We start from the raw sequence: 115,343 nt of genomic DNA, 5'->3' as shown, positions 1-115,343 counted from the left end.
TATGCGTAAGCCTTATGCAGATTATTTTAGGTACAGAAGTGAGGGAAGGCATTGATATTGTCTCAAAGGCCTTTTTAGATGGCCATCGCGGTGCTTGGGTAGAACAGGTTGGCAACATTTTTCACTATCACAGAGATTTGGCTATACTGGTTATCGTGACAAATGGAATTGTTTACAAAATGGTCATTGACCGTTTTAGTGGTAAGGCGGCACCGCTACTTGCCGCAAAGGGGATTTTGATCTTGTTGACGATACAAATATTAAGTGGGGTAACATTGGCTTATTTAGGACTTCCTCCTGTTGCGCAGGTGCTACATTTATTATTTTCTATGATGCTTTTTTCCTTGGAATTTTATCTGTATCTGCTGGTAGAGAATACCGAAACGTACAAACATTAAGTATAAATTAATTGAAACAGATTTTTGCGGATTTTTCAAAGCTTATTAAATTTCGACTAACATTTTTGGTCGTATTTTCTGCGTCTATTTCTTTTTTGATTGGACAGAAGATGCAGATCGGACGGGGTCATATTCTAACGATTGATTGGGGAAATTGGGTAATCCTTATTGTCGGCGGTTTTTTAGTTACGGCGTCTGCAAATTGTTTTAATGAGATTATCGAAAAGGACTTAGATAAGCTAATGGCTCGCACAAAAGACAGGCCCATGCCGGCAGGGCGAATGACCACAGGTCAAGGGTTAGTTTTGGGTTTACTTATGGCTTTTTTGGGTACTTGGTTGTTAGGTAAACTTAATTTGGAGACTGGTTTATTATCAGTATTTTCTATTCTATTTTATGCTTTTTTATATACGCCTTTAAAGGCAAAATCGCCAATTGCAGTGTTTGTCGGCGCTATTCCAGGTGCACTCCCAACATTAATAGGATATTTGGCTGCATTTGGTAGTTTAAGAGCAGATCTGTTTCTAGACATCGATTACAGAATTGCAATTATCCTGTTTTCCATACAATTCGTGTGGCAATTTCCACATTTTTGGGCCATTGCTTGGGTATTGGATGACGATTATAAAAAGGCCGGCTTCAGGCTATTGCCAACTAAGAAGAGAGATGTAACATCTGCGGCTTTTACATTTATCGCAACGCTCATATTAATTCCCGTAAGCCTAATGCCAACATTCTATCATTTTGGTGGGTTTTATGTCGCTGGGGTCTCAATTGTTGCAGGGCTTGCATTTAGTTATTTAGCGTTTGTAATGTTGAAAACACTAGAACTTAAAGCCGCACGAAGGGTAATGTTTTGTTCTTTTATTTATTTGCCGGTTGTTCAACTGGTTTTATTGTTTGATTTTATTGCAAAGTAATTTATGACATCTACTATGGCAACTTTTCAAGATTCGTTTGATCCCAGACCAAAGAAATTTATCGTCTGGCTTTTCGTCGTTACGTCTACCATTATGTTTGGCGGTTTTACCAGTTATTATCTGGTGTTCGCCGCATCTAAAGGAAAAGGACATGGACTAATTTTGCCCGACGCATTTATTTATAGCACAATGATTATCATTGTCAGTAGTATTACTCTGGTATTTGCTTCAAAGGCATTAAAAAAATTGAACTTCAAGCTTCAACGGACACTTTTATCTGCCACAGCTGCTTTAGCTGTAGTGTTTGGAGTGATGCAATTTGCGGCTTGGGGAAGTATGGTGCGTACTGGAGCCACATTGGTCGGCAATAATGCTGCTATTTCATTCATATATGTAGTTTCCGGTATCCATCTATTACATATTTTAGCCGGTGTAGGTTTAATAGGCTATGCATTAATCGGAAGTTATAAAAAAATTCCGCTGCAAAAAAATACCTACAGAATGGAGATTGCATCGATTTTCTGGCATTTTATAGATATATTGTGGATATATCTGTATGTTTTTTTACTTTTGAATCGTTAAACCTATTAACAAATATATTATAACATTACCAAATGAACACAGTATCACAGTTAGATCAAGTTAAGACCGGTCCTTGGAGTGGCGGTCACTCTCCGTGGAAAGTAGAATATGGCAAAATCATGATGTGGTTTTTCCTCTTGTCGGATGCTTTTACCTTTTCCTCTCTTTTGATTTATTATGGGGCTCAGAGATTTACCAAATTCACGTGGCCTGCTCCCGATAAGGTTTTCCAGTCTATTCCGTTTATAACAGACCACGGTGCACCACTTGTATTTGTGGGTATAATGACGTTTATTTTAATTTTAAGTTCTGTTACTATGGTAATGGCTGTTGAAGCAGGACATAGAAGGTCTAAAAAGGAGGTTATTTGGTGGATGGTCGCCACAATAATTGGTGGATTGATGTTTTTAGGATGTCAGGCATTAGAATGGACCCACCTTTTTCACGATGGATTTGGTTGGGGGAAAATCCCAACACCAGAGAAATTACAGGAATTTTTTAATGGACCAGTTTCTTTAGTTGCCGGTCAGCAGTTCGCAAATTTGTTTTTTACGATAACAGGATTTCACGGATTTCACGTATTTACAGGTATAGTCATAAACATCATCATTTTAATTATGACCATTAACGGTACTTTTGAAAGAAAAGGCCATTATCTAATGGTAGAGAAGGTTGGTTTATATTGGCACTTTGTAGATTTAGTTTGGGTATTTGTATTTACCTTTTTCTATCTAGTTTAATTTTTTAATTTCAAAAAAAAGATATTATGTCGGAACATCATCAAACGGAAGTGGTAGAAGGTACTGAACACCACGGCGACGCAGGTTTATCCAAAACTAAAATATGGCAGGTTGCAGGGGTGTTGGCCTTAGTAACGGGTGTAGAATTCGTGATCGCTCTTTGGGCAATCCCTAATGGGCATATAAGCCAGCACATAGGTAATTACATCTACATTTGTTTAACCTTAGTTAAAGCTTTTTATATAGTTGCTTATTTTATGCATCTAAAATTCGAGAAATTGGGTTTGCAGCTAGTGCTTTCTCTATCATTTATAGCAATTGCGTATTTCATTGTTTTAATGTTGATTGAAGGCGCACATTTGCATAAATATATGTTCTTCAATTGATGGTCAGAAGTCCATTTAAAAAGGTTTTAATCCTGGTATGCATATTGGCCATACCAGGATTTTTATTTTCTTATTTTTTACCACATTACGCGAAGAACAGGTACAAGACCTTACAGATATTTGGCAAGAAACAAATCGCGTCAACGTTTCATACCAAACGTGGCGAAAAAATACCCGATACCATTTATCATAATGTGGGTGCCTTTAAATTTGTAAATCAACTGGGCGATTCAGTGAGTTGGGACAATTTTAGAGATAAGGTTGTCATTCTTAATCTTTTTTCCACCACAGGACCCAGCAGGGGAGTAAGCAAAAGCATTAGAGATATTGCAGATGGATACAGGAAAAATAACCTAATTTATTTTCTGAGTTTATCGGTTGATCCGAAAGACAGCGTGGCTGCTTTAAAATCTTTTGCAGCGCAAATGAATGCTAAACAAGATCATTGGGATCTGTTGGCTGGTGATACATCAAAGACCTATCCGTTCATTAGAAATGAATTGAACTTAGACATGGTTTATCACAACGAAGAGGGAAAACCAACTTTTATTTATGGAAACCAAGTGATGTTGTTAGATACAGAAAGAAGGATAAGAGGTTATTATGAAGCAACCAATGCAGAGGCATTATCCAAATTGGATGATGAGATTAAGGTCTTAGTTGCTGAATACCTCCGAAACCTAAACGACGGGCGATAGTGTTCGTTTTAATGTTAATTTGAAAAAGATGGAAAGCGAACAGTTAGAAAAGAAATATAATAAATGGATAGTCGTTTTATCGATTCTTATTCCGTTAGTAGTTGCTACGCTTTTCGTAGTGAAGATTCCAAATGCTCGACCGTTACATTTTCTTCCCCCTATTTACGCTACCATAAACGGAATAACAGCCATTTTACTCGTCTCAGCAGTTTGGGCAATTAAGCAAGGGAAGATTACCTTGCATCAAAGATTAATGAAAACCGCAATCGGATGTTCGTTGGTATTTTTGCTGATGTACATTGCCTATCACATGACCACCCCCAGTACAAAATTTGGTGGATCAGACAACATCAGGCCTATCTATTTTTTTATTTTAATTACACATATCATTTTATCTATAGCAACCATTCCTCTGGTGCTGATTACTTTTGTTAGGGCTTTAGCAAAGCGATTTGACAAGCACAAAAAAATAGCAAAAGTAACTTTCCCAATATGGTTATATGTTGCTGTAACAGGAGTTGTTGTTTACTTAATGATTTCGCCTTATTACCTTCATTAAACAGCTTTTTAGGTATGCTTTTGAAATATTATGACACAATTCTTAAGTACCTAGAAATCTTATTTATTTATCTTTGTATCGATGAAAAAAATATTGTTTTGCTGTTTATTGACGCTTAGCCCTCTTTTTCTTTTTTTACAAAATTCTTATGCCCAGTGCGCCATGTGCGCAATAAATGCCGAGCAGGGCGTAAAAAACGGGAACACGCAAGGTGTCGGTTTAAATTCTGGTATTATGTATCTGTTATTTATTCCCTATATTTTGGTTTTGGTAGTTGGAATAATTTGGTACAAAAAATTTCGTAAAAAGGTAGTCCATCTTAATATGAAAAACGAGCATATTAATCTAAATTGATTGTGGCGGAGAAAACTTCCAAGCTGTATGCCATTGTGCATGCAAAATGTCCTTATTGTAGAAGGAGCGATGTCTTTACCGGCACGATGTATGGCTTTGACATTCAGCGTACAAAAGAATTTTGCGACCATTGCGGTCAACGTATGGAAATTGAACCTGGATATTTCTATGCAGCCATGTATGTAAGTTATGCGATGAATGTAGCCGAGATGCTTGGGGTGAGCCTAATCGTTTATCTTTTCGTTGGCGGCCTTTCAGACGAAAACTTTATGTATTATTTAGTGTCTATTTTCGGAACATGTTTTCTCTTATATCCCTTAAATTTTAGATATTCTAGAATTTTGTTGCTACACTTACTATCGCCAAACATTCGGTACAAGCCACAGTACGACACCAAAATTTTAAATAGGTCTTAAGGCCTTTATTTTTTCTAAAGTTTTTTTAATTGACTTTTTTACGGGAAAAATTATTTTAAACTTTTATCAAAATTATTGATATCGGCCATGCTGAAAAAACAAACCTTAGATTTTATAGAGGCTGTAGTTGCCAATAATAACCGAGAATGGTTTGCCGAAAATAAACATTTGTATGAGGAGGCAAGACTTGATGTGCTTGAATTTGCGTCTGTACTCATTCCTAAGTTGGCAAAAGTAGATCCAATGATTTCTGCAGACACAGATCCAAAGAAGTGTTTGATGCGCATTTATCGCGATGTTAGGTTTAGTAAAAATAAAGACCCATACAAAACCAATTTCGGAATGTGGTTTTCTGCAAATGGAAAAGGTGGAAACGAGCCCGGTTATTACCTAAATATCGCTCCGGGAGCATCTTTTTTAGCAGGTGGCTATTGGATGCCTGAAGCTGTACACTTAAAATTGATTAGGCAGGAGATTGACTATAATGCCGCGGGATTTAACGAAATTATAAATAATCCTAGTTTTAGTAAGCATTTTTCTTTATTGGGCAACAGCGCCTTAAAAAAGGCCCCCAAAGGTTACGATGCGGACGATCCAAACATAGCTTTGTTAAAGCTGAAGAGTTTTGAGGTGATTACAAAGTTAGCGGATAACGAACTTTTTAAATCAACCATCGTTGATAAGTTGATAAGTTCCTATCAGATAATACACCCATTTGTAGCATTTTTGCGAGACGCTGTAAAACAATAGCTTTACAGATCTTTTAAATCACTCAATTAAATTTAATGAAAAATCTAATTTCTTTTTTTGCACTGTTTCTATTTGTTTGCACAGTAAGCTCTTGCGTGGTCATGTCTCCCAAAAAATATAAAGCGTTGTTAGGCTCTAAAGATTCTTTATACACCGCCTATAATGAGGGCTTGGTAAGGATAGAAAACTTAGAGAAGGAAGCCTTAAAGTTAAAGAAAGATACTTCTATGATGGCAGATGAATTGAGGGGCTTACAAGGTGATTATAATGTAATGGATGCAGATTACAAGAAAGTAAAGAGCAATTCATCCACACAGATCAGCAAACTTTCGGATGACTTGGCGGCAAGAGAAAAGCGCTTAAAGGAAGTGGAAGATGCGTTGAAGAAACGTGATGCAGCTACAAACGCGTTGAAAGAAAAGCTTAACCAAGCATTGCTAGGATTTACAAAAAGCGGCTTAACGGTAGACATTAGAAATGGCAAAGTCTATGTGTCGCTGATGGATAAATTGCTATTCCCATCGGGAAGTATTATTATAGATGAAAAGGGAAAGCAGGCATTAAGTCAATTGGCTGGTGTTTTAAAACAGCAGCCAGAGATTAACATTGCAGTTGAAGGACATACTGATAATCAAAAAATTAATAATCTCGGTCAGATTAAAGACAATTGGGATTTGAGTGTTTTACGCGCAACTTCTGTGGTTCGGTATTTAACCTCAAATGAAAGTGTAGATGGAATTAGGATGACGGCAACTGGAAAAGGTGAGTTTCAGCCCTTAGACAGCAATGCAACCTCCGACGGACGAAGCAAAAATAGGCGGATTGAAATAGTCCTTTCTCCAAAATTAGATGAACTTTACAATTTAATTAAGTAATTTTTTCGCTTCCGCAAATAAACCTGGCTCCTTTGGAAAAAACAGCATTGTTAGCAAAATATATGTCTCCGGCAGCGGCGCCAATTATTGCAAAATGGATCGATTATTTTCAATGCGAGTTCAAGATTTCTAGAACGCGAAACACCAAGCTTGGCGATTATAGACATCCTTATGGGGATAGGGGTCATCGAATTTCTGTAAATTTTAACTTAAATGAGTATGCATTTCTAATAACAACGGTACATGAGTTTGCACATTTGCTTACTTGGAACGAGCACAAGAGTAAGGTTAAGCCACATGGCTTAGAATGGAAAAATAATTTTAAAAAAATGATGATTCCAATTTTTGGTTTGCAAGTTTTTCCGCCAGATGTACAACAAGCCATAAATCAGTATATGGCCAATCCTGCGGCTTCCAGTTGCGGAGATTTGCATTTAGCTAGAACATTAAAAGCATACGACGTACTTAAAGACGATGTGCTTCACTTAGAGCAGTTGCCAAAAGATGCGTTATTTAAAATTAAAGATGGACGCCGGTTTTCTAAGGGCGAACGCTTACGCAAACGCTATCGTTGTGTTTGTTTAGACGATAGGAGGCTGTTCCTATTTAATCCGTTGGCGGAAGTCTTTTTAGTTGAGTAGCGTTAAGAAGCGTCAAAAAAAAAATCGCGCTTCGGGATGTTAGGCTTGCGAATCAGGTAAGATAACATAAGGCAGATTTTCCGAATCTGTAAATTTAAAAGCGCTAGAGCATCATTTCATGCGATTGCAAACCCCTATTTATCAATTGATCAACATCACCCCAACAGATTATCTCGAATAGCAGGCTTTGTGGAACATTAAGGCGCCCACCTAAACTTCCTTATTTATATTTAAATGAACTCAAACTTATCCCCATCAAATAGTCCCTTATCACTCAGTTTTAAACTAGGAATAACCAACAACGCCATAAAAGAAAGCGTCATAAAAGGAGCTGAAAGTTTAGAACCCATATTTTTCGCCATCAGGTCTATAGAAGTGTAGGCTTTCGCAACTTCATAGCCGTCTTTATTGCTCATTAAACCTGCAATTGGAAGTGGCAATACTTCTTCCTTCTTGCCGTCGACAGCGCAAATACCACCTTTATGTTGTATAATTAGATTTACAGCACGGCAAAGACTTTCATCATCTACGCCAACCGCAATAATATTATGGCTATCGTGTGCGACACTGCTGGCAATGGCACCAATCTTTATCCCGAAGTTTCTAATAAATGCTTTTGCTATTGGCGCATCAAAATACCTATTTACAACTACCATTTTTAATAGGTCATTTTCTGTGTTGCTAACAATATTTCCCCCGACGACTGTCGGTTTTAAATCTAATCTATTGGTAATTAATTGCTCATCTAAAGCCCCTATTACCGCAATGGTTTCTTCACCGGAAAAAGGATAGGTAAAATCTGCTACATTCTTAATGTGGCAATTAAAATTATTTAGCAGTTGGCTCTCATTATAGGAACGCTCAAAACCTATGGCAATCCCGTTTTCTGCAATCAATTTTCCATTAAGGTAGGTTTGAAGCACTTCAAAATCAGTTAAGTTTTTTACCAAGATGAAATCGGCAGGATTTCTAACAACTAATTTACCAACCTTTAAACCGTAATGTGCAATTGGGTTGATGCAAGCTGCGCGCAACACATTAAAAACATCTGCGCCTTTCGCTATGGCTCGTTTGCAAAGATGATTGATGTGTCCTAAAACTAGAGAATCAGGGTGCTTATCATCACTGCAAAACATTATTTTTTCCGGCCATTGATCAATCAAGCCAACCAACGCTTCGAAATTTTTGGCTGCAGAACCTTCACGAATCAAAATGTGCATTCCGCGTTCTAGTTTTTCTAAAGCTTCAGCTTCGGTAAAACATTCGTGGTCTGTAGAAATGCCGGCGTCGATATATTTTTGTAAACCGTCGCCCTGCAATCCCGGTGCGTGGCCGTCAACTGGTTTTCCTAGCTTTTTGGCGATCGCTATTTTCTTTAAAACTTCTTTATCATCGTTTAATACCCCAGGGAAATTCATCATTTCTGTGAGGTAAACAATTTCTGGCCTTTCTAAAAGTTCTTCAATTTCGTTGGAAGTGATTTCTGCTCCGGCAGTTTCAAAAATAGTTGCAGGAACGCAACTTGGCGCACCAAAGTAGAATTTAAAAGGCGTGTTATTCCCATCGGCAATCATAAAATCTACTCCAGATACACCACAAACGTTTGCAATTTCATGCGGATCGCTTACCGTAGCAACCGTTCCATGCACCACGGCTAGTTTCGCAAACTCGCGTGGAATGAGCATACTGCTTTCGATGTGCACGTGGCTATCTATAAATCCTGGAAGGATAAAGGGCGCTTCGGTTTTCTGTTCACCTATTCTATCAATTGCAGCTATTTTTCCATCTGCTATGGCTAGCTCAGCAAAGAATATTTCTTTTCCTAAAATATCAACAAAATTTCCTTCAACTTTAAAACTCATATTTTTTTGTCATTCGTTCGCAGCAGCGAAGTTTAAAAGTTAATCAATTTTTCAATCTGCTCTTTCAATCTAGCTTTTGCCAAAAAATTTTCTTCCAATAATTTATTCATCGGAATTGGGGTGTCTAAACTTGCACAACGCATCACAGGCGCGTCTAAAAAACGAAAGCAATGTTCTCCAATCCAGGCAGAAATTTCTGCTCCGAAACCGCTTGTTAATGTATCTTCGTGAAGAATTAAAACTCTTCCGGTTGCTTTGGTAGCTTCTGATACAGTTTCTTTGTCCCAAGGTTGCAACGTTCTCAAATCAACCAAATGCATACCGCAAAGCGGATCTTTGCTTAAATAATCCAGTGCCCAATGCACGCCAAGCCCATAGGTAATAATGGTGAAGGTATTTCCTTTGGCTAGCAAAGCTGCTTTGCCAATTTCTATGGTGTAATAGCCTTCTGGTACGTTTCCAATTAAACTACGATACAAGTATTTATGCTCAAAATACAAAACCGGATTAGGGTCTTCTATTGCGGCCAGCAACAAACCTTTTGCCTCATTCGGAAAAGCAGGATAAACAATTTTTAATCCAGGAGTTTTGGTAAACCAAGCCTCATTGCTTTGCGAATGAAAAGGACCGGCGCCAGTTCCTGCACCAGTGGGCATCCGAATCACCACGTCTGCCTTTTCGCCCCAGCGATAATGGCTTTTGGATAAGTTGTTTATAATTTGATTAAAAGCGACCGTTACAAAATCGGCAAATTGCATTTCTACCACACTTTTAAAACCGTTGATTGATAAGCCAAATGCCGCACCCACAATGGCCGATTCGCAAATAGGCGTGTTTCTTACCCTTTCTTTCCCAAATTTGTATACAAATCCATCTGTAATTTTAAAAGCTCCGCCATATTCTGCAATGTCCTGCCCCATTAAAATCAAATTTGTATGTTGCTGCATGGCTAAATCTAATCCATCTGTTATGGCATCTATGTATCTTTTATTATTTGAGAGGCTTCCGGGTTCAACAACCTGTTGGAGATGTGGAAAATACACATCATGTTCCTCTTGTCGTGTATCCACAGTTGGTTCAGGTTCTAAAAAGGCCACTTCGACTTCTGAGGAAATTTCTCTTTTAAATGCGTTTTTAAAATCTTCTATTTTTTTAGCATTTAGGATGCCTTCGCCAACAAGATACTGTTCGAAATTGCTAAGCGGATCCTTGGCTGCCCATTCGGTAAACAAATCTGTAGGCACATATTTAATGCCTGATGCTTCCTCATGACCACGCATTCTAAAAGTCATGCATTCTAACAAAACTGGTCGAGGATTTTTACGGATATCCTCTGACACCTTTGAGACGGTATTATATACTTCGAGTACATTGTTTCCGTCAATTTGAATGCCTTCTATGCCATAGCCAATAGCCCGATCTACCAGGTTTTTACAGTGATATTGTTCATTTATTGGGGTAGAAAGGCCGTAACCATTGTTCTCGATTAGAAAAATAACGGGTAAATTCCAAACAGAGGCAACATTCAAAGCCTCATGAAAATCACCTTCGCTTGTTGCGCCTTCGCCGGTAAAAACCAAAGTTGCTTTGTTTGTCTTGCGAAGTTTATCTGCCAAAGCAATCCCATCTGCTACCGCCATTTGTGGTCCCAAATGAGAAATCATTCCAATGATGTGGTACACTTGCGAACCGAAATGAAAAGATCGATCTCGTCCTTTAGTAAAGCCAGTTGCTTTTCCTTGCCATTGCGAAATCAGCTTTTTTAGCGCAATATCTCTGGCAGTAAAAACGCCTAGGTTTCGGTGCATGGGTAGAATATACTCGTCAGTCTGCATGGCTAGCGTACTTCCTACGGCTATCCCTTCTTGACCAATGCCTGAGAACCATTTTCCAATTCTGCCCTGGCGCAACAGAATGAGCATTTTTTCTTCAACCAACCTTGGATATAATAACTTTTTATAAAGTTCCTCTAGAAATTTGTCAGTGTGTTGTAGTCGGTCGAAGTGCATGGCAGAGCGAGATTGATTTTTTATTTCGTACCGGCATCTATGGCTCGGTTAATTACATCGTGTATCCTTGGCCTAATGTTAAGCTTTCCGAGTTGCTCACTAACAGTTGGGTTTACCCTGTTTGATAAGAAAATATACACTAATCCGCGCGCAGGATCGACCCAAACGGCTATTCCTGTATAACCTGTATGGCCAAATGTTTGCGAGGAAGCAAGTTCTGACGGATATTTCTTGGCTGGATCCGGATCTTTCCGATCGAAGCCTAACCCTCGCCTGCTCACAGTCGATTGATTGGAGGTAAACATGGTAACCGTTTCGGGCTTAAAGTATTGCTCACCTCCATAGCTGCCCTTATTGAGCAACATTTGATAATAGATGGCTAAGTCATTACTGCTTGCAAAAAGGCCGGCATGTCCCGCTACGCCTCCCGCTAGCGCCGCGCCTTGATCGTGCACGTAACCAACCAGTAACGTTTTTCTAAAGTAAGTGTCGTTTTCAGTAGGAATGATTTGATCTCTGTTGAACCTGTTTCTTGGTAAATAGCCTGCAGTTTCCATACCTAAGGGCTTATAAAAGTTTTTAAGCACATATTCGTTTAACGGTGTCTCGGTTAGGTGCTCTACAATGTCTTTCATTACATACATGCTAATGTCGCTGTACACATATTTACCTCGAGTTTTTATGGGCGAATAAAGCATTTTTGGCCACATAAAATCACTGAAAAAGCCTTTTTTTATGTAATACTTATCAGCCACCTTTGTAGGATAAGCCGCAGACGAATCGCGACTATAATCGCCCGTTTTTACAAAATCTTGAAAGGGAATATAGGGAATAAATCCGGCCTGATGCAACATCACTTCCCTCACTTGGATGCCGTTCATTGGCGACGGACGAGCGAGTGGAATATAAGCTCCGATATTTGTGTCTAGTTTCAGTTTATCTTCGTCATATAAGCGCATCACTGCAGGTGTCGTAGCGGTAACTTTGGTTACCGATGCAAGATCAAAAATATCAGTTACTTTATCGGGCACGCCGTCGTCGTAGGTATGCGTGCCGTAGGCTTTGTTAAAAATTACCTTACCATCTTTGGCAACCAAAACGACCAAACCGGGCGTAGCTTTTTTACTGATCGCCTCTGCCGCAATTCGGTCGATCTCTTTTAAATTATCAGAATTTACATCCGCATCTTCGGGAACGGTATATTTTAAACGCACTACTTTGGTATTAAATCCCGATCCTTTTAAATATTTGCCAGAAAAAGTTGTGCTAAGTTTGTTGCCAGCAGCAATGCCACCAAAAATATATTGTGGTGCAAGCGCTGCTGCTTCTACATTATTTTCTGGCATCCAAATAATCGGCACCTGTAAATCGTCGAATGATTTTAAGTCATTTCCATTTCCGAAAAAAGCAACCACCACTTGTTTTGCTTTACTAATACTCAATATAAAATTAACGTACTTGGCTTGTTTAACATGGTCGCCGTCAATTGCAATTAAAATGGTGTTGTAAAATTTTAAATCTTCCTCTAGCCTGTGCAGGTTTGTACTGTCTTTATATTCATTGGAACTAAAAGAAGTAACACTGTCGTATTTATTCGCTAAGCTATCGAACACGGTAGCATAATCAAATCCTAAACTAACCGACGCGATTGTTTTGGTCGAAAGTCTTTCAACAGGTACGATTGAATCGTGGTTATTTAGTAAAATGGTATTTCTGGTAATGGCATTTATAAGGTCTAATTTTTTCTGGTTGTCTTTGTGGTCTTGGGCGCAAGCTGCCAAACACATAAGGCAACATAAGCTTATAATACTGGTTGCAATTATTCTATTCCGCTTCATATACTTTTTCACCGTTCAGGTAAGTTTTTAATACTTTTGTTTTTAACAACATGGATTCATTTACATGCATTAAATCTTGGTTAAGAATTACAAAGTCTGCGACTTTCCCAACTTCGAGACTGCCTTTTTCCTTTTCCTCGAAATTTGCCTTTGCAGCCCAAATGGTCATTCCTTTTAAAGCTTCTAACCTTGTCAGCGCATTTTCAACTTGAAATCCTCCAAAAGGAATGCCTTTTGCGTCTTTTCTAGCCGTCGCCGCATAAAAAGTTTTCACCGGGTTTATATCCTCTACAGGGAAATCGGTTCCCAAAGGCATCCAACCATTCTGTTCGAGTAATTGTTTGTACGCATAAGAAGTTTTTAACCTATTTTTTCCCAATCGATCGCTGGCCCAATACATATCAGAAGTAGCATGCGTGGGCTGTACAGATGGGATAATGTTCGCTTTCCCAAATAAATGAAAGTCTGCTTGGCTGATTACTTGTGCGTGCTCGATGCGCCAGCGTCTATCGTTTTTGCCCTTTAAAACTTTATTATAGATGTTTAAAATTACTCTGTTTGCAGAATCTCCAATGGCATGTGTGCACATTTGAAACGAACTTTTGGCAAGTTTATCTGCCACTTCCTCAAAATGCTTTTGGCTGCTTAGCAAAAAACCAGTTTCTTTTGGCTTATCTGTATAGGGCTTTAATAAATAAGCTCCTCGAGAACCTAAAGCCCCATCTGCATAAACTTTGAAACTGCTTACATTTAATAAGCTGGTTCTTATTGGTCCGCGGTTAAATAAGTAATCGAAATTGCTTTCCTTATCAGAAAGCATCACATACAAACGTATTTTCAGCTTTTGCTCTTTTTGCAGTTTTTCTATATACTCTACATATCCATAATCCAATCCACAATCGTCAACAGTGGTAAGTCCGACTGAAAAACAGTTTTTCTGCGCAGCGAGCAGTATTTTTTCCGATAAATCGGCATCCGGAATGGGAATCTTCTGCGCTACCAGAGCCACCGCGTTGTCTATTAGCACACCAGTAACTTTTCCTTCAATGGCTTGTATATCGCCTCCAGAAATCATTCGGGGCGTTTTTACTCCTGCAAGACGCAACGCTTCTTGGTTTGCAACAGCTGCGTGTCCATCAACCCTATTTAAAAAAACTGGTCGATGAGGAAAGGATTTGTTGAGTTCCTCATTTGTAGGGAAATCTTTATTGTCCCAGTCGTTCTGATCCCAACCATTGCCTATCAACCAACCATTTGGATGCGTTTTTGCAAAGATTTTGAGTCGGTCAATCACCTCTTGCCAAGACTTAGTATCCCGTAAATCAGCCATTTGTAAATGCTGACCGTATTCAAAAAAATGTGCATGGGCATCTATAAAACCCGGATAAATAGGTTTTCCATTAGCGTCAATTTTCTCGGCGGAGTTGTATGTGCCAAGAAGCTCATCAGTTTTTCCAAGAGCAACTATTTTTCCGTTTTTAATGGCGAAGGCCTCAACCACATCAAAACTTTTGTTCACGGTATAAATTTTGGCGTTGTAGACGATTAGATCTGCCTGTTTTTTTTCACTACATCCCCAAAGTGTTAGCGTAAAAAATAAAATAGACCAAAAAATTTTCACAGGTATAAGTTAGGTAGTCAAAGATAGAAAATCCAATTAAATATGTAACAATTTTGAGAAGGGGCCAACTTCTATAGAGGTGAGGGAACAAACTGCAGATACAAAACGAGCGTAGATTTTTGGGCGTACCTCCAAGCTGCGCAAGGAAGGGGCTAAGGCCGCAAATCCTCGCTTTTACCCCACTGTGGGTTTTCCGCTCATATCCCTTAAGCGGAACAATAGGATGCGTTTTACCAAGTTTGGAAAAGTATTTTAAATTGCTTTTACCGCGTTAGAGATTGCAGTGAAATCCTTTTTACGAGAAACAAGCAGAAAGATTGGAAAATAAAATTCCTATCCGTGCACGAGGTTCGAACGCTGCCTCGGTAACGTCCAAACGTAATAAAGGGTTGTTCTTTGTAAATAGCAACTCTAAAATAAGGTCTTTGGTAAACTAAGATGTTTTTACGAGAGACAAGCAAGTAACTTGAAACATAACATTCCGTCGGCGTGTGAGGTAGCTCGCGGGGGAGGATCGAGCTAAAAGACAAGAAATGGTACTATTGCAACTATTTTGTTTAAGGACCTCTTCAAGCAGTCTTAATTCTTAACAATTATGTTCAAATGGTAGAAAAGTCATTCCGTATCAGAGATTGCGCTATGGTTATTACTCGTTTTAATAGATTTTATATACGGTCATTTACTTGTTGAGTTTTAAAGAAAACCTAATCGTTATGCTATTTTTCCATAATTTAGCAAATTATCATTGCCCAAGTCCATGACAGATATTATCCACTTATTGCCCGATGCGGTTGCCAATCAAATTGCTGCCGGAGAGGTTGTGCAAAGGCCAGCTTCTGCGGTAAAGGAATTGTTGGAAAATGCCGTTGATGCCGGTGCCGATAAAATTCAGTTGGTGATAAAAGATGCAGGTAAAGCGCTTATTCAGGTGATAGACAATGGCTGCGGAATGAGTGTTACCGATGCACGTATGTGCTTTGAACGGCATGCCACCTCGAAAGTAAAAAAAGCAGAAGATTTATTTGCCATTCGCACCATGGGTTTTAGAGGGGAAGCAATGGCTTCTATCGCTGCAATTGCGCAAGTGGAAATGAAAACCCGTAGACACGAAGATGAAATTGGTACTCGTTTGACCATAGAAGGCGCTCAAGTGTTAAATCAAGAACCAATTGCAACCACTGCCGGAACGCAGATCGCAATTAAAAATTTGTTTTTTAATACGCCTGCGAGAAGGAATTTTCTTAGGAGCAACGCGGTAGAGATGCGACACATTATCGACGAATTTCAGCGAGTAGCGCTCGCCCATCCACATGTTTTTTTTTCGTTAGACCACGATAATGTAGAGGTTTTTAATCTCCCAAAAGGAAATTTAAAACAACGGATTGTGCATCTTTTTGGTAAAAACTACAATGAGCGGTTGGTACCAGTAGAAGAAGAAACGACCATTATCAACCTTAAAGGATACATTGGAAAGCCTGCTTTCGCAAAAAAAACCCGTGGAGAGCAGTTTTTTTTTGTGAACAACCGTTTCATAAAAGATCCTTATTTAAATCATGCGGTAGCAGCTGCATTTTTTGATCTTTTGCCGGAAGATAGCTATCCTTTGTATGTATTATTTATTGAAATAGATCCTTCGAAAGTGGATGTGAATGTCCATCCTACCAAAACAGAGATTAAATACCTCGATGAAAAATCTATTTATGCCATTTTAAAATCCGCGGTTAAGCGTTCTATTGGTAGGTATAACATTGCGCCGAGTTTAGATTTTGATCAAGAAACTGGTTTTAATGGTATGATTACACAAAAAGCTGTAGAAGACATTGTGCCACCTACAATAAATTTTAATCCAAATTTTAATCCGTTTGGCACAACTCAAAATAGAACCGAAAAAGAGATTCCATTTTTGCGAAATCAGCAGCAGAAGCCCAGTATAGAAAACTGGGGTTCGTTATATGAGATTTCTACAATTCCTGAGGCCGAGCAAACATCGTTCTACACAGAAAATGACGATCTTACAACGCAGAACAAGCAGTATATGCAGCTTCATAATCGTTATATTGTTTCTCAAATAAAATCTGGTTTAATGGTTATTGACCAGCAGTTGGCGCACGAACGGATACTTTATGACCGATTTCTCAGTCATTTAGACAATAGGAAAGGGGCTTCACAACAAAGCTTATTCCCGCAAACCGTCACCTTAAATGCGAACGATTTCGAGTTAGCTAAAAGCTTATTAGACGACATAAGGAGTTTGGGTTTTGATGTGAGGGAATTTGGGAATAACACCTTGGTTATCGAAGGTATCCCCGTAGATTTAGGTGGAAGCAGTTTTAACGAGACTCAGCTATTTGAACAACTTATAGAGGGCTTTAAGAACTCTCAACAGGCGTTAAAGCTAAGTAAAAGAGAGGGATTGGCCAGAAGTCTTGCAAAAAATAGTGGAATAAAAGCTGGTATTTCTATGGCGCAATCAGAAATGAACACGTTGATAGAAGAGCTTTTTGCTTGTAAAGTACCTAACTTTACCGCCGGTGGTAAAACAATTGTGCAGACCATAACGTTGGCAGAATTGGATAAGAAATTTGAGAAAAATTAGTTTGTAAAATAAATTTAACGCCCCCATAGAAAGACAATTAAATTAATGAACAACATACACATCCCGCCAGTAATTAAGAACCTCTTAATCATTAATGTGCTTTTTTACTTAGGTACTATGTACTTTAATGCAGAAGGAACTCCGCTTGCCTTCTCGCTAGGCGCGTTTTATTTCGATTCGCAGTTTTTTAGGCCTTGGCAACCCATCACCTATATGTTTATGCATGGTGGTTTGGCACATATTTTTTTCAATATGTTTGCGCTGTACATGTTTGGCTCTGTGCTAGAAGTTAAATGGGGGACTAAAAAATTCATTATATTCTATTTAATCACCGGGTTGGGTGCGCTTGCGTTGCAGATGGCTGTTCAAGCTTTTGAAGCGCATCAGATCACCGGCTCTATTACAAATATGGTTAACATAGATTTTATCAAAGGAACCGTAGAGGCAAATGTTCCCGGAATTACACAAACTCAATTAGGAAAATTGGCAGATATATATGGTACGCCTATGATCGGCGCATCAGGCGCAATTTTTGGTTTGCTCGTTGCATTTGGGATGCTTTATCCAAATGCAGAATTGTTCATTCTATTTATTCCTGTCCCGGTAAAAGCAAAATACATTATCCCTATATACATTTTATTCGAGTTGTTTTTGGGGGTCGGACAATTTGCAGGTGATTCTGTAGCCCATTATGCCCACTTAGGGGGCGCACTAATTGGATTTATCCTAGTTAAATTTTGGAAAGATAAAGACGATACTTTTTACACACTTTATGAATAGCAACAACATTTTAAAGGATTTAAAATACAAGGTTTTTAACTCTGGCAATCCTCTTTATTTTTACATTGGGTTAAATGTGATCGTATTTCTGATAGTGGGAATTGCTTCGCTTGCCTTATTTTTAAGTGGCAGCCAGTTTAACATAAGCGCTTTAGTAAGGGAATGGTTTGGACTTCCCGCGGCACTAACTAAACTGCCTGAGCGATTTTATACAGTTGTTACCTACATGTTTTTTCATGATGGCATTTTTCATTTGTTATTTAACATGTTAGGCCTGTACTGGTTCGGTCAAATATTTTTAAATTTTGCCAAGAATCGCCAGTTTCATTTTATTTATATAGTTGGTGGATTGGCCGGCGCAGTGTTTTACGTTCTTGGCTTGAATGTATTTCCGGTGTTTGCAAACAGTGTGTATGGAGCAACGGTAATTGGTTCTTCTGCGGCGGTAATGGCAATTGTTGTAGCGTCTGCAACGCTCATGCCAGATTATTCGCTGTTTATGATGTTTTTGGGCCCAGTTAAAATAAAATATTTGGCTTTGGGATTTTTTGTATTGGATATCTTGGGCATTGCCTCGACAAACGCTGGCGGAAGCTTCGCCCATATCGGCGGTGCATTATTTGGTTTTTTTTACATCAAAAGCTTACAGAAAGGAAGCGATTGGAGTAAGCTATTGCAGCCAAAACCAAAGTTGAAAGTCGTAAAAAACGATCAACCAATTGTTAAGAAACGCGCTACGGATTTGGTTTCCCAAAAAGAAATCGATGCGATTCTCGATAAAATATCTTCGTCTGGTTACAATAAACTTACGGCAATCGAAAAGGAAAAGCTTTTTAAGGCAAGCAAGGATTAATGGTAAAAAAGAGGTATAATTTTCTAGACAAGCTTTTGTTGCCAATAGCGGTGGTTTTTTTAATAGCACTGATTATGGGTATTTTCGCCGGTGTTGTAGATCCTAGAGGATTTCCTTTATTTGCGTTTTTTGGGCTTGCTTTTCCTTACGTGCTATTGTTTAATATCCTATTTCTTGTCTGGTGGTTTATTGGTAAGAAGTATATTTTTGGGTTACTTACATTGCTGGTGATAGTTTCAGGTTACCGCCCAATTATTGCAACATTTTCCTTTTCGGGAAATCGGGGTAACGCTGTAAAAGTGCCAAATAGCATTAGAGTGTTGACATATAATGTACATAACTTCCAGCCATTTGAGGGCAATAAAAGCGAAAAAATAAAGGAGAAAATCTTAAAAATTGTTAAAGATCAAAACCCTGATGTTGTTTGTTTTCAGGAGTTTTATACCCGTTTTAAGGGTAAATACGATCTTATTGATAGTTTGAAAACTCAATTAAATGCAAAGAATTTTTATTTCGTAGAGAGCGAAAGGAACAAGTATGAAGCAACAGGTTTAGCCACTTTCTCTAAATATCCAATAGTGGCACAGGGAGAGATTCCATTTGTAACAGGTTTGAAGGGCAACATGAGCATTTATACAGATTTGAGTATTGATGGAAAGCTGCTAAGGGTTTATAATGTTCATTTTCAGTCCATTTCCTTTCAACCCCAAGACTATGAGTATTTGGATCAGATCAAAGATATGAAGACCCAGGTTAGGCCGAGCAAGCGTATTTTGCGTATGCTGAAAAAAGCTTTTGAAAAGCGAAGTAGTCAGGTTGATATCATGAAGAAAGAGATGGCCGATTGCAAAACTCCCTACCTTATTGCGGGCGATTTTAACGATACACCGGCTTCTTACGTCGTCACCCAAATTACAAAAGGTTTGAATAATGCTTTTGTTGAGAAAGGTGCAGGTTTAGGGAAAACATATAATGGAAAATTTCCAAATTTTCAGATAGATTATATTGCGACCTCAAAAGATTTGAATGTATTGAATTACAATATTATAGAAGCCAAACTTTCTGATCATTTTCCAGTGAGGAGCGATTTAAGATTTAAATAACCTTTTTTTTTGTTTTTCGCGTGAGATAGGCTTGTCAAGCATCGAAGTTTTTGTAAAAAAATGTTAAAGCTTAAAACTTGTTAGGTGTAAAATTTTTAATTGGATATATTTACCAAATCGAGATTTAAAACCATCTAAATGAATTCCTTCAAAAGGTCGAGTATATTATTTTTAGTGTTATTGGCGGCTTGTTTCAGTTGTAGCGCACAAACAGATACCGTAAGCATCAATACCATGATCAATAAAACTAGTAAATATTTATCAAGCTACCCCGAGGAGAAGATTTATTTACACTTTGATAAACCCTATTATGCCGTGGCCGATACGGTTTGGTTTAAGGCGTATGTAACAGAGAATTTAAATTTGCTGTCCAAGCTCAGTAGAATTCTTTATGTCGATGTAATCAATCAGAAAGATTCATTAATTCAAACCCTAAAATTGCCGTTGGCAGATGGCATGACAGAAGGCAGTTTTCCGCTTGATCAAGTAAATTATGCGCAGGGCAATTATCATCTTCGAGCATACACTAAATGGATGTTAAACTTCGAAAACCCTGCCTTTTTTAACAAAACTTTTTACGTCGGCGAAACAATTGATAAAGAATTAAAGACCCACATCGCCTATAAAAATGCCTCTACCGACAAACAAGAAAAAATAATAGCTCGTATTCAGTTTAAAGATCCAAATGATAAGCCTTATGCAAATAAGCAGGTAACATGGCAAGTAGTAACTACGTTTACCGTAATTGATAAGGGAAAAGGTACCACAGATGGGAATGGCTACTTAAGCATCGCGATGAGCACAAATCAGAATGCAGAATATCAGTTAAAAAACGGTGATTTACAGACAAGTTTAACGATTAGAGAAAATGATATAGCAAATAGCACTTTTAAGTTAAAGACGGCTATCGTAACAGAAGACATTCAATTTTTTCCGGAAGGTGGTATGCTTGTAAGCGATATTCCCAACAAAGTTGCTTTTAAATCAATTAAAAGTGATGGCTTAGGGATAGAGGTTAAAGGTTCTGTTATTGATGAAAACGCTAAACAGATTGCCGTCATTAGCTCGCAACATTTAGGAATGGGCAGTTTTGAATTTACGCCCGAAGCAGGAAAAACCTATTCCGCAAAGCTTACTTTTGGCAATGGCGATTCTAAGATAGTAAAATTACCTGCTGTTTCTGCAGAAGGCAGCGTGCTTAATATCGATAATTCAAATGCAAATCAGCTCGTGGTTAAGATTTCATCAAATAAATCTTTTTTAGATAAGCACAAGGGCAAAAAAGTCTATCTCATCGCACGCTCTAAAGGTGTAGTTTGCTATGGCGCACAAACGTCGTTGGCAGAGCCAGTGTATAAGACCTCAATTGCGAAAGCTAAATTTCCACGTGGTATTGCGCAGTTTACCTTATTTTCTGAAGATGGAAAGCCAATAAGTGAACGTATTGTTTTCGTGGATCAGAAAAATGCACTTGCCTTGAGCATTTCTACTCCACTGCCTAGTTACGGATCAAAAAAGAAAGTTAAAGTAAATGTCCTTGCAAAAAATGATACTGCTACAGTGCAAGGTAGTTTTTCTGTGGCGGTAGTAGACGAAACCAAAGTGCCTTATAACGATGATCGGGAGGCAACCATTCTAAGTACTTTTTTACTCACCAGCGATGTTAAAGGATATATAGAGCAGCCAAACTATTATTTTGATAAGCCCGATGAAAAAAAAGCAGAAAACTTAGACCTATTATTACTTACCCAGGGATATAGAAGTTTTAATTATGGTGATATTTTTGCGGATAAAGTTCCAGAAATAGCCTTTTTGCCCGAACAGGGGATAGAAGTATCCGGCATATTGAGACTTTCGAATGGTATTCCGGTTAGAAAAGGTCAGCTGTTGTTGACAATTCCCGATAAGCGTTACAGGCAAGAACTTACCACAGATCCTGTCGGTAATTTTAAGTTTTCTGGCCTCGTTTTAAACGATACGTCAAAAGTTAACATTTCCGCTAAATACAATCCTGGCTACCAGAATATGGTGCTTAGCTTAAAAGGAAATGCATACCCAAATGTAGGTCGCAATTTTAATGGGCCAGATGAGGTATTGAATATTGACAGCACTTTAACCGCTTATTTAAGCAATAGTACAAAGCAATATTCTTACTTACACACCTTAAAAGATGTTACCATTCGGGGTGTCTCTAAGCCCAAACCTAGCCACAATGATTATTCTGCATTGACAGGATTAAGTCAAATCGCAGATCATGAGGTGAGTGGGGAGAGTTTAAAGGGATGTAATGTGCTCATTAATTGCTTACAAGGATTGTTGCCTGGAGTAACTTACATAGACAATAACTTTTACATAACTAGAGATTATAATGCGGGCAATCGGACGCCAATGGGGATTTTCTACAACGGCTTTTTTGTTGATGTGAGTTCGTTGGGATCTGCTTCTGGAGACAATATATCTTCGATAGAAGTATTTTTAAAAGATCCCCTTGGCACAGTAAATAGACAAAACAATGTGAACGGTGTTATTGTGATCAATCAAAAAGAAAAGCCGAAAGGAGAACGGATTAGTAAAGCGCAGTTGTTAGACATGCTGCCAAAGAATTACCAATTAACTTTTTCTCCGCAAGGTTATGATAAAGCACGCACGTTTTATGTGCCGCGTTATGATGTCCCTGCAAATTTAAACCGAAACGATTTGAGAACGACAGTTTATTGGAATCCGAACGTGATTACCGATGCTGCTGGAACAGCAAGCTTTGAATTTTACAATGCCGATGGAAAGGGAAAGTATAAGGTGGTGGTTGAAGGTATAGATGACAATGGCAATATCGCTCGCGGAGTTTACAGATATATCGTGAAGTAGGAGTGCTGATTGTTTTTTATGATTTCATATTCTATTGCAGCGCTTAGAAGAAGATTTAAGATGTAATAGTGTTGTGGAGATGCACCACAAGTTCGCTGTCATTGTTTTAACTTTTGAATTGACTTGGAATCTTGGACATGACTAATGGCAAGGTGTCACCAAAAATTCTCCGCAGTTTTATGCTAAATAGATCAAATACTGCTTGCGTATTTAGATGCGCAAAAAGTTTTAATAAGGTTTGTTAGGGATAGCAACGAAAATCTAAAATGAAGTAAACGTTGCGGCGATTAGTAGTAGATGGCGTGGTTAATCGAGCGGCTTGAGCGAGTTTCCAGGGAATTTAATACTAGTAATTTATTGCGCAAGAAAGAAGGTTGTAGGAATAATGTTAAATTTTTTATCTCCCTCTTTTATCAATTTCATGCAGTTTACAAGGTGCTAAGCATTAATCTGAACTAGAGACCGGGCAGACTGAAAACAATTCCTTTAACCCCTTGATTTTGTGAATCTTTTGTTCTACTTTTGCAGTCCGTTTTATAGGCTATCTGTAAAGAGGCTAGGGGAGCGGTAAATTATTTAATAAATAACATAAAAAAGCACAATGCCAACCATTCAACAATTAGTTAGAAAAGGTAGAGTAGCTCTGGAGTTTAAAAGCAAATCTCCAGCGTTGGACAGCTGTCCACAGCGAAGAGGTGTATGTACACGTGTGTACACCACTACCCCTAAAAAACCAAATTCAGCTATGCGCAAAGTTGCCCGCGTTCGTTTAACGAACGGTAAAGAGGTAAATGCATACATTCCTGGAGAGGGACACAATTTACAAGAGCACTCTATCGTATTGATTCGCGGTGGTAGGGTAAAAGATTTACCAGGTGTACGTTATCACATCATTCGTGGTGCGCTAGATACTTCTGGTGTTGCTGGTAGAAATCAGCGTAGGTCTAAATATGGTACTAAACGTCCAAAACCAGGTGCGGTAGCTGCTGCACCGGCAAAAGGCAAAAAGAAATAATTGGGAGGAAATAAGAAATGAGAAAGTCGAAACCAAAAAAGAGAATTATCCTTCCTGATCCAAAATTTAACGATATTCAGGTAACTCGGTTTGTAAACAACATGATGTACGATGGAAAGAAATCTATTGCATATTCTATCTTTTACGACGCTGTGGAACTTGCCGAGAAAAAAGTTGGCGAGAACGGTTTAGAGATGTTTAAACGTGCATTAGCAAACATAATGCCATCTGTAGAGGTAAAAAGTCGTCGTGTGGGTGGAGCAAATTTCCAGGTTCCAATGGAAGTTAGGCCAGACCGCAAGATTGCGCTTGGCATGAAGTGGTTAATTTTATATGCACGCCGTAGAGGTGAAAAAACCATGAAGGAAAAGTTATCGGGAGAGATTGTTGCTGCTGCCAAAGGCGAAGGCGCTGCGGTCAAAAAGAAAGAAGATACGCATAAAATGGCTGAAGCCAATAAAGCGTTCTCTCACTTCAGGTTTTAATACAAAATGAATTAATTTGAATGATTGAATTTTGGATAGTGGCACGGTTTATTCTGTTCCGTTATGCTTTAATTCAATCATTTGCTAATTATAACAAATGTCGAGAGATTTAAAATTTACAAGAAATATTGGTATCGCTGCCCACATCGATGCTGGTAAAACGACGACTACCGAGCGTATTTTATATTATGCTGGTGTGAGTCATAAAATTGGTGAGGTGCATGAAGGTGCTGCAACAATGGACTGGATGGCGCAGGAGCAAGAACGTGGGATAACTATTACGTCTGCTGCTACAACTGTTGATTGGAATTATAGAGGGCAGAAATACCATGTTAACGTTATCGATACCCCTGGGCATGTGGATTTTACGGTAGAAGTAAATAGGTCGTTGCGTGTGTTAGATGGCTTGGTATTCTTGTTTTCTGCTGTTGATGGTGTTGAGCCTCAATCTGAAACGAACTGGCGTTTAGCCAACAACTATAGTGTGCCACGTATTGGTTTTGTTAATAAAATGGATCGTTCTGGTGCTGATTTCTTAAAAGTTGTTAAGCAGGTTAAAGACATGTTAGGTAGCAATGCTGTTCCATTGCAGCTGCCTATCGGTTCGGAAGACGGATTTCAAGGCGTTGTAGATTTAATTAACAACCGTGGTATTGTTTGGAACGAACATGATAAAGGAATGACCTTTACTGAAGTGCCAATTCCAGAAGATATGTTGGAAGAGGTTGCCGAGTGGAGAGAAAAATTGCTTGAATCTGTTGCAGAGTACGACGAAAGTTTGATGGAGAAATTTTTTGACGCTCCAGAAACCATCACTGAGCGCGAAGTTTTAGATGCTTTACGGGCAGCGGTTTTAGACGCTAAGATTGTACCGATGGTTTGTGGTTCATCTTTCAAAAACAAAGGTGTACAGACTATGCTAGATTATGTGATGGAATTATTACCGTCGCCTATGGATAGTGAGGGTGTGGTAGGAATTAATCCAGATACAGAGCAAGAAGTAACGCGTAAGCCGGCAGAATCTGAGCCATTCGCAGCACTGGCATTTAAAATTGCTACCGATCCATTTGTTGGAAGGTTGTGTTTTATTCGCGTGTATTCTGGTAATTTAGAAGCGGGTTCTTACGTGTATAACACACGTTCTGGAAATAAAGAACGGATATCTCGTATTTTCCAGATGCATGCAAACAAGCAAAATCCTATTCCTAACGTAGGCGCAGGAGATATTGCAGCCGTGGTAGGTTTCAAAGACATTAAAACCGGAGATACGCTTTGTGAAGAGAAAAATCCGATCATTCTGGAGTCGATGAATTTTCCTGAGCCGGTTATCGGTTTAGCCATTGAACCAAAAACTCAGGCTGATGTAGACAAATTGGGTATTGGATTAGGTAAACTTGCAGAAGAAGATCCTACATTTAGAGTTCAAACTGACCAAGAAACAGGCCAAACGGTTATTTCTGGAATGGGCGAGCTTCACTTAGATATTTTAATCGACCGTTTAAGACGTGAGTTTAAGGTAGAAGTGAATCAAGGTGCACCACAAGTTGCCTATAAAGAGGCAATTTTTGGCACTACAAATCACAGAGAAGTTTATAAGAAACAATCTGGTGGTCGTGGTAAGTTTGCTGATATATCTGTAGTGATTTCTCCAATTGATGCAGATTACGAAAAAGGCGGATTGCAGTTTGTGAACGAAATTTCTGGGGGTTCTATTCCTAGAGAATTTATTCCTTCAGTAGAAAAAGGTTTTGCTAACGCGATGGCAAATGGTGTTTTAGCAGGCTATCCACTTCCGGATATGAAAGTGCGCTTAACGGATGGATCTTTTCATGCAGTCGATTCAGATGCGTTATCTTTCGAACTTGCTGCTCGTATGGCATATCGCGAAGCGTTGCCAAAGTGCAAGCCTACGTTGATGGAGCCAATTATGAAGATTGAAATCCTTACTCCCGAAGAAAACATGGGTGATGTAATCGGTGATATGAACCGTCGTCGTGGCCAATTGTTGGGTATGGATTCTAGGGCAGGTGCTCAAGTAATTAAAGCCACTGTACCACTTTCAGAAATGTTTGGTTATGTAACGCAATTGCGTACCATTACCTCAGGTCGTGCAACATCTACCATGGAATTCGATCATTACGAGGCGGCACCCAAAGGTGTTCAAGACGAAGTGATAGCGAAGTCTAAGGGAAAAGTCAAATCAGAAGATTAAATAGTATCGAGATGTTAGTATCGAGTATCAAGACAGCTCATTTATCCTGATACTCGATACTAAATACTTGCTACTAATAAAATAAACCCGATTGTTTGTTACCAATAGCTCTAACAAGTAGTCTCAATTAAAATAATATGAGCCAAAGAATCAGAATTAAATTAAAATCTTACGATTACAACTTGGTAGACAAATCTGCTGAGAAGATTGTAAAGACGGTTAAGCCTACGGGTGCCGTGGTAAGTGGACCAATTCCATTGCCAACAGAAAAGAAAATCTTTACTGTTTTGCGTTCACCACACGTAAATAAGAAGGCTAGAGAGCAGTTTCAACTATGCGCTTACAAGCGTTTGTTGGATATCTACAGCTCTAACTCTAAGACAGTAGATGCTTTGATGAAACTTGAATTGCCTAGCGGTGTTGAAGTTGAAATTAAGGTATAACTATTTCGAAACAAAGCTAAAAGGCCTCGATATATATTTATCGAGGCCTTTTTTATTTTTAGTCATGGCCTAAAAACAGTAAACTTTTCAGTTTACGTGCAAGCAGTAGTCACCAAAACCATTTTTTATCTGACTGGTACTAGACAGGTTTGAAAAAAGTAAATCATTTAAACGCCGAAGTGTTGTCTAACCAATTATTTTTTATGAAGAAATTAGGGTAAAAAAGACAAGCATAAAGCCATTAGGCCCTGCATAAAATGCTGCTTTTAAAAACTGAGTGTAAATTTAAAATTTACTAAAGGTGAGTGGAAAAAACTTAATTTATTATCGAATAATCAATAGCTGTTTATTCTATAAAGTTATTTCTAACTGCAAATCCTATTAATTCCGCTGTGTTTTTTGTTCCAGTCTTCTGCAAAAGCTTTTTCCTGTTTCCTTCTATTGTTCTTTTACTTGAAAATAACCTTTCAGAAATTTCTGTATTCGTAAACCCCTGCGCAACAAATTTCAAAATCTCCAATTCTCGATTGGTAATTTTCAGGCTAGGCTTTACTATTCCATTGACTAATTTGCCCTTGCTTGTAGCTAATTTGTGCAGACACTTGGTGGCAAGTTGACAACAAAGATAAAGCTGCCCAGACACGATTTGTTTAACCGCATAAGAAAGCTCTTCAGCCGGTGGTCGAGACATCGCAAACCCGTCAATTTTATGCTCGTATGCGGTTTGAAGGAGGTCTAAGTCTTCAGAAAAACCGCTGCTCAGAATTTTTAAGCTTGGATGACGATTTTTTAAGATTTTAACGAAATTTAATTCTAAACTCCCCAAGGAGGGTGTTTCCAAAAATAATAGATGAGGAAGTGGATGTTCCTCTAAAAAATTCACCGCATCCAATTTGCTTGATAAAGACCCAACCACATTAATGTTGTCTACGCCATGCAAATTTTTAACCGACAAGTTGCGCTCGTCGGGGATTAAGGATACATGAAGCAAATTTATTTCGGAGTTCAATTTTAAATATTTGTTTAGAATTTTCGCTAAAATCAAATATCAAGAAAAATAAGCCAGAAAAACACCTGATAAATACGCTTAATTAGGGGGTTTATACGCGTTACTTATACTAGAGATGAGGTGTTTATACTAGAGCTTAGTTGTTTGGTTCAATATTACAATCAATAGAATTTAAGTTCAAACAAAAAACATAATTAAAATGGTTGGCTGTTTTAATTTCCCCATGTTAAAGAAAAGCCTACGGATAACAATTGTTTGGAAAGAACATTGAATTAATAATTTTCGACCGCACTATCAAATGCCTCTTTAATTTTGTCGCTGAAATTTTTCACACCATTTGCAATATCTGGTGCCTGTGCTGAAAGGTCATCGATTAATGATTTACCGTCGCTATCTCGTTTTTTAGTGGCATACTTGAAAGCCATAACTGCTGCTGCGCTTGCAAGTGCTAACTTTAATATTTTCATACTCGTTTATTTAAAATCTTTTGAAGAACTCCCCGTATTGCTTTCCGCACTTTCCTTTGTTTCCAGGTCATCCTTATGTGGATAAGCATCATCATGTAAAGAGTCCTTCCCTTGAGTTCCTGTATTGTCAAGGCCATCTTTAGCAGAAATATTATCTTCGTTTAAGCCACGCTGGTTCTTTGTCTTTAGAGGCTCATTACCAAAACTTGTTACAACTTTACTTTCGTTTCCTTTGTTTGATGCTTTCTTTAAACCTGATGCTTGCACATGCGATCCCTCCTTGCCATCATAACCTTCTAAATGGGGGTCTTTTCTATACGCGCTTACTTTCATAATATTTTTCTTTTATAAGAATAACACAAATCGCCATTTATGGTTTTGTGCATTTTACCAACTTTTTGGTTTCACAAACTATTGGCCTCAACCCCGTCTATTGTCATCCCACCTGTTACGCTCATCTTGAAGTTCGCGAGCTAACCTCATCTCTTTATCTTTGGCCTTAACCTTGTGGTTCTGGAATTCATCTGCAACTTCTTGGTAGAGGTCTGTTCTGTATTTCGCTTCCTGCCTATATTTACCAGATTGAAATATGATAACTCCGAGTGCGATGGCCAATAGGATAATGATAGACCAAACTAGGACAGAGTAAGTGTTTTTCTGAAACGGAATGCCTAAGAATTTGATTTCGTTCACGGCAGCGGTTGCAGTAGCCAACGCATTTTGTTTGGTCGAAATCTCGCTTTCTAAACTAGAACTAGCGTTTTTTTGTGAGTTAATCTTTTCATTTGCTTGGGCAAGTTCCTTTCGTTCCTTTTTCAGCGTATCTGTAACACTTCGCCATAGTACCGATAACCTGTTGGGATTTATCAGTCTCGATCCATAAAGACTCTTTGATTTAGACAACATAAACCTGTATTGCCCATTTAGAGAGGGATCTGTATTTTTGGTAGTGTCATTTTGAGCATTTGCCAAAAAACTAACCAGCAGCGTAAGGGCAAAAAAAAGAAGTGTTGGTTTTTTAAAAAATTGCATGGTGGGCCGTTAAATGTTTCAGTGTTTTATAGTTATTTTAAAGTTCCGAGACTTCAGCTTCGTAAATCTATCCAAATCCTCGTCCAAACTTATATTAATTAACAGTTTTATGCAATTTTTATTATAATTTTTAGCCGTTTCGGTTACATTTGTTAAATGCAGATAGGAATTATTGGATTGGGTGACATGGGCAAATTGTATGCGCTATGTTTTGCTAAAGCAGGTTATGCCGTTTGCGGTGCCGACATTCCAAGCCGGTTTGAGGAGTTGGAAGAAGAGTTGCTGCCTAAAAAAATAGAGGTGTTGATTGATGGCCACGGGGTCGCGCGTAAATCTGACTTTATTTTGTATTGTGTAGAGGCAGAATTAGTTGCCGAAGTTGTTGAAAGATTTGCATGCTCTACAAAATACGGTGCCATTGTAGGTGGCCAAACATCTGTTAAACATCCGGAAATCGCGGCTTTTGAAAAATATTTACCAAAAGAAACACAAATTGTAACCTGTCATTCGCTTCACGGTCCGGGATTTAGTTCTAAAGGCCAGACATTGGTGGTGGTGAGACATCGCGCTTCTGACGCGGCTTACCTAAAAGCAATGACCGTTTTAAAAACTTTAGAATCTAACATCATCGAATTAGACGATTATAAAACACATGATAGGATTGTTGCCGATACCCAAGCAGTCACTCACATGGGCTTTGAAAGTATGGGCTCCGCATGGAAAAATGCCGGTTTTTTTCCTTGGGATAATCCCGCTTACTCAGGCGGAATAGACAATGTAAAGATTTTAACGACGCTGCGCATCTTTAGTTATAAATCTCACATTTACGCTGGCTTGGCCATCCTCAACCCGTACGCTCAAGAACAGGTTAAATATTATGCCCAAGCCGAATCGGAATTGTATAAATTGATGATTTGTGAAAATGAGGAACAATTTAGAGCAAAAATCTACGCCGCAAAAAGCTTTGTATTTCACGAAAGTAGAAAGTTGGTATTGCTTGACGACAGCATAATGAAAGAGTTTAGTTTGTCTGATGGCAACCACAACCAGAAACCTAACTCGCATTTAAGTTTGCTTAGTATGGTATATGCTTGGTATAAGATGGGAATAAATCCCTACGATAATTTGATTTGTCAGACTCCTCCGTTTAAACTTAGGTTGGGGATAGCAGAATACCTTTTTAAAAATGAAGCGATGCTAGAAGAGTCCATTCAGACCGCTTTGTTCGATAAATCTATCCGCGGCGACGATTTAGAATTTCACACTGCGGTGCACGAGTGGGCATCTATTATTGGCTATGGCGATATTAAAGGGTATAAGGCGCATTTCGAGGCCGCAAAAACTTTCTTTGCAGATCGATTAAATGATGGGAGAGATTTAAGTGCAGAGATGATTAGAAGGCTGGGACAATAGTATTAAGGTTAAACCGTGAAGATAGGAATGGCTTTTCGACATCGTTACTGGGTTTTATAAGGTATTGTACTTTTGCTATTCCCTGAGGTAATTTTCCATTTCATCTAGGTATTCGATAGAATTTATTTTATTCATTAATTCTTTCGTTTACCATAAATAGGTACATTATATTTGCGCGGATGTCGATTTTGCTTTTTACGTTGATTATGTTAATTGGCGCTTTTTTAGCGGGTTTAGTAGGTTCGCTTACTGGTTTAGGAGGCGGTGTAATCATCATTCCCTTGCTCACTTTAGGACTCGGTGTAGATATTCATTATGCCATTGGCGCTTCCATTGTTTCGGTTATAGCAACTTCCTCGGGTTCGGCGGCCGCCTATGTGAAGGAAGGCATTACAAACATCCGGATTGGTATGTTTTTAGAGATTGCCACCACTTTAGGCGCCATTGGTGGAGCAATAATAGCAGTTTACCTTAATCCTAGTTTAATTGCGGTTGCTTTTGGCATCATCTTAGTTTTTTCTGCATTGATGATGGTAGTTAAGAGAAAAGGTCAATCAGACAATCCACAAACTAGCAAGTTGGCTTTGTTTTTTAAACTTAACGGCAGCTATCCATTAAACGGAGTGGAGAAACCTTACAAAGTCCATAGGGTTGTAGGTGGCTTTTTTATGATGCTTTTCGCGGGAACGCTTTCAGGGCTACTTGGCATTGGCTCTGGGGCACTTAAAGTAATTGCTATGGATAACATCATGAGCATGCCATTTAAAGTTTCTACCACCACTAGCAATTTTATGATAGGTGTCACGGCTGCAGCAAGTGCTGTTGTTTATTTACACCGCGGTCAAATAGATCCTGGAATTGCGATGCCGGTATGTATTGGAGTACTTTTCGGGGCAACCTTAGGTTCCAAAATACTTGTACGTGCTAAAACAGATAAATTAAAAATCATATTTGCAGTTGTAGTACTTTTTTTGGCGGTACAAATGATTTATAATGGCCTAAGCGGGAATATATAGCTAACGTTGGTAATGAAAGACAGAGACATACAAGTTATTTTGGGTACTTTATTGCGCGTGGGGGTAATTATCTCTATGGCAGTCGTGCTTATTGGCGGTGTGTTGTTCTTAATCGCGGAGAGCGGTACAACCGTAAGTTATAAGGTATTTACACCAGAAATAGCGACGTTATCCAAACCCACAGAAATTATCAAAATGTTGCCTACATTAAATGGGAAAGCAATTATACAATTCGGTATTCTACTGTTGATTTTCACACCTATTTCTAGAGTGGTTTTCTCCATCTTTACTTTTTTTTTGGAAAAGGACTACATGTATGTAACCATTGGCTTCATTGTACTATGCATAATTATGGTTAGTTTAAATGGCGGCTTCGCCGGATAGCTAACGGCTTAGTTATTAATACAATCTGCGCCATCAGGCAATGCTTTGGCGTAATAAAGCGCACTACACATATTGTTAACGCTCAATCAGGATGAGGTGACTTAGCGGATATCTTTACTGAGCTAGCCATTTTTTAAGCTTTTGATCTTTCATAAAATTGCTTTTAAACCGAACAGATTAGGGTGCAGCAAACTATTTGAAAAAATAATGAGCTAACTGTTTGAATATTAAGAATTCTTTCCTATTTTTGCCCTCCCCTAAAACGGGATGAACAACCACCTTGAACGAAGCCCTACTGCTACGATGGGTGTTAAAAACAAATAAATATAATGTCAGGAATTATTGGAAAGAAAGTAGGAATGACCAGTATTTTCGATGAGGCAGGAAGAAACATTCCTTGTACCGTAATCGAAGCTGGGCCTTGTGTGGTGACACAAGTAAAAACCGAAGAAAAAGATGGTTACTCGTCAGTTCAACTTGGATACGACGAAGCCAAAGAAAAAAACACCACCCAGCCTTTAAAAGGGCACTTTGCCAAAGCAAAGACCACTCCAAAACGTAAGTTAATCGAGTTTGATGAGTTTGACGATTCTGTAGTCTTAGGCGATACAGTTACCGTTTCTATCTTCGAAGTAGGAGAATACGTAGATGTGGTTGGAACTTCTAAAGGTAAAGGTTTTCAGGGTGTAGTAAAACGTCATGGATTTGCCGGTGTGGGTATGCAAACTCACGGTCAGCACAATCGTTTACGTGCGCCGGGTTCATTGGGAGCGTCATCGTTTCCATCTCGCGTGTTTAAAGGAATGCGTATGGCAGGTAGAACGGGTGGAGACAGAGTGAAAGTCCAAAACTTGCAGGTATTGAAAATCTATGCAGATCAAAACCTAATAGTGGTTAACGGTTCCATACCAGGAGCTAAGGGTTCTTACGTAATTTTAGATAAGTAGTCAGATGGAAGTTAAAGTATTAAATATTTCAGGTAAAGAAACAGGTGCCAAGGTGCAGCTTTCTGAAAGTGTATTCGGTATAGAACCAAACGACCATGCTATTTATTTAGATGTGAAGCAGTATTTGGCCAACCAACGTCAAGGTACGCACAAGTCTAAACAACGTAATGAAATTGCAGGTTCGACCCGCAAACTTTACAAGCAAAAAGGTACCGGTGGTGCACGTGCAGGAAGCATTAAATCACCACTGTTTAATGGTGGAGGTCGTGTATTCGGTCCGCAGCCACGCGATTATGGTTTTAAGTTAAACAAGAAGCTGAAATCTTTGGCTCGTAAATCTGCTTTGGCTTATAAAGCTAAAGACAATAACGTGCTTGTTTTAGAAGATTTTACATTCGATACTGTAAAGACAAAAAGTTATAGAGGTTTATTGGAAGCTTTAAATGTAGGCGGCAAAAAAACTTTGTTGGTATTGCCAACAGTAGATCATAATATTTATTTATCAAGCAGAAACATTCAAAGAACCAAAGTAGTCCTTGCAAGTCAATTAAATACGTATGACGTATTAAATGCAGGTGTACTTGTGTTTACCGAAAATTCTGTAAAATCTTTGGAGGAGGCATTTGCCAAATAATATGGAAATTTTAAAAAGACCAATATTAACCGAAAAAGCTTCTCTTTTAACTGAGAAAGGCAATCGATTTACTTTTAGTGCAGATCACAGGGCTAACAAAATACAAATAAAGTCGGCTATCGAAAAGATGTATGGTGTTAATGTTGTAGCGATAAATACCATGGTTGTAGATGGGAAAGCAAAGTCCCGTTATACAAAAGGTGGTTTTGTATCTGGCCGTACAAATAAGTATAAGAAAGCAATTGTTACGCTAAAAGATGGCGAAACGATAGATTATTACGCAAATATCTAATTCAATTATTAATAGTAACTATGGGCTTAAGAAAATTTAAACCAGTCACTCCGGGTACTCGCTTTAGAGTAGGTGCCAGCTTTACGGAGATTACAGCAACCAAGCCCGAAAAATCATTGGTTGTATCATCAAAGAAATCTGGTGGGCGTAACAACACAGGAAAAATGACTATGCGCTACATGGGCGGTGGTCACAAGAAATCTTATCGTTTAATAGATTTTAAACGTGATAAGTTTGATATTCCTGCAACAGTAGCAACTGTTGAATACGACCCTAACAGAACCGCACGCATAGCTTTATTACACTATGTAGATGGCGAGAAGCGTTATATCATCGCTCCAGAAGGCATACAAGTTGGGCAAGAAGTGATGTCTGGCGATAAAGCTATTCCTGAAGTTGGTAATGCTTTAAAATTAGCTAACATTCCTTTGGGTTCTATCGTTCACAACGTAGAAATTCACCCGGGCAAAGGAGCACAACTTGCACGTAGCGCCGGTGCTTATGCACAACTAGCTGCTAGAGATGGCAAGTATGCCACACTTAAAATGCCATCAGGTGAAACCCGTTTAATACTGGTTACGTGTTTGGCAACTATAGGTGCTGTTTCTAACTCAGATCATGCAAACGAAGTACTCGGTAAAGCGGGTCGTAAACGTTGGTTAGGCCGTCGGCCTAGAACAAGGCCGGTAGCGATGAATCCTGTCGATCACCCAATGGGTGGTGGTGAGGGAAGATCATCAGGTGGTCATCCACGTTCGCGAAATGGTTTATTAGCCAAAGGCTTTAAAACCAGAGAAAAGAAAAAATATTCTAATCGTTACATCATAGAGAGAAGGAAGAAATAATGGCTCGTTCGATAAAAAAAGGACCTTATATAGACCATAATGTAGAGAAGAAGGTTGTCTCTATGAATGATTCAGGCAGAAAGTCGGTCATTAAAACATGGTCTCGTAGATCAATGATCTCTCCAGATTTCGTTGGTCATACATTTGCGGTACACAATGGTAATAAGTTTATCCCTGTATACGTAACAGAAAACATGGTTGGACACAAGTTGGGAGAATTTGCCCCGACTAGAACATTTAGAGGACACTCTGAAAAAAGGAAATAATTAGACAATGGAAGCAATAGCAAAATTAAATAATTGTCCAACTTCGCCGCGTAAAATGCGCTTAGTTGTAGATCTTATCAGAGGTGAACGCGTAGAAAAAGCATTGAGTATTTTAAAATTTACCAATAAGGAGGTGGCAATAAGAGTTGAGAAACTGTTATTATCGGCCATTAAAAATTGGGAAACTAAAAATGATGGTGCCCGTCCAGAAGAAAACCAATTGTTTGTAAAGACAATTATGGTAGACTGTGGCCGCCAACTTAAACGTTTGAGACCTGCGCCGCAAGGTCGCGGTTTTAGAATACGTAAACGTTCTAACCACATTACGCTGATAGTAGATAGTAAAAATACAGAAACTCAAAACTAATTTAGGAAATGGGACAAAAAGCAAATCCAATAGGTAACAGGTTAGGTATCATCAAAGGATGGGACTCGAACTGGTTTGGTGGAAATAACTATGCCGATAAATTAGTTGAGGATGAAAAAATAAGGAAATACCTTTCTGCACGTATTGCAAAAGGCGGCATATCTAAAGTTGTTATCGAACGTACCTTAAAACGTATTACGGTAACAATCCACACAGCACGCCCGGGTATCGTAATTGGTAAGGCGGGTGCTGAGGTTGATAAGATCAAAGAAGAGTTGAAAAAATTGACTAAAAAGGAAATTCAGATCAACATTTTCGAAATCAAACGTCCTGAGCTTGATGCACAATTGGTTGCAGAAGGTGTTGCGAAACAATTAGAAGCGAGAATTTCTTTTCGTAGAGCAATGAAGACTTCTATTGCATCAACAATGCGTATGGGAGCCGAAGGCATAAAAATCATGACTTCTGGTCGTTTAGGCGGTGCTGAAATGGCGCGTTCTGAACAATACAAAGAAGGAAGAGTGCCTTTGCATACTTTCCGAGCTGATATAGATTACGCTTTAGCAGAAGCTTTGACAACTTATGGAAAGATAGGTGTTAAGGTTTGGATTATGAAGGGCGAAGTTTATGGCAAACGCGATTTATCTCCTAACATTGGTGCTACTAATAATGGCCCGAAAGGTGCTGGCGATAAGCCTGCTTTTGGTGGAAGAGACAATAGAGGTGGTGGAAGAGACAACCGTGGCGGCAATGATAGACGCGGCGGCGGCGGCGGCAACAATAGAGGCGGCGGCGCAGGAGCGGGAGCAGGTGCTAGAGGTCCTCGCAAATAACTGATTAATTAACATCGTTTAACGATAAGAAAAGAATAAAATGTTACAGCCAAAAAGAACAAAGTTCAGGAAGATGCAAAAAGGCAGGATGAAAGGTTTAGCTTCTCGTGGAGCTGAGTTGGCATTTGGGTCTTTTGGCATCAAATCTTTAGAATCTACATGGATTACCAGTAGACAGATAGAGGCTGCCCGTATTGCGGTAACACGTTTTATGAAACGTGAGGGCCAAGTATGGATCAGGATTTTCCCGGACAAGCCAATTACCAAAAAGCCGGCAGAGGTGCGTATGGGTAAAGGTAAGGGAGCTCCAGAATATTGGGTTGCCGTAGTTAGACCAGGGCGCATAATTTTCGAAGCGGAAGGAGTGCCTTTAGAAGTTGCTAAAGAAGCATTGCGTTTAGCAGCACAAAAATTACCAATCCAAACTAAGTTTGTAGTACGTAGGGATTACGTAGAAGCATAAGTCATTTGAGATGAATGTTGTGGATACTTGTTTGTACAACCTCTACACTCAAAATTTAAAGAAAAATAGAAATGAAATATTCAGAAATCATAGGGCTTTCAAAAGAAGATTTAGTAGCTAAGATTGCAGAAGAAACAGAGAATCTTACAAAGATGAAATTTGCACATGCTGTTTCGGCCATAGAAAATCCTTCTCGCATCGGGAAATTAAGGAGAGATATAGCTCGTTTAAATACTGAACTGACTAAAGTAAAGGCTGCGTCGGCAACTAGTACTGAAAGCAATTAATTTGAAAGTCGAAATGGAAAGAAAATTAAGAAAAACAAGAACAGGGTTGGTAGTGAGCAACAAGATGGATAAATCTGTTGTAGTAACTGTCGAACGTAAAGTAAAGCACCCTATTTATGGTAAGTTCGTTAAGAAAACTACCAAATTTATGGCACATGACGAGAAGAATGAATGCGGTATTGGAGATACGGTATTGATTATGGAAACTCGCCCACTGAGCAAGAACAAGAATTGGAGATTGGTACAAATTTTAGAAAGGGCTAAGTAGATGTTACAACAGGAATCAAGATTAAACGTTGCTGATAATAGCGGCGCAAAAGAAGTTTTAGTCATACGGGTGTTAGGTGGAACTGGCAAACGTTATGCTTCAATTGGCGATAAAGTTGTTGTAACCGTTAAAAGCGCATTGCCATCTGGCAATATAAAAAAGGGTACAGTTTCTAAGGCAGTCGTGGTTAGAACTAAAAAAGAAATTAGACGCAAAGATGGTTCTTATATCCGCTTTGACGATAATGCGGCCGTTTTGCTAAATGCACAAGACGAGCCAAGAGGTACACGTATTTTTGGCCCGGTGGCGAGAGAGTTACGTGAGAAACAATTCATGAAAATCGTATCATTAGCACCGGAGGTATTATAATATGGGAACTAAAGTAAACAAACCATCAAAGCTGAAGATCCGTACGGGAGATTTGGTAAAAATTATTGCAGGTGATTCAAAAGGCCAGCAAGGAAAAGTACTAGAAGTATTTATAGATAAAAACAGAGCCATTGTAGAAGGTGTAAATTTAGTGTCTAAACACACAAAACCAAATACAGCTAATCCTAACGGTGGTATTATTAAAAAGGAAGCAGCTTTACACATTTCAAATCTTATGTTGATTGATCCTACATCTGGAAAAGCAACACGTGTTGGCCGCAGGGCAAATGCAGAAGGTAAATTGGTTAGAGTGGCAACCACATCAGGGGAGGAAATTAAATAATGGCTACACCTAGGTTAAAAAGCAAGTACAAAGAAGAAGTTGTAACTGCACTTAGAGAAAAATTTCAGTATAAAACGGTTATGCAGGTTCCTAAATTGGAAAAAATCTGTATCAACCAAGGTATAGGAAGGTTTTCTGTAACGGATAAGAAAATTATGGATACTTCTATTGCTGAGTTGACTACCATCACTGGTCAACAAGCGGTTGGAGCGAATTCAAAAAAGGATATCTCTAACTTTAAATTACGTAAGGGAATGCCTGTTGGCGTGCGCGTAACATTGCGTGATAACAACATGTATGAGTTTTTAGATCGTTTGATCTCCGTCGCTCTTCCTCGTATCCGTGATTTTAAAGGAATTAATGATAAGGGATTTGATGGACATGGTAATTACACTCTAGGCGTTACTGAACAGATTATCTTCCCTGAAATAAACATCGATAAAATTAGTAAAATTTTAGGGATGGACATTACTTTCGTAACTTCGGCAAAATCTGATGTAGAAGCCTTAGAGTTACTAAAACAATTCGGTTTACCGTTTAAAAATCAAAAAATAGCAGAATAATGGCAAAAGAAGGTATTAAAGCACGCGAAGTAAAACGCCAAAGGTTGGTGGAAAAATACGCAGATAAGCGTGCAGCAATGAAAGCAGCCGGAGATTATGAAGGCTTAGATAAATTACCAAAAAATGCATCTCCAGTTCGTTTGCACAATCGTTGTAAATTAACAGGCAGACCACGCGGGTACATGCGTACTTTTGGTATATCTAGGGTAACTTTTCGCCAAATGGCATTAGATGGTAAGATACCAGGTGTCAGAAAAGCATCTTGGTAATAGGAGTAGCAATTATTTAGTATCAAGTATTGAGATAAAAGTTTCTTGATACTTGATGCTAATGTCCTGATACTAATAGAAAAGAATTTTAACCGATGGAAGGTCTATAAGTTAAATAGCAATATAAGAAACCACCATCAATAACAATAAAAAATGAATACAGATCCAATAGCAGATTATTTAACAAGAGTAAGGAATGCCATTAAGGCCAACCACAGGGTTGTAGAAATTCCTGCATCAAACCTTAAAAAGGAAATCACAAAAGTACTTTTTGACAAAGGTTACATCACGAACTATAAGTTTGAGGACACTACTGCACAAGGCACCATTAAAATTGCTTTGAAGTATAATCCTATTACAAAAGTTCCTGCTATTCGTACGTTGATGCGAATAAGTAAACCAGGTTTGAGACAATATGCCGGCGTAGCAAATATGCCAAGGGTATTAAATGGTTTAGGTATCGCAATCTTATCCACTTCTAAAGGCGTAATGACCGACAAAGAGGCAGCCAAATTAAAAATTGGTGGTGAGGTATTGTGTCATGTTTATTAATTAGAGGAGAAAAACACAATGTCGAGAATAGGAAAAGCCCCAATTACAATCCCTGCAGGTGTAACGATATCGGTTTCGAAAGAAAACGTGGTTACGGTTAAAGGACCTAAGGGTGAATTAACCCAAAATGTTGATCAAGAGATCACCATTGACCAAGAAGATGGTGTATTACAAGTAAGCCGTCCATCAGACCAAAAGAAGCATAAAGCGTTACACGGTTTGTATCGTTCGCTGATTAATAACATGGTTATTGGTGTAACAGAAGGATACAAATTGCAACAAGAACTTGTTGGTGTTGGTTATCGTGCCACAAACCAAGGCAATACATTAGATTTGGTTTTAGGTTATTCCCACCACTTTATCTTTCAGTTGCCTGCAGAAGTTAAGGTAACTACGAGCTCAGAGAAAGGGCAAACTCCAAAAATTATGTTGGAGAGCATAGATAAACAATTGATAGGACAAGTAGCGGCAAAGATTCGTTCGCTACGTGCACCAGAGCCTTATAAGGGTAAAGGTATCAAGTTTGTTGGTGAAGTATTAAGAAGAAAAGCAGGTAAATCAGCATCTAAGAAATAGTAATCATGGCAGGAAAGAAATTATCAAGAAGAGATAGAATTAAGAAAGGAATTAGGAAGAGACTTACTGGTTCTGAAGCGCGCCCAAGATTGTCTGTGTACAGGAGCAATAAAGGTATCTACGCTCAAATTATAGACGATGTGAATGGAAGTACCATCGCATCTGCTTCATCTTTATCAAAAGATTTTGCTGGCAAAGGCAATAAAGTAGAACAATCTTTAGCAGTTGGAAAACTAGTTGCAGAAAAGGCATTGGCAGCGGGCGTTAAAGAAGTCGTTTTCGATAGAAACGGCTATTTATACCACGGTCGTGTTAAATCACTCGCTGAAGGTGCACGTGAAGGTGGTCTAGTTTTTTAAATTGTAAAAAGAAAGAAAATGTCAACTATCAATATAAAAAGAGTAAAGACAACCGATATAGAATTGAAAGATCGGTTAGTTAGCATACAGCGCGTTGCCAAAGTTACCAAAGGTGGCCGTACCTTCAGTTTTTCCGCGATTGTTGTTGTGGGAGATGAAAACGGTGTGGTAGGTTTTGGACTTGGAAAAGCGAAAGAGGTAACTGAAGCAATTGCTAAAGGAATTGATGATGCTAAGAAAAATTTGGTAAAAGTGCCTATTTTAAACGGTACCGTTCCTCACGAGCAGATTGGAAAATATTCTGGAGGTTTTGTGCTAATAAAACCAGCAGCAGTTGGTACTGGCGTAATTGCCGGTGGTGCGATGCGTGCGGTGTTGGAAAGTGCTGGGATTACCAATGTGTTGGCAAAATCTAAGGGATCTTCTAATCCACACAACGTGGTAAAAGCTACCGTAGATGCATTAACAAAAATGCGTGATGCGTATACCATCGCGCAAACCCGTGGCATAGATTTAAATAAAGTTTTTAACGGATAAGAAATCATGGCTAAAATTAAGATAACACAGATTAAAAGCACGATCGATAGAAGTGAACGCCAAAAGAGAACTGTAATAGCTTTGGGTTTAAGAAAAATGAATCAAAGTGTTGAAGTTGAGGCAACTCCACAGATTGTTGGAATGGTTAGAAAGGTAAATCACCTTGTTGCCATAGAAAGCATATAAATATTAGGAAGAGTTAGCTGCTTTTTGGCGCTAACTCTTTTATTCTTCTAACCGTTGTACCTGTTTAGTGAAAGCGAAGGGCGACACAAGTTTAAAAAAATGGATTTAAGTAATTTGAGGCCGGCAAAAGGCTCAACAAAAAAGGTTAAAAGAATCGGACGTGGTACAGGTTCTGGACGTGGTGGTACATCTACCCGCGGTCATAAGGGAGCTAAGTCTCGTTCTGGTTATAAATCAAAAGTTGGTTTTGAAGGTGGTCAAATGCCTTTACAACGCCGAGTGCCTAAAGTTGGTTTTAAGCCAATCAATCGCACCGAATATGTGGGTGTGAATTTAGATGTACTACAAGGTTTAGTGGAGAGATTCGAGTTAAAATCTGTAGATTTGGCCGTATTGAAAGAACACGGATTGGTTTCTAAAAACGACTTAGTAAAGATTTTAGGTCGCGGCGAGCTGAAAGCCAAAATAGAGATTACTGCGCATGCATTTTCTACAACCGCTCAAAAAGCAATTGAAGCTGCTGGTGGTTCAATCGTAAAACTGTAAACTAGTACATGAAAAAGCTAATTACGACTATAAGTAATATTTGGAAAATTGAAGAACTAAAAGAGCGTATTTTATTTACGCTCTTAATTCTTTTAATTTACCGGTTTGTTTCTCACGTGGTTATGCCGGGTGTAAATCCGAGCGCTTTGGGAGACACAACCAAGTCTGGTATTTTAGGCTTGTTGGATATGTTTGCCGGTGGGTCGTTCTCACGTGTGTCTATTTTAGCATTGGGAGTTATGCCGTACATATCGGCATCCATCGTCGTTCAGTTACTCGGAGTAGCTGTACCTTCTTTCCAGAAAATGCAAAAGGAAGGCGCAAGTGGACAGAAAAAAATGGATCAGATTACAAGATATCTAACCGTTTTAATTACCATTGTACAGTCTATTGGTTACGTTAAAACTCAAGTTCCTACGGCAGCTATATTAATGCCTATTACCCTTTTCTACATTCTTTCTGTTATTGTATTAACTGCAGGTACTTTATTTGTCATGTGGCTTGGTGAAAAGATTACAGATAAAGGGATAGGCAATGGCGTTTCGCTAATTATAATGATTGGTATAATTGCTCGGTTGCCTGTTGCACTAAGTCAAGAATTTTCTGATAAAGTTGGAGCGTCAAGTACCGGCGGTGGTCCTGTTGCTTTGGTTATAGAGGTTGTTGCATTATTTGCTGTGGTGATGTTTACCATATTAATTGTGCAGGGCGTTAGAAAAGTTCCTGTTCAATATGCTAAGAAAATAGTTGGAAACAGGCAGTTTGGCGGCGTTCGCCAGTACATTCCGTTAAAGGTTAATGCTGCAGGTGTAATGCCCATCATTTTCGCACAGGCGTTAATGTTTATTCCAGGCGCGCTTACTTCGTTTGTACCTTCTTTACAAGGTTCTTGGTTAATTCAATTTAGCAACCCTGTTTCGTTGGCATATAGCCTTACATTTGCAATTCTGATTATTTTATTTACATTTTTCTACACCGCTATCACCGTTAATCCGGTGCAGATGAGTGATGACATGAAAAAGAATGGGGGCTTTATTCCGGGCGTTAAGCCAGGGTTAGCGACCTCAACTTTTATTGATGATGTGATTTCTAAAATTACCTTTCCAGGTGCAATCTTCTTGGCTATTATAGCTATTCTGCCATCTATTGCTGTAAAATTTGGAATCAAGCAGGAATTTGCTCAGTTTTTTGGAGGGACATCTTTATTGATTTTGGTTGGTGTTGTGTTAGATACACTTCAACAAATAGAAAGCTACTTGTTAATGCGTCATTACGATGGTTTGATGAAAACAGGTAGAATAAGTGGAAGAGCAGGAGTTCCGGCAGCGAGCAGCAACGCCGTTTTGTAGGAAATTCACATGTCTAAAATTTATTATAAATCTTTAGAAGAGATAGAGCTTATCAGGGAAAGCAATCTATTGGTGTCAAGAACTTTGGCAGAGGTGGCAAAGGTAATTGGACCAGGCGTTACAACAATAATGCTCGATAAGCTCGCTTTTGAGTTTATTAGCGATCACGGCGCAATACCGGCTTTTCTAAATTACAATGGCTTTCCAAACTCATTGTGCATTTCTCCTAATGATCAAGTGGTTCATGGTTTTCCAAGCGACTACGTTATTAATGAAGGCGATTTGATTTCCGTAGACTGCGGGGTAATCAAAAACAAATATTTTGGCGATTCTGCCTATACGTTTTCAATCGGTGAGATTTCTGAAGAGAAGAAGAAACTTGTAACTGTTACCCAAGAGTGTTTACGTCTCGGTTTAGAAAAAGCAGTCGTAGGGATGAGGATTGGAGATATTGGGTTTGCCGTCCAGCAACATGCGGAAAGTAATGGGTTTGGCGTAGTTAGAGAATTGGTTGGGCATGGCGTTGGTGTGCAGTTGCACGAAAAGCCTGAGGTACCAAACTATGGGAAACGCGGAAATGGGCCAAAGCTTGAAGAGGGGATGGTTATTGCCATAGAACCTATGATCAACGCGGGTGTAGCGGGAGTTAATTTTCATTCTGATGGTTGGACAGTAACAAGTAAAGACAACAAACCTTCTGCCCATTTTGAGCATTCTGTGGCGATAAAGAAGGGGAAACCAGACATTTTGTCTACGTTTGATTACATAGAAGAAGTTTTAAGAAAAAAAGAATAAAATGTGAATTATTTTATTTAATTTTGCGTCCCTGTTTAGAGGCAGGTAAATAAGTAACAATCAGTATAATATGGCTAAACAAGCCTCAATTGAACAAGACGGAGTAATAAGGGAAGCGTTATCTAATGCTATGTTTAGGGTAGAATTAGAAAACGGGCATGAAATTATTGCGCACATATCTGGTAAAATGCGCATGCACTACATAAAAATTTTACCTGGAGATAAAGTTAAATTAGAGATGTCGCCATACGACTTAACGAAAGGCCGCATAACTTATAGATACAAATAGAAATGAAAGTTAGATCATCAATTAAGAAGCGTAGCGTAGATTGCAAGATTATTCGCCGTAAAGGAAAGCTTTACGTGATTAACAAGAAAAATCCGAAGTTTAAGCAGCGTCAGGGATAGTTAGAACAGTATAACGAGAACCGTACAACGGTGGCCCGCCGTTCGATCGTTTATTAAAAACCAATTTACAAACATGGCAAGAATATCAGGTATTGATTTACCAAGAAACAAAAGAGGAGAAATTGGTCTAACCTATATTTATGGGATAGGCAAAACGACTGCACAGCGCATACTTACTCAAGCAGGCATCGACTTTAATAAAAAAGTTGAAACTTGGTCTGATGAAGAGTTGACTGCAATCCGTACCATCATTAACGATGAGATTAAGGTTGAGGGCGCTTTACGCTCTGAAGTTCAATTGAATATTAAGAGATTAATGGACATTGGGTGTTATCGTGGTCTACGTCATAGAAAAGGGTTGCCTTCTCGTGGTCAGCGTACTAAAAATAATTCCCGTACGAGAAAAGGAAAGAGAAAAACAGTTGCAAACAAAAAGAAAGCTACTAAATAAAGAAAGGATTTGAGCTGTTAGATTTGAGATATAAGACAATTGTATTATCTGGTCAACTTCTCGGTTTAACGTTATAAATAGTTAAGATAGTGGTGTGAGAGAGAATTAAGTTTCCATACTCATAGCTCCTGTCTCATATCTAAAATTAAAAATGGCTAAAAGTAAAAAAGTAACAAAAAAACGTATCGTTGTCGTAGAATCGGTGGGCGAAGCCCATATCAATGCTACTTTTAACAACATCATCGTTACCTTAACAAACACAAATGGACAAACCATTTCGTGGTCGTCTGCGGGCAAAATGGGTTTTAGAGGTTCAAAAAAGAACACTCCATATGCAGCAGGACAAGCAGCTTCAGATTGTGGGAAAGTAGCCTTCGATCTTGGGTTACGTAAGGTTGATGTATTTGTAAAAGGTCCAGGTTCTGGTCGTGAGTCTGCTATTAGGACTTTGCAAGTAGCAGGTATCGAGGTAAATTCTATCAAAGACATTACCCCACTTCCTCACAATGGATGTCGTCCTCCTAAGAAGAGAAGAGTTTAATTAATTTTAAAGATAAGAATCTCCATCTTAAGGTTGGTTGATACTTTAAAAACACAAAAAAAATGGCAAGATATACAGGCCCAAAAAGTAAGATAGCCCGTAAGTTCAGAGAACCAATTTTCGGTCCTGATAAGGTTTTAGATAGAAAAAATTATCCTCCGGGCCAACATGGTTCGTCGAAAAGAAGAGGAAAACAATCAGAATATGCGATCCAGTTAATGGAAAAGCAAAAAGTTAAATATACTTATGGTGTATTAGAAAAGCAATTTAGTAACCTTTTCAAAAAAGCTTCTTCTCGCGCTGGAATTACTGGTGATAATTTATTGCAATTGTTGGAGGCACGTTTAGATAATGCTGTTTATCGTTTAGGTTTTGCGGTTACTCGTTCTGGCGCTCGCCAGTTGGTAAGCCATAAGCATATCACAGTGAATGCAGAAGTTGTAAATATCCCTTCTTATCAGTTAAGAGCTGGAGATGTAATTGCCGTTAGAGAGAAGTCTAAATCTTTAGAATCTATTTCTAATTCAGTTGCTGGCCGTAAGATTAACAAGTTTGGTTGGTTGGATTTTGATGCAGATCAATTGAGTGGAAAGTTTTTGACTTATCCTCAACGTGACGAAATTCCGGAGAATATCAAAGAAAACTTAATTGTGGAGCTTTACTCTAAATAATTTGTAAAAATGTTAAAGGCTATATCTTGTCTTTAACTTTTTATATTACCATAAATATTTAATAACGAATTTAAATAAACATAAATGGCAATTTTAGCATTTCAGAAACCAGACAAGGTGATTATGCAGAAATCAAACGATTTCGCAGGCGTATTTGAATTTCGTCCGTTAGAGCCCGGTTTCGGAGTAACAATTGGTAACGCGCTAAGAAGAATTTTGCTTTCTTCCTTAGAGGGTTATGCTATTACCAACATTCGTTTTTCAGGCGTTTCCCACGAGTTTTCTACCATGAAAGGAGTAGTAGAAGATTTAACAGACATCATCTTAAACTTAAAACAAGTTCGTTTCAAGAAAACAGGAGATTCTGGCGATGCGGAAAAGGTTTTTATTATAGTTAACAATCAGGATCAGTTTAAAGCTGGTGACATTACTAAATTTTCCAATAATTTCACTGTTCTAAATCCAGATCACGTTATATGTAATATGGATAAATCGGTAACTTTAGAAGTAGAGCTTACTGTGAATAAAGGACGTGGTTACGTAGCTGCAGAGGAGAATAAATTAGCTGATTCCGTTGTTGGTGTTATAGCGATAGATTCTATCTATACGCCGATGAAGAACGTTAAGTATACCATCGAAAACTTTCGTGTTGAGCAGAAAACAGATTACGAAAAGTTAATTTTAGATATTTCTACAGATGGTTCTATTCATCCTGAAGAAGCACTGAAAGAAGCCGCAAAAATTCTTATTCAGCATTTTATGTTGTTTTCTGATGAGAATCTTGTACTCGAATCTCAAGCCAAAGAAGAAACTAAGGAGGTTGATGAGGAAATTTTACATATGCGTAAAATTCTTAAAACAGAATTGGTAGACATGGATCTTTCCGTTCGCGCATTAAACTGCTTAAAAGCAGCAGACATTCGCACTTTAGCAGATTTAGTAAGCTATGATGTTGCAGATATGTTAAAGTTTAGAAACTTCGGTAAAAAGTCTTTAACTGAAATTCAAGAACTTGTTAAGTCAAAAGGATTGTCTTTCGGTATGAACTTATCTAAATTTAAGTTAGACGAAGAATAAAATGTTGTAGGTAATAGGGTTACGTACTTCGTATAACTCATTACTTATTATTTAAAAATAATTTCACAGTGTATAATTCCCTCGCTTAAAAGAGACGGTATACACTTAATAAAAAAACCATGAGACACGGTAAAAAAGTAAATCACTTAGGCAGAACCGATAGCCACAGAAAAGCAATGTTAGCCAATATGGCTGTGTCGCTTATCATGCACAAAAGAATTTCTACAACTTTAGCTAAGGCTAAAGCTTTACGTATGTATGTAGAACCTATTATTACGAAGTCAAAGAATGATACCACACACTCTCGTCGGACCGTGTTTTCTTATCTTCAAGATAAAGAGGCGATAACGATTCTTTTTAGGGAAATTTCTGAAAAGGTTGCAAATCGTCCTGGCGGCTATACTCGTATCATTAAATTAAACAATCGTTCTGGTGATAATGCAGAAATGGCATTAATTGAGCTTGTTGATTACAATGAGATCTATGGAAAAGGAAATGCAGACGAGGCCAAGAAAACTACCCGTAGAGGAAGAACCAAGGCGACTGCCAAAACTGTTTCTCCTGATGCACAAGGTGTAGTAGACGTTCCATTAACACCAGTAGAAGAAGTAATTTCAACCGAGGAAGTTAAACAAGAAGCACCTGCAAACGATGTTTCACCTGAGGCTGATGCAGCTGTAGCTAAAGAAGATCCAAAAGGAGAGTAAGGTTTATAGCTAAATAATTTTAAGAGTCCTGTTCGAAAGAGCAGGACTTTTTTGTGAAATAAATGCTTGTTCGATTTTAACAAACCTTTGATCCATATTGTCTTTCGGTTGGTTGTTTTACGCTGGATCCTTAACTTAGCGTCAAATACTTGCCGAATGAAATTTATTTTTACTTTAATAATTTTTGCCATTTGCACATTAGGAGCTAATGCGCAAGTGTTAAAATATACTAGTGCTAACAACTCGTGGAATGCTGATTCACTTGGCAACCACCGAGCTGTTGTTTCTTTTGATGGATCTGGCCCTACAGCCCATGTTAGTATAAATTGGCGAAGACGAGACAGAAATCCAGAGCTTAAGCGCATAATTGTTCAAAAAGCGAGTGGCGAGTTGGTTTCAGAAGTCGGTTATGATAAATTAAGCAGAGAAAGTGGCGATGTCTATTTTAGTGCAAGTTCGGGAACATATTTCATCTACTACATGCCTTTTAAAAACGAAGGGCGCAGTAACTATCCCAAGGGGGTTTATTTAAAGCCAAATCTTATGGATGAATCTTGGTTTTCAAAGGCCAAACACACATCCATCAATGCTCATGTGGTGGAGATTCAATCCATTGATTCGTTTAATTCTTTTTATCCGATGGAAGTTATCGCTACCGCAAAGGAAACCCAGATTCTAAAGGCAAAATACTCGGATAATTCTTTTTTGGTTTTTCCTGAAGATCGAATGCACCCTGTAAAAATGGAAGATGATCTTCCATACAGGTGGGTTAAAATGACCAATCTAGACCGATTTAATGGAAGCGCAAGCAGAGGCGAGAATTATGCTTTTCAACTTGGAGTATATGCGATGACAGACTTACAGGACGTAAAGATTACATTTGGCGATTTCAAAACATCAAATGGCAAAGTGATAGCGGGTAAATACATTAATTGTTTAAATACCAATGGAGTTACCTTTGATGATAAGCCGTTAACCAAAAAGGTAAATGTTGCGAAAGAGAAAATCCAGTCCATGTGGATAACGGTAGACATTCCAAAATCGACAGAGGCTGGAATTTATACTGGAAAGTTTAAGGTAAGTGCAAACGGAAGATCAAAAACTGTTGATGTAAAGCTGACAATTCACAATGAAATTCTAGCTGATGGTGGAGTGGCGGAGCCAAATAAACAAACTCGGCTTACTTGGTTAAATTCTACCATGGCACAAAAAAACACGGTGATAGCTCCATACAAAGCGTTAACGGTAAGCGGAAATACCATATCACTACTCGGAAGAAAGCTTGAATTGAATACCGATGGTTTTCCAAAACAGATCCAAACCTTCTATAATTCTGAAATGACTGCCTACTCGGATCAACCTAATAATATATTGGCCGAAGCCATGCATTTTCATTTCTTCAATACACCGAAAGTTCAAGAGAAATTTACAACAAGTAAGTTTGAGATCGCCAGCAGAAGCGCTGGTACTGTGACATGGACCGCTAAAAATATTTCTAAAAACTTAGAGATGGATTTAACCGGCAGTTTAGAATTTGACGGTTATGTTCATTATGTCGTTAAAATTACTGCTTTAAATAGTGTGAGTTTTAGCAACGTGGATTTTCACATTCCATTCAGCAAAAAATCTGCAAAATATTTAATGGGATTGGGTGAGAAAGGTGGCTTGAGGCCAGATACACTTAAATGGAAATGGGATGTTTCAAGTAAAAATCAAGATGCAGTTTGGGTTGGAAATGTAAATTCTGGTTTATACTATAACCTTAGAGACGAAAATTACTTGAGGCCATTAAATACTAATTTCTATTTACAAAAGCCCTTGCTATTGCCAAAGTCTTGGGGCAATGGAAATGGAGGTGGTATTCAGATTAACGAGAATGGATCATCCATTTTGGCCGATAATTTTACCGGCGCAAGGAATTTGAAGAAAGGGGAGGTGCTTTATTTTAATTTTAACTTGCTGATTACCCCCTTCCATTTGTTGGATACAGATTTCCAATGGGAAAATCGATTCTACCATAAATATGGAAGTTTAGATTCTATCAAAGCATCTGGAGCAACCGTGGTAAATATTCATCATGCCACACCAATAAATCCTTGGATCAATTATCCATTTATCGCGTGGCGAGATATGAAATCTTACATCGATGAAGCACATCAAAAAGGACTAAAAGTTAAAATTTACAATACGATAAGAGAACTTTCAGACCATGCTTATGAGTTGCCTGCGATGAGAAGTTTAGGAACGGAAATTTATTCGCCGGGAAACGGCGGTGGTTTCAGCTGGTTACAAGAACATTTAGATTCAAATTACATTGCCGCGTGGTTTGTGCCAGAAATTAAAGACGCCGCGATTATAAACAGCGGTATGAACCGTTGGCACAATTATTATGTAGAAGGTATGAATTGGCTTACCAATAATGTTGGCATAGATGGCGTTTATTTGGATGATGTAGCTTTTGACCGCATTACTATGAAACGCATCAAACGCGTGTTAACTCGCAATAATCATCCCGGGATAATAGATCTTCATTCTGCGAACCAGTACAATAAAAATGATGGATTTAACAATAGTGCCATTTTATATATGGAACATTTCCCCTATTTAAATCGGCTGTGGTTTGGTGAATATTTCGACTATGAAAATAACAGTCCAGATTTTTTTTTAACAGAAGTGAGCGGTATTCCTTTTGGCCTGATGGGTGAAATGCTGCAAAATGACGGAAACCCTTGGAGAGGAATGATTTACGGCATGACGAGCCGTTTAGGCTGGTCTGATAAAAGTGATCCAAAGCCTTTGTGGAAAGCTTGGGATGATTTCGGTCTCGAAAAGTCTAAAATGATCGGTTACTGGAGCGAGAATTGCCCAGTTAAGACCAATAACTCAAATGTTTTGGCTACTGTCTATCAACAAAAAGGGAAAACAATGATTGCCTTAGCCAGTTGGTCGCCTACAAAAGTTGCTATAGATTTGATTATAGATTGGCATAAGTTGGGTATTGATGCGGCTGAAGCAAGCTTTACGGCACCAAAAATCGACAAATTTCAAGAGGAAGGCAGTTATCCAGCAGGAAAGCGCATTACAATAGAGCCAGGGAAAGGCTTAATCTTAATTGTTAAATAGCGCGTACTAGCAAGAATTGATCAACCGAAAAACAAATGTTGCTCGAAGGAATATCAAACAAAAAATCGCGCATGAAGCGCGATTTTTTAATTTTAAATTTTTAAGTTTTCCACTCCGTATTGTTTTAGAACATCTACGGGTACCCCGGTCCATTGATTTGGGGCGTTTCCAACGTAACCAATGTCCTTTACGCCGATCTCTGTAGTGTAGAAACCTGAAGCTGTTAAATTACGCATTCGGCTAAAAAATGCAACGCCAGCATGCATCTCTGGCTTCGCTGTACTCGGATAGGCAATGTCATCTAAAATGGCTTTTTGATTCGCGGTGCCCGCATCTACAAATGCCTTCTGAAATCGATTGTAACTTTGAAGATCAATCCATTTTAATCCACCACGCATAGGCGTTTGATGCTCGGGCATATCTTTTACAATAAACTCGATAAAGTCAGGTACTTTTGCATCAGATGCACTTCCAGAGACAGCATCTTTCGGGATTATTAAATCTGCTAAAATAGTGATGGTAGCCATTTCTTCTTTGGTGAAAAACTTTTCATCGTTTAGCGCTTTATCGCGTTCCACCTCCCAAGCTTCTTTACCCGCTGTTGGTTCTTCATTTGCCTTAAGTGGGATTTCTTTTGCTGTTTCCGGCTGTTTACACGCTTCCAATAAAACGGTTGTGCTTATTGCGCCTATTCCTAAAGCCTTTAAAGATTCACGTCTGTTCATTGTTTTAGATTAAATGTTTTGTTTTTTCTTCTGTGCCAAAATATATTCTGCAGTCCGCATAGACATTGCCAAAATGGTCCATGTTGCATTTTTATCACCCTGTTGAACGAAAGGAGCTGCGTCTACCACAAATAGGTTTCTACAATCATGCGCTTGACAATATTTGTTCAACGCAGATTTGGTCTTGTCATCACCCATTCTAACAGTTCCTACCTCATGTATAATTCTGCCAGGAGTCTCTAACCCGTAATTGTTATCTGCTCCGTGTATGGTAGAAGTAACGATACCGCCCATGGCTTTTATAATGCCCTGAAAAGTCTCTTGCATGTGCTTGGCCTGATTGATTTCTTCTTTGGCCCATTTATAGTGAAATCTTAAAACTGGTATTCCATATTTATCTACTACTGAAGGGTCTATTTCGCAATAGTTGTCTGCCCTCGCAATGGCTGTACCTCGACCAGCCATGCCAACGCCTGTGCCATAAAATCTTCGATAATCATCTTTTAATGACGCTCCGTAGCCGCCTGCAGGCTTTTGTTTTCCATCTCTTCCTGGCGTTAATCCATTAAGCGTTGCCACATCGCCACCAAAGCCATAACCAGGCATGTGCATTCCACCACCGTACTCTATATGATAGCCTCTCGGGAAATCTAATTTTTTATTATCCAACCACCATGGCGAGTAAATGTGCACACTTCCTACACCATCTTCATTGTACCTTTTCCGATCCATTAGTTGGGGTAAAAATCCCGAAACACTTGCTCCAGTAGAATCATGTAAATATTTTCCTACTACATTGCTGTTATTTGCCAGTCCATTTGGATGGTAAGAAGACCTAGAATTTAAAAGTATTCGAGCAGATTCACACGAACTCGCTCCGAGAATAACCACCTTTGCATTTACTTGGTATTCTTGTAAATCTTTTCTATTAACGTAAGAAACGCCTGTTGCTACTCCATCCTTATCCGTTATAACTTCACGAACCATTGCATCTGTAATAACTGTTAAATTCCCAGTTTTAACTGCAGGAATAACCAGGCAAGACGAAGCAGAAAAATCGCCATACACTTTGCAACTCCTGTTGCATTGTCCGCAGTAAAAACAAGGCGCACGGTCACTATTTCCTTTTAGGGCTTCTGTCATCACAGCACCTCTACCTGTTATTACCCTTACGCCAACTTTTTCGGCGCCTTTTTTAATGAGAAGTTCATTTAATCTAGGTTTTGGTGGCTTCATAAAAATACCATCTGGTTCACTTGAAATGCCCTCTACAGTGCCATAAATACCAATTAAACGATCAACTTTATCGTAAAAAGGTTTAATGTCATCATAGGTTATTGGCCATTCGTCTGTCAAACCATCCGTTGGTTTAAAGTCTTCAGGACCCATGCGTAAACTAATTCTGCCCCAATGATTTGTTCTTCCGCCCAACATTCTAGATCTAAACCAATCAAAAGAAGTGTTGTCTTTTGTCGTATAAGGTTCGCCATCTAAACTCCAGCCTCCATAAGAAGCGTCAAAATCACCAAAATAACGATTTGTGCCAGCACCACGTCTGGGAGATTCCCAAGGCCATTTTAACTGTTGGGAGTCAGTTCTTGGATCAAAATATTGCCCCGCCTCTAACATCAATACTTTTTGTCCGGCGTTTGCGAGTACATACGCCGCCATGCCTCCACCCGCACCAGATCCCACTACAATGGCATCGTAAATGGTGGGCGACTTTTTTATCTGAAAATTACTCATAAATGGTTATCTCTAAAAGATTCTGTAATGTAAGGTAAATTTGTCTGAAATAAACCGCTTGAAACTAATTTTTTACAAAGCTCCTAATAGCGGAGATGTTACATGTTCAAGATTGTAAAACTACTTCTGTTTTTAGAAATTCAATTAGGTCGCCCTAAGTAAGATCCTTAAATATTAATGTTAACCATTCTAAAAATGGGATCTCTTTTTTTTTAAAATCAAAACTGAAATACCCTTGCCTGTGTTTGCTAGAAAACGATGAGCTATGAATGATTTAGAAAAACAAAATAAAAACCTGCAGGATGATAAACTGGAAAACGCTGCTGAGCGCTCTAATATGCCCGATCATTTAGTGCCAGCAAATCACAGCGACGAGCACAATGAGCAAAATGTGGTTAAACCAGAGGATAAAGATCTTGGCAGAAGTTTTGGAAAGGGAGATTTTGGCTCTGAAGAAGCCAGAAGCGACCATGACAAAGGAAATAAGGGAAGTGCGGGGAATATGCCATACAGTAAAGAGGAGTAATCTTTAATGTATTCTATTCATGCGCTTTTTAAAGCCAATTGTTTTTGCACCAAATTTCGGTCCATAGTGCTTTTAACGCTCAAATTTTCCATTTTCTTACAATTGAAATAAGCTTTTTGCAATAATGGATGATGCCGCTTCGCCAAAATCTAAACCCGAATAATCTGGATTAAAGCCAGAAATGTAAGGAACTGCCATCACGTAAATCCTTGGGTTTAGCGCACCGAATTCGTCTAAAACCTGAAAATTATCGTTGATTGCAATTCCGGGTACCTTTAGATAATGGCCGTTAGCAGATTTTTCAATACCGTTAATTTTGTCACTACCAAACATAGTTGACGTAATGGACTGTTTAAATTTTAGTTTAGCAGGTGATATGGTGTTGTCAAAAAGTAGACTTTTGAAGGGAAAGTCCTGATAATTTAAGTGAGGCTGACCGACGCAATTTATAAAGGTTTTAAAGTGTTTGGCAACTACTACGCCGTTTTCATTTTTATAATGATAAACTGCTCCGCCAAGAGGGTCTGGTTTTTCTATTCCGTTTTCATCAACAGCAACCATTTCTAGTACCCCTGCTTTATACAAGGCTAGAAGTTCTTCTACAGAACTTTGGGGCACAAAGGCGATGACAATAGAGATGAGCGGCATCAGTGTTTTCTGCAAACGCAGCATGTCTTCTGCCGAAAAATGTTTTGCCGGATAATTCATCGCAAAGCTAAGTACTGCGAGCAGCTCTTTCCAATATACAGATTCTCTACGTTTTATAGATTTATCTGCCTCGGCATATTCCGCTTCAAAAAGCATAAACGGATCTAACCGTTCCCTTAATTCCATTGCCTTATCAACAAACGCTTCTATAGACAAATTCTTGATTTTATTGTAAAAATCCGGATCTTTTTCTTTAAAAAGTTCCTTAAAGTTTTTATCAAAGACGAAATCTAGCAGTAAAAATCCATCATTTTCACGCATGTTTTGTGCCACTTCCTCACGGCTTAATATAGTATCTTTTAATAAATGAGAATCAGCTAAATGAAATCTAACTGCAGGCAGCATCCCGTGGCGAGAATGCATAATCATTTTAAATTCTGCACAACCTTCATTTAATTGATATTTTGGAATTTTATGTTTACCCTTCGAGAATTCACCATGGTGTCTTGCCAAAGTTCGGATCGCGTCGATTGCGGTCAAGGACGATCCTTTTATAGCGATGGGATGATTAAACAGCTGTTTTAGTTTTTCTGGTGGATATGGAGAATCAAAATAACCGTCAATTGTCCCTTCAGCTGTTTTGGGCCAAGTATGTCCTGTGCAAATAATTACATGGTCGTAATCTCCCATAGCTTTTCCCTTAACAAAAACGGTCACTTTTTTGCGTTCCGGAAAATCCTTCACATCGGTCACCTCCGAATCGAAGAAAATATTTGTTTTTACTCCAACTTCTCGAGCTTTCTTAATCAGCAAGTTAAATTGGGTTTCTAAGTAATCTCCAAACAGTAACCTAGGAAGCACCTGATAGCCGCTAAAATTCGCTAGATCTATGTTAAAGCGATCTAATACCGCCTTCGGGATTGTTTTCATCCAGTCGGTTAAATTATTAACCAACTCAGGTATCTCATTGCCAGATACATTGGTTATGTGCTCATCTAAAGCGCCTTCATTACTATAGGGCATGCCTGCGCCAAGCCGATTGCTTTTCTCAAAAACATCAACCCGAAAATCTAGCTTTTCTGCCAATACAAAACGCTGAAACATAAACAGTGCACTCGGGCCGCCACCTATTAGCGCAATTTTCTGAAACATTTGAAAAAAAGATTTATGTCAAATTGTGCCCTTTTTGCCCTATGCAATGAGCAGATTAATTTTCCTTAACTCCTTTTTCTACAGATGGTTTTTCGTTGCTAGAAGATGCGTATAAAAAACGTTTATTTTAGGTAGTTTACCTATAATGTTTAGATTGGATATACGGTAAAAATACACTTCCAATATAAAAGTAATTCCTTGTTAATCTCAAAAGTTGATGAATCGAACTACTTGATCCGTTACAAAATGAATGGTATCCTCTTTATACAATTTACCTTCTGCATTTAACTCAGAAACTATATTTGGAATGTGCAAACGTGTGGGCAGCACATGTAAATTAATGTAGTGGCAAACACCTGTAAAGTGATCTACACCTCTAATGTTTCCATATTTTCCAGATGACAAACCAGTTAAGGCGGCTTTTTTGTTCGAGAAACTTTCCGGGAAATCACAAGCATCAATCAATACTTTTAATACGCCAGGAAAGCTGCCGTTGTACTCTGGCATGATAAAAAGGAATTTATCAGAGGCAGAAATAAGTTTTTGAATTTCTGTAAAGGCCGGAGATCTTTTTCCATACATGTCTGTATTAAGCACATCTGGAGGAAGGTTTTCCAAGCTTAAAATTGTTGAACTCACGCCTCTATCTTCGAACGCCTGTTGATAATTTTTTGCAAGTTTTAGAGTTTTACTATTAGGTCTATTTGTCGCCGATAAGATGGTAAGCATGGTTAATTGTTAGTAATATGTGTAAAACGCGAAGGTTGTTGCAGCTAAAATTACCATATAGTTTGTATCTTAGCTGTTTGATAAATAGCCTGCACAGCGAACAAAAATAGTTTTTTTCGAGAAAAGAAAAGCCACATCAAAGTAAGGCGATTAGACGATACGTAGTTTTTTGAATAGATAAATGAGCAAAATCATTGCATTAGCAAATCAAAAAGGAGGGGTGGGAAAAACTACGTCTTCTATAAACTTGGCCGCAAGTTTGGCCGTGTTAGAATTTAAAACATTACTGGTAGATGCGGATCCTCAGGCAAATTCTACTTCTGGCATTGGATTCGATCCGCGTACTATCAAAGAAAGTATTTACGAATGCATCATCAATGATGTCGACCCTTTGCTGGCCATTCAAAAAACGGAAACTCCGAATTTAGATCTTTTACCTGCTCATATTGATCTTGTGGGCGCGGAAATTGAGATGATCAATCTACACAATAGGGAGTACAAGATGAAAGCTGTACTCGAAAAGATTAGAGATCAATACGATTTTATCATCATTGATTGTTCTCCTTCTTTAGGATTGATTACCATAAACGCACTGACTGCTGCAGATTCTGTTATTATTCCAGTACAATGCGAGTACTTTGCATTGGAGGGTTTGGGCAAATTGCTTAACACCATAAAAATTGTCCAAAATCGTTTAAACCCCGATCTAGAAATCGAGGGAATTTTACTTACCATGTACGATGTGCGTTTGCGTTTATCCAATCAAGTAGTAGAGGAGGTTCGCACCCATTTTAGTGAATTGGTTTTTGATACGATTATCCAGCGCAATACGCGGTTAAGCGAAGCCCCAAGTTTTGGTATTTCGGTTATAATGCACGATGCAAACTGTAAAGGTGCCATCAATTACTTAAATCTAGCACGCGAAATAGTTAAGAAAAACGGGTTGTTAAAAGAGGTAGAAAGTATAGATACGGAAACAATATAATTTTATAGATGACATCTTTTCAGCGAAAAACAGGTTTAGGAAGAGGATTAAGTGCGCTTTTGGATGACCATGATGTTAGCCAGCCCTCAAGAGATAATTTTAATGCAACTAGTGAGGGCGCTCAAGTGGGCAACATCAGCCATGTGAACATGGCAGAAATAGAAACAAATCCTTATCAACCCCGTACCGAATTTGATGCGGAGGCACTCGGTGAGTTGACAGAATCTATAAAGGTACAGGGACTAATCCAGCCAATAACTGTACGCAAACTAGGCGCCAATAAGTATCAAATTATTTCGGGAGAACGCAGGTTCAGGGCGTCGAAATTGGCAGGTATCTCTAAAATTCCTGCTTACATTCGAGGTGCAAATGACCAACAAATGCTAGAAATGGCATTAATTGAGAACATTCAACGAGAAAATTTAAATGCCATAGAAGTTGCACTGAGCTTTCAGCGGATGATTGATGAAATCGGCTTAAAACAAGAGGAATTAAGTGGTCGTGTAGGTAAAAGCAGAAGTACAGTTACAAATTACCTCAGGTTGTTGAAGCTTCCTCCTGCAATTCAAGCCTCCATTAGAGATCAAAAAATATCTATGGGCCACGCAAGGGCACTCATAAATGTTGATGGGATAGATAAGCAGCTGTTCCTCCACCAAGAGATTTTGGAGAAAGGATTGTCGGTTCGTAAAGTAGAGGAATTGGTTCGTAATCTTCTACGTCAACCTGCGGAGCAGCCTAAAAAAGAGGTTACAGATAAGTTGATCTCTTTTCAACACCGTAAATTGCAAGACGAATTGGCGTCGAAGTTTGCAACCCGTGTAAAATTAAAGGTTGGCGAAAATGGAAAAGGAGCGATAGAAATTCCATTTTTAAATGATGATGATTTAAACAGAATTCTGGAATTATTGGATTGGTAATGCATACGTTAAAGCATTTTTTACTTATTTTTTTCTGCAGTATCCTACTTTCTACTCTTGCGAAAGCGCAGGTAAAAGATACCGTGTTGAAACCTTTGGATTCGGTAAAATCGGTTAAAAAACCTCAACTTATTGAGAAAATTGGATCGAAAAGTGAAACCGATACCGTAAAACCGAAATACGTCAATCCCGGGAAAGTTGCCGGTCGGCAGGCAATTATCCGTTCGTTAATTGTACCTGGATGGGGTCAGCTTTACAACATTCAATTGCTCAAGGATGGCTACGGAGAGCGGGCCGGTAAAAGTCATGTCCTTCAAAAAGCTTACACTATTGGTAAAATAGGCGCAATTTATGGTGGCTTCACTGCTTTGACCATCGCTTACATCGACGCCAGAAAGAATTACAAAATCTTTTTAAAAGAGCTGCAGTATAGGTTCGATAACGATGCACCGTTCGATCCAAACGGCCCATTCGGCGACCGCTATTCCACCGCAGGAATTACAAACGGAAAAAATACGTACAAAAGAAATAGTCAAATTGTGATCTTCTCTTATGGCTTGCTTTATTTAGCCAATGTGTTGGATGCATATATCGCTGCCCGGCTTCATTTTTTTAACGTGGATGATAATCTGGCATTCAACTTGTCGCCATCACTACAAAATACCACACTATATGGAGGTAACTATGTACCCTCGCTTAAAGTAGTGTTAACCTTCTGATTATTAATAACATGAAAATTGCACTTCTAGGTTTTGGCAAAATGGGACAGCTAATCGAGCAAATAGCGCAACAGCGAGGGCATGAAATTGTGCTTAGAATTTCTATCGATAACCCTTTCGATTTGACCAATGAAAATTTACAAAAGGCAGACGTCGCCATTGATTTTAGTACGCCCGATGCAGTTTTGAAAAATATTTATGCCTGTTTTGATGCGAACTTACCATTAGTTGTAGGCACAACGGGTTGGTATGGAAAGCTTCAAGAAGTAAAAAATGATTGCGATAAAAGCAATAGTACCATGCTTTATGGTTCTAACTTCAGTATTGGCGTTAATTTGTTTTTTAAATTAAATAAATTTTTAGCTAAGTTGATGAATGAGTATCCAGCTTATGATGTGCAATTGGAAGAAACACATCACACCCAAAAGCTAGATGCACCAAGTGGTACAGCAATTACCTTGGCAGAAGGGATAATAGAAAATGTGGATCGTAAAAATGAATGGGTAAACCAGCTAACTGATGTGCCTGCCGTGGTTTCTCCAAAAATAAATCAATTGCTCATTGAGTCTAATCGAGTGAATAACATTCCGGGTACACACGCAATTGTCTACAGCAGTGAGGTAGATGATATAGCCATTACGCATACGGCGCATAGTCGGAGTGGTTTTGCACTTGGTGCAGTAATATCCGCCGAATGGTTGCAAAATAGAAATGGTTTCTTTAACGTTGCAGATATTTTTGAATAGTGCAACACGCGCAACTAATAAGCAGGAATGAATTTAGAAAATAGGACCTGAGTCCTCACTGGTTCTTTTACCCGTGCCATAAACGATGAGACATTACCCAAACGTAGGTTTCTAGAAATTCAAATTGGTTTTATCTGCAACCGAGTCAAACAAATGAAAAATTATACTTTTGCTTCCATAAATTGTAACATTGACCAAATCTGGTGCTCAAAGTCAGGTGTTGGCGTGTTGCCATTATAAATTTTGATGAGTTAGTTTTAATACCCTTAATATGAGCTACAAATTTTGGCAGAAAAATAAAACTGCCTCCGAAAAGAAAAAATCTAAAACGCGCGAGTGGGTAGATGCCATTGTATTTGCAGTGATCGCTGCCACCATTATTAGAGTTTTTTTTATCGAAGCATACACCATTCCTTCAGGATCAATGGAGCGCACGCTAATGATTGGAGATTTCTTATTTGTAAGCAAGGTTAATTATGGCGCAAGGATACCGATGACGCCGATTGCATTTCCATTCGCACACCACACCATGCCCTTAACTACTTCTACTAAGGCTTATTGGGATGGATTTGAATTGAAATACCACCGTTTGCCTGGCATCTCTGAAGTAAAAAGGAACGACGTAGTTGTTTTCAATTTTCCGGAGGGTGATACTGTAGCAGTAGAAAATCAAGCAGATAGTTATTATAATATGGTGCGCAATATGGGTCGAGGAGTTGTTCGCAGCACTTATACCATTATAGATAGACCGGTAGATAAACGGGAGAATTACATAAAACGTTGTATAGGGGTTTCTGGCGATGTGGTAAGTATGAATGGCGGTATAGTTAGTATTAATGGGAAGCCAGAGCCTTTAAAGGCTACTGGAATGATGCCCTATCAGATCGATTTTAAAACAACTGATGTTAATTTTTCTGTTTTAGAAGATCTTGGGCTGAGGACTGGGGAAATGCAGCAGATTGGAAATCAAAGTTATATCGCCAATGCCTCGCCAAATATCGTAGAAGCGCTTAGATCGTTGAATTTCGTGAGCGCTGTAAAACTCAGTCCAACAGTATTAACGCAACGAGAAACTGGTTTATTTCCACATGATCCAAATAGGGTTTGGAATGTAGATAATTTTGGACCGATAAAAATTCCTGCAAAAGGGTGGACAGTCAACATCGACAGCAACACAATGCCTTTATATTATCGAGCCATCAGAACATATGAGGGAAATAAGGTAGAACAAAAAGGAAAGCAATGGTACATCAACGATAAACCAGCAACCTCCTATACTTTTAAAATGAATTATTATTGGATGATGGGAGACAATAGGCATAACTCCGCGGATAGTCGATATTGGGGTTTTGTTCCTGAAGATCATATTGTTGGCAAAGCGCTTTTTATCTGGATGAGTTGGGACGGCGATGCGCCGTTACTCCATAAAATTAGATGGAGCAGGCTATTTAGCGGCATTCACTAAAAGCATTTAACTAATCAAGTTTATTAAACTCCTGAAATTTTTTTCAGGAGTTTTTTTATTAAAACAAACTTTTTAAAAAAATATAAAAAGATTCTTTAGGAATGTGAAATTTAGTTTAAGTTTGTTTAACTATTCAAATGTCAGCAGTCATACAAAACGGATTAAATCTTAGGGCAGAGGCCTTTAAGTATTTATTTTATAGGAATGCGCTTTCGCTTACCTGGCTAACTAAACTTAGCTTGCGGAGTTTGGTATCGGTTGCAATTGTAGAGGTTGCGAAGACAAGCTTGCCTATTTTGTTAGAAGACGAGACCGACCGGTATAAAGATTATTTTCTAATTGTGGTAGCTCAACAAGATTCCTCAGCCACATCAATCTTTTCAGAAATCTTCAATCATTTAAAAAAAATCACAGCCATACTGATAACCATGATTTACCCTAAATGCATCGTGTTCCTGCGCAGAGGAGCGAGCGGGTGAAATGTTGTTTTCCACGCATTCAAAACGTCATAACTGAATTTTTCATGGCAACGAGGTGCAGAACGGACAAAAAACCTGCTTACAACGCAGCGCTTAAGACTCGACTTCGATCACCACAGCAAGTCTAGTTATAGAGCACAGTGTATTTTAATAATGAATATAAATTTTAATCCATTAAACTAGTTTTATCTAAAAAAGAATGACATCATGAAAAAAATCTATTTGAGATGTCTAAGCGTACTATTGTTAAGTTGTTTAACGATTGTTGCTTATGCACAAAAAACAGTTACCGGTACGGTAACAGAAGCTTCTGGCGTGTTACCCGGGGTGAGTGTCCTCGTTAAAGGAACCAAAATAAGTACGCAGTCTGATGCAAATGGAAAGTTTTCCATTTCAGTAGATCAGGGAGCAACTTTGGTATTCAGTTTTGTTGGATATGGAAGTAAAGAGGTAATCGTTGGCACGTCATCTATAGTTAATGTAACAATGCAGGCGGGCAACAATAGTTTAAGCGAAATAGTAGTTACAGCTTTAGGAATTAAGAGAGAATCGAAAACACTAACCTATGGAGTGCAGACATTTAAAAGTAGCGATGTCAACGCAGTAAAAGATCCAAGTTTGGTAAACACCTTATCGGGTAAAATTGCTGGTGCACAGATTACAAAAAGCTCATCTGGTGTAGGTGGTTCTACTAAGATTGTTTTACGCGGTAGTAAATCTGTTACTGGCGATAACAATGCGTTATTTGTAATTGATGGAATACCCATGCCACGCAACAATAGTTCACAAATCGAAAGCGCATTTGGTGGACAAGATAGGGGCGATGCAGTAGAAAACCTGAATTCTGAAGATGTGGAGAGCATCACAGTATTGCCCGGTTCAGCGGCTTCTGCTTTGTATGGTAATCAAGGTTCTAATGGTGTGATTTTAATCACCACAAAAAAAGGTATTGATGGTAAAACGGTTGTTAGCTTCTCATCAAACTCTACTTTTGAGAATGATTTTAAATTACCCGAAATGCAAAATACCTATGGGCAGGCCGACGTCGCAGCTAATTCTAACGACAGTTGGGCGACTACTAAATTAAGCTCGCCATCGTCTTTCAACCCAACAGATTTTTTTAACACAGGTAAAACATTTACAAATTCGCTATCTATACAAACAGGTACTAAAACCAATCAAACTTATTTCGGTTTCGAAAGCACTAACTCAACTGGAATTATTCCAAACAACAAATTGGACAAATATAATTTTAATGTACGTAACAGCAGTCAATTTTTTAAGGATAAATTAACGCTAGACATTACGGCAAACTACATTTCACAAAATGTGAATAACAGGCCAAACCAAGGTTTTTATTACAACCCAATTGTGCCTTTGTATATTTTTCCAAGGGGCGTTAATTTCGATCAGTTCCAAAATTATCAGGTGTACGATCCTGGAAGGAATTTGATGGTTCAGAATTGGCCATCGGCTTTTACGGTAAGTGACATCGCCACGCAAAATCCTTATTGGATCGTAAACCGAAACAATAATCAGGATAAATTAAGCCGCTTGTTGGGAACAGTATCTGCCAAATATTTATTAACAGATTGGTTTAATATACAAGCCCGCTTAAAGATAGATCGTACGAACGATACTTATGAGGGCCAGAATTTCGCATCGTCTAACAACACCATCGTTGGCTACAAAGGTTCCTATACTTTTAACCCTTCAACCGTTACTCAGACCTACGCGGATGTTTTAGCCAACTTCACTAAAAAAATTAAAGATTTTAGCTTGGATGCTAATTTAGGCGCAAGCTTGCAAAACAATCTAAGTTCGGGCTCGAATACCTCGGGCAACTTGTTAAATTTTGCAAACGTATTTTCTATCTCTAATATAGATTATACCAGAGTTTATCCAACTCAATATTCAGACAGAAGCCAGGTACAATCAGTGTTTGCTACTGCAACCATTGGTTTCCGAGATGAGTTCTTTGTGGATCTTACAGCCCGTAACGATTGGGACTCTAGTTTAGCTTTTACGGCTAAGAATAATTATTTTTACCCATCAGTAGGGGTAAATGCCATTTTGAGTCAAATATTTAAAATGCCAGATTTTGTAAGCTTTGCAAAATTAAGAGCCAATGTTACTGGCGTTGGTAATGGCGCATCGTCTATATTGTATGCAACCAATCCAACGTATTCAGTTACAAACGGTACTGTTTCCGCTATTGGCGCTGAAGGACTTGGTACCTTAAAGCCCGAAAACACAAGGTCCTACGAAATTGGTACTGATTTGCGTTTTTTTAACAATAGTCTAACGCTAAGTGCCAACATATACAGGTCATTCACTACAAACCAAATCTATGCCATACAACCGTCCGCAAGCTCACTTCACAGTCTTTATTACTTTAATGGTGGTAATGTGCGCAACGAAGGGGTTGAAGGAACCTTGGGTTATCACTTGGTGTCAGGTGGTTTTAGTTGGACTCCCAGCATTAATTTCTCTGTAAACCGCAACAAAGTGTTAACTGTACTTGACAACTTTACCGAACCATCAACCGGGCAGAAAAAAAATCTTGATTATGTAACGCTTTCGACAGACTTCTTTGATCTACGTGTTCAGAAAGGCGGATCTTATGGCGACATGTATTCTCGCACACTGCAAAAAGATGCCGCGGGAAATTATATTGTTGATTCAGATGGCATTCCACTAAGATCAGATGACCTAAGCAAAATTGGCAATTACAATCCAAGATTTTTAGCAGGTTTCCAAAATCAGTTTACCTATAAAAATTTCAATTTTAGCTTTCTTATCGATGGACATTTTGGCGGCCAGGTAGTGTCACTGACCAACTCTGTATTAGACTTTTATGGAGCTTCTGCTGCCACTGCGCTGGCTAGAGATAATGGTGGAGTACAGATTAACAACCAAAAAGTTGATGCGAAGAAATATTACGACTTAATTGATGGTCGTAACGGTTTAGCATCAGAATATGTTTACAGCGCAACAAACATCAGATTGCGTGAAATGACATTCGGTTACACTTTGCCAAGTGCTTTGTTTAACAATAAGGTAAAAAATATTGGAATATCGGTATTGGCTCGTAACTTGTTTTTTATCAAAAATAATGCGCCATTTGATCCTGACGCTGCTTTATCAACGGGTAATGGTTTTCAAGGGATTGACATATTCAATTTACCTACCATTCGTAGTATAGGATTCAAGATCAGCGCTCAATTTTAATCGATAAATCATACGGAAATGAAAACAAAATATTTAAACAAACAAAATATCGCCTTAGCTTTTGGGTTAGGCGTTATGTTGGTGCAGTCTTCCTGCACAAAAAACTTCGAAAAGTATAACACCAATAGGTACGATGCCACTGACTCGCTGCTAAAAATTGATGGCGAGGGTTTAGGCGCATTTATGGTACCTATGGAACTTGGTATTGTTAACAGTATAAACTATAATTACCAAGTACAAGAGAATCTCAATGCCGATATATTTTCTGGTTTTATGATGACAGGAGATGCTGGTTTTAATCCAAATAACCACACTTACAACCTCAATGAAGGTTGGAATACAGCGCCATTCGACATTGGCTTTGGTACTATAATGGCCAATTGGGTACAAGTAAGAGGAAGAGTTACCCCGACCTCGCAAGATTACCTCGCGATAGCCAATATTTTAAAAGTAGAAGCCATGCACCGTGTTACCGATGTATATGGACCTATACCTTACACCAAAGTTGGTCTTAAAGCATTGTCTGTTCCCTACGACAGTCAAGAGACTGTGTATAAAACCTTTTTTGATGAGCTAGATTTTGCCGTGAGCACACTTACCAAATACATTGCGGAAAACCCAGATGCAAAACCGTTTAAACCCTACGATCTGCTTTACAATGGCGACTATAAGGAATGGTTAAAGTTCGCAAACTCATTGCGCTTAAGGTTGGCGATACGTATTGCCATGGTAAATCCTGCACTTGCGAAAACTCAAGCCGAAAAAGCGGTGAGCGATCCAGGAGGTCTAATGACAACTAACGCTGATAACGCCTATGTAAATGCAGTTAACGGCGTTACTTTTACCAACCCGATTTGGTCCGTTTGCTATGAATATTTGGATACTAAAATGGGAGCACCTATGGAAACTTATCTCAAAGGATTTAAGGATCCGAGGATATCAGCTTATTTCGTTAAAAATAAAAATGGCGAATATCGCGGCATCCGCAATGGGATTCAACTAGACAATTCTGCCCAGTATGCGCCGGCAAGCGACTTTAATCTGTCCAACTCTTCGCCTATACGTTTAATGGCAGCATCTGAAATCTCTTTTTTACGTTGCGAGGGTGCTTTGCGTGGTTGGGCCATGGGCGGTACGCCGCAGAGTTTTTATGAAGGAGGAGTATCACTTTCATTTGAGCAGGCGGGAGTTGCTATCGGAGGCTACTTAAACGATGCGACCAGCACAGAGGCTCCCTACGTGGATTTAGTACGTGCATCTAATAATATAGCGGCCGGTTCGCCTAATTTAAGCACCATAACCGTTAAATGGAACGACGGTGATGTTTTTCAGCGTAAAATGGAGCGGATCATAACACAAAAGTGGCTTAGCTTGTGGCCTGATGGCAATGAAGCATGGGCCGAACAACGTCGTACCAACTATCCTATTTTAATGCCGGTGGTTATAAATGCAAGTCAGGGTAAAATTAGCACTACAGATTTTATTCGCAGATTGCCCTTCTCTAAGAAAGAATATGAGACCAACAAAGCTGAAGTAACCAGTGCAGCAAGTCTGCTTGGTGGCGCAGACAATGGCGGAACTCGCTTATGGTGGGATTTAAAAGTAAAAAATTAATATTTTCTCAATTTGCATTGTGAAGCGTAATAGGACCAATTTTATGGGTCCTGTTACGCTTTTTAGGTATCAAGAAAGAAATCATCTTTGGCTTATGGACAATCGATTTAGTACTTCGGTACTTGGTCAAATGTGGCAGAGCCAGATGCGTAGTGCACAAAAAATTAAGAAGATGAAATGACCGGCGGATAAGGCTTTGTAGCAAAAATCCTGAGCAATATGCACAAATCAGGCATGCTTAAAATGGTCATCAGACCGTCAACGCCAACCAGAATTTTATTTTGACGATCCATTTATTCTTGATAAACTCGCGGTAGCCCTAAAAAATCATATTTGACGCTTTTTTTTGCGCTTAGACCAAAGCTCCCATCTGTCATTTTTATTAGCCATTCGGCAGATGTCCCGCAAACGTCTGAAATTATGTTTTCTTGGATAAGAAACGATGCAGAAATACGGATGATTTTGCCTGTAAACGGCTTATTCATTGGCTGATAATTAACGCAATCGTAGGTTTCATATATAACTTCTGTCATCTTTTCATTTGTTAACCGACACTCGTGATGACTTTGTGTTACTACATGCGAAAGAAAAACTAAATGTATCATATTTGCAACTGCAAAAAAAAGAGTCAAAAAAATGAATTTAATAGAGGATTTGAATTGGCGTTATGCCACTAAAAAAATGAACGGTAAAATCGTTCCACAAGATAAAATTGATTATATCTTAAAAGCTGCTCGCTTGGCTCCATCTTCATCGGGTTTGCAGCCATTTAAAATAATTGTGATCAGCGACAGGGAAAAGCTTGCCGAAATTAAGAAAATCGCTTCTAATCAAAGTCAGATTACAGACTGTTCTCATTTATTGGTATTTGCAGCTTGGGATGGATATTCCAATGACCGTATGGGTAAATCTTTAGCTCAAGGCGCAAAGGATCGTGGTTTGCCAGAGGATTCTGTAACAGGTTATCAAAATTCTTTATGGAGCATGTATGAGCCATTGGGACAAGAGTGGCATCAAAATCACTCAGCGAAACAAGCTTACATCTCTTTGGGCATAACGCTTGTAGCTGCTGCTGAGCAGAAGGTAGATGCAACGCCAATGGAGGGATTTCAGGCACCAAAATTGGATGATTTTCTTGGCTTAAAGGAGCTTGGGCTTAAGAGCGTTGTTATTGTGCCATTAGGTTACAGGGATGAAGAAAATGATTGGTTGGTAAACCTAAAAAAAGTCCGGACACCTGAAGATGAGTTTTTTATAAAAATTTAGATTTTTATCAGCTTTCATATTTCCTTATCCCCATCAAAATTTAGTTCCTTGATGGGGATTTTTTTTTGCACTTTCTTGAATTGACGGAAATGATCTATAATCCATTTGAAAATACTGCTGGCTCTTTTGGCCGACGCCGGATTCCGAAGATTTTTTAGGAGCTTTTTAGATATAAAATAGTATATGTAAAACATAGGAATACCTTTTAATCTTAAAAACTTATTGAGAAGTTTTTTTTATTGACAATACTTATTAAAAAAATTAAAAAAGATTTTGGTAGATTGTAACTTTAATGTTAAGTTTGTATAACTAAACCAAGAATGTCAGCAGCAAAACGAAACGGATTAAAGCTTAGAGCCGAGATCATTAAATACTTCTTTTATAAGAATGCGCTTTCGCTTGCTAGGCTCAGTAAACTGACGCAGAGGAGTTTGCCATCAGTTGCAACAGCAGTTAATGCGTTGGTAGATGAAGGTTATGTGCTGGAAGAAGGATTGGCCCCCTCTAGCGGCGGCCGGCGTGCAGCATTGTTTACTCTAAATCCAGATCATCAAAAATACATCGTTGTTCTTGCCATGGATCAGCGCATTACTCGTTTCAATATTTTAGATCTGCGTCGCAACAAGATGATGGAAACCCAGACAATGGATTTCAATCTCGAGAGTGGAGCCCTTGGCGTAAATGACCTGGTGGTTTTTATCAAAACATCCTTAAAAAAATCCGGACTGCAATTAGAGCATCTTATAGGGATGGGGATCGGGATGCCAGGCTTCATCAACAAACAGGACGGAATTAACTATTCTTTTCTTACCGCAGACGAACCCTTAAACATCAGCGAATTTTTGAGTGATGAACTTGGCCTTCCTGTCTTTTTAGACAACGATTCCAGTCTGATTGCTTTGGCAGAACTTCATTTCGGGGCAGCAAAAGGCTATACCAACGCCCTCGTTATTAACCTAGGATGGGGTACCGGACTTGGGATGATCATTAATGGAGAGCTTTATCGTGGCAGTACCGGTTATGCTGGCGAATTTAGTCATGTGCCGCTGTCGAGTTCTAATAAATTGTGTTCCTGTGGCAAGCGCGGTTGCCTAGAGGTAGAGACATCACTTAAGGTGATGGCAGAAAAAGCAGAAAGGGCAATTGCCGAGGGTGCGGAGACTAGTTTGACCACCTTGTTCGAAGACGAGCGTGTTCAGCACGGAGATCACTTTCTGACTGCGGTAACGCAACAAGATCCTTTAGCCATATCTATCCTTTCAGAAACAGGCTATCATCTAGGTAAAGGAGTCGCCACGCTAATACATATTATGAACCCAAAATGTATTGTACTCGGAGGTAGAGGGGCCAGAGCCGGTAAAATGTGGCTTCCGAGCATACAGCAAGCCATACACGAATTTTGCATCGCAAGGATTGCAGAACAGACAAAAATCGTGGTTTCAGACTTAGCAGAAGATGCGGAGTTGCTCGCTGCAGCAAGTTTGGTGATCGAGAACAGTGAATTTTAAGCATGAAAATAAATTTAAACAAACAAATACCCGTGAACTAAAAAACAATGAATGTTATGAAAAAAATGTACTTAAAGTGTTTAGGTACGCTATTGTTAACTGTTTTAACAATGGCTGCATTTGCACAGAAAACTGTTACAGGAACAGTTAGAGAATCGTCTGGTCCCCTTCCAGGCGTAAGTGTATCAATTAAGGGAACAACCAGGGCAACACAAACAGATACGGATGGAAAGTTCTCCATTTCTGCAAATACCAATGATGTGTTGGTATTTTCTGCGGTTGGCTATATAAAGCAGGAGGTTTCTGTCGGAGACAAATCTTCTGTCAATTTAACACTTAAGCAAAATGACAACCAGCTTGATGAAGTAAAAATAGTTGGCGCTTTGGGAATTATAAAGGAAGATAAAAACCTTGGTTATTCAGTAAGCTCTGTTAAGGGAGAAGACATTACCCGTACCAATACCGTTAATCCAATTACAGCTTTGCAGGGTAAAGTTGCCGGAGTGAATATTAACGTTATGAGCGCATCTGGTATTCAAACGTCGCCATTTATACAAATTCGTGGTGCAAAGGTGTTGGGTTCTAGTCCTGGACAAGCAAATAACCAGCCCATTTTTGTAGTAGACGGAAACGTATTACAAAACAACTTAATAGGTGCGGATGGTGCTGATGCAGGCTCTCAATTGAAAAACTTAAACCCAGACGATTATGAATCTATTACTGTTTTGAAAGGTGCGGCAGCAACTTCGTTGTATGGGTCTAGGGGTTTAAATGGTGCCATTGTAATCACTACTAAAAGAGGAAAATCTGGTACTGGTCTCGGTATAGAAGTGAATTCAACCTACCAAACTTCTAACATTTACAAAAGTCCTTTAACATTTCAAAACACTTATGGACAGGGTAGTGCGCTAACAAGAGAAGGTAATTTTGCCCCAGACGGAAGTCAGGCAAACACCGTTGGCAGTTGGGGGCCAAAATATGATGGTACCCAACATCCAGTAATCTTTGACCATTCTAGAATGACCGCTTATGTAGCTCAACCAGATAACTGGAAAGCTTTTTATCAAGATGGAAATTTCATCAATAACAATATTGCATTAAGCGGCGCTAACGATAAATTTAATTATCGCTTATCCTATTCAAACAACTCAAGCAAGGGTATGTTGCCAAATAACGCCTTAAAAAGAAATGCCTTTGATATTAAGGTTGGTGGTGATTTGAATAAGGTTTTTTCAACCGAGATTGGAATTAATTATGCAAATACGATAACGAGTAACTTTTTTGATCAGGGCAGATATGCGTATGGTGGTGGATCAAATTTGGCATTCAATACCTACTATCTCCCGCGTAACCTAAACTATAATGATTGGCGTGCAACTTATCGCAACGCAGACAATTCTGTTAACAGCGCTGGCGCTTTTGGAAACTTAAGTAGTGTCATTAACGCTTTTTCTGTTTTTGATAAGAACAATTCTAACAGGAATGAAAATTCATTTTTGGGCTACGCCCAGTTAAAGGCTCAGATTACACCTTGGTTAGATCTATCAGGAAGGGGAAATGTCAACTTTTTGAAAATTTATAATGAAACAAAAAACTATGGCAACGATAAAAATAATGTAGGTGGCTATTACTCTAGTTCTGGAAATTATTCAACCGACTACACACTGCTTTTTATGGCTCATGGAAGTAAAAAAGTGTTAAATGACGACTTGAATGTAGACTTAAGAATTATTAATGAAATTTACGGAAATGGGCTGTCCGAGAATTATGGGGTAAGCACCAACGGAGGGTTGGCAGTACCAAATCAGTTTTTTCCTGCAAACTCTGTCAATGACATTCAAAATAACTACTACTATAATTACGGATCAAATGGAGTTACCTACCCTGGTTCGCAAACAGCAAACACAAAAACCATTGGCGTTGCAGGTGTGTTAAATTTAAATTATAAAGAATATTTAAATTTGGAATTAACTGGGCGTAACGATTGGTTGAGTACACTAACTTACCCAACTGCAGTAGCTGGGGCAAATAACTATTCGGTCTTTTATCCATCAATTAACTTATCATACGGATTCTATGATCAGTTTCAGGCAGATATGCCTAAATGGTTGTCGAGTGGTAGATTGAGAGCTTCTTTAGCATATGTGGGTAATGCAGGTGTTGCAGGTCCGTACGCTACCGGTGCAGGGTATGCACCTGGAACGATTTACAATAACAACAATCAGACTGTTGGTAGTGCGAGCCAAATCAATGCAGATGTTAAACCCAATTACGATTTGAAGCCTCAAAGGCAACGTTCACTTGAGTTTGGTACAAATTTCGGCTTTTTAAAAGAGCTGATCAATGTAGATTTAACCTACTACAAGACAAACACCTTCAACCAATTGCTATATGTGCCTAGTGTTTTAGAAACTGGTTATAGTCGGAATTTTTTGAACTTTGGCAACATTCAGAATCAAGGGCTAGAGTTATTGGTAAATATAAACCCCATTCGTACTAGCGACTGGAATTGGAACGTAGCTGTCAACATGGCTCATAATAAAAGCATGATTAAAAGTCTTGGCTTTGGGATAAAAGAATGGGAATTGAGCGGAGGATATGATGGTGCAAATGTTTGGGCATACGAAGGTGGTGATTTTGGCGTACTTACGTCGGATTTAGGTGCCTCTTCTAAAAAAGATCCTGCAACTGGTTTCCCACTTCTTCAAGTAAGTAGCCGCTATGTGCAAACTAACCCAGCGCTTAAATATGATATTGCAGATTATGCGCTTGTTAATCCTGATTATTCTGACACACAAAAAAGAATTGCGATCGGTAAAATCGAACCAGATCTTACAGGTGGAATCAGTTCTACCTTGAGGTATAAAAACTTTAATTTATTTACTCAAGTTGACGGCCGTTTTGGTGGCTACGTATATTCAGAGGCATTAAGTTATGCTAGCGGCCAAGGAACGTCTGCAAATACCCTAAATTTTAGAGATCAAGAACATGGAGGTGTTGCAAGAATCGATTCCTATACTGGGCAAACGAGATACGATGGAGTGATTCCAAATGCAGTTTTTGATGCCGGGCAGACAAGCCCACTTAAGGCAGGTGTTAATATCGGCGGGATGACATTTAGACAAGCTTATGATCAAGGACTAGTTGAACCATGGAAAGCCTCTCTGTATTATAACGGATGGTATGGTTACGGCACAAACATTAATGGAAATGAAACGGCTTCTAAGAACTCTTGGATTATGCTGCGCGAAATTACATTAAACTACCGCATACCGACTTCGATTTTGGATAAAGCTCACATAAAAGGCGCTAGGATAGGTTTTTCTGCGAGAAACATAGGATATCTATATAGAACCTTGGCTGATGGTCAAAATCCAGAGTCCATCCAAAGTAACGATCCGTTTAGACCATACATAACAGGTGGTGTGCCGTTTTATAGAAATTATTCTGTCAACCTTAATATTACATTATAGTATTAAACTTCACAACAATGAAAACAATAAATAAATATATACTGGGATTGATCTCGATAGCAATCTTGGGGCAATCCTGCAAAAAAGATTTGGTAGATCTTAATACCAACCCAAAAACTTTACCAGATGCGAATCCGGAATTCATATTTACTGCTGCAACAGCCGATTTTACAATCACTAGTCGAGACAATACAAGTCAGAAGTATGGCTCCACTATGACTTATATGCAATACATCGTGGCAGATGGTGCGGATGCGAATGGAATTGCCGGAAGTTATTGGAATCCAACAAAATCGATCGGTCCAAATCCTAATTTCCCATATTACAACGATTATTTTAATGGGATAGGTAGGAATATGAATCGCATCATAGCCAAAATTGATGGGTTACCGGCGGATCAAAAAGCAACCTACCAAAGTTTGAAAGCAATCTGCCAAGTGCTCAATGTATACCAAGCATGGAAAGTTGCCGATGTTTTTGGCGCCTTACCTTATACTCAAGCGTTTGATGATGCCAAATATCCGCTGCCGATGTACGATTTTGACTATACACTATATAAGACTTTCGATACGCAGTTAAAAGATGCAGCCTTGCTGTTAAAAAACGGAACAGGACAATTTGCTTTGGGTAGTCAAGATTTCTTTTTCAATGGAGATTATGCAAAGTGGTTAGCCTTCGCCAATACCTTACGCATAAAAATAGCACAACGTTATGAGCAAAGAGATCCCGCACAACTAACAAGTGTTCTAACAGACATTGCAAGCAATTTTGCGAGCACCATTATCGCTTCAAATGACGGATCGTTTGGTTACAATCAAACGCGCGATTGGAACAATAACGTAGATGACATTAATGTTATCCTATTTCAATATGATGCAGCGTTTCCTTTCGTAGAGTATCTTAAATCTACCAAAGATCCAAGAATTAATTTCATGGTTCGCCAGAATGATTTTGGTGCAAATTATAAAAACTATTTAACGGTTAAACAAAACGGCGACGCTACCACACAAACAGCGTTACTTCAACCAGAAAACCAAGTGCGTTACTGGGGAAAACACACTTTTCCTGCGTCTGCGAATTCTGCTTATGGTTCAACCGGATTAGATCGGTTTAAAACATTTACAGTTACAGGTGGTACGCAAACTTTAGGCTTTTTATCAGCCATACAAAGTAGGTTGTTTATAAAAAATGGCGGCTTTGGTGGTTTCGATGCGCGTTCTTCTAAAGATTTAATGCACGATGATGAGTCTTATGTAGATGGCGCGACTATAAAATACCGCACTCCATATTTAACTTATCCAGAAACTTGCTTTATGATGGCAGAAATTGCTCAAAAAGGTGGCAATGGTCTAGGTAAATCTGCTTCACAATGGTTTTATGCAGGTGTTCAAGCATCATTCGATGAATACAAAGCAGCTGCTATTAATGCAAATGTTCCAAATGCATCAACCGTTACCATAGGGGATTTTGCTGCCAATTTACCCTTCTTGGGCTTGCCAAGTATATATTCTCAAGCTTGGGTTAATTATTTAAGGCAGCCAGAAGAATCTTGGGCCATGTGGAAAAGAACTGGTTATCCTCAATTTACAGATGTTAGACCAGGAAATAACGGTTTGATAGGAACTTCTTCTATTGCTTATCTAGAAAGCATTTACGATGGCGGTCAAAACCTACTGATTCCTAGGCGCAGTGCGTTGAACTTAAGTACAGGTTCTAATCTAAATTCTAAAAATTATTCAGATGCCATTCAAGCAATGATTGCAAAAGATCCGGCCTATGGGATTAATGCACTAGATACTAAAGGAAGAATTTGGTGGGATAAAAAATAGGTTCAAACCTAATTGGTTAATTGATAAAGGGTCTGTGATTTTCGCAGGCCCTTTTTTTGCAGTCTACAGTATAAAAAATCTAAGGTTTAATACAATTCGAAGACTATCTCTTTTATAATAATCTAGCATTCACTGCTCAAGTTCTCTCATACATCAATTTCATCATCGTGCGCTTTGCCATATAAATTTGCGAATTTCCTATTTAAAAAGTTTTAAAATTTATAAATTATTTTCCACCGCCCCAACTTTTTCGCTGTATAAATCAATCGGACCATCTAACAAAACTGCAACAATGGTTAGGTGTTTGTCGAGTTTTTCTTCTGGTATCGGGATATAAACAATTCCTGGAACTTTACTCCAATATAATTTATTGTAGACTTCATGCGAAAGCATTGTACCTTCCCCAACAATACGAATTCTGCTAATGTTATTTTTTAAGCCTTTTATCGCAATAGGGCCATTTGGTTTGCCTTCTACAAAAAGATATAATGTCTGTTTATCTGCAGAAAGTGCCGTATTGCCAAAATAGTGCCCAGCCGGAATACCCTTGATTGAACCAGAAAGCACTTCGGCATTTTTTATTACCCAATTTACCGCCTCTTCGTCTAAAGGCTTTACATCTGGTGCAAATCCCAATCCATCAGAAGCGAGCTTACTGTCTTTAAAAATATTTAGGCCATTATTTAAATCTTCACTTAGTTTTTTAAATTTTAAGTGCGCCGATTGCAAATTTTTATTTTTGATAAATAAGCTTTCATAACTTATTGGTTTACTATTTAGAGGTGCCAACTGCAAAGCATCGTCAAATGATACTTTTAAAACAGTTACATCTTTGTCAAAAGCAGTTTCAGGTATTTTAATTAGATAGTCGTTTTGACCTAATGACGTAAAGGTTGCATTAGTGTTTTCGCCGACAACACTAATGTGTTTAATTTTAGATTTTATTCCGCTTAGCCTAGTGCCATCTAAATCTTTATTTTCTAGATAAAGAAATAAAGTTTTTTTATCTTTTGAAAGAGCACTTCTTGCAAAAGTATGTCCTTCTGGAATGCCGGCTTCCGTGCCGTAAATGGCTTCGGCATGTTTCTTTGTCCATCGCCCCAAATCCTTTAAAATTGCGACCTGTTCTGGTGCAATTGTTCCATTAGGTTTCGGCCCAATATCCAACAGTAGATTTCCGCCCATGCCAATGCAGTCTACAAGCGTTCTTACAATCATATTCGAAGTTTTGTAATGGTGGTCATTTGGCTGATATCCCCAAGAATCGTTCATCGTATAACAGAGTTCCCAATAGTGATCATTAGGTCTCAAAACTGGAACGCCCTGTTCTGGAGTCTCATAATCGCCGTGCTGGTCTAATCTGGAGTTAATGATGATGTTTTTATTTCTCGCTTTTAGTAAATCTCTAACCTTGCCCGTTTCCCATTGAGCAGCTGAGTGTTCCCAATTTCCATCGAACCAAATTAAATCCGGATTGTATTGTGTAGAAAGTTCTTTCACTTGTCCTTGATAATAAGTTAAGAAGCGCTTCCACCTATTTACATCTGCATTGGCATCATACCTTTTTCTGTCTCTTGTAAAAACATCATAATCAGGATAACTCCAGTCGGGCAAAGAAAAATATAAACCTGTTTTTAATCCTGCTTTTTTAAGTTCAGCAACGAAGGGTGAAATTAAGTCCCGTTTTGCAGCACTATTATTTATTGTTGTTGTCGCTTTAGGCGCTTTGGTGTTCCATAACGAAACGCCATCGTGATGTTTGGTAGTAATCACAGCATATTTGGCTCCGCTTTCTTTAATAAGATTTACCCACTCTTTTGGATTGTATTTTTCTGCAGCAAAACCCTCAAGCTGTTTCATGTAATTATCATGATTGATGTAATTGTTGTAAAAAGCCCATGATTCTGAAATGCCATTAACCGAATAAATCCCCCAATGGATGAAAATACCAACTTTGGCATCTGAGAACCATTGCATTTTTTCCTCGGAAATGCTAGCTTTTTGTCCGAATGCATTGCAGCTAAAGAAAATTAAAAACAACAACTTTAAAATACGACTCGCCATAAGGTGCTAAATTTGGTTTTAGTTAAAAATAAGGGATAACTCACGCAATTACAAGTCAAATAGACATAGTTTGCAAAACCTAAAAAATCACATGCCTCAATTTTACGTTCTTTAGAGAAATTTGGGCGATACACAATTTACATTAACTCTTTGTTTTCGTTACTAAGTCAATTTTATTGCTTTCATTTCTTTAAATTTTTAGGCTGATTGTTAAGTTAGAAATAAGTCTACAAAAATTTAGTTACTTTGGTTGGATATGGGTCCGCTTCGTAGAAAATTGTATGGGATAGTTTTTGGCACATCAACTAAGGCGGGCAAAATATTCGACATTTGGCTGCTTGCTTTTATTTTGGCAAGTGTGTTGGTGGTGATGTTAGAAAGTGTGCCAGACTTAGGCGCAAATCACATGAATTTGTTCCTGATATTAGAATGGGGGTTTACCATCATTTTCTCCATCGAATACATCGCCAGAATTTTTATTAGTCCAAGACCCTTAAGGTATATTTTTAGTTTTTGGGGACTGATCGATTTATTGTCTATAATGCCCACTTATTTGAGCTTTTTCGTTTTCGGTTACCATTACCTTTTAGTGGTACGAGTGTTTAGATTATTGAGGGTTTTTAGGATTTTTAAGTTGGCAAGATTCAACGCAGAATCGAAAGTTTTAATGGTTGCCTTAAAATCCAGTCTCTACAAGATAAGTATTTTCTTACTTACAGTGTTGGCCATTGTGGTTTTTTTAGGCACAATAATCTACGTAGTAGAAGGGGGAGAAGAGGGGTTTACCAGCATTCCGCAAAGCATTTATTGGGCTGTTGTTACAGTAACGACTGTTGGCTACGGCGATATGGTTCCCCACAGTGTGTTGGGCAAATTTATATCAGCGTTAGCGATGATGCTCGGATACGCCATTATTGCAGTTCCAACTGGTATTGTTACGGTTGCGATGAGCAATTCTGAAAATGAAAAATGTGGAAGTTGTGACACCAGAAACAATAGAAATGCCAAATTCTGCAATGGGTGTGGCAAGTCGTTTTCGAAGGATTAATGTAGAAATCCGAGCTCCTAAATTCTTTTTTAGTAAAAAAAAGCAGCGAGGAGAATGGAAGAGAGATCGAGGTTGTGAAAAAGAAAAACCTATCGCCACACCTATAACCCATTACCGATCACCCATCACGCTCCTCTTTCCGTCCCTATTATGTAAAATGCAGACTGCTTTTATAATTTCCGCCGAAAATTACGTTATTTAGCGTCTTATGCAGGCACAATACATTTCCTATCAAGATACAGCATTTTTTTCTAAGCTGGCCATAGATTATATAGACGATCAGCCGCAGTTAAAAGATTTTTACAGTTATCGACCTGAATTTCATGGTCTTAAAAGCGCAGTAGAAAATAGGATAGAAACAGGGGATAGAGGAACGTTGGTAAATGTGCTTCAAAAGCAATACAGCGCTTTAACACCAAATAAATCTGTGCTTAAAAATATAGAGCTTTTAGCATCTAAAGATACTTTTACGGTAACAACTGGCCATCAACTTAATTTGTTTACTGGACCGCTTTATTTCATTTACAAAATAGTTACTGCAATTAATCTCGCCAGGGAACTTAAAATAGCTCAACCAGAGAAAAATTTTATTCCTATATACTGGATGGCAACTGAAGACCATGATTTTGAGGAAATAAATCATGTAAATGTTGATGAAAAAAACATCAGTTGGTTACAAAGTACCAATGGCGCAACAGGAAGATTAAGTACTAAAACAGTAGCCGCTGCGGTTACCGCTTACACTGGTTATTTGGGGATAAGTAAAAACGGTAAACATTTGGCAGAAATAGTGCAAAAAGCTTATCTAAAACACGATAATTTAGCCGACGCTACACGTTTTTTGGTAAACGAACTTTTTCAGAAATATGGATTGATAATTATAAATGCAGATGATAAACGGCTTAAAGCCGAGTTTATGGACATCATGCTTGCAGACATTACCCATCAAAGCAGTGCCAAGACGATAGATGCTACTTCTAAAAAATTGGAGGATTTAGGTTATAAAAGTCAGGTGAATGGGCGAGACATTAACTTCTTTTATTTAATCGATAACCTCCGCGAGCGACTAATTTTCAAAGACGAAAAGTATCTCGTCAATCATACCGAAATTAGCTTTAGCAAAGAGGAGCTAGCAGCTGAAATGCACAATTATCCAGAGCGTTTTAGTCCGAATGTGGTGATGCGACCACTTTATCAAGAAGTCATTTTGCCAAACATCGCTTACATTGGCGGCGGTGCAGAGGTGGCCTACTGGATGCAACTCAAAGCAAATTTTGATTTCTATAAGGTGCCGTTTCCGGTGTTGTTGCTGCGAAATTCTGCTTTACTTATCGATAAAAGATCCGCACAAAATCTATTCACTTTAGGCTTCGGTTTGGAGGATGTCTTTTTGTCGGTCGACGCCTTAAAAGACAGATGGGTCCGTAATAATACGGAGGTAGCACTTAGCCTTGCAGATGAAATGCGTTCCATAAATAGCATTTTTGAACAGATTAAGCTAACCGCATATAAGATAGATAAAACGTTGTCTGTTTCTGCTGATGCGGCGTTAAATAAGACAGAACATTTGATAACCAATCTTGAGAAAAAATTGTTTAGGGCCGAGAAACGTAAACACAAAACTGCGCTTACCCAGATAGAAAATGTAAAAAAGCGATTGTTTCCAAACGGAACGCTTCAAGAAAGAACAATGAATCTTGCGCCGATGTATGTCAACTACGGGGAGGATTTTTTATCTACCTTGATAGAAAATTTCGAACCCCTTGGTGGAGACTTTACCTTATTGTTGCCGTAAAGTATCCAAATCCTTTCAGTTTTTTCATCGATAAGACCACAAAATAATATGACCACAGTTACCGAAGCTAAACTCAGGGCTTTTACCCAAAAAGTTTTTATACAAATGGGTTGTTCGACGGAACATGCGATTTTAGCTGCCGATGTCTTATTGAAATCAGATTTACGTGGAATCGATTCGCACGGCGTAGCGCGTTTAAAGGGCTACGTGCGTCTATGGGAAAAAGGCAGAATAAATACCAAACCGAATGTCAAAATAGTACACGAAACACCAACCACCGCCACAATTGATGGCGACTCAGGACTCGGCCTTGTTGTTGCGCCATTTGCCATGGACTTGGCTATAGCAAAAGCCGAGAAGTATGGAAGCGGATGGGTTGCTGTAAAAAATTCAAATCATTTCGGCATTGCCGGTTACCACGCTTTAAAAGCTGTTGCAAAAGACATGATCGGCATCAGCATGACTAATGCGAGTCCTTTGGTGGCACCAACTTTTACCACAGAACGGTTGCTCGGGACAAACCCAATGTGTTATGCGTTTCCTGCAGGGAAATATCCGCCTGTGGTGGTAGATATGGCAACTTCTGCAGCTGCAAATGGCAAATTAGAAATCGCTCAACGGGCCAATGCCGAGTTGCCGTCGGGATGGGTGCAAACCAAGGAAGGAAATGCATCGAAGAATCCAAACGAATTGCATGATGGCGGCGCTTTGTTGCCGCTGGGAAGCGATAAGGAACATGGAAGTCATAAAGGATATGGGCTTGGCGCAACAGTAGATATTTTATCTGCGGTGCTTTCTGGCGCAAATTATGGTCCTTGGGTTCCTCCGTTTGTGGCTTTTTTAGACCCGCCATCAGATCCTGTTGGCGAGGGAATCGGTCATTTTTTTGGGGCGATGAGGGTAGATGGATTCAGGCCAACAGCAGATTTCAAGAATCACCTAGACAATTGGATCCAAAGATTTAAATCAGCAAAAAGCATTGATCCAGACAAACCTGTAATCATCCCTGGAGAACCGGAATATGCGGCCGAGCAAGAACGTGCTAAAACTGGAATTCCCATTGTAGATGCGGTAGTTGCAGATTTGAAAGAGATTGCAACGAAATTTGAACTGGAATTTCCTGCTTAGGTTTATCAGAAGTAGTCGTTATCTCTATGCTTTGACTGGATCAACTTCTTGGTTAACACCATCTTATTCAGTAAGTTCAAAATTCAAATTCTTTCTATTTTTTGGGCAACGGCCGGGCTGTGCATTACTTCGCTTTCGCTACGGCCCTGCGGACAAACTTTTAATCCACCCCCGCTTTCCTCCACTCAAAGTTTTAATTTCCATCCCTGTTGCAGAACAGAGTTAGTTTTCAATTTGTTGCGCAAACACTAAAGCAGATATTTCTCCCGCTGTTCGGAATCTTTCGTAGGCGCAAAGCAAACTCCGGTAAAAGGGCATTTTTAATTTTTTGTCTTTTAATAATTTCACGCGTCCTGTGGCCCGTTTCTAAGGTGTCACGTTGAGCGCGTCGAAACGCCTTGCAAATTTACCGATAGACTTTGGTCTGCTTGTCCCAACCACTTGGAAAGCGCAGGAGGAAGCGACTTGATGTTATCCCGTTTCTGACTTGCAATTATTTTTTAATCACACCAATCACATAATCAAACGAATCAGGATTTAGAGATTTTTGTTGGCAAACATTTTCTTCAGTTTTGAAGTATATGTGAGCAAACAATTATAGCAAAAAATGGAAAATTTATTATTCGAGGCATACAACTCAGACAAATTATGCTTAAGAAACCGCGCAGTAATGGCACCAATGACTCGCTCTAGGGCAGAGGAAGAAAACACACCGAACAAGCTAATGGCCACGTATTACGGTCAGCGTGCAGAAGCGGGATTAATCATAACAGAAGGTACTTCTCCATCGCCAAACGGAATTGGTTATCCTCGTATCCCTGGTTTGTATAACCAACAACAGGTGGATGGTTGGAAATTGGTAACTGACGAAGTTCATGCCAAGGGTGGAAAGATATTTTTACAATTGATGCATTGCGGAAGGATTGGCCATCATCTAAACCTACCAAAAGGAGCAGAGATTTTAGCGCCATCAGCCGTTGCTGCCGACGGGGAAATGTATACGGATGCCGAAGGAATGAAAAAGAACGATACGCCTAGAGCAATGACCAACGCGGAAGTGAAGGAGGCGATCAAAGAATATGTAACTGCGGCCGAACTCGCTGTTGAAGCAGGTTTTGATGGTGTAGAAATACACGGCGCGAATGGTTATCTAATTGAGCAATTTCTTAATCCTGATAGCAACACCAGGACAGATGAATTTGGCGGAAGCATAGAAAATAGGGCAAATTTTTTGTTAGAAATTATGCGTCAAGCAGTTAGCGCAATTGGTGTAGAAAAAGTCGGCCTTCGGTTGTCTCCAAATGGTGCGTTTAACGACATGAAGCCTTACCAAGAAATGGCAAAAACCTATCATTACATTGCTGAAGAAATCAACAAAATTGGACTTGCATACGTTCATTTGTTAGATCATTCTGCTATGGGGTCTACAAAGCTACCAAAAGAAGTGCTTGAAGATGTGCGTAAAACTTTCCACGGAACATTAATTCTTTGCGGTAATTTCGACAAAGATTCTGCAGAGAAAGCCTTAGAAGAAAAGACAGCAGATCTAATCGCATTCGGGAGACCTTACTTGGCAAATCCGGATTTGTTGGCCCGTTTTAAAGCCGACGCTGAATTAAATGCGCCAGATATGAATACATTTTACACTCCTGGATCAAAGGGCTACACGGATTACCCAACCATGTAAAAATTTGAATGCTTCGAGGACAAACGTTGTACTCCTTAAATCTATTTAAAAATCAAATCCCCAGCAGAAGTTAGGGATTTTTTTATGGAACGCTATTCGACACATTCCGCAGGTGCAGGTCGAATTTTTGTTAAAGCGGCATTTGCAATTTCGACAAAGAAACACCTCCAAGCCATCCCGAAAATAGGTAGGAAGCAATTAGTTTGCTTTCTTTGAGCAGTAAGGGTTGTTTTTTCTAAATTAGTAGTATGTCGCTGGCTTACAACCAAATAATCAGTTGGTATAACTATTTTAAACTGTAGACTTACAGAAATACATCTTCCAAGGTTCTAAAACGAACGGAATTAATGATTTCTGTTTCTGTAAGACAACCTGGAGTAAACCCTGTAAAAAACTTGAAATCTCTAATGAGGTGCATTTGATCAAAATATCCACATTGATAGGTAATGCTAGACCAAGATCTATGCGGAAACAACTCCTTTAACTTGTAGGCATAAGAGAATCTGATCATTCTACTGTAGAGTTTGGGAGAAATGCCGATGCGGTTTAAAGATGCTCTCTCAAATTGTTTTAATGAAAGGCAAGCGCTTTTTGCCACAGATTCAATGCGTAAATTTCCGGTGTTTTTTACAAGTGCTAACATTGCCAGGTCGAAAGGCAAGGCCTTTTGTAAAGAGTCCAACTTGCCCATCAAATATTTTTGGATGACTTGATTTTTCAGCTCATCTGTCTTTGCACTACTTAATTGATCGATCACTTCATCTACCTCAGGCCCTAAAATTAATCGAGCATCATAATCCTTATCTACAATGGTGTGTAAAGGTATGCCCAAAAGCCTAAACATTCCGCTCGGCTTAAGACAAACCACAACATCTTGATGTTTACGCCCTAAATCGAGTGTAACGGGAGTTGTCTGCGGCCCAATGATCATCGAACGCGGCTTTAATTTAAAATCTTCCCCATGCTTTTTCACCAGAACCTTGTCTTCTAAATAGAAACATAAAAAACGAGTATGTGTTGGCACGAAGGTGTATATGGGAGAAATTTCCTTTTCCACCGTAAAATCAAATGAAGTTACCGTGATGTTGTCTACAAACTCCCGCAATGATGGATGAGGGAGAAAAACTGAATGAATCATAATCCAAGCGAGCTACTGAATAAACCACATAAAACTACAAAAAAAAGCCTTAAAAAAGAGGAACTAAGCCCATTTCGTGCTGACAGCCAAAAGATTAGGCTACCCTTGCTAGAAGACCATATTTTTTTTAAATAAAATAATCAAATGTCGTTTTTATACTATGTTTTAGAAAAGTGAGCAACTAATTTAGCACGTAAATAACCTTGGATACTAGAACTGTCATTGGTGCTAGCCTTTAAGCATGGATGAGCGGATGATCTTTTGAATCACCGCTTGGATCTGCCTAGTTGCAATCCAGGTTTAAAAAATATTGCGCTAAAAGAGGGAATTAAAAAGAATCAAACTCAACAATTTAAAATAAATAGTATTTATGAAAAAGACTAGTTTTTACATTACCGCACTCATTGCAATTTTGTTTTTAGCCGCATGTGGCAAAGATGGTGCTGTTGGGCCAACAGGCCCAGAAGGAACACAAGGACCTGTTGGGCCAGCCGGACCAATAGGCAGCAATGGGCAGAGCGGCAGTATTATTTACAGCGGCACTACCGTGCCGGCTGCTGGCACGGGCAACGTAGGCGACTTCTATTTAGATAAAACTACAGCCTTATTATACGGGCCAAAAACAGCGAGCGGATGGGGAACTGGCTTATCCCTAAAAGGCGCTTCAGGGGCAAAAGGAGCAGCAGGGAGTCAGATCTACAAAGGGAGCGTGGTGCCTGCTACCTCCTTGGGTGCCAATGGCGACTTCTACCTAAACAGTACCTCTTATTTGCTTTACGGACCCAAAACGTCAGCTGGGTGGGGGGTTCCCGTAAGTTTACGTGGCCCTACAGGTGCTCAAGGCCCCGAAGGCAATGCAAATGTAAAAACAGATGTATTCACGCTAACTTCTTCCGACTGGCTCTGGAATTCGCAATATGGATTAAATACTAGTCCATCTAATACCACATTTTACTTTAGTAGGTATTATATCCGAGCCAATAATGCTATTACGCAAGATGTGCTTGACAATGGGATGGTACTCGCCTATTTTGTACCCGACATTATTCGTAACGCCAACAATTGGGTACCGCTTCCTTTTCAGTTTACAGCGTTTGGCGGAAGTTTTGACTACAACATTGCTTTTGAAACATTTCCTGGAAGTGTAAAGCTCCATTATTTCTTTGTACAACGAGATAAAACAGCCACGATTCCTAGCTTGCAGAATTTCAATATAGGAACTTATAAAATTAAAATCGTAGCCGTTAGCGGGAAGCTTGGAACCTTTATGTTGGCCAATCACATTAACCTAAACAATTACCAGGAAGTGAGTAAAGTTACCGGTCTGTGGCAAGAAGATAAAAATTAGTGGCAGTCACTAATAAATCTAAAGCCGTTCCATAATTATTCTTAAAATTAAATCCTCAATTTTGTTGGGGATTTTTTATTACATGACATCCGACAATCTTTCAAAGCACGTGTTGGAATTTTGATAAGGTAAGATTTGTTAAACCTAGTTCGCTGTTCGCCATATTGCGTATGCCTACGAACAGCTTTCGTTAAAAAGCGATTTGCATCCCTAACTTAAATCATTGGTCATTTTTCGGTCTGAGGATTGGTAAATTTGCTCCATCATCACTTCGTATTGCGCCATATTCTAAATAGGCAAACAATGTTTTATAAACTTTTTGTTGAGTATAAACGAAATGACTTTTTTAATTATCGTGCCTTTTAATTTTTTATAAATATTTATATTTGATAAAATACATGTCACTTATTTACCTTTTAAACCTACCGCGGATTCGGCATGATTTTGATAACTAGCTAAACTTAACGGTATGAATTTTAAAACCTTCGTTGTCCTCTTTAGTTATTTCGTTTTTTTTAATGTCGGACCGCTGAGTGCGCAAACGACAGACAGCAATGGCTTAAATAGCTATTCGCTTGAGTTGTATCGGCAAGCAAAAATCAACCATAAAAATATTGTTTTATCTCCGTTAAGTACTTACGCTGTACTTATGATGGCCTATGAAGGCGCAAAGAATGATACAAAAGCGGCGTTTGAGAAGGTGCTGCATTTGAAAAATGCAGACACCAACAAAAGGGTCTATCTCCAACAATTTTTGGCTAAAACAGATAGCGGCGGTACCGTCAAAATTTATAATGCCATTTGGCTGGATAAAAAAATGCATGTAAAAGATGCATACGTAAAAACCATTTCTGACAAATATTCCTCAGATTTTAAGCAAGTGAATTTTGCAAACCCAGCGTCTGCAGTTTCTTCAATCAATGGATGGGTTGACGAGCGTACTCACAAAAAGATCAGTGAAATTATAACTGCCGATGATCTAAATCCGAGCACCAAGATGCTTTTACTAAATGCAGTTTACTTTAAGGGACAATGGCTAAATAAGTTTGATAAAAAACAAACTGTTTCCTCACCATTTTTTAGCGATGTCGAAAATCAATATAAAGTCGATTTTATGAAAATGACCGAAAGTGTTCGATATTTTGAAAACGGTCAGTTTCAGTTTATGTCAAAATCCTATCAAGATTCGGATTTGAGCTTTTGTATTATGCTCCCTAAAGCGCTTTTTGGATTAGAGGCGATAGAGCAAAAGTTGGATGCTGATTTTCTAAGTGGTGTGCTAGACAGTTCAAATAAGACAAGTGTGTCGCTTTCCTTTCCGAAAATTAAATTGTCATCGAGTTTAGAGCTTAGCGGCGTATTAGAAAAGGCAGGTTTAGCCTCCGCTTTTACTAGCGAAGCGGATTTCTATGGAATGACAGAAACCCCTTTAATGCTTGGAAAAGTATTTCACAAGGCCGTTATCGAATTAGATGAAGAAAAAACTGAGGCAGCTACCTCTACCGCTGCGTCTACATTGCTGAGCGGATTGCCATCTTATAAAATTTTCAATGCAGATCATCCTTTTTTATTTTTTGTCATTGACAATAAATCGAAGTCGATTCTTTTTATGGGAAGGTTTGTTAAACCCGATGCTGCGGAAAGAATCGGAAAAGAAGATTTAATCGCCAATTTAACGAACAGAAAATTGGCGAAATTTTCAATGGGGCATGTCCTCAAACCGGTGTTGTTTGTGCTCGACAATAGCATCATTTCAGAGGCTGAGTTCAAGAACTTAAGTCCAAATGATATTGAAGCGATCCATGTATACAAAGATAAAAATGAAATTGCCAAATACTCGCCAAAGGATTATGATGGATTGGTTATAATTACACTTAAAAAAAGCAAAAAGTTGTAGCAATAGCCCTTAATTGAACGCACTATGCACACGCGCTCTCTGCATATAATAGGGCGTAAGAGCGCTGATAATTCAATAAGATAAAATTAAAACCAAGACAAATAAAAGTCATCGGTTGCGAAGCCCCAAAGTTATTTTTGAATGGCCAAACTTCAAACGGACAAGCGTTTGGCGCAAAAAGCAACAAGCTGTAACATCGTTACTACATCATCGCCTAAAAACAAAACAAATATATATTTTTGGATTGGCGCTACATTCAATCATTAGTGCGCGTAATCAGAATAGGTTTAACGGAAGAATATGATAAAGAAACTCAAATGAAGAAAAGGTATATTTTCTATACACTGCTTGTCATAGGTCTGGCCTACCTTATTTATTATCGTGTTAGTGAAAACAAAAAGATTAGTAGTGGCGTAAAGGGAAAACAGGAACATGTAAAAAGCAGTGCGTTAGCCATCGAAGGCGTGTTGGTTAAGCCTATTGATTTTAACAATAAAATAGAAGTTAGTGGCAGTGTAGATGCCAATGAGGCGGTAACTTTACATAGCGAAGTTTCTGGATTGGTTACCCAAATAAATTTTAAAGAAGGTGGCTATGTGAAAAAAGGTGCTTTATTGGTTAAGATAAATGATCGTGATGTCCAAGCGCAATTAAGAGAAGCAAGAACAAAAGAGACATTGTCTGCGACTACAGAAAATAGGGCTAAACAGTTGTTGGCGAAGGGGGCCATCAGTCGGGAGGAGTACGATGCTGCCTTGGCAGATCTACAATCTTTAAAAGCGCAAAGCCAATTGATCAAAGCCCAACTCGCAAAAACGGAGATTTATGCACCATTTAGTGGAAGAATTGGTCTTCGTTCCATCTCTGCGGGTGGTTATGTGACACCAGCCACCGAAATTGCCAATTTGCTAAGCGTAAACCCCGTTAAAATTACCTTTGCTGTACCAGAAAAGTATGTAGAACTAATTGGTTTGAACTCCATAATTAGCCTTTCTACAGCCGCAAGTAATGATACTTTTTCTGGAAAAGTTTATGCCATAGAGCCTGGTATCAATACTCAAACCCGCACACTTTCTATTAAAGCACTAGCATCAAACCCAGATGGAAAACTACTGCCTGGTTCTTTTGCACAAGTAAAGGTGAATTTAAACACGCTGAAAAACGCTATTCTAGTGCCAACAGAAGCAATTGTGCCGGTGTTAGATGGTAAAACGGTCTTTGTTAGCAGAAACGGTAAAGCACAGCAGATAAAAGTAGAAGCTGGCATTCGCACCTCAAGAAAAATTTTAATTACCAAAGGATTGATTGCAGGAGATACGGTACTAACCACAGGCATATTGTCTTTAAAGAATGACGTTCCGGTAAAAGTTAAAATAACCTCCAATACCGATATATGAGCATCTCGACCATCAGCATAAAGCGCCCGGTTCTAGCCATAGTAATGAACTTGGTGATTATGTTATTTGGCATTATCGGCTATTCCTTTTTGGGTGTGCGAGAATATCCTTCAACAGATCCCACGGTTATTTCTGTACGCACTTCTTATCCCGGGGCAAATTCAGACATTATCGAATCTCAAATTACTGAACCGCTAGAGAAATCTATAAATGCCATTGATGGAATTAGGAATATCTCTTCTACCAGCAACCAAGGGGCGAGTAGCATTAGCATAGAATTTGATTTAGGAAAAAATATTGATGAGGCTGCAAACGATGTTCGTGACAAGGTATCGCAAGCAGCAAGACAATTACCAAAGGATATTGATGGCCTGCCAACCGTAAGCAAGGCCGACGCCAATTCTGATGCGATTTTATCGATGACGATACAAAGCGACAAAAGAACCGTACAAGACTTAAGCGACTTTGCAGAGAACGTGGTGGTAGATAGAATTCAAACCATTCCGGGCGTTAGTAGTGTTCAAATTCAGGGCCAACGAAAGTATGCCATGCGCATTCGCATCGACCCAGACAAAATGTCGAGTTACGGATTGACCTCGCAAGATATTGTTACCGCTTTAGGCAATGAAAATTTGGAATTACCTTCTGGAAAATTAACAGGCGCAAGTACTGAATTGACAATTAATACACTAGGAAAGCTTACAACTGCAGACGAATTTAACAACCTCATTTTAAAGAAAGACAGTGATAATGTAGTTAAGTTAGGTGATGTTGGTTATGCCGAATTGGGATCTGAAAATGAAGAAACTATTTTAAAGGAATCTGGAAAGCCGATGGTTGCAGTCGCTATTATTCCACAACCTGGTGCTAATTATTTAGACATTACTAAAGCGTTTTACAAACGCTTCGATAAGTTAAAGGCAGATATGCCTAGCGACATTAAATTAAATGTTTCTATAGACAACACCAAATTTATTCAAGCTTCGATCACTGAGGTTTCCGAAACAATTCTCATATCTTTAATTTTGGTAATATTAATTATTTACCTCTTTTTTAGGGATTGGGCCATCGCTTTTAGACCCTTAATCGACATACCTGTTTCGCTTATTGCGACATTTTTTATTATGTATATTTTTGGCTATTCGATAAACGTGTTAAGTTTATTGGCCATTGTGCTAGCTACAGGTTTGGTTGTTGATGATGGGATTGTAGTGACTGAAAATATATTTAAGAAAGTGGAAGAGGGCTACAGTCCAATCGAAGCCGCCATTTTAGGATCTAACGAAATATTCGTTGCAGTAATTTCGATATCCATAACGTTAGCAGCAGTGTTTTTACCGGTTATTTTCTTACAGGGTTTTGTAGGCAGATTGTTTAGGGAGTTTGGGGTAGTAATTGGCGCTGCGGTGCTTATTTCGGCCTTTGTTTCTTTAACATTAACGCCGATGCTTAACGCTTATTTGATGAAAAAAGGCGGTCATAAAAAATCAAAATTTTATGATTTAACGGAACCCTACTTTGTCAAACTCAATGACAGCTATCAACGTAATTTGAATAAGTTCTTAAACAAACGTTGGCTTGCCATTCCGATCTTGGTGGTGTGTGTTGGTTTTATAGGGTTATTTTGGAAGATTCTGCCAAAAGAAACCGCGCCTTACGATGATAGGAGTTCCATTAACATGAATATAACAGAGCCAGAAGGAGCTACATTTGCCTATACTGATAAGTTTATGGATCAGATGATTAAGCTTATTGATGATTCTGTTCCAGAGAAGAAGGTCAACATCACCATTACCTCCCCTAATTTTGGGGGTTCTGGTTCTACAAATTCGGGTTATGTACGCATGGCTTTAATAGATCCTTCAGATCGGGCGCGTTCTCAAAAAGAAATTGCTGATAAATTAACCAAGATCACCAAAAGCTATACAGAAGCTAAAGTAATTGTAAGTCAACAGCCAACTATTTCAGTTGGAAAACGCGCAGGTTTGCCAATCAACTACATTATCCAAGCACAAAACTTTACTAAGCTGCAGCAAAAAGTACCGGCATTTATGGACGAAGTGGCAAACGATCCGACCTTTTCAGTTTCGGATGTAAACTTAAAATTTAACAAACCAGAACTAGACTTAACCATAAACAGAGAAAAAGCAAAAAATTTGGATGTTTCGGTGGCAGACATTGCATCAACTCTTCAACTTGGTTTAAGCGGACAGCGTTTTTCTTATTTCTACATGAATGGGAAACAGTATCAGGTTATTGGACAATTTGAAGTAAATAATAGAAAAGCGCCATTAGACCTAAGTTCCTTATACGTAAGAAATGATAAAGGGCAGCTCATCCAGATGGATAATTTGGTTAAGGCTGAAGAAAAAAGTCGTCCACCGCAACTTTATCGCAACAACCGTTTCATTTCCGCTACCGTATCCGCAGGATTGGCGCCTGGCAAAAGTATTGGTGATGGAATAGATGCGATGGACAGAATTTCTAAAAAGGTATTAGACGAAACTTTTTCTACAGATTTAGGCGGTGAGTCTAGAGATTTTAGAGAAAGTTCTTCGAATACTTTATTTGCATTTGGACTAGCTTTGCTGTTAGTTTATTTGATTTTAGCGGCACAATTTGAGAGTTTTAAAGATCCCATTATCATTATACTAACCGTGCCGATGGCAGTTGCAGGCGCATTTCTATCGTTATGGTTGTGTGGCCAGAGCTGGAATATATTTAGCCAGATAGGAACCATTATGCTCATTGGGCTAGTAACCAAAAATGGAATTCTAATCGTAGAGTTTGCCAATCAGCTAAAGGAAAAGGGAGCTTCCGTCCACAACGCCATTAGAGAAGCAGCTGTATCGCGTTTACGCCCAATATTAATGACAAGTTTGGCGATTTCTATTGGCGCTTTGCCAATCGCATTGGCGCTGGGAGCTGCGGCAAAAAGTAGAATGAGTATGGGCACTGTAATCATCGGCGGAACCTTGTTTTCTTTAATTTTAACCTTATTTGTAATTCCTGCCATTTATTCGTTCTGGAGTAAGGAACACAAGACAAATGCAGATTTGGAAGCGATCGAAGCAACAGACACAGCGTCAAACAATCAAAAAGATTAAAATGAAAACAGCCAGCTATATTGTCGCCTTGTGGTTGATTGCATTTGCTCAATTGGCATCTGCCCAAGAAATACTTAGCCTACAGCAAGCCATTACCATTGCCTTGCACAATAATTACGATATTAAATTGATTAAAAATGATTTGGCAATTGCCCAAAATAATGTGAGTCCAGGAAATGCTGGAATGCTGCCCGCTGTGGCAGGAAATTTTACAACCGGCGGAAATCGCCAAAATGCTGTGCAGACGCAACAAAGTGGCACAGAGAAAGTAACCAACGGTGCAAAAAGTACAAATTTGTCCTATGGAGTGGGGCTGGACTGGACAGTATTCGATGGATTTAGAATGTTCGCTACTTACGACAAGTTAAAGGTATTAGAACAGCAAGGCCAAGCGGTCGCAAAAGCGCAAATACTTACAACGGTGTCAAACGTAATCAACGCTTACTATCAAATGGCCAAGCAACAACAATTGGTCATTGCAGCCGATACCTCGATAGACATCTCTAAACTTCGAGTATCCATCGCAAAAAACAAGCTTGAACTTGGCAGAGGCTCAAAATTAGATTTATTAGCGGCTCAGGTAGATTATAATACAGATACTTCCACCTATCTGCAGCAACTAAATTTGCTTAACACCTACATGATTAATTTAAATCAGCTCATGGCACGAGAGGCGACCATCAAATTTCAGGTTGCAAATGAAATTGTGATGGAATTAGGCTTAGCGTATGTAGATCTTCAGAAGGCAACCGAAAAGTTAAACCCAGATTTACAAAATGCTTTTTTAGCCAAAAAAGTCGCTGAACTAAGTCTGAAAGAATTGAAGGGAGACCGGTTCCCAAAAATTAGTCTTAATGGTGGTTACGACATAAACAGAAGCAGTACGCCAACAGGTTTTAACACTGGTTTGCGGGCGAAAGGGTTTAATTATGGCCTTACTGCGAGCTTAAATATTTTTAATGGTTTTTTGCAAAATCTAAATGAGCGCAATGCGAAAATAGAAATTGAATCCTCTAGTTTTTCCTTTGAGAAAACAAAGCAAGACGTAAATAGTCAGCTTGCTTTAGCCTATCAAAATTATCGCACGTATCTGGGGTTGGTGGCGGTGGAGAAAAATAATGTAGAAATTGCCAATGAAAATCTCGACATAACGTTGGCGAAATATCGATTGGGCAGTATTGCGCCCCTAGAATTACGAGAGGCACAGCGTAATGCGATAGATGCTAAGAACCGTTCTTTAGAAACTCAATATCAGGCGAAGGTCGCTGAAGTTACTTTAAAACAAATCAGCGGAACGATTAATTTTGAATGATTGGGAGGTGGATTTTCAGGGATAGCCGGCGGATATTTCAGAGATCGCTACCTACCTTTTAAATTTACTTCCAGAAATCCTCTTGTCTTCTTTCATACAAAATTCAACTATTTTAAGAAAGTTTTGGGGCTTTCCCCCCGAAAAGGGGTCGGGCTTTCTGCTGCAATCTTTTCACTCCTTCCTCGTAGAAAGGATTTCCGGTGCAACCCAACGCAAAACATCCCTCCGGCCAAAAAGCGCTAACGATGGGAATGGCATTTTTAATTGGCACCTTAAAGCCAATTAAAGATACAATGAACAGCGTGTAAAAGCGCCCAAATAATCATCAATAGAATAAGTCGAGCTAGGTTATAAATTCTATTTTTATAATTTAGGCGTTCTCCTGAAGAGGGTCGCGCTTTCCGTTGCAATCTTTTTGTTCGTTCCTCGCAAAAAGGATTTCCTCTGCACTCGCTAACGCAAAATAGCCGAAATGAGAGGTGCGCTAACGATGGGAATGGCATCTTTTAATTGGCCTATTAAAGCCAATTAGAGATATAATGAACAGCGTGTAAAAGCGCCCAAATAATGATCAAACTGTTTGAAAAAATAAAATATTTTAGGGATTTTGGGCGTTTCCCTTGAGAGGGTCGCGCTTTCCGTTCCAATCCTTGTAAGCAGGATTTCCGCTGCAATCCTTAACGCAGCGCTCAGACTTTTTGCGCTAACGACAGCAGCGGCATCTTTTTGGGCTTTTTCTACCCAAAAAATACAGCGGATGGCGTGTTAAAGCGCCCAAATAATTATTAATCTAAAAATCTACCTATGTATTTCAATTCAAGAAGGTTTATTTGAGCGCTTCCTTAAAAGAGATTAGACTTTAAACCAATCTTGGTTTTTTTGCTAATTTTTAAGTATGGACATCATTTAACGAACACTCTTTTGATGTGATGTATCTAGGATATTTATCAGGAAGAAATACTGGGTAAGTTTACTACATCTTTAAAAATGCGCTATACTTCCTTTAAGTTTAATTAATAATAACAGGGGTCAAATAGGGGCTTTATAGGGAGATAACAGGGGCATAACACGGGCGTCTTCCTGTAAATCCCCTGTGAAACGCTTGTTAACTCCGTTTAATATTCTTTTTAAAAATAGCGCTAAAATAACCTTAAATTAACCGGGAACTGATGTGATAGCAAGTAAAATAACACTATAGCGTAAAATATGTTTAGCGATGTGTTTGAGATTGCAAATCAATCATAGCATTTAATGATACTCTAAAAATAAAATGCCCATTAGAATAGCGAGACGTTAAAAAAATGCATATGGTGAACTGATATTTGCATCACTACGAAACAAATTTAAGCTTCTCCACTCAACACATTTCAAGGTATTTAGACATAAATGCTCATGCAGTCATTACAAATGTTATTTATTTCTTCGCTTCTTAATTTGGAAGCGTTTACAGCTGGTTCGAGTTCTATATTTAAATAATTAAAACTAAGGCTCAAGAATCATAGATTTTTAAACTAGTTGATGTAAAAGTAAATTGCCAACTAAATCCATATTGGTGATTGACCTAAAATTAGCTCTTCAATAGCTTCTTTTCTTTGTATAGCCTTTAAACAGAAAAAGAAGGTCTCATCCGAGCACCTTCTTTTTTTTCTAACCAAATATAAACCTGTTATGAGCCAGGCTTTGTCTTTAACAATAAACTTTTTTAAAAGTTTGTCGCTGTTGTGTTTTTCTTATTCAAAAGATAATCACTTCCGATTACCATACTGCAAATATAGATAACTTTTCTTAGTGTACAAATTACACTAATAAAAAAAGTGTATTAATTTTGTCATTTTAGATTTATATGGTGTTTTAACCACTGAAATGAATGTAAAGTGAACAAAATATTCAATTTAGCTCGCTGTTATACAAAAAAAGTTAAATTTTGTTAAAATGGTTAGAAAAATGATTGCAATAAACGTATTATTAACATAAAATTATATTTTTATGTTAATTTAATGTTAAATAAAGTTTTTTTTTGAAATATTTGATCATAATCTCAAATTTTTATTTTTTTAACCTATTTTCGGGTCTAAATATCGTGTTTTTTGCATAAAAAAAAGGCAACGCATAAAAACGTTGCCTTTTCTTAAAATTTAATTCTTTTTATCTTATTTTACTTAAGATTAGAATAATATTCCACAAATTTTGCCAATGCAGAAGAATATCCCCATTCATTGTCATACCAAGAAACCACTTTTACAAAATGATCATTTAAGGCAATACCTGCACCGGCGTCGAAGATCGACGCGCGATCATCTCCGATAAAATCGCTAGACACAACCTCATCCTCAGTGTATCCCAACACACCTTTTAAATCGCCTTCTTCAGATGCTTTCTTCATTGCATCTTTAATCTCTTGGTAGGTTGCAGGTTTTTCTAGTTTAACGGTTAAATCAACTACAGATACATCAGCAACAGGAACCCTGAAAGCCATGCCTGTTAGTTTTCCTTTAAGTTCTGGAATTACAAGGGTCACTGCTTTTGCCGCGCCTGTAGATGATGGGATAATGTTTGAGAAACCACCACGACCACCTCTCCAATCTTTGTGAGACGGGCCATCAACAGTTTTTTGAGTGGCCGTAACCGCATGCACAGTACTCATTAACCCTTCTGCAATTCCCCAATTATCGTTTAACACTTTGGCAATAGGAGCCAAACAATTGGTGGTACAAGATGCATTTGAAACTATAGTCTGTTCTGCAGACAATTTATTATGATTTACACCCATTACGTAAGTAGGGATGCTATCATCTTTTGCAGGAGCTGAAAGGACTACTTTTTTAGCGCCAGCTGCAAGGTGCTTTTCTGCAGCTTCTCTTGTTAAAAATAAACCAGTAGATTCTATGACCACTTCTACTCCAACCTCATCCCATTTAAGATCAGCTGGATTTTTTTCTGCAGTAACCCGAATTGTTTTACCATTAACAACTAGATGGCCATCTTTCACTTCAACAGTTCCTTCGAATTTTCCGTGCGTCGTATCATATTTCAACATATAAGCCATATAATCAGGCTCAATTAAATCGTTAATCGCAACAATATCCAAACCTCTTTTTAATGCTGCCCTAAAAACCAGGCGGCCGATACGGCCAAAGCCGTTTATTCCAATTTTGCTCATTTTTTTCTAATTAGTGAAATGTTTTAATAAATTATGAATGGGTTCTTTGATAATTGTTTTTATCGTTAACTGATGTTTAGCGGCAGCAACTCTTAACCGCTCTTCAAACTCAGAAGCTACAATACCCACGAAATGTAGTTCCTCGTCTTTATATTTTAATGCCATGGGAATCGTGTACTTTTTTAAATACTTTTCAAATCCTTCGTCCACCAGCCCAATAATGTAGCCATGATCTTTGTGCTGAAGAATGAAATCAAAAAAAGAACTTAAAAAATTATTTGCCTGTGGCTTATTGTATATTTTTTCTAAAATTTGTGGACGATCTAAGCCGTAGGCGCTGTTAAATTTTGTTTCAAGATCCTGTGGCAGTTTTTTCGTCAAATGATTTTTCAGCAACATTTTCCCTAAGTAATTGGCAGAACCTTCATCGCCCAAAATATAACCTAAACCGAAGTTATTTTTTATTGGTTTTTTCCCATCGAAATACGCACAATTTGCGCCATTTCCAATCATCCCCACAATTCCGGTTTTATCAAAACAAACAGCTTTAGCAGCACCAAAGAGGTCATCCTCTACAATGACCTTGCTAAATTTGAAGAATGAAGAAAGTGTATTTGCCAATTCTTCTTTCCTGTCGTGAGAGGAGGCGCCGGCAGCGAAAAAGTATATCTTTTTAATTTCCTCTGCATGGTTTACCAAGGCCACTTTTTTATTCAAGATTTGTAAAATCGTTTTGCGATCTACAAAACAAGGATTTAAGCCGGTAGTATTACAATGAGCCACTACTATTCCGTTTTTGGTCAATTTCCAAAAGGCAGTTTTAGATCCACTGTATACAATTGCTACCATCTTAAATAGAAAGTACCTCTGTCATCTCTAACAGATCTGGTTCCAATTTGTTTATTTGCGTCGTGATGGCGTCGTGAATGCTAGTAAGTTTCACTTCGTTCCCGATCAACCCTGCCATTTTATCTGTTTCTCCCGCTATGAGGGCGTTAACTGCTGCAAAACCAAGTCTGCTACCCAAAATTCTATCGAAACTACTAGGACTACCGCCTCGTTGCAGGTGGCCCAAAATGGTCACCTTCGTATCATAATGGGTAAAACGCTCCTTTACCTGTCGCGCCATTTCAAAAGCTCCACCTTTTTTATGTCCCTCAGAAACAATAACAATGCTTGAAGATTTTTTGGTTGAAGCACCTAGCTCTAACTTTCTAATAAGATCGTCAATCGTCGTTTCTCTTTCTGGCAGCAATACAACTTCTGCTCCGCTAGCAATGGCACTGCGCAAGGCAATACAACCAGAATTTCTTCCCATCACCTCTACAAAAAACAATCTATCGTGTGCGTCGGCGGTATCTCTAATTTTATCCACCGCATCTAACACAGTGTTTATTGCGGTATCATAACCTAATGTAAAATCAGATCCTGCCAAATCGTTATCGATCGTTCCAGGAATACCAATTACGTTAATTCCATACCTTTCTGAGAAGATCTTCGCTCCTGTAAAAGTTCCGTCTCCACCAATCGTTACAAGTGCATCAATGTTATTTTCTTTAACGTGTTGATAAGCCTTTGCCATGCCTTCTTCCGTTTTGAATTCCAAACAGCGGGCAGTTTTAAGGATGGTGCCGCCGAGGTGTAAGATATTGCTTACCGAGCGGGCATCCATTGGTTTGATGTTGTTGGTGATTAGCCCTTGATATCCTTGAATTACACCGAACACGTTAAGGCCATTATAAATACCGGTGCGTACCACCGCTCTTATCGCTGCGTTCATTCCCGGCGCATCACCGCCTGAGGTTAATACAGCTATATTCTTAATTTGTTTGTTCATCTAATCTACGAATATAGTGTGTAATTTTTACACTAAGTAATTTTTTTCTAATTATTTTTCTTAATATTGAAAATTATCAAATTAACATCCTCTACTAAATAATGTAACTTGGAACAGATTTTACCCCATTTTGATTCTGTATTTTCGATAGATTGCGTCTTGTTTGGTTTCGATGGCAAAGAGCTTAAGATACTCTTAATCGAAAGAAATGAAGAACCTTTTAAAGATTGGTGGGCCTTGCCCGGGAACATAGTTGGACACAACGAAAGCCTAGACCAGTCTGCCGAACGCATTTTATATGAGCTTACTGGTTTAAGTGGCATTTATATGGAGCAATATTACGCTTTTGGCGATCCAGGTAGGCACCCACAAGGTAGGGTAATCACCTTGGCCTATTACGCCCTGATTAGGTTGGGCGGCGAAAAAGAAGTGGTGCCGAGAAGCAGCTACGCAAAACAAGCCAATTGGATGCCTATTAGTAAGCTTCCGAAATTGGCTTTTGATCACCAAAAAATATATGATAAAGGTTTAGAAAAAATTAAGCGTCGAATAAAACATCAACCAATCGCTTTCGAATTGCTGCCAGAAAAGTTTACGCTCACCCAGTTACAACATGTATACGAACTTGTATTAGGCAAAAAGTTAGATAAAAGAAATTTTAGAAAAAAAATTACAAGCTTCGGAGTACTTAAAGAGCTCAACGAAAAACAAAAAGGTGTTTCTTATCGTGCCGCTGCGTTATACCGTTTTGATAAACGTAAATATGCCAAGTTGTTCGGTAAAGAGATTGCATTCTAAAAAAAAGATGGCAGCTCTTTTTGAGCTGCCATCAAATAATAACATTACTTGTAGTCGTTAACCTAAGTTGGTCTTCGGCGCAATTTCTAGGTGATAATCTACCAAGTCATCTATTGGTGACCTAATAATTTTTCCGATACCCATTTCATATCTATCGGCAACAATACTTAAGATATCTCTGAAACTGTAACCCACGGATCCAACACAATTTAACGTATAGTTTTTATAATTTGGATAATGGACGACTAAGTTTTCGAAGAAGGCGGTAAACGCATAATCAACTGTTTTAAAGGCATAGTCCTCATAGTTGTCTTTAAAATCATATAGAAATTTACTAAAACCTGCACAAAAACGATTTGGCAATGGCTTATTGTAAATATGGTCGTAGATGTCTTCGTTTGTTAACGCATAATTATCATAAAATGCTTCACGTAAACCTTTTGGCATGTATCCTTTCATGTAGTCTCCCAAAATACGCTTGCCAATAAAACAGCCACTGCCCTCATCGCCAAGAAAGTATCCGAGCGAATCGATGTTCATGGTAATGTCTATGCCATCGTATAGGCAAGAATTGGTGCCTGTACCTAGTATTGCAGCGAAACCAGGTTGGTCTCCAAGTAACGCGCGACTAGAAGCCAACAAATCATGACCTACAAAAACCTCGGCCTTTGTAAAGACTTTTTTCATGGCCTCGGCCACTATTTTAACGTTTGTAGGTGTAGAACAACCTGCTCCGTAATAGTAAACCTCGGTCAGTTTATCACGTTCTAGATGGTCTGGAAGGGTTTCATTTAACGATTTAACAATGTAGTCCTCTTTAGAGAAATAAGGATTATAACCTTCTGTATTGAAATAAATCTTTCTTCCCGCTTTATTGATCAAACACCAATTGGTTTTGGTGGAGCCTCCGTCTGCAATTACTATCATTGTTTTTCTATTTTTGTTTTGCGCGATAAAAGTATAAAAAGTCTTAAATTAACAATGCTTTTTTAATAATTTTTTAACAATTTAATTATAAGTGGGACATACGATTTTTTAAGAAAGCATTATTTTTTTTTAAACAAAGTCCTAAAATAGCTAAAATAATGACGTCAAATAGCTTTCTCTTTTTTAAATTACGAAAAATAAAAGCACAATACTAAAATGAGCAAAGCAATAGATTTTAGAAGTGATACCGTCACGAAGCCATCAGAAGGAATGTTAGATGCCATGCTTCATGCAAAAGTAGGCGACGATGTGTACAATGAGGACGAGACGGTTCAAGCCTTGGAGCATAAATTAGCACGACTATTTAATATGGAGGCGGGGTTATTCTGCCCGAGTGGCACTATGACCAACCAAATAGCCATCAAATGTTTTACCCAGCCGATGGATGAGGTTATCTGCGATCAAACAGCACATGTGTATAGGTATGAGGTCGGGGGAATTGCTTATCATTCTGCTTGTTCTGTAAGATTGTTGCATGGCGAACGCGGTATCTTGACGCCAGAATTAATTGAGCCAGAGATTAATGAAGAAAATGTTCATTATCCTAGCACAAGTTTGGTAGTTTTAGAGAATACGGTAAACAAAGGGGGAGGCAAATGTTACACGTGCTCACAAATTGCGCCGATACATCACTTATGTAATTTAAAAGGACTAAAAATTCATCTAGACGGGGCAAGAATTTTTAATGCCCTTGTTGCTACAGGTGACGATGCACATCATTATGGACAATATTTCGACGGCATTTCAATTTGTTTATCTAAAGGATTAGGCGCGCCCGTAGGGTCTGTATTGCTTGGAAACAAAGCAACAATTGAGAAAGCAAAGAAGATTAGAAAGGCATTTGGCGGCGGCATGAGACAAGCAGGTTTTCTGGCTGCGGCCGGCATTTATGCGTTAGACAATAATATTGAAAGGCTAAAAGACGATCATCATCATGCAAAAACGCTGGCTTACGCACTTTCGGAAGCTGATTATGTGCACCATGTTGTTCCTGTCGAGACGAATATTGTTTTGTTTGAGGTTGCCAAGGGAGAGGCAGGTAAAATCGTTGAGAAATTTAAAGACAAAGGAATTTTATGTAGTACCACAAACGATAAGACCATCAGAATGGTTACTCATTTAGACATTAGCCAAGTAATGATTGACGAAGCGATGGAAACCATAAAGCACTTGAAATAGACATTAGCTTTCATTTAACATGCCAGAGATTACTAAAATATTAATCGCAAATAGGGGAGAAATTGCACTCCGGATTATGCGTTCAGCAAAAGAAATGGGCATTGCTACCGTAGCTATTTTTTCTGAGGCTGATAGAAATGCCTTACATGTGCGGTATGCCGACGAAGCCATTTGCGTTGGTCCGGCTCCTTCTACTCAAAGTTACCTCGTTATCGAAAAAGTGATTGAGGCATGTAAAAAAACTGGTGCAGAAGCCATTCATCCGGGCTATGGTTTCTTGTCAGAGAATCCAAATTTTGCCAAGCGTGTAGCCGAAGCTGGTTTGATTTTAATCGGGCCATCTGCTGCAGCCATGGAAACAATGGGGAATAAACTTGCGGCAAAAGCTGCCGCCTTAAAGCACAATATCCCGCTGGTACCGGGCACTGAAGAAGCGATAACAGACATTGCAGAAGCCAAGAAAAGAGCAAACGAAGTTGGTTTTCCGATTTTAATTAAGGCTGCGGCAGGTGGAGGGGGCAAAGGAATGCGCATCGTAGAACGGGCAGAAGATTTTGAAGAACAGATGAATCTGGCTGCAAGTGAAGCAACATCTGCCTTTGGAGACGGATCCGTTTTTATAGAACGTTATGTCACCTCTCCAAGACACATCGAAATTCAAGTTTTAGGCGATAATTATGGAAACATTGTACATCTTTTTGAACGTGAATGCTCCATACAGCGTCGGCACCAAAAAGTGGTAGAAGAAGCGCCGTCTACTGTATTGACTCCGGAAATAAGGGCAGAGATGGGTAAATGCGCCGTCGATGTGGCAAAGGCAGTCAACTATGTCGGTGCTGGCACCGTTGAGTTTATTCTAGATGATAATCTAAATTTCTTTTTTCTAGAAATGAATACACGCCTACAGGTAGAACATCCGGTTACCGAATTGATTACAGGCATAGATCTGGTAAAAGAGCAGATTAAAATTGCGCGTGGTGAAAAGCTATCGTTTACTCAAGAGGCACTAAAAATTACTGGTCACGCCATAGAATTGAGGGTGTATGCAGAAGATCCAAAAACAGATTTTCTCCCAGACATTGGCACACTCAAAACCTATAAAATTCCAAAGGGTGTTGGCGTACGGGTTGACGATGGTTTTGAGCAAGGCATGGAAATACCCATCTATTACGATCCGATGATTGCTAAACTGATTGTGTACGCCAGCGATCGGGCAGAGGCAATTGAAAGAATGATTCGGGCCATCGCAGAATATGAGATTACAGGGATAGAAACCACCTTACCGTTCGGTAATTTTGTGATGCGTCACGAGGCCTTTAGATCAGGTAATTTTGATACGCAATTTGTAGGAAAGTATTTTACAGCAACATCATTGAATGAGTACGACGAACTAGAAGCAATGATTGCTGCGGTGATGGCTGCAAAAATCCATCAAGGACCTGAACACAAATTTGCGGTTAACGAGTCAAAAACACAGTCGTCTAATTGGTTAAGAAATAGACGTAGAAATTAAAAAAATACCACAAGTTTTCATCCAAATAACATGTTTACCGGAATTATAGAAACTCTTGGCTCCATTACTGCCATTGAAAAAGTACACAGTAATGTACAATTTACCATTGCTTCTGCAATTGGCGACGCGCTAAAGATAGACCAAAGTGTTGCGCACAACGGCGTTTGCTTAACGATAGTTGCACTAAATGAGTCGACCCATACCGTAACGGCCATTGACGAAACGCTAAATAAAACCAATTTAGGGCTGTTGAAAGTAGGCAGTAAAGTAAATTTGGAACGTTGCATGCAGATGAATGGTCGATTAGATGGGCATATTGTTCAAGGTCACGTAGATCAAACTGCGGTTTGTATTAAACGAATCGAGTTGGATGGCAGTTGGGAATTTCGCTTTAAATATGATCCGAATCAGGGCAACGTTACTGTAGAAAAAGGTTCTATTTGTATCAATGGAATTAGCTTAACGGTAGTGCATTCCACCGAAGGTGAATTTTCAGTATTTGTTATTCCATACACTTATGAAAATACAAATATGGAAGAAATTTTAGAAGGCGACTCCGTAAACGTTGAGTTTGATATTATTGGCAAATACGTAGCTAGACTTATTGGAAAGAGGTAGCGGCAAATCCAATTTCATTAATCCTTTTTGCTGAGGTGCGCATAGATATGAAATTTGTAAGTTGTGCATTTTACCGAATTTTTGGTGGTGTAATTGAAAATATCTCGGAATTTTAAGATCATTTTTGGATTTCATACAATTCAAACAATTGCCCATTAAATATAAATTGCTTCCACTAAACAAATGCAACAAGGCTACATACGCCAAAGATCACACCAGAAGCTAACTTTTTGATGAGAAATAACGTTTTAACTAAAAAATTAGTTATTTGGAAAAGAGCTAACTAATAAATTAAAGCATTTGGAAAAAAACAAAAACCTTCGTTTTGGGTTTAATATGATACATTTAACAGTAAAAAACAAAAGCGATGGATACTTTAAAGAAATTTGAGTTGATGGAGAAAATTGTTCGCGAGCTAGAAGATCTCCATAATACGCAGCAAGCCCTGGTTCAAAAAATCGGGAAGATAGAGGTTGACAATTTTGACCTTGCTGATAAAAGATTAGAAAACGATTTGCCAGATATTCACCAGAGAATTGCCGATAATTTAGATACCATCAGCAGCATTATGGAATATTTTGCAGATAAGACAGATAACTTTGGAGATAAAAACAAGGTTGAGGCGTTAAAAGAACAGCAAGCAATAGACGAGGCGAAAGGTTAATGAATCATTTATTGTCTACATTAAAAAGGCTGCCCCATCAAGGCAGCCTTTTTTTCGTTATTCTACCTCGACTGCGGTTTGTTCATAGATGTAAGATCCATTTTTAGCTTCAATTGGAAATTCTTTTTTATCGCTTAACGCTTTCACAAAAGAAGCGCCGAAATAAAAGATAAGCGAAGAATAAAATACAAATAACATAATAACTACAATACTGCCGGCAGAACCATAAACGTTGCCAATATTACTTAGCGGAAGTAAAATTCGAAGAAGGTATTTTCCCATCGTAAATAGAGATCCAGTAAGTAGACCGCCATAAAGAGCGCTCTTCCAACTTGGACGGCCGTTGGTCAAAAACCTAAATAGTATCGAGAACCACGCCGTAACAATGAGGACAAAAATAATTTGATTTAAAACAGATGCAAAAAAGACTACGCCATAAAGTCCTCCAGAAATAAATGAGCCTAGAAAAGCCTGAATGCTATCTGCAAGTATGCCGATAAAAAACAAGAGACCGGCTAATAAAATAACCGTAAAAGCTTTGGCCCGTTCTACAAGATTAGAGAAAATCCCACGTCTTTCTTTATATCCAACATTCCAAACTTGCTCTACAGAGTTTTTAATGACGGTGAACAACGTCGTAGCTACAAAAAGAAAAAACACAAAACTGATGATGGTTACATACCAGTTTTGCTCAACACTTCTAATGTTTTTAAGCGTCAATCTAATTTGTTGGATGCTGCCTTTATCTAAAATATTTGCCAGACGTTCGAAAAGGTTGTCGATTAATTTACGTCGATCGGTAAAGTATCCAAATAATCTAATCAGGATAAGTAAAATAGGAGGGAGCGCAAAATTGGTAAAAAATGCGGTCGCTCCAGCCAGTCGAAGTGGATCATTTTTTTGGAAAATGCCAACTGTGTCTTTTATGGTTTGGAAAAAAAAACCTATATTTTTCTTTAAATCAAGCTGCATTTGTTTGTGAAAGCTAAAAAGCCCGAAAATACTAAAATATCTCGGGCTTTGTAAGCATTGTTAATTGTATTTAATTTGTCTTTTTAAATGTCAATAGTTCTTCGTCGTTGTTTGAAAGCACTAAATGTCCGTCTTCTATCTTTGCGGCGGTCGCTTCGTTTAGCCCTTTTAGATACGCAGTTTCTGCAAGCGCGGTTTCTTGGCAAAACATTTTGGTTCCGAAAATATTTTTTAGCTCAAACTTTCCTCCTAATAACATTGCCTGACCGCCGTAGTTGTTACAGAACGATTTACCGCTTATTTTGAGCGAATCGCCAAAGTTTAAAGTGGCTTTTGCATCGGTAGGTAGCGCTGTACCTGGTAAGCCTGATAATTCCCACTTGGTATTTTGCAGCTGTGCTGCAGTTGCTCTGTTTTCTTTTTTATGTGAAGTCATTTTTTGTGCGCATGCACTCACAATGCATATGATCAATCCGTATAGTAATAACTTTTTCATAGTATTTTTTTCGATTAAATAGCAAAAAGTAAACCAAGTTTTCGAGTTCGAGCGCTAACGAATTTTAAAGGTTTTTTGGTTTCTAATCAAACGAATTCTCGCCGATGGAATTCGTTTTTCTGACTACCGAATTTTTCTAAAAGTGAGGTTTATTCTCGGTGAGGCCGTTTTTGTGGTGGTTGGCAGCCTGTGAACCCAGTTTTTTTGAGTTTCGCCTTTCATCACTAAAAGACTCCCTTGTTCCAAAAAGGTGGTAACGGTTGTTTTTTGGTGCTTATGCTTTAGTAGAAATTTCCGCGCTGCGCCGAAGCTTAACGAAGCAATAGAAGCTTGGTAAACCAAATCTTTTTCATCGTCACTGTGGTAGGCCATTCCCTCCTCGCCAGTATGATACAAGTTTGCCAGACAAGAATTATAACTCGCAGCTGTGAGCTGCTCAACTAGAGATTTTAATTTTATCAATTCTGGTGTCCAAGTCAACGCCGTTTTTGTTATTTTGCTGTACGTATATTGATAGGATTTATCACCATACCACGCCACTTTTCGTTTGGTAATGATTCTTTTTCCCATAATTAAAGCTTCGTCATGCGCCCATGCTAAGGTAGTTAATAGCGTTTCAAAGAGCTGTGAAGCTTCTTGATCAGAAAAAATTTGTCCATAATAATTCACTTCACCGTCGAAGGGCAAAAGGTTTTTAGAAGAATCTATAGGCTCGTCGAATAATTTCATCGGTATAAAAGGGCCAATTTCTTTGGTTATTCAAAGGTAAGCAAATCGGCTAAATTAAAAGTTTTTTCCGTCCGGTTGCGGAGAAAATGAAAACAATATTACTTGGTTTCGGGTATGTAGATTGCAGCTTTAACAAATTAATAAGCCAATCAAATGAATCAATCTTTAAGCAAATGGATTAGAAATACCTCCCGCGCAGCGGTAAATAGTATTGCTTTTTTGCCTGCCTGTATATCGGTAGGCTTTCTGTTGTTGGCTTACGTTATGATTCAGTTTGATTTTTCAGACTCTGGCAAGGCTTTTAAAGCCAGCTTAGATTGGTTAAGTTTAAAAGATGCAAGCACGGCCAGAAGCATCTGTTCTTCTATCGCTGGTGGCATTATTTCCCTTGCCGTTTTTAGCTTTTCTATGGTGATGATATTACTCAATCAGGCGGCGTCGCAAATGAGCAATAGAATTTTGGGAAACTTGATCGGCAACCGCTTTCAACAAACTGTTTTAGGCTTTTATATTGGCACAATTGTTTACGCATTGTTCCTTTTAAGTACCATTCGAGACGTAAATACTGGTATTTATGTACCCGCAATTAGTACGTATTTATTGATTGCGCTTACCGTAGCTGACATTTTTCTTTTTATTTATTTTCTACATTACGTTACACAAACTGTCAAATTCGAAATCATTATTAAAAGAATTTCTAAGAGAACTGAAGTGGGTTTAAAAGACACGAGTAAACCCAATGAATTGCCTCTGTCCTTTGATAAGCCAGCCAATAGGATTGCCATTGGCGCATACAGAAGTGGACTTTTCCAAGGATTTGATAAAGAAGATATGCTGCGTTTTTGTGTAAAAGAAGATGTGGTTATTGAGCTCGGCGTAAAAATTGGCGATTATGTTCTTAAAGGAAACCCGTTACTTTTCCTATATACAAAAAACACCTTGCAGGATGATTTTTTCAAAAAAATTAGTCAGTTGATAGAAATTAGCATGAGCCGCGATATAGATTTAGATTCTTATTATGGCTTTAAGCAGTTGATGGAAATTGCGTTAAAAGCATTGAGTCCGGGAATTAACGATCCAGAAACTGGCGTCTTGGCATTGCAATCCATCGGCAACCTTCTCTTTTGTAAACTGGAATCGCCTTCAGAAGTTTATGTGAAAGATAAAGACAATATGGTGCGTATTTATGTACGCGATAAGAGTTTTGAGAACTTATTTGAAGAATGCATAATGCCCATTTGGGATTATGGAAAAAAAGATAGGTTGATCCAAACGGAGATGATTAATCTTTTAAAGCAGCTGCAGATGAAGACGGAAAAGCCAATTGTTTCAATGATGTTGGCGATGGTAGAGGCTGCAGAGAAACCAACAACCTTTTGAGTTTGTTATTTACGTTTTATGAGTGGATGATCTAGTCCATTCACATTATTTTTAAGCACCTGATAGTTAGGTAAATTTAGGAAAAGTTGGGTTAGGTTTTTATATCCGAACGCTCTGGAGTCAAAACTTGGATCGATTTTTCTTAGGTTTAGGCCAATCTGCGCAATGTAAGCTTGGTCTTCTTCGCCTGCAGAAATGTCAAATGCTTTATCTATATTTTTGGTGTCTATTTTTACTTCGATTTTAGTGCTTTCGACTTCATTTCCTGACAACTTTAAACGCTTGGAGGCAGCTTTTTTAGCAACGATTTTTTGTTCTTTTTCTGGCGTGATGTTCTCTGTAAAAGTAAACACTTCGCAGGATTGTACAAAAGCGATAGGAGTTAATTTTCTACCAATGCCCATTACAAAAGTCCCTTCTTCTCTAATCCTTTTCGCCAAACCGGTGTAATCGCTGTCGCTTGATACAATACAGAATCCATCTACGTTTTTGCTGTGCAAAATATCCATGGCATCAATAATTAAGGAACCGTCGGTAGAATTTTTTCCTGTGGTGTAAGAGAACTTCTGAATTGGGGTAAAAGAATGTTGATTAATGATTTCTTTCCATCCATTCATTAACACCGAAGTCCAGTCTCCATAAATCCGTCTGATGGTTGCTTTGCCATACTTAGAAACTTCCTCTATAATTGCTTGCAATAATTTAGGTTGCGCATTGTCTCCATCGATCAAAACGGCAATATGAAATTTTTTCTCCATGATATTCGAATTTTAACGCCAAAATTTGTGTAGAAAGCAGCGCCAAGTTTGTTGAGTTTAAGCAATCAATTAACTCGCATCTGCCGCCAATGTATTAAGAGGCGTCGTCTTTAATGTCAAATTGTGTTTCTACCACCCTGCCTGTACGCAATTTGTTTTTCAGCATTTCTTCTTGTTCTCTACGTTTTTCTACAATATGAATCGCTGCAAAAAGCGCTTCGGTAAAAGAAGTTGGATCAGCTAAATTCTTTCCAGCAATGTCGTATCCTGTGCCATGATCTGGTGAGGTACGTACGAAATTTAATCCTGCAGTATAATTAACACCATTCTCAAAAGCCAAGGTTTTGAAAGGAATCAATCCCTGATCGTGATACATTGCCAAAACTGCATCAAATTGTTTATAGGCTGCATTTCCAAAGAAACCATCGGCCGAGTATGGTCCAAAACACATCACACCTTTATCATACAATTCCTTAATGGCCGGCGAAATAATTTCCGCTTCTTCGTTGCCCAATAAACCATTGTCGCTAGCATGCGGATTTAATCCCAACACGGCTATTTTAGGTTTTTCCACCCAAAAATCTTTCTTTAAACTTTCGTTGATGAGGTTTATTTTGTTTACAATTTTTTCTTGCGTAATGGTCTTTGCAACATCTTTTAAAGGAATGTGGCCAGTCACCACGCCCACGCGTAATTCATCGCTTATTAAAAACATCAGCACGTCTTTGCTTCCGCTTTTTTCTTGTAAGTATTCCGTATGCCCGGGAAAGGCAAATGTGGCAGATTGAATATTGTCTTTATTAATCGGCGCGGTAACTAGTGCATCTAAATCGCCGGCCAACAAATCGGCCGTAGCGCGTTCCAAACTAATCAAGGCGTATTTTCCGCCAATCTCCGTCACAGATCCAAGCTCTATTTTTACGTCTTCTTCCCAACAATTTATCATGTTGGCTTTCTTATCTTGAGCTTGTTGCGGACTATTAACCACATGGAAATTAAAATCATTTAATTTATTCGCTTTTCGATGGTAAGAAGAAACCTTGGTATGGCCATAAACAATCGGTGTGCAGTAGTTTAAAATTGCAGGATTGGAAAGCGTTTTTATAATCACTTCTAAACCAATTCCATTTATATCTCCTATACTAATCCCGATTTTTAATTTATCGCTCATGCTTTTTTCTATTTAGCGCAAATTACAGATTTTAGCTTAATTGCACGCCCTGTGAATTAAAATTAGTTAATTTGTACAGGGAATTTCCATTCAAAAGTAACGAATAAAGCAGCAGAATATGAGTGTAGTTAGGGCAAAAAAACATCTTGGTCAGCATTTTTTAACCGATAAAACAATTGCCAAACGTATTGTAGACAGCTTAATAGAAACAGATAAATACAAACAAGTGCTGGAGGTTGGGCCTGGTATGGGCATTTTATCCGATTTTCTATTGGCGCGTGCAGAATTCGAAACTTTTTTGATCGACATTGATCGTGAATCTTATGAGTTTTTAGCAGATAGATATCCGCAGCTTGGCGACAAACTGATTAATGGCGATTTTTTGAAGCTTGATTTTGATGGGATTTTTCCCGACAAGTTTGCCATTATTGGCAATTTCCCCTATAATATTTCATCACAAATTCTTTTTAAAATTCTAGACAATCGCCATAAAGTAGTAGAAATGGTGGGGATGTTTCAAAAAGAAGTTGCGCAACGTTGTGCATCTCCTGCCGGAAGTAAGGAATATGGTATTCTAAGTGTGTTCATTCAGGCTTTTTATAAAATAGAATACTTGTTTACCGTAAAGCCTGGCACCTTTAATCCGCCGCCAAAAGTGCATTCTGCAATCATTAGGTTAACTAGAAACGAGGTGGAGCAATTGCCTTGTGATGAGAAATTATTCTGGCGCATCGTAAAAGCGGGCTTTAATCAGCGGCGAAAAACATTAAGAAACGCCTTGGCCGGGGTAATGCCGAAACCAGACATGGATGATCACCTCTTCTTCGAAAAAAGAGCCGAGCAATTAAGTGTAGAGGATTTTATAGCGCTGACGCAGCATGTGCAGAATCTGACGAAGGCATGGGGAAGTCAGAAGTCAGATGTCGGAAATCATGCAAATAGCTTGTCGTAGATTTATTTGGGCGTTCCCCTTCCCACACTTTAGCCCTACGCTCGGGGTCGCGCTTTCCGCTGTATCTTTTTGCCCCAATGGAAGAATAGCCATCGCGCCAAAAAGTATGCCGCTTCAATCACTTACGCGAAACCGCATGATATTGAAACTATAAAAGTGGATGGAATTCGGAAATCAGAAGTGAGATGTCAGACATTCTGCATAAAGTATTTCCCAGGGATAGGGAGCGTCGGGCTGGTAAAACGCCGAGCCAGCTGTGGGCTAAGCGTGGAAGGATCGTTTTACCTTGATTTTTTGGATACTTTTTCATCTAAGGAAAAAGTATTGAGCCTCCGCGGCGACGAGCGGAAAGATCAATTACTTTCCATTTAAATCCTTAACGTAAAACTGCAGGTTGTAGAACATCAGAGTTCAAATTTTCTTCAAATTAAAATCTTTAGTTTGAGACTGCTTCGTGCCTAGCAAAGACGATCCCGTGCAACGTCATTGCGAGGAGGAACGACGAAGCAATCTAATTGCTCAAGTTTTTTTAAACAGTTTTATTACCGAACTTAGCATTAAAAAATACTAGAATCTTATGATAGATTACCAAAATATATTCACCACCCAAGGCATCAACTACGAAAACTACCGCAAGCTCATCGACGACAAACTAGCGCAAGGTTTAACCACTGGCGACGATGACTCCGAATTTATGGTGGATTACAGCAAGCTGAATGTACAGCGCATGAAGCGATTAGATAAAACGGTAAAACTTTCTGAAGATTTACTAACGGCGCTAAACCACTTGAAAAGTAAATTTCATCTATTGGTAATTACCGAAGGTTGGTGTGGCGATGCTGCACAAATTTTGCCTGTTGTAAATAAAATGGTTTCTGCTGCGGCAGAGAAATTTGATTTGCGTTTTGTACTGCGCGATAAAAATGAAAAACTTGTAAATGCGCATTTAACAAATGGCGGCAAAGCGATTCCCATTTTGTTGTTTTTAAATGAAACCGAAAACAAAGTCTTCGCAAGTTGGGCACCACGACCAAAAATATTACAAGCACTTTTAGCCGATTGGAAAAAAGAAACGACAGATATGACGGTGATAGCCGAGAAACTCCATGGTTGGTATGCAAAAGATAAAACGGTTGAGATACAGAAGGAGTTTACGGAGGTTTTGGAGGGGTTAAAAAATCAAATAATAATTTAATCTTTAATTGTTTGTCTTATAAAAGTGACCTTTTTCTGGTTTCGCAATAGAAAAAAATGTAGGTAATAGTTGGCTTCGGGAAGTGAAAATACTCCCTCAAATATTTATTTATTAAGCAGGGCTATTTTCAGCAGCTTTAAAAAACGCTGATCTGTATTGGGTATATCTCTATTGTTTAATTTTCTCTGATATAGGTTTCATCATAAATCATATTTTCGCCAACTTTCCCGACAGTATGTAGTTGATTGCCATTGACAGTAAGTGCATATTTCACCTCCATATTTTCAAATCCTTGGAAGGTCGCATATTCAGTCAATTCTTGATAGATACCATTTAGAAGGGTATAATGGCCACCTGCGGTAGAGGTTACCATTTTTTTGCCCTCTAGTTCCCTAACTTTCTTCTCAATTACCACAACGAAGGTAGTGGGTGTTATTATTTTTCTCTGAAACACCATTGTACTGTCACCGATATATTGATTTCCATCACTATAAGTGACTTTTTGTAATACTAGCTTCCAAGTTCCAATGTGACTGGCTTTAATTGCTTTTTCAAAAGTAGCAGGTTTAGTCTTAGCGAGTGGAATTGAAGTTTTCTTTCGCGCCTGAGCCAATAGAGATGTTGAGAATAAGGTAAATAGTGCAAAGGTAATTAGCAGTGCTTTTTTCATATTTGGTGGCCTATTTGTCAACTAATATAGTATTTCTATTCTATTAATACACCGTGTGATTAAACTTTGTCAATACAATGTATCTTTTGGATTTTAATGACAACGTCTTATTCGTAAAGACACATTACACCGTTCTTAAAATTGATAATACTCCACGTATTTTTCTTATTTTGAAGAATTCCTCACATAAATAAATGTAGCATTATTTTGCTATGTACAAAATTGAACGTCCCATTGCTAAATACTTAACCGAATATTCGATGGTTATAGGTTTTTCAAAGTATAGCTATCTATACTGAACGATTTCTATTTTTAAGAAATCGTTCATAAACGGTCAATATTTAACCTATATTCGTTTTCCGTATAGTTCATAACCAAACTGTTACAGCTCTTAAAGACCTAGCTTATGCTTATTAAAAAGACAGCAGCGAAAATCTCCCTCACCGGTCTGCTCTTGTTCTGCGTTTTTGCCTTTACCCGCCACCCCGCAGACGGCATCGTCGACAAGACAGCTGCCTCGTTGAACACCTGGATGGGCGAGCGGCCACAGGAAAAAGTTTACCTGCATACCGATAAACCCTATTATGCGCTGGGCGATACGATCTGGTTCAAGGCCTACGTTACGGTTGGGAGCAGGCACCAGCTTTCGGGGTTGAGCGGTGCGTTGTATGTAGATTTGGTAAACGAAAAAGATATCATCAGGGAAACGCTGAAACTGCCGCTGACGGCGGGAATGTCCATAGGTGATTTTATCCTGAGCGATACGTTAAAGGAAGGCAACTACCGGATCCGCGCCTATACGCAATGGATGCGCAACGCGGGACCAGACTATTACTTCGACCGGACTTTTGCAGTGGGAAACCCCGGCAGCGAAGAAGTGATTGCCAAAGTAACCTACCAATATAAAACCACTGCGGGCAAACCTGTGGTTACCGCATTGCTGAATTATACAGACGCCAGTGGGCTACCGCTTACAGACAAAGAAGTTCGGTATGAGATCATGGCCAACCACGAGTCGATAGCGAGTGAAAAGGCAAAAACCGATGCGAGCGGCAACATTACCATAAATATGATCAACGACCAGGCCTCCAACCTGAAAGGTGCCTATATCCGCACCACGATTGTTACGGAAAAGAAGAAAAAGATCGAAAAGAGTTTCCCCATCAAAGCGGCACTTTCGCAAAGCGATGTGCAGTTCTTTCCCGAAAGTGGCGAGCTTGTAAACGGCCTCACTTCGAGGGTAGCTTTTAAAGCAGTGGGCGTTGACGGTACAGGGGTAAACATTAAGGGAAGCATTACCGATAACCAGGACCAGGAGGTTGCCCAACTGGAAAGCATGCACGCAGGTATGGGTACTTTCAACCTGAAACCCGAGGTCGGAAAAACATACAAAGCGCGGATAAAGTATCCCGATGGATCGGAAACCATTATCAACCTGCCCAGAGCGGCAGACGAAGGCTATGTACTGGCGGTTTACCAGACAGCAGGCGACAGTCTGCTGGTGCGGATCAATGCATCGGCAAAATCGGTAAACCAGACGGTAAACCTGATTGCCCAGACCGGTGGTGAAACCATCTATGCCACACCCATAAAGATCACGCAAATCCAGACTTCTGTCTGGCTAAAAAAGACGAACTTCCCAAGCGGCATCGCGCAATTCACCTTGTTTGACAACCAGGGAAAGCCGATCAACGAAAGGATCGCTTTCCTCAAGAATCCAGACCAGATGCAGCTGAAGATCGGCACGGCCAGACCAGCCTATAAAACCCGGGAAAAGGTGGAACTCCAGCTAGAGGCGAAAGACCAGAAGGGCAAAGCGGTAGCTGGAAGCTTTTCGGTAGCGGTGATCGATGAAAGCAAGGTGCCGATAGACGAAACGTTGGAAAGCACCATTTTTTCCAACATCCTGTTGACATCAGACCTGAAAGGCTACATAGAAAAGCCCAATTACTATTTTGCCACAGAAAGCGAATCGGTAAACAAAGCGCTGGACAACCTAATGCTTACGCAGGGATACCGTCGGTTTACGTGGAAAGAAGTCTTGAGCGGCAAGCCGGGCGAGCCTAAGTTCAAGGCGGAAAAACTCGCGACCGAAATTTCGGGTAAAGTGTTATCGCTGGGCGGAAAGCCATTGCCTAACGCCAAGGTTACGCTGATGTCGTTAAAGGCCGGCATTTTGCGAGACACGACGACGGATGCACAGGGAAGGTTCAGATTTGACAAGCTGGTATTATCCGACAGCCTAACGTTCAGCGTACAGGCAAGAACGGTAAAAAACAAGAAACGGCTAGAAGTTGTGCTAGACAGAGTGCCCGATCAAATCCTAACGCCGAATAATAACATTGGTGACATTAATACCGACATTGCGGAAAGCACAAAAGACTATCTGGCCAATACTAAAAAGGAATATGAGCTATTGGAACGGACGGGCAAGTTAAATCGGGTGCAGCGGCTGAGGGAAATACTTATTAAGGGCAAGCGGAAAGAAGATCCGTATTCTGGAAATATCAGGATCCCATCAGGTTCTGTCGATCAGACTTTTGTTATAAAGAACCCAGAACTTTGTGCTAACCTGGCAGTGTGCTTGCAAGGGCGGCTGGCTGGAGTTTTTTTTATGCCGGGAAGAGGCTCGGATTGCTCAGTTATGAACTGGCCATGGACACTAAATAAAAACGCAATTCGCACTGTTCTTGTCCCTATGCAGATTATAGTTGATGGTCGTAGAATAACAGATTGCGTAGAAGTGGCGGATATATTTGACGATAATGGCCTTAATCCCGCCGATATTGTTAGGATTGAAGTGGTACGGTCGAGTATTGCGCTGACCCAATTTTTGGGAGGGCCTTCCATTTTTATTTATACGAAAAGAGGGTGGGTGTATAAAAGGTACAATCCTTCCATGACAAACATTTCTCCCAAAGGGTTTAATAATGCCAGGGCGTTTTATTCGCCGCGTTATGATGCGTCTAATACCGCCACCCAAATACCGGATTTCAGGTCTACTATATATTGGAACCCAAACGTTATAACAGCCGCAGATGGCAAAGTAAAGTTTGATTTCTTCAACGCAGACGATCCGGGAAATTACAGAGTGGTGGTTGAAGGGGTTAATGCGGCCGGGGAACTGGGCAGACAGGTGTATAGGTATAAAGTGGAGTAAATCTTAACTTCTTATGAATAAAAATTTTACACTCAGTAAAAAGACAGCCGGCATCCTGCTATTTTTATGTGGTATCTTCTGCCTTTTTGCTTTTACCCGCCATCCCGCAGACGACCTTGTTGACAAGATCGCAGCTTCTCTGAACACCTGGATGAGCGAACGGCCGCAGGAAAAAGTTTACCTGCATACCGATAAACCCTATTATGCGCTGGGCGATACGATCTGGTTCAAGGCTTATGTTACGGTTGGGAGCAGGCACCAACTTTCTGGATTGAGCGGGGCATTGTATGTAGATCTGGTAAACGAAAGAGATTCCATCCAAGAAACGCTGAAACTGCCGCTAACGGCGGGAATGTCCATCGGCGACTTCATCCTGAGCGATGACTCGTCCTAAAAAAAGTTTACATTTTAATTTATTAATCCTGCAATAGGTTTACAGTTTATTTTTAGTCCTGCAACTGGTTTACAATGGTAGG

Annotated in this window: 111 protein-coding genes (1 of these 111 running past the window's edge); 86 read left to right on the top strand and 25 right to left on the bottom strand. The window is 38.9% G+C overall.

Translation table 11 applies throughout. The features are described 5' to 3' along the window. The 11 genes from ACVWYG_RS10450 to ACVWYG_RS10400 all read left to right on the top strand — a co-directional run. Positions 1 to 398, top strand: the 3' portion of a protein-coding gene (locus ACVWYG_RS10450; RefSeq protein ID WP_457270163.1) for a COX15/CtaA family protein. Its footprint begins 661 nt before the window's first position; only the last 398 of its 1,059 coding nucleotides appear in the window; its start codon lies off the left edge, out of view; its stop codon occupies positions 396 to 398. Between the two features lie 11 nt (positions 399 to 409). After that, positions 410 to 1,318 (top strand): heme o synthase, encoded by a 909-nt coding sequence (gene cyoE / locus ACVWYG_RS10445; protein WP_457270162.1) that lies wholly within the window; start codon positions 410 to 412, stop codon positions 1,316 to 1,318. A 3-nt stretch (positions 1,319 to 1,321) separates the two neighbouring features. After that, positions 1,322 to 1,900, top strand: a complete 579-nt coding sequence (locus ACVWYG_RS10440; protein WP_457270161.1) for a cytochrome c oxidase subunit 3 — start codon at positions 1,322 to 1,324, stop codon at positions 1,898 to 1,900. A gap of 32 nt (positions 1,901 to 1,932) precedes the next feature. Beyond that, positions 1,933 to 2,640 carry a cytochrome c oxidase subunit 3 gene (locus ACVWYG_RS10435; RefSeq protein ID WP_457270160.1) on the top strand — a complete coding sequence of 236 codons (708 nt, stop codon included), beginning with the start codon at positions 1,933 to 1,935 and terminating at the stop codon, positions 2,638 to 2,640. A 26-nt stretch (positions 2,641 to 2,666) separates the two neighbouring features. After that, a complete protein-coding gene (locus ACVWYG_RS10430) occupies positions 2,667 to 3,026 on the top strand; it encodes a cytochrome C oxidase subunit IV family protein (RefSeq protein ID WP_457270159.1) in 360 nt (119 codons plus the stop codon). After that, positions 3,026 to 3,724 carry an SCO family protein gene (locus tag ACVWYG_RS10425; RefSeq protein WP_457270158.1) on the top strand — a complete coding sequence of 233 codons (699 nt, stop codon included), beginning with the start codon at positions 3,026 to 3,028 and terminating at the stop codon, positions 3,722 to 3,724. Before ACVWYG_RS10430 ends, ACVWYG_RS10425 begins: the two co-directional genes overlap by 1 nt. 28 nt (positions 3,725 to 3,752) lie before the next feature. Continuing rightward, the gene (locus ACVWYG_RS10420; RefSeq protein ID WP_457270157.1) at positions 3,753 to 4,283 is read left to right on the top strand and encodes a DUF420 domain-containing protein; all 531 of its coding nucleotides are present in this window, start codon (positions 3,753 to 3,755) and stop codon (positions 4,281 to 4,283) included. 356 nt (positions 4,284 to 4,639) lie between these two features. Beyond that, entirely contained in the window at positions 4,640 to 5,053 is a 414-nt protein-coding gene (locus ACVWYG_RS10415) for a DUF983 domain-containing protein (RefSeq protein WP_457270156.1), read from the top strand. A gap of 87 nt (positions 5,054 to 5,140) precedes the next feature. Then, positions 5,141 to 5,803: a DUF2461 domain-containing protein gene (locus ACVWYG_RS10410; RefSeq protein WP_457270155.1), complete on the top strand. Its 663-nt coding sequence runs from the start codon at positions 5,141 to 5,143 to the stop codon at positions 5,801 to 5,803. 101 nt (positions 5,804 to 5,904) lie between these two features. After that, positions 5,905 to 6,678: an OmpA/MotB family protein gene (locus ACVWYG_RS10405; protein ID WP_457270154.1), complete on the top strand. Its 774-nt coding sequence runs from the start codon at positions 5,905 to 5,907 to the stop codon at positions 6,676 to 6,678. A 32-nt stretch (positions 6,679 to 6,710) separates the two neighbouring features. Further along, positions 6,711 to 7,319: a sprT domain-containing protein gene (locus tag ACVWYG_RS10400; RefSeq protein WP_457270153.1), complete on the top strand. Its 609-nt coding sequence runs from the start codon at positions 6,711 to 6,713 to the stop codon at positions 7,317 to 7,319. Between the two features lie 230 nt (positions 7,320 to 7,549). Here ACVWYG_RS10400 and ade read toward each other — a convergent pair whose 3' ends face one another. From ade to ACVWYG_RS10380, 4 genes are read right to left on the bottom strand one after another with little or no spacing between them, the layout of a single operon-like run. Further along, positions 7,550 to 9,181 (bottom strand): adenine deaminase, encoded by a 1,632-nt coding sequence (ade, locus tag ACVWYG_RS10395; protein WP_457270152.1) that lies wholly within the window; start codon positions 9,179 to 9,181, stop codon positions 7,550 to 7,552. A 32-nt stretch (positions 9,182 to 9,213) separates the two neighbouring features. Continuing rightward, complete coding sequence (locus ACVWYG_RS10390; protein WP_457270151.1) at positions 9,214 to 11,190, bottom strand: alpha-ketoacid dehydrogenase subunit alpha/beta; 1,977 nt, start codon at positions 11,188 to 11,190, stop codon at positions 9,214 to 9,216. A gap of 20 nt (positions 11,191 to 11,210) precedes the next feature. Beyond that, positions 11,211 to 13,028, bottom strand: a complete 1,818-nt coding sequence (locus ACVWYG_RS10385) for a serine hydrolase domain-containing protein (RefSeq protein WP_457270150.1) — start codon at positions 13,026 to 13,028, stop codon at positions 11,211 to 11,213. Beyond that, the gene (locus ACVWYG_RS10380; protein WP_457270149.1) at positions 13,015 to 14,649 is read right to left on the bottom strand and encodes an amidohydrolase; all 1,635 of its coding nucleotides are present in this window, start codon (positions 14,647 to 14,649) and stop codon (positions 13,015 to 13,017) included. The genes ACVWYG_RS10385 and ACVWYG_RS10380 overlap by 14 nt, the downstream gene beginning before the upstream one ends. Before the next feature lie 757 nt (positions 14,650 to 15,406). Here ACVWYG_RS10380 and mutL point away from each other — a divergent pair. The 9 genes from mutL to rpsJ all read left to right on the top strand — a co-directional run bounded on the left by mutL (position 15,407) and on the right by rpsJ (position 27,001). Further along, positions 15,407 to 17,245: a DNA mismatch repair endonuclease MutL gene (gene mutL / locus ACVWYG_RS10375; protein WP_457270148.1), complete on the top strand. Its 1,839-nt coding sequence runs from the start codon at positions 15,407 to 15,409 to the stop codon at positions 17,243 to 17,245. A 45-nt stretch (positions 17,246 to 17,290) separates the two neighbouring features. After that, entirely contained in the window at positions 17,291 to 18,025 is a 735-nt protein-coding gene (locus ACVWYG_RS10370; RefSeq protein ID WP_457270147.1) for a rhomboid family intramembrane serine protease, read from the top strand. After that, the gene (locus ACVWYG_RS10365) at positions 18,018 to 18,878 is read left to right on the top strand and encodes a rhomboid family intramembrane serine protease (protein WP_457270146.1); all 861 of its coding nucleotides are present in this window, start codon (positions 18,018 to 18,020) and stop codon (positions 18,876 to 18,878) included. The genes ACVWYG_RS10370 and ACVWYG_RS10365 overlap by 8 nt, the downstream gene beginning before the upstream one ends. Next, positions 18,878 to 19,981 (top strand): endonuclease/exonuclease/phosphatase family protein, encoded by a 1,104-nt coding sequence (locus ACVWYG_RS10360; RefSeq protein WP_457270145.1) that lies wholly within the window; start codon positions 18,878 to 18,880, stop codon positions 19,979 to 19,981. The genes ACVWYG_RS10365 and ACVWYG_RS10360 overlap by 1 nt, the downstream gene beginning before the upstream one ends. Before the next feature lie 138 nt (positions 19,982 to 20,119). After that, a complete protein-coding gene (locus ACVWYG_RS10355; protein ID WP_457270144.1) occupies positions 20,120 to 22,846 on the top strand; it encodes a carboxypeptidase regulatory-like domain-containing protein in 2,727 nt (908 codons plus the stop codon). Between the two features lie 601 nt (positions 22,847 to 23,447). Next, the gene (gene rpsL / locus ACVWYG_RS10350; protein ID WP_457270143.1) at positions 23,448 to 23,861 is read left to right on the top strand and encodes a 30S ribosomal protein S12; all 414 of its coding nucleotides are present in this window, start codon (positions 23,448 to 23,450) and stop codon (positions 23,859 to 23,861) included. 17 nt (positions 23,862 to 23,878) lie between these two features. After that, positions 23,879 to 24,346 (top strand): 30S ribosomal protein S7, encoded by a 468-nt coding sequence (rpsG, locus tag ACVWYG_RS10345; RefSeq protein ID WP_457270142.1) that lies wholly within the window; start codon positions 23,879 to 23,881, stop codon positions 24,344 to 24,346. 97 nt (positions 24,347 to 24,443) lie between these two features. Further along, on the top strand, positions 24,444 to 26,558 hold the full coding sequence (fusA, locus tag ACVWYG_RS10340; RefSeq protein WP_457270141.1) for an elongation factor G: 2,115 nt from the start codon (positions 24,444 to 24,446) through the stop codon (positions 26,556 to 26,558). 137 nt (positions 26,559 to 26,695) lie between these two features. Then, positions 26,696 to 27,001, top strand: coding sequence for a 30S ribosomal protein S10 (gene rpsJ, locus ACVWYG_RS10335; protein ID WP_008244591.1), 306 nt, complete (start codon positions 26,696 to 26,698; stop codon positions 26,999 to 27,001). 346 nt (positions 27,002 to 27,347) lie between these two features. On the opposite strand, the gene ACVWYG_RS10330 is transcribed toward rpsJ, so the two are convergent. The 4 genes from ACVWYG_RS10330 to ACVWYG_RS10315 form a co-directional block, all read right to left on the bottom strand. After that, positions 27,348 to 28,010 (bottom strand): response regulator transcription factor, encoded by a 663-nt coding sequence (locus ACVWYG_RS10330; RefSeq protein WP_457270140.1) that lies wholly within the window; start codon positions 28,008 to 28,010, stop codon positions 27,348 to 27,350. 272 nt (positions 28,011 to 28,282) lie between these two features. Continuing rightward, positions 28,283 to 28,477, bottom strand: coding sequence for a YtxH domain-containing protein (locus ACVWYG_RS10325; protein ID WP_457270139.1), 195 nt, complete (start codon positions 28,475 to 28,477; stop codon positions 28,283 to 28,285). A gap of 6 nt (positions 28,478 to 28,483) precedes the next feature. Continuing rightward, on the bottom strand, positions 28,484 to 28,810 hold the full coding sequence (locus ACVWYG_RS10320; protein WP_457270138.1) for a hypothetical protein: 327 nt from the start codon (positions 28,808 to 28,810) through the stop codon (positions 28,484 to 28,486). An 87-nt stretch (positions 28,811 to 28,897) separates the two neighbouring features. Then, a complete protein-coding gene (locus ACVWYG_RS10315) occupies positions 28,898 to 29,509 on the bottom strand; it encodes a hypothetical protein (protein WP_457270137.1) in 612 nt (203 codons plus the stop codon). Between the two features lie 156 nt (positions 29,510 to 29,665). On the opposite strand from ACVWYG_RS10315, the gene ACVWYG_RS10310 reads away from it, so the two are divergent. The 33 genes from ACVWYG_RS10310 to ACVWYG_RS10150 all read left to right on the top strand — a co-directional run bounded on the left by ACVWYG_RS10310 (position 29,666) and on the right by ACVWYG_RS10150 (position 50,946). Beyond that, positions 29,666 to 30,922: an NAD(P)-binding domain-containing protein gene (locus ACVWYG_RS10310; RefSeq protein WP_457270136.1), complete on the top strand. Its 1,257-nt coding sequence runs from the start codon at positions 29,666 to 29,668 to the stop codon at positions 30,920 to 30,922. Positions 30,923 to 31,101: 179 nt separating this feature from the next. Beyond that, on the top strand, positions 31,102 to 31,938 hold the full coding sequence (locus ACVWYG_RS10305) for a sulfite exporter TauE/SafE family protein (RefSeq protein WP_457270135.1): 837 nt from the start codon (positions 31,102 to 31,104) through the stop codon (positions 31,936 to 31,938). A gap of 12 nt (positions 31,939 to 31,950) precedes the next feature. Further along, positions 31,951 to 32,322 (top strand): DUF1634 domain-containing protein, encoded by a 372-nt coding sequence (locus tag ACVWYG_RS10300; RefSeq protein WP_457270134.1) that lies wholly within the window; start codon positions 31,951 to 31,953, stop codon positions 32,320 to 32,322. A 329-nt stretch (positions 32,323 to 32,651) separates the two neighbouring features. Next, complete coding sequence (gene rplC / locus ACVWYG_RS10295) at positions 32,652 to 33,269, top strand: 50S ribosomal protein L3 (protein WP_354356113.1); 618 nt, start codon at positions 32,652 to 32,654, stop codon at positions 33,267 to 33,269. Between the two features lie 4 nt (positions 33,270 to 33,273). Then, positions 33,274 to 33,903: a 50S ribosomal protein L4 gene (rplD, locus tag ACVWYG_RS10290; RefSeq protein ID WP_457270133.1), complete on the top strand. Its 630-nt coding sequence runs from the start codon at positions 33,274 to 33,276 to the stop codon at positions 33,901 to 33,903. A gap of 1 nt (position 33,904) precedes the next feature. Beyond that, positions 33,905 to 34,195 (top strand): 50S ribosomal protein L23, encoded by a 291-nt coding sequence (gene rplW, locus ACVWYG_RS10285; RefSeq protein WP_457270132.1) that lies wholly within the window; start codon positions 33,905 to 33,907, stop codon positions 34,193 to 34,195. Positions 34,196 to 34,215: 20 nt separating this feature from the next. After that, on the top strand, positions 34,216 to 35,040 hold the full coding sequence (gene rplB, locus ACVWYG_RS10280) for a 50S ribosomal protein L2 (RefSeq protein ID WP_457270131.1): 825 nt from the start codon (positions 34,216 to 34,218) through the stop codon (positions 35,038 to 35,040). Continuing rightward, positions 35,040 to 35,306: a 30S ribosomal protein S19 gene (rpsS, locus tag ACVWYG_RS10275; RefSeq protein ID WP_457270130.1), complete on the top strand. Its 267-nt coding sequence runs from the start codon at positions 35,040 to 35,042 to the stop codon at positions 35,304 to 35,306. Before rplB ends, rpsS begins: the two co-directional genes overlap by 1 nt. 7 nt (positions 35,307 to 35,313) lie before the next feature. After that, positions 35,314 to 35,673: a 50S ribosomal protein L22 gene (rplV, locus tag ACVWYG_RS10270; RefSeq protein WP_354356123.1), complete on the top strand. Its 360-nt coding sequence runs from the start codon at positions 35,314 to 35,316 to the stop codon at positions 35,671 to 35,673. 8 nt (positions 35,674 to 35,681) lie between these two features. Then, positions 35,682 to 36,506 carry a 30S ribosomal protein S3 gene (rpsC, locus tag ACVWYG_RS10265; protein ID WP_457270129.1) on the top strand — a complete coding sequence of 275 codons (825 nt, stop codon included), beginning with the start codon at positions 35,682 to 35,684 and terminating at the stop codon, positions 36,504 to 36,506. 40 nt (positions 36,507 to 36,546) lie between these two features. Next, positions 36,547 to 36,969 carry a 50S ribosomal protein L16 gene (gene rplP, locus ACVWYG_RS10260; protein WP_457270128.1) on the top strand — a complete coding sequence of 141 codons (423 nt, stop codon included), beginning with the start codon at positions 36,547 to 36,549 and terminating at the stop codon, positions 36,967 to 36,969. Between the two features lie 71 nt (positions 36,970 to 37,040). After that, a complete protein-coding gene (gene rpmC / locus ACVWYG_RS10255) occupies positions 37,041 to 37,256 on the top strand; it encodes a 50S ribosomal protein L29 (RefSeq protein ID WP_457270127.1) in 216 nt (71 codons plus the stop codon). 13 nt (positions 37,257 to 37,269) lie between these two features. Next, on the top strand, positions 37,270 to 37,524 hold the full coding sequence (rpsQ, locus tag ACVWYG_RS10250) for a 30S ribosomal protein S17 (RefSeq protein WP_354356131.1): 255 nt from the start codon (positions 37,270 to 37,272) through the stop codon (positions 37,522 to 37,524). After that, the gene (rplN, locus tag ACVWYG_RS10245) at positions 37,525 to 37,893 is read left to right on the top strand and encodes a 50S ribosomal protein L14 (RefSeq protein WP_354356133.1); all 369 of its coding nucleotides are present in this window, start codon (positions 37,525 to 37,527) and stop codon (positions 37,891 to 37,893) included. It abuts the gene before it with no gap. Position 37,894: 1 nt separating this feature from the next. Beyond that, the gene (rplX, locus tag ACVWYG_RS10240; protein ID WP_457270126.1) at positions 37,895 to 38,236 is read left to right on the top strand and encodes a 50S ribosomal protein L24; all 342 of its coding nucleotides are present in this window, start codon (positions 37,895 to 37,897) and stop codon (positions 38,234 to 38,236) included. Next, the gene (gene rplE, locus ACVWYG_RS10235) at positions 38,233 to 38,799 is read left to right on the top strand and encodes a 50S ribosomal protein L5 (protein ID WP_457270211.1); all 567 of its coding nucleotides are present in this window, start codon (positions 38,233 to 38,235) and stop codon (positions 38,797 to 38,799) included. Before rplX ends, rplE begins: the two co-directional genes overlap by 4 nt. Next, positions 38,799 to 39,068 carry a 30S ribosomal protein S14 gene (gene rpsN, locus ACVWYG_RS10230; protein ID WP_354356135.1) on the top strand — a complete coding sequence of 90 codons (270 nt, stop codon included), beginning with the start codon at positions 38,799 to 38,801 and terminating at the stop codon, positions 39,066 to 39,068. The genes rplE and rpsN overlap by 1 nt, the downstream gene beginning before the upstream one ends. 153 nt (positions 39,069 to 39,221) lie before the next feature. Beyond that, on the top strand, positions 39,222 to 39,620 hold the full coding sequence (gene rpsH, locus ACVWYG_RS10225; RefSeq protein WP_457270125.1) for a 30S ribosomal protein S8: 399 nt from the start codon (positions 39,222 to 39,224) through the stop codon (positions 39,618 to 39,620). A gap of 18 nt (positions 39,621 to 39,638) precedes the next feature. Continuing rightward, positions 39,639 to 40,196, top strand: a complete 558-nt coding sequence (gene rplF, locus ACVWYG_RS10220; protein WP_457270124.1) for a 50S ribosomal protein L6 — start codon at positions 39,639 to 39,641, stop codon at positions 40,194 to 40,196. Positions 40,197 to 40,201: 5 nt separating this feature from the next. Beyond that, positions 40,202 to 40,555 (top strand): 50S ribosomal protein L18, encoded by a 354-nt coding sequence (gene rplR, locus ACVWYG_RS10215; RefSeq protein WP_457270123.1) that lies wholly within the window; start codon positions 40,202 to 40,204, stop codon positions 40,553 to 40,555. 18 nt (positions 40,556 to 40,573) lie between these two features. Next, positions 40,574 to 41,092, top strand: a complete 519-nt coding sequence (rpsE, locus tag ACVWYG_RS10210; RefSeq protein ID WP_354356143.1) for a 30S ribosomal protein S5 — start codon at positions 40,574 to 40,576, stop codon at positions 41,090 to 41,092. Positions 41,093 to 41,098: 6 nt separating this feature from the next. Next, positions 41,099 to 41,278 (top strand): 50S ribosomal protein L30, encoded by a 180-nt coding sequence (gene rpmD, locus ACVWYG_RS10205; protein ID WP_457270122.1) that lies wholly within the window; start codon positions 41,099 to 41,101, stop codon positions 41,276 to 41,278. A gap of 99 nt (positions 41,279 to 41,377) precedes the next feature. Further along, entirely contained in the window at positions 41,378 to 41,824 is a 447-nt protein-coding gene (gene rplO, locus ACVWYG_RS10200) for a 50S ribosomal protein L15 (protein ID WP_457270121.1), read from the top strand. A gap of 8 nt (positions 41,825 to 41,832) precedes the next feature. Then, positions 41,833 to 43,173 carry a preprotein translocase subunit SecY gene (gene secY / locus ACVWYG_RS10195; protein ID WP_457270120.1) on the top strand — a complete coding sequence of 447 codons (1,341 nt, stop codon included), beginning with the start codon at positions 41,833 to 41,835 and terminating at the stop codon, positions 43,171 to 43,173. 9 nt (positions 43,174 to 43,182) lie between these two features. Then, positions 43,183 to 43,968, top strand: coding sequence for a type I methionyl aminopeptidase (gene map / locus ACVWYG_RS10190; RefSeq protein ID WP_457270119.1), 786 nt, complete (start codon positions 43,183 to 43,185; stop codon positions 43,966 to 43,968). Between the two features lie 70 nt (positions 43,969 to 44,038). Further along, complete coding sequence (infA, locus tag ACVWYG_RS10185) at positions 44,039 to 44,257, top strand: translation initiation factor IF-1 (protein WP_010599888.1); 219 nt, start codon at positions 44,039 to 44,041, stop codon at positions 44,255 to 44,257. 2 nt (positions 44,258 to 44,259) lie between these two features. After that, positions 44,260 to 44,376 carry a 50S ribosomal protein L36 gene (gene rpmJ / locus ACVWYG_RS10180; RefSeq protein WP_354356153.1) on the top strand — a complete coding sequence of 39 codons (117 nt, stop codon included), beginning with the start codon at positions 44,260 to 44,262 and terminating at the stop codon, positions 44,374 to 44,376. A 73-nt stretch (positions 44,377 to 44,449) separates the two neighbouring features. Continuing rightward, the gene (gene rpsM, locus ACVWYG_RS10175) at positions 44,450 to 44,827 is read left to right on the top strand and encodes a 30S ribosomal protein S13 (protein WP_457270118.1); all 378 of its coding nucleotides are present in this window, start codon (positions 44,450 to 44,452) and stop codon (positions 44,825 to 44,827) included. Between the two features lie 151 nt (positions 44,828 to 44,978). Beyond that, a complete protein-coding gene (gene rpsK / locus ACVWYG_RS10170) occupies positions 44,979 to 45,368 on the top strand; it encodes a 30S ribosomal protein S11 (protein WP_457270117.1) in 390 nt (129 codons plus the stop codon). Positions 45,369 to 45,430: 62 nt separating this feature from the next. Further along, positions 45,431 to 46,039 carry a 30S ribosomal protein S4 gene (gene rpsD, locus ACVWYG_RS10165; protein ID WP_457270116.1) on the top strand — a complete coding sequence of 203 codons (609 nt, stop codon included), beginning with the start codon at positions 45,431 to 45,433 and terminating at the stop codon, positions 46,037 to 46,039. Between the two features lie 84 nt (positions 46,040 to 46,123). Further along, positions 46,124 to 47,116: a DNA-directed RNA polymerase subunit alpha gene (locus ACVWYG_RS10160; RefSeq protein ID WP_457270115.1), complete on the top strand. Its 993-nt coding sequence runs from the start codon at positions 46,124 to 46,126 to the stop codon at positions 47,114 to 47,116. Positions 47,117 to 47,235: 119 nt separating this feature from the next. After that, complete coding sequence (gene rplQ / locus ACVWYG_RS10155; RefSeq protein ID WP_457270114.1) at positions 47,236 to 47,823, top strand: 50S ribosomal protein L17; 588 nt, start codon at positions 47,236 to 47,238, stop codon at positions 47,821 to 47,823. 156 nt (positions 47,824 to 47,979) lie between these two features. After that, positions 47,980 to 50,946: a glycoside hydrolase domain-containing protein gene (locus ACVWYG_RS10150; RefSeq protein WP_457270113.1), complete on the top strand. Its 2,967-nt coding sequence runs from the start codon at positions 47,980 to 47,982 to the stop codon at positions 50,944 to 50,946. Between the two features lie 92 nt (positions 50,947 to 51,038). Here ACVWYG_RS10150 and ACVWYG_RS10145 read toward each other — a convergent pair whose 3' ends face one another. Together ACVWYG_RS10145 and ACVWYG_RS10140 are read right to left on the bottom strand one after the other, a co-directional pair. Then, positions 51,039 to 51,671, bottom strand: coding sequence for a gluconate 2-dehydrogenase subunit 3 family protein (locus ACVWYG_RS10145; protein WP_457270112.1), 633 nt, complete (start codon positions 51,669 to 51,671; stop codon positions 51,039 to 51,041). A 9-nt stretch (positions 51,672 to 51,680) separates the two neighbouring features. Next, entirely contained in the window at positions 51,681 to 53,417 is a 1,737-nt protein-coding gene (locus ACVWYG_RS10140) for a GMC oxidoreductase (RefSeq protein ID WP_457270111.1), read from the bottom strand. A gap of 265 nt (positions 53,418 to 53,682) precedes the next feature. Between ACVWYG_RS10140 and ACVWYG_RS10135 the strand changes: the two genes are divergently transcribed. Further along, on the top strand, positions 53,683 to 53,943 hold the full coding sequence (locus ACVWYG_RS10135; protein WP_457270110.1) for a hypothetical protein: 261 nt from the start codon (positions 53,683 to 53,685) through the stop codon (positions 53,941 to 53,943). Positions 53,944 to 54,039: 96 nt separating this feature from the next. Here the strand turns inward: ACVWYG_RS10135 and ACVWYG_RS10130 are convergent, their stop codons facing one another. Both ACVWYG_RS10130 and ACVWYG_RS10125 read right to left on the bottom strand, forming a co-directional pair. Next, a complete protein-coding gene (locus ACVWYG_RS10130; RefSeq protein ID WP_457270109.1) occupies positions 54,040 to 55,743 on the bottom strand; it encodes an FAD/NAD(P)-binding protein in 1,704 nt (567 codons plus the stop codon). Positions 55,744 to 55,950: 207 nt separating this feature from the next. Next, positions 55,951 to 56,472 carry an NADPH-dependent FMN reductase gene (locus ACVWYG_RS10125; RefSeq protein ID WP_457270108.1) on the bottom strand — a complete coding sequence of 174 codons (522 nt, stop codon included), beginning with the start codon at positions 56,470 to 56,472 and terminating at the stop codon, positions 55,951 to 55,953. Positions 56,473 to 56,653: 181 nt separating this feature from the next. Here ACVWYG_RS10125 and ACVWYG_RS10120 point away from each other — a divergent pair, with 181 nt between their 5' ends. The 9 genes from ACVWYG_RS10120 (at position 56,654) to ACVWYG_RS10080 (ending at position 66,812) form a co-directional block, all read left to right on the top strand. Beyond that, positions 56,654 to 57,457: a ParA family protein gene (locus ACVWYG_RS10120; RefSeq protein WP_457270107.1), complete on the top strand. Its 804-nt coding sequence runs from the start codon at positions 56,654 to 56,656 to the stop codon at positions 57,455 to 57,457. A gap of 8 nt (positions 57,458 to 57,465) precedes the next feature. Beyond that, positions 57,466 to 58,377: a ParB/RepB/Spo0J family partition protein gene (locus tag ACVWYG_RS10115; protein ID WP_457270106.1), complete on the top strand. Its 912-nt coding sequence runs from the start codon at positions 57,466 to 57,468 to the stop codon at positions 58,375 to 58,377. Next, positions 58,377 to 59,096 (top strand): DUF5683 domain-containing protein, encoded by a 720-nt coding sequence (locus ACVWYG_RS10110; RefSeq protein WP_457270105.1) that lies wholly within the window; start codon positions 58,377 to 58,379, stop codon positions 59,094 to 59,096. Before ACVWYG_RS10115 ends, ACVWYG_RS10110 begins: the two co-directional genes overlap by 1 nt. 11 nt (positions 59,097 to 59,107) lie before the next feature. Next, the gene (gene dapB / locus ACVWYG_RS10105; protein WP_457270104.1) at positions 59,108 to 59,842 is read left to right on the top strand and encodes a 4-hydroxy-tetrahydrodipicolinate reductase; all 735 of its coding nucleotides are present in this window, start codon (positions 59,108 to 59,110) and stop codon (positions 59,840 to 59,842) included. Positions 59,843 to 60,113: 271 nt separating this feature from the next. Further along, positions 60,114 to 61,307: a signal peptidase I gene (gene lepB, locus ACVWYG_RS10100; protein ID WP_457270103.1), complete on the top strand. Its 1,194-nt coding sequence runs from the start codon at positions 60,114 to 60,116 to the stop codon at positions 61,305 to 61,307. A 137-nt stretch (positions 61,308 to 61,444) separates the two neighbouring features. Next, positions 61,445 to 61,786 carry a hypothetical protein gene (locus ACVWYG_RS10095; RefSeq protein ID WP_457270102.1) on the top strand — a complete coding sequence of 114 codons (342 nt, stop codon included), beginning with the start codon at positions 61,445 to 61,447 and terminating at the stop codon, positions 61,784 to 61,786. A gap of 207 nt (positions 61,787 to 61,993) precedes the next feature. Continuing rightward, a complete protein-coding gene (locus ACVWYG_RS10090) occupies positions 61,994 to 65,017 on the top strand; it encodes a SusC/RagA family TonB-linked outer membrane protein (RefSeq protein ID WP_457270101.1) in 3,024 nt (1,007 codons plus the stop codon). Between the two features lie 18 nt (positions 65,018 to 65,035). Beyond that, on the top strand, positions 65,036 to 66,631 hold the full coding sequence (locus tag ACVWYG_RS10085; protein ID WP_457270100.1) for a SusD/RagB family nutrient-binding outer membrane lipoprotein: 1,596 nt from the start codon (positions 65,036 to 65,038) through the stop codon (positions 66,629 to 66,631). Between the two features lie 19 nt (positions 66,632 to 66,650). Continuing rightward, positions 66,651 to 66,812, top strand: coding sequence for a hypothetical protein (locus tag ACVWYG_RS10080; RefSeq protein WP_457270099.1), 162 nt, complete (start codon positions 66,651 to 66,653; stop codon positions 66,810 to 66,812). A gap of 112 nt (positions 66,813 to 66,924) precedes the next feature. Here the strand turns inward: ACVWYG_RS10080 and ACVWYG_RS10075 are convergent, their stop codons facing one another. Next, positions 66,925 to 67,236: a hypothetical protein gene (locus ACVWYG_RS10075; RefSeq protein WP_457270098.1), complete on the bottom strand. Its 312-nt coding sequence runs from the start codon at positions 67,234 to 67,236 to the stop codon at positions 66,925 to 66,927. A 31-nt stretch (positions 67,237 to 67,267) separates the two neighbouring features. Between ACVWYG_RS10075 and ACVWYG_RS10070 the strand changes: the two genes are divergently transcribed. From ACVWYG_RS10070 to ACVWYG_RS10055, 4 genes are all read left to right on the top strand, one after another. Next, on the top strand, positions 67,268 to 67,897 hold the full coding sequence (locus tag ACVWYG_RS10070; RefSeq protein WP_457270097.1) for an NAD(P)H-dependent oxidoreductase: 630 nt from the start codon (positions 67,268 to 67,270) through the stop codon (positions 67,895 to 67,897). A gap of 320 nt (positions 67,898 to 68,217) precedes the next feature. After that, entirely contained in the window at positions 68,218 to 69,405 is a 1,188-nt protein-coding gene (locus tag ACVWYG_RS10065) for an ROK family protein (RefSeq protein ID WP_457270096.1), read from the top strand. A 56-nt stretch (positions 69,406 to 69,461) separates the two neighbouring features. After that, positions 69,462 to 72,878 carry a SusC/RagA family TonB-linked outer membrane protein gene (locus ACVWYG_RS10060; RefSeq protein WP_457270095.1) on the top strand — a complete coding sequence of 1,139 codons (3,417 nt, stop codon included), beginning with the start codon at positions 69,462 to 69,464 and terminating at the stop codon, positions 72,876 to 72,878. A gap of 17 nt (positions 72,879 to 72,895) precedes the next feature. After that, entirely contained in the window at positions 72,896 to 74,707 is a 1,812-nt protein-coding gene (locus ACVWYG_RS10055) for a SusD/RagB family nutrient-binding outer membrane lipoprotein (RefSeq protein WP_457270094.1), read from the top strand. Positions 74,708 to 74,926: 219 nt separating this feature from the next. Here the strand turns inward: ACVWYG_RS10055 and ACVWYG_RS10050 are convergent, their stop codons facing one another. Continuing rightward, on the bottom strand, positions 74,927 to 76,771 hold the full coding sequence (locus ACVWYG_RS10050; RefSeq protein ID WP_457270093.1) for an alpha-L-fucosidase: 1,845 nt from the start codon (positions 76,769 to 76,771) through the stop codon (positions 74,927 to 74,929). A gap of 256 nt (positions 76,772 to 77,027) precedes the next feature. On the opposite strand from ACVWYG_RS10050, the gene ACVWYG_RS10045 reads away from it, so the two are divergent. From ACVWYG_RS10045 to ACVWYG_RS10030, 4 genes are all read left to right on the top strand, one after another. Continuing rightward, the gene (locus ACVWYG_RS10045; protein WP_457270092.1) at positions 77,028 to 77,819 is read left to right on the top strand and encodes an ion transporter; all 792 of its coding nucleotides are present in this window, start codon (positions 77,028 to 77,030) and stop codon (positions 77,817 to 77,819) included. Between the two features lie 208 nt (positions 77,820 to 78,027). Further along, entirely contained in the window at positions 78,028 to 79,614 is a 1,587-nt protein-coding gene (gene bshC / locus ACVWYG_RS10040) for a bacillithiol biosynthesis cysteine-adding enzyme BshC (protein WP_457270091.1), read from the top strand. A gap of 48 nt (positions 79,615 to 79,662) precedes the next feature. Further along, on the top strand, positions 79,663 to 80,742 hold the full coding sequence (locus ACVWYG_RS10035) for an Ldh family oxidoreductase (protein ID WP_457270090.1): 1,080 nt from the start codon (positions 79,663 to 79,665) through the stop codon (positions 80,740 to 80,742). Positions 80,743 to 81,349: 607 nt separating this feature from the next. Beyond that, entirely contained in the window at positions 81,350 to 82,429 is a 1,080-nt protein-coding gene (locus ACVWYG_RS10030) for an alkene reductase (protein ID WP_457270089.1), read from the top strand. Between the two features lie 304 nt (positions 82,430 to 82,733). On the opposite strand, the gene ACVWYG_RS10025 is transcribed toward ACVWYG_RS10030, so the two are convergent. Continuing rightward, complete coding sequence (locus ACVWYG_RS10025; RefSeq protein WP_457270088.1) at positions 82,734 to 83,567, bottom strand: helix-turn-helix domain-containing protein; 834 nt, start codon at positions 83,565 to 83,567, stop codon at positions 82,734 to 82,736. Positions 83,568 to 83,937: 370 nt separating this feature from the next. On the opposite strand from ACVWYG_RS10025, the gene ACVWYG_RS10020 reads away from it, so the two are divergent. The 5 genes from ACVWYG_RS10020 (at position 83,938) to ACVWYG_RS10000 (ending at position 92,628) form a co-directional block, all read left to right on the top strand. Next, positions 83,938 to 84,915 carry a hypothetical protein gene (locus tag ACVWYG_RS10020; protein ID WP_457270087.1) on the top strand — a complete coding sequence of 326 codons (978 nt, stop codon included), beginning with the start codon at positions 83,938 to 83,940 and terminating at the stop codon, positions 84,913 to 84,915. Positions 84,916 to 85,384: 469 nt separating this feature from the next. Next, complete coding sequence (locus tag ACVWYG_RS10015) at positions 85,385 to 86,812, top strand: serpin family protein (protein ID WP_457270086.1); 1,428 nt, start codon at positions 85,385 to 85,387, stop codon at positions 86,810 to 86,812. A gap of 239 nt (positions 86,813 to 87,051) precedes the next feature. Further along, positions 87,052 to 88,209, top strand: coding sequence for an efflux RND transporter periplasmic adaptor subunit (locus ACVWYG_RS10010; protein ID WP_457270085.1), 1,158 nt, complete (start codon positions 87,052 to 87,054; stop codon positions 88,207 to 88,209). Continuing rightward, positions 88,206 to 91,316 (top strand): efflux RND transporter permease subunit, encoded by a 3,111-nt coding sequence (locus ACVWYG_RS10005; RefSeq protein ID WP_457270084.1) that lies wholly within the window; start codon positions 88,206 to 88,208, stop codon positions 91,314 to 91,316. Before ACVWYG_RS10010 ends, ACVWYG_RS10005 begins: the two co-directional genes overlap by 4 nt. Before the next feature lies 1 nt (position 91,317). Beyond that, entirely contained in the window at positions 91,318 to 92,628 is a 1,311-nt protein-coding gene (locus ACVWYG_RS10000) for a TolC family protein (RefSeq protein WP_457270083.1), read from the top strand. Between the two features lie 2,155 nt (positions 92,629 to 94,783). Here the strand turns inward: ACVWYG_RS10000 and gap are convergent. Genes gap through pfkA form a run of 3 tightly spaced genes read right to left on the bottom strand, consistent with a single transcriptional unit; the run spans position 94,784 to position 97,625 of the window. Further along, on the bottom strand, positions 94,784 to 95,788 hold the full coding sequence (gene gap, locus ACVWYG_RS09995; protein WP_457270082.1) for a type I glyceraldehyde-3-phosphate dehydrogenase: 1,005 nt from the start codon (positions 95,786 to 95,788) through the stop codon (positions 94,784 to 94,786). Positions 95,789 to 95,794: 6 nt separating this feature from the next. Then, positions 95,795 to 96,637 (bottom strand): hypothetical protein, encoded by an 843-nt coding sequence (locus ACVWYG_RS09990; RefSeq protein WP_457270081.1) that lies wholly within the window; start codon positions 96,635 to 96,637, stop codon positions 95,795 to 95,797. Position 96,638: 1 nt separating this feature from the next. Beyond that, positions 96,639 to 97,625, bottom strand: a complete 987-nt coding sequence (gene pfkA / locus ACVWYG_RS09985) for a 6-phosphofructokinase (protein WP_457270080.1) — start codon at positions 97,623 to 97,625, stop codon at positions 96,639 to 96,641. 108 nt (positions 97,626 to 97,733) lie between these two features. Between pfkA and ACVWYG_RS09980 the strand changes: the two genes are divergently transcribed. Beyond that, entirely contained in the window at positions 97,734 to 98,423 is a 690-nt protein-coding gene (locus ACVWYG_RS09980) for an NUDIX hydrolase (RefSeq protein ID WP_457270079.1), read from the top strand. 57 nt (positions 98,424 to 98,480) lie between these two features. On the opposite strand, the gene ACVWYG_RS09975 is transcribed toward ACVWYG_RS09980, so the two are convergent. Beyond that, complete coding sequence (locus ACVWYG_RS09975; RefSeq protein ID WP_457270078.1) at positions 98,481 to 99,350, bottom strand: N-acetylglucosamine kinase; 870 nt, start codon at positions 99,348 to 99,350, stop codon at positions 98,481 to 98,483. Positions 99,351 to 99,566: 216 nt separating this feature from the next. Here ACVWYG_RS09975 and ACVWYG_RS09970 point away from each other — a divergent pair, with 216 nt between their 5' ends. The 4 genes from ACVWYG_RS09970 (at position 99,567) to ACVWYG_RS09955 (ending at position 103,384) form a co-directional block, all read left to right on the top strand. After that, entirely contained in the window at positions 99,567 to 100,589 is a 1,023-nt protein-coding gene (locus tag ACVWYG_RS09970) for a threonine aldolase family protein (RefSeq protein WP_457270077.1), read from the top strand. 19 nt (positions 100,590 to 100,608) lie between these two features. After that, entirely contained in the window at positions 100,609 to 102,102 is a 1,494-nt protein-coding gene (gene accC, locus ACVWYG_RS09965) for an acetyl-CoA carboxylase biotin carboxylase subunit (RefSeq protein WP_457270076.1), read from the top strand. Between the two features lie 30 nt (positions 102,103 to 102,132). After that, positions 102,133 to 102,720 carry a riboflavin synthase gene (locus ACVWYG_RS09960; protein ID WP_457270075.1) on the top strand — a complete coding sequence of 196 codons (588 nt, stop codon included), beginning with the start codon at positions 102,133 to 102,135 and terminating at the stop codon, positions 102,718 to 102,720. A 367-nt stretch (positions 102,721 to 103,087) separates the two neighbouring features. Beyond that, positions 103,088 to 103,384, top strand: a complete 297-nt coding sequence (locus tag ACVWYG_RS09955) for a hypothetical protein (RefSeq protein ID WP_457270074.1) — start codon at positions 103,088 to 103,090, stop codon at positions 103,382 to 103,384. A gap of 57 nt (positions 103,385 to 103,441) precedes the next feature. On the opposite strand, the gene ACVWYG_RS09950 is transcribed toward ACVWYG_RS09955, so the two are convergent. The 3 genes from ACVWYG_RS09950 to ACVWYG_RS09940 all read right to left on the bottom strand — a co-directional run bounded on the left by ACVWYG_RS09950 (position 103,442) and on the right by ACVWYG_RS09940 (position 105,581). Then, on the bottom strand, positions 103,442 to 104,356 hold the full coding sequence (locus ACVWYG_RS09950) for a YihY/virulence factor BrkB family protein (RefSeq protein ID WP_457270073.1): 915 nt from the start codon (positions 104,354 to 104,356) through the stop codon (positions 103,442 to 103,444). 70 nt (positions 104,357 to 104,426) lie between these two features. After that, positions 104,427 to 104,852 carry an META domain-containing protein gene (locus ACVWYG_RS09945; RefSeq protein WP_457270072.1) on the bottom strand — a complete coding sequence of 142 codons (426 nt, stop codon included), beginning with the start codon at positions 104,850 to 104,852 and terminating at the stop codon, positions 104,427 to 104,429. Positions 104,853 to 104,975: 123 nt separating this feature from the next. After that, on the bottom strand, positions 104,976 to 105,581 hold the full coding sequence (locus ACVWYG_RS09940) for an alpha-ketoglutarate-dependent dioxygenase AlkB family protein (RefSeq protein ID WP_457270071.1): 606 nt from the start codon (positions 105,579 to 105,581) through the stop codon (positions 104,976 to 104,978). Between the two features lie 153 nt (positions 105,582 to 105,734). Between ACVWYG_RS09940 and ACVWYG_RS09935 the strand changes: the two genes are divergently transcribed. Continuing rightward, positions 105,735 to 106,961 carry a DUF2254 domain-containing protein gene (locus ACVWYG_RS09935; protein ID WP_457270070.1) on the top strand — a complete coding sequence of 409 codons (1,227 nt, stop codon included), beginning with the start codon at positions 105,735 to 105,737 and terminating at the stop codon, positions 106,959 to 106,961. Between the two features lie 5 nt (positions 106,962 to 106,966). Here ACVWYG_RS09935 and ACVWYG_RS09930 read toward each other — a convergent pair whose 3' ends face one another. Beyond that, positions 106,967 to 107,719, bottom strand: coding sequence for an NYN domain-containing protein (locus tag ACVWYG_RS09930; protein WP_457270069.1), 753 nt, complete (start codon positions 107,717 to 107,719; stop codon positions 106,967 to 106,969). Between the two features lie 94 nt (positions 107,720 to 107,813). Continuing rightward, entirely contained in the window at positions 107,814 to 108,890 is a 1,077-nt protein-coding gene (gene pdxA / locus ACVWYG_RS09925) for a 4-hydroxythreonine-4-phosphate dehydrogenase PdxA (RefSeq protein ID WP_457270068.1), read from the bottom strand. A gap of 118 nt (positions 108,891 to 109,008) precedes the next feature. Between pdxA and rsmA the strand changes: the two genes are divergently transcribed. Both rsmA and ACVWYG_RS09915 read left to right on the top strand, forming a co-directional pair. Continuing rightward, on the top strand, positions 109,009 to 109,842 hold the full coding sequence (rsmA, locus tag ACVWYG_RS09920) for a 16S rRNA (adenine(1518)-N(6)/adenine(1519)-N(6))-dimethyltransferase RsmA (protein WP_457270067.1): 834 nt from the start codon (positions 109,009 to 109,011) through the stop codon (positions 109,840 to 109,842). Positions 109,843 to 110,419: 577 nt separating this feature from the next. Beyond that, the gene (locus tag ACVWYG_RS09915) at positions 110,420 to 111,037 is read left to right on the top strand and encodes a thioredoxin family protein (protein ID WP_457270066.1); all 618 of its coding nucleotides are present in this window, start codon (positions 110,420 to 110,422) and stop codon (positions 111,035 to 111,037) included. A 175-nt stretch (positions 111,038 to 111,212) separates the two neighbouring features. On the opposite strand, the gene ACVWYG_RS09910 is transcribed toward ACVWYG_RS09915, so the two are convergent. Next, positions 111,213 to 111,707: a hypothetical protein gene (locus tag ACVWYG_RS09910; RefSeq protein WP_457270065.1), complete on the bottom strand. Its 495-nt coding sequence runs from the start codon at positions 111,705 to 111,707 to the stop codon at positions 111,213 to 111,215. A 406-nt stretch (positions 111,708 to 112,113) separates the two neighbouring features. On the opposite strand from ACVWYG_RS09910, the gene ACVWYG_RS09905 reads away from it, so the two are divergent. Beyond that, positions 112,114 to 114,867, top strand: a complete 2,754-nt coding sequence (locus ACVWYG_RS09905) for a carboxypeptidase regulatory-like domain-containing protein (protein ID WP_457270064.1) — start codon at positions 112,114 to 112,116, stop codon at positions 114,865 to 114,867. Positions 114,868 to 114,880: 13 nt separating this feature from the next. Beyond that, positions 114,881 to 115,261, top strand: a complete 381-nt coding sequence (locus ACVWYG_RS09900) for a hypothetical protein (RefSeq protein WP_457270063.1) — start codon at positions 114,881 to 114,883, stop codon at positions 115,259 to 115,261. Positions 115,262 to 115,343: the final 82 nt, after the last annotated feature.

Source organism: Pedobacter sp. UYEF25 (genome assembly GCF_054061655.1).
Note: the sequence above shows the minus strand (reverse complement) of the source record. Positions and strands in the feature narration are given on the sequence as shown.

Coding starts and splice junctions, on each gene's coding strand:
- lepB (WP_457270103.1), top strand. CDS start 60,114: ATGAGCTACAAATTTTGGCAGAAAAATAAAACTGCCTCCGAAAAGAAA.
- accC (WP_457270076.1), top strand. CDS start 100,609: ATGCCAGAGATTACTAAAATATTAATCGCAAATAGGGGAGAAATTGCA.
- rpmJ (WP_354356153.1), top strand. CDS start 44,260: ATGAAAGTTAGATCATCAATTAAGAAGCGTAGCGTAGATTGCAAGATT.
- gap (WP_457270082.1), bottom strand. CDS start 95,788: ATGAGCAAAATTGGAATAAACGGCTTTGGCCGTATCGGCCGCCTGGTT.
- ACVWYG_RS09915 (WP_457270066.1), top strand. CDS start 110,420: ATGATAGATTACCAAAATATATTCACCACCCAAGGCATCAACTACGAA.
- ACVWYG_RS10030 (WP_457270089.1), top strand. CDS start 81,350: ATGGAAAATTTATTATTCGAGGCATACAACTCAGACAAATTATGCTTA.
- rplV (WP_354356123.1), top strand. CDS start 35,314: ATGGAAGCAATAGCAAAATTAAATAATTGTCCAACTTCGCCGCGTAAA.
- ACVWYG_RS10355 (WP_457270144.1), top strand. CDS start 20,120: ATGAATTCCTTCAAAAGGTCGAGTATATTATTTTTAGTGTTATTGGCG.
- infA (WP_010599888.1), top strand. CDS start 44,039: ATGGCTAAACAAGCCTCAATTGAACAAGACGGAGTAATAAGGGAAGCG.
- ACVWYG_RS09905 (WP_457270064.1), top strand. CDS start 112,114: ATGCTTATTAAAAAGACAGCAGCGAAAATCTCCCTCACCGGTCTGCTC.
- ade (WP_457270152.1), bottom strand. CDS start 9,181: ATGAGTTTTAAAGTTGAAGGAAATTTTGTTGATATTTTAGGAAAAGAA.
- ACVWYG_RS10070 (WP_457270097.1), top strand. CDS start 67,268: ATGAATTTAATAGAGGATTTGAATTGGCGTTATGCCACTAAAAAAATG.
- rpsG (WP_457270142.1), top strand. CDS start 23,879: ATGAGAAAGTCGAAACCAAAAAAGAGAATTATCCTTCCTGATCCAAAA.
- ACVWYG_RS10420 (WP_457270157.1), top strand. CDS start 3,753: ATGGAAAGCGAACAGTTAGAAAAGAAATATAATAAATGGATAGTCGTT.
- rpsS (WP_457270130.1), top strand. CDS start 35,040: ATGGCTCGTTCGATAAAAAAAGGACCTTATATAGACCATAATGTAGAG.
- rplW (WP_457270132.1), top strand. CDS start 33,905: ATGGAAATTTTAAAAAGACCAATATTAACCGAAAAAGCTTCTCTTTTA.
- rpsD (WP_457270116.1), top strand. CDS start 45,431: ATGGCAAGATATACAGGCCCAAAAAGTAAGATAGCCCGTAAGTTCAGA.
- rpmD (WP_457270122.1), top strand. CDS start 41,099: ATGGCTAAAATTAAGATAACACAGATTAAAAGCACGATCGATAGAAGT.
- ACVWYG_RS10085 (WP_457270100.1), top strand. CDS start 65,036: ATGAAAACAAAATATTTAAACAAACAAAATATCGCCTTAGCTTTTGGG.
- ACVWYG_RS10005 (WP_457270084.1), top strand. CDS start 88,206: ATGAGCATCTCGACCATCAGCATAAAGCGCCCGGTTCTAGCCATAGTA.
- ACVWYG_RS09975 (WP_457270078.1), bottom strand. CDS start 99,350: ATGATAGTAATTGCAGACGGAGGCTCCACCAAAACCAATTGGTGTTTG.
- ACVWYG_RS10385 (WP_457270150.1), bottom strand. CDS start 13,028: ATGAAGCGGAATAGAATAATTGCAACCAGTATTATAAGCTTATGTTGC.
- rpsC (WP_457270129.1), top strand. CDS start 35,682: ATGGGACAAAAAGCAAATCCAATAGGTAACAGGTTAGGTATCATCAAA.
- rpsM (WP_457270118.1), top strand. CDS start 44,450: ATGGCAAGAATATCAGGTATTGATTTACCAAGAAACAAAAGAGGAGAA.
- ACVWYG_RS09910 (WP_457270065.1), bottom strand. CDS start 111,707: ATGAAAAAAGCACTGCTAATTACCTTTGCACTATTTACCTTATTCTCA.
- ACVWYG_RS10090 (WP_457270101.1), top strand. CDS start 61,994: ATGAAAAAAATCTATTTGAGATGTCTAAGCGTACTATTGTTAAGTTGT.
- rplP (WP_457270128.1), top strand. CDS start 36,547: ATGTTACAGCCAAAAAGAACAAAGTTCAGGAAGATGCAAAAAGGCAGG.
- pfkA (WP_457270080.1), bottom strand. CDS start 97,625: ATGAACAAACAAATTAAGAATATAGCTGTATTAACCTCAGGCGGTGAT.
- rplX (WP_457270126.1), top strand. CDS start 37,895: ATGGGAACTAAAGTAAACAAACCATCAAAGCTGAAGATCCGTACGGGA.
- rpsH (WP_457270125.1), top strand. CDS start 39,222: ATGAATACAGATCCAATAGCAGATTATTTAACAAGAGTAAGGAATGCC.
- ACVWYG_RS09900 (WP_457270063.1), top strand. CDS start 114,881: ATGAATAAAAATTTTACACTCAGTAAAAAGACAGCCGGCATCCTGCTA.
- ACVWYG_RS09935 (WP_457270070.1), top strand. CDS start 105,735: ATGAATCAATCTTTAAGCAAATGGATTAGAAATACCTCCCGCGCAGCG.
- rplB (WP_457270131.1), top strand. CDS start 34,216: ATGGGCTTAAGAAAATTTAAACCAGTCACTCCGGGTACTCGCTTTAGA.
- ACVWYG_RS10360 (WP_457270145.1), top strand. CDS start 18,878: ATGGTAAAAAAGAGGTATAATTTTCTAGACAAGCTTTTGTTGCCAATA.
- dapB (WP_457270104.1), top strand. CDS start 59,108: ATGAAAATTGCACTTCTAGGTTTTGGCAAAATGGGACAGCTAATCGAG.
- fusA (WP_457270141.1), top strand. CDS start 24,444: ATGTCGAGAGATTTAAAATTTACAAGAAATATTGGTATCGCTGCCCAC.
- ACVWYG_RS10310 (WP_457270136.1), top strand. CDS start 29,666: ATGCAGATAGGAATTATTGGATTGGGTGACATGGGCAAATTGTATGCG.
- ACVWYG_RS10060 (WP_457270095.1), top strand. CDS start 69,462: ATGAAAAAAATGTACTTAAAGTGTTTAGGTACGCTATTGTTAACTGTT.
- ACVWYG_RS10140 (WP_457270111.1), bottom strand. CDS start 53,417: ATGAGTAATTTTCAGATAAAAAAGTCGCCCACCATTTACGATGCCATT.
- ACVWYG_RS09990 (WP_457270081.1), bottom strand. CDS start 96,637: ATGGTAGCAATTGTATACAGTGGATCTAAAACTGCCTTTTGGAAATTG.
- ACVWYG_RS10115 (WP_457270106.1), top strand. CDS start 57,466: ATGACATCTTTTCAGCGAAAAACAGGTTTAGGAAGAGGATTAAGTGCG.
- ACVWYG_RS10405 (WP_457270154.1), top strand. CDS start 5,905: ATGTCTCCCAAAAAATATAAAGCGTTGTTAGGCTCTAAAGATTCTTTA.
- ACVWYG_RS10120 (WP_457270107.1), top strand. CDS start 56,654: ATGAGCAAAATCATTGCATTAGCAAATCAAAAAGGAGGGGTGGGAAAA.
- ACVWYG_RS09950 (WP_457270073.1), bottom strand. CDS start 104,356: ATGCAGCTTGATTTAAAGAAAAATATAGGTTTTTTTTTCCAAACCATA.
- rplR (WP_457270123.1), top strand. CDS start 40,202: ATGGCAGGAAAGAAATTATCAAGAAGAGATAGAATTAAGAAAGGAATT.
- ACVWYG_RS10315 (WP_457270137.1), bottom strand. CDS start 29,509: ATGCAATTTTTTAAAAAACCAACACTTCTTTTTTTTGCCCTTACGCTG.
- ACVWYG_RS10435 (WP_457270160.1), top strand. CDS start 1,933: ATGAACACAGTATCACAGTTAGATCAAGTTAAGACCGGTCCTTGGAGT.
- ACVWYG_RS10000 (WP_457270083.1), top strand. CDS start 91,318: ATGAAAACAGCCAGCTATATTGTCGCCTTGTGGTTGATTGCATTTGCT.
- secY (WP_457270120.1), top strand. CDS start 41,833: ATGAAAAAGCTAATTACGACTATAAGTAATATTTGGAAAATTGAAGAA.
- ACVWYG_RS10410 (WP_457270155.1), top strand. CDS start 5,141: ATGCTGAAAAAACAAACCTTAGATTTTATAGAGGCTGTAGTTGCCAAT.
- ACVWYG_RS10365 (WP_457270146.1), top strand. CDS start 18,018: ATGAATAGCAACAACATTTTAAAGGATTTAAAATACAAGGTTTTTAAC.
- ACVWYG_RS10325 (WP_457270139.1), bottom strand. CDS start 28,477: ATGAAAATATTAAAGTTAGCACTTGCAAGCGCAGCAGCAGTTATGGCT.
- ACVWYG_RS10390 (WP_457270151.1), bottom strand. CDS start 11,190: ATGCACTTCGACCGACTACAACACACTGACAAATTTCTAGAGGAACTT.
- ACVWYG_RS10050 (WP_457270093.1), bottom strand. CDS start 76,771: ATGGCGAGTCGTATTTTAAAGTTGTTGTTTTTAATTTTCTTTAGCTGC.
- rsmA (WP_457270067.1), top strand. CDS start 109,009: ATGAGTGTAGTTAGGGCAAAAAAACATCTTGGTCAGCATTTTTTAACC.
- mutL (WP_457270148.1), top strand. CDS start 15,407: ATGACAGATATTATCCACTTATTGCCCGATGCGGTTGCCAATCAAATT.
- ACVWYG_RS10370 (WP_457270147.1), top strand. CDS start 17,291: ATGAACAACATACACATCCCGCCAGTAATTAAGAACCTCTTAATCATT.
- rpsE (WP_354356143.1), top strand. CDS start 40,574: ATGTCAACTATCAATATAAAAAGAGTAAAGACAACCGATATAGAATTG.
- rpsK (WP_457270117.1), top strand. CDS start 44,979: ATGGCTAAAAGTAAAAAAGTAACAAAAAAACGTATCGTTGTCGTAGAA.
- ACVWYG_RS10075 (WP_457270098.1), bottom strand. CDS start 67,236: ATGATACATTTAGTTTTTCTTTCGCATGTAGTAACACAAAGTCATCAC.
- ACVWYG_RS10135 (WP_457270110.1), top strand. CDS start 53,683: ATGAATGATTTAGAAAAACAAAATAAAAACCTGCAGGATGATAAACTG.
- ACVWYG_RS10055 (WP_457270094.1), top strand. CDS start 72,896: ATGAAAACAATAAATAAATATATACTGGGATTGATCTCGATAGCAATC.
- rplC (WP_354356113.1), top strand. CDS start 32,652: ATGTCAGGAATTATTGGAAAGAAAGTAGGAATGACCAGTATTTTCGAT.
- ACVWYG_RS10095 (WP_457270102.1), top strand. CDS start 61,445: ATGTCAGCAGTCATACAAAACGGATTAAATCTTAGGGCAGAGGCCTTT.
- rplO (WP_457270121.1), top strand. CDS start 41,378: ATGGATTTAAGTAATTTGAGGCCGGCAAAAGGCTCAACAAAAAAGGTT.
- ACVWYG_RS09970 (WP_457270077.1), top strand. CDS start 99,567: ATGAGCAAAGCAATAGATTTTAGAAGTGATACCGTCACGAAGCCATCA.
- ACVWYG_RS10425 (WP_457270158.1), top strand. CDS start 3,026: ATGGTCAGAAGTCCATTTAAAAAGGTTTTAATCCTGGTATGCATATTG.
- ACVWYG_RS10150 (WP_457270113.1), top strand. CDS start 47,980: ATGAAATTTATTTTTACTTTAATAATTTTTGCCATTTGCACATTAGGA.
- ACVWYG_RS09945 (WP_457270072.1), bottom strand. CDS start 104,852: ATGAAAAAGTTATTACTATACGGATTGATCATATGCATTGTGAGTGCA.
- rplN (WP_354356133.1), top strand. CDS start 37,525: ATGTTACAACAGGAATCAAGATTAAACGTTGCTGATAATAGCGGCGCA.
- ACVWYG_RS10160 (WP_457270115.1), top strand. CDS start 46,124: ATGGCAATTTTAGCATTTCAGAAACCAGACAAGGTGATTATGCAGAAA.
- ACVWYG_RS10430 (WP_457270159.1), top strand. CDS start 2,667: ATGTCGGAACATCATCAAACGGAAGTGGTAGAAGGTACTGAACACCAC.
- rplQ (WP_457270114.1), top strand. CDS start 47,236: ATGAGACACGGTAAAAAAGTAAATCACTTAGGCAGAACCGATAGCCAC.
- ACVWYG_RS10440 (WP_457270161.1), top strand. CDS start 1,322: ATGACATCTACTATGGCAACTTTTCAAGATTCGTTTGATCCCAGACCA.
- ACVWYG_RS09960 (WP_457270075.1), top strand. CDS start 102,133: ATGTTTACCGGAATTATAGAAACTCTTGGCTCCATTACTGCCATTGAA.
- rplD (WP_457270133.1), top strand. CDS start 33,274: ATGGAAGTTAAAGTATTAAATATTTCAGGTAAAGAAACAGGTGCCAAG.
- rpsL (WP_457270143.1), top strand. CDS start 23,448: ATGCCAACCATTCAACAATTAGTTAGAAAAGGTAGAGTAGCTCTGGAG.
- ACVWYG_RS10020 (WP_457270087.1), top strand. CDS start 83,938: ATGAAAAAGACTAGTTTTTACATTACCGCACTCATTGCAATTTTGTTT.
- ACVWYG_RS10130 (WP_457270109.1), bottom strand. CDS start 55,743: ATGTTTCAGAAAATTGCGCTAATAGGTGGCGGCCCGAGTGCACTGTTT.
- ACVWYG_RS10125 (WP_457270108.1), bottom strand. CDS start 56,472: ATGCTTACCATCTTATCGGCGACAAATAGACCTAATAGTAAAACTCTA.
- ACVWYG_RS10300 (WP_457270134.1), top strand. CDS start 31,951: ATGAAAGACAGAGACATACAAGTTATTTTGGGTACTTTATTGCGCGTG.
- ACVWYG_RS10045 (WP_457270092.1), top strand. CDS start 77,028: ATGGGTCCGCTTCGTAGAAAATTGTATGGGATAGTTTTTGGCACATCA.
- ACVWYG_RS10110 (WP_457270105.1), top strand. CDS start 58,377: ATGCATACGTTAAAGCATTTTTTACTTATTTTTTTCTGCAGTATCCTA.
- ACVWYG_RS10025 (WP_457270088.1), bottom strand. CDS start 83,567: ATGATTCATTCAGTTTTTCTCCCTCATCCATCATTGCGGGAGTTTGTA.
- map (WP_457270119.1), top strand. CDS start 43,183: ATGTCTAAAATTTATTATAAATCTTTAGAAGAGATAGAGCTTATCAGG.
- ACVWYG_RS10320 (WP_457270138.1), bottom strand. CDS start 28,810: ATGAAAGTAAGCGCGTATAGAAAAGACCCCCATTTAGAAGGTTATGAT.
- ACVWYG_RS10035 (WP_457270090.1), top strand. CDS start 79,663: ATGACCACAGTTACCGAAGCTAAACTCAGGGCTTTTACCCAAAAAGTT.
- rplF (WP_457270124.1), top strand. CDS start 39,639: ATGTCGAGAATAGGAAAAGCCCCAATTACAATCCCTGCAGGTGTAACG.
- ACVWYG_RS10305 (WP_457270135.1), top strand. CDS start 31,102: ATGTCGATTTTGCTTTTTACGTTGATTATGTTAATTGGCGCTTTTTTA.
- ACVWYG_RS09940 (WP_457270071.1), bottom strand. CDS start 105,581: ATGAAATTATTCGACGAGCCTATAGATTCTTCTAAAAACCTTTTGCCC.
- rpsJ (WP_008244591.1), top strand. CDS start 26,696: ATGAGCCAAAGAATCAGAATTAAATTAAAATCTTACGATTACAACTTG.
- ACVWYG_RS10145 (WP_457270112.1), bottom strand. CDS start 51,671: ATGAACAGACGTGAATCTTTAAAGGCTTTAGGAATAGGCGCAATAAGC.
- ACVWYG_RS09930 (WP_457270069.1), bottom strand. CDS start 107,719: ATGGAGAAAAAATTTCATATTGCCGTTTTGATCGATGGAGACAATGCG.
- ACVWYG_RS10015 (WP_457270086.1), top strand. CDS start 85,385: ATGAATTTTAAAACCTTCGTTGTCCTCTTTAGTTATTTCGTTTTTTTT.
- rpsQ (WP_354356131.1), top strand. CDS start 37,270: ATGGAAAGAAAATTAAGAAAAACAAGAACAGGGTTGGTAGTGAGCAAC.
- rpsN (WP_354356135.1), top strand. CDS start 38,799: ATGGCAAAAGAAGGTATTAAAGCACGCGAAGTAAAACGCCAAAGGTTG.
- ACVWYG_RS10065 (WP_457270096.1), top strand. CDS start 68,218: ATGTCAGCAGCAAAACGAAACGGATTAAAGCTTAGAGCCGAGATCATT.
- ACVWYG_RS09955 (WP_457270074.1), top strand. CDS start 103,088: ATGGATACTTTAAAGAAATTTGAGTTGATGGAGAAAATTGTTCGCGAG.
- bshC (WP_457270091.1), top strand. CDS start 78,028: ATGCAGGCACAATACATTTCCTATCAAGATACAGCATTTTTTTCTAAG.
- rpmC (WP_457270127.1), top strand. CDS start 37,041: ATGAAATATTCAGAAATCATAGGGCTTTCAAAAGAAGATTTAGTAGCT.
- pdxA (WP_457270068.1), bottom strand. CDS start 108,890: ATGAGCGATAAATTAAAAATCGGGATTAGTATAGGAGATATAAATGGA.